At 66.2% G+C, this 113,639-nt stretch carries 107 protein-coding genes, 3 tRNA genes and 1 pseudogene (1 of these 111 only partly in view); 62 read left to right on the top strand and 49 right to left on the bottom strand.

Features of this window, described 5'->3' with window-relative positions; genetic code table 11:
- Positions 1-78: 78 nt before the first annotated feature.
- From hpnC to hpnE, 3 genes are read left to right on the top strand one after another with little or no spacing between them, the layout of a single operon-like run.
- The gene (hpnC, locus tag BAU07_RS09050) at positions 79-906 is read left to right on the top strand and encodes a squalene synthase HpnC (protein ID WP_066656340.1); all 828 of its coding nucleotides are present in this window, start codon (positions 79-81) and stop codon (positions 904-906) included.
- A 1-nt stretch (position 907) separates the two neighbouring features.
- Positions 908-1,771: a presqualene diphosphate synthase HpnD gene (hpnD, locus tag BAU07_RS09045; protein ID WP_066656338.1), complete on the top strand. Its 864-nt coding sequence runs from the start codon at positions 908-910 to the stop codon at positions 1,769-1,771.
- The gene (gene hpnE, locus BAU07_RS09040; RefSeq protein WP_066665139.1) at positions 1,768-3,072 is read left to right on the top strand and encodes a hydroxysqualene dehydroxylase HpnE; all 1,305 of its coding nucleotides are present in this window, start codon (positions 1,768-1,770) and stop codon (positions 3,070-3,072) included. The genes hpnD and hpnE overlap by 4 nt, the downstream gene beginning before the upstream one ends.
- A gap of 26 nt (positions 3,073-3,098) precedes the next feature.
- Here hpnE and crcB read toward each other — a convergent pair whose 3' ends face one another.
- The 3 genes from crcB to nodI are packed head-to-tail and all read right to left on the bottom strand — an operon-like array spanning position 3,099 to position 5,343.
- Positions 3,099-3,482, bottom strand: a complete 384-nt coding sequence (gene crcB / locus BAU07_RS09035; protein WP_157122494.1) for a fluoride efflux transporter CrcB — start codon at positions 3,480-3,482, stop codon at positions 3,099-3,101.
- A gap of 39 nt (positions 3,483-3,521) precedes the next feature.
- Positions 3,522-4,355, bottom strand: coding sequence for an ABC transporter permease (locus tag BAU07_RS09030; RefSeq protein ID WP_084025524.1), 834 nt, complete (start codon positions 4,353-4,355; stop codon positions 3,522-3,524).
- A 28-nt stretch (positions 4,356-4,383) separates the two neighbouring features.
- Positions 4,384-5,343, bottom strand: a complete 960-nt coding sequence (gene nodI, locus BAU07_RS09025; protein ID WP_084025522.1) for a nodulation factor ABC transporter ATP-binding protein NodI — start codon at positions 5,341-5,343, stop codon at positions 4,384-4,386.
- 259 nt (positions 5,344-5,602) lie between these two features.
- Here nodI and BAU07_RS09020 point away from each other — a divergent pair, with 259 nt between their 5' ends.
- From BAU07_RS09020 to BAU07_RS08995, 6 genes are all read left to right on the top strand, one after another.
- On the top strand, positions 5,603-6,598 hold the full coding sequence (locus BAU07_RS09020; RefSeq protein ID WP_066656336.1) for a tripartite tricarboxylate transporter substrate binding protein: 996 nt from the start codon (positions 5,603-5,605) through the stop codon (positions 6,596-6,598).
- A gap of 41 nt (positions 6,599-6,639) precedes the next feature.
- On the top strand, positions 6,640-7,611 hold the full coding sequence (locus BAU07_RS09015; protein ID WP_066656334.1) for a D-2-hydroxyacid dehydrogenase family protein: 972 nt from the start codon (positions 6,640-6,642) through the stop codon (positions 7,609-7,611).
- A gap of 190 nt (positions 7,612-7,801) precedes the next feature.
- Positions 7,802-8,488 (top strand): PepSY-associated TM helix domain-containing protein, encoded by a 687-nt coding sequence (locus BAU07_RS09010; protein ID WP_066656323.1) that lies wholly within the window; start codon positions 7,802-7,804, stop codon positions 8,486-8,488.
- Positions 8,489-8,515: 27 nt separating this feature from the next.
- On the top strand, positions 8,516-9,037 hold the full coding sequence (locus BAU07_RS09005; RefSeq protein WP_066656321.1) for a DUF2271 domain-containing protein: 522 nt from the start codon (positions 8,516-8,518) through the stop codon (positions 9,035-9,037).
- An 11-nt stretch (positions 9,038-9,048) separates the two neighbouring features.
- Positions 9,049-9,867, top strand: a complete 819-nt coding sequence (locus BAU07_RS09000) for a DUF4198 domain-containing protein (protein WP_232338271.1) — start codon at positions 9,049-9,051, stop codon at positions 9,865-9,867.
- 59 nt (positions 9,868-9,926) lie between these two features.
- Positions 9,927-10,976, top strand: a complete 1,050-nt coding sequence (locus BAU07_RS08995) for an FAD:protein FMN transferase (protein ID WP_066665122.1) — start codon at positions 9,927-9,929, stop codon at positions 10,974-10,976.
- Here the strand turns inward: BAU07_RS08995 and thrC are convergent.
- From thrC to alaC, 3 genes are read right to left on the bottom strand one after another with little or no spacing between them, the layout of a single operon-like run.
- Positions 10,949-12,358 carry a threonine synthase gene (thrC, locus tag BAU07_RS08990; protein WP_066656319.1) on the bottom strand — a complete coding sequence of 470 codons (1,410 nt, stop codon included), beginning with the start codon at positions 12,356-12,358 and terminating at the stop codon, positions 10,949-10,951. The genes BAU07_RS08995 and thrC overlap by 28 nt on opposite strands.
- Entirely contained in the window at positions 12,355-13,659 is a 1,305-nt protein-coding gene (locus tag BAU07_RS08985) for a homoserine dehydrogenase (RefSeq protein WP_066656317.1), read from the bottom strand. The genes thrC and BAU07_RS08985 overlap by 4 nt, the downstream gene beginning before the upstream one ends.
- Entirely contained in the window at positions 13,656-14,843 is a 1,188-nt protein-coding gene (alaC, locus tag BAU07_RS08980) for an alanine transaminase (RefSeq protein ID WP_066656315.1), read from the bottom strand. The genes BAU07_RS08985 and alaC overlap by 4 nt, the downstream gene beginning before the upstream one ends.
- A 167-nt stretch (positions 14,844-15,010) precedes the next feature.
- On the opposite strand from alaC, the gene BAU07_RS08975 reads away from it, so the two are divergent.
- The 5 genes from BAU07_RS08975 (at position 15,011) to BAU07_RS08955 (ending at position 19,801) form a co-directional block, all read left to right on the top strand.
- Entirely contained in the window at positions 15,011-15,466 is a 456-nt protein-coding gene (locus BAU07_RS08975; RefSeq protein ID WP_066665121.1) for an Mth938-like domain-containing protein, read from the top strand.
- Positions 15,463-15,927: a peroxiredoxin gene (locus tag BAU07_RS08970; RefSeq protein ID WP_066656313.1), complete on the top strand. Its 465-nt coding sequence runs from the start codon at positions 15,463-15,465 to the stop codon at positions 15,925-15,927. The genes BAU07_RS08975 and BAU07_RS08970 overlap by 4 nt, the downstream gene beginning before the upstream one ends.
- A 59-nt stretch (positions 15,928-15,986) precedes the next feature.
- Entirely contained in the window at positions 15,987-17,693 is a 1,707-nt protein-coding gene (locus tag BAU07_RS08965; protein ID WP_066656310.1) for a PhoH family protein, read from the top strand.
- 18 nt (positions 17,694-17,711) lie between these two features.
- Positions 17,712-18,710 (top strand): 4-hydroxythreonine-4-phosphate dehydrogenase PdxA, encoded by a 999-nt coding sequence (gene pdxA / locus BAU07_RS08960; protein ID WP_066656307.1) that lies wholly within the window; start codon positions 17,712-17,714, stop codon positions 18,708-18,710.
- A 104-nt stretch (positions 18,711-18,814) separates the two neighbouring features.
- Positions 18,815-19,801 (top strand): bile acid:sodium symporter family protein, encoded by a 987-nt coding sequence (locus BAU07_RS08955; RefSeq protein WP_066656304.1) that lies wholly within the window; start codon positions 18,815-18,817, stop codon positions 19,799-19,801.
- A gap of 129 nt (positions 19,802-19,930) precedes the next feature.
- Here the strand turns inward: BAU07_RS08955 and BAU07_RS08950 are convergent, their stop codons facing one another.
- The 10 genes from BAU07_RS08950 to BAU07_RS08905 all read right to left on the bottom strand — a co-directional run bounded on the left by BAU07_RS08950 (position 19,931) and on the right by BAU07_RS08905 (position 28,387).
- The gene (locus BAU07_RS08950) at positions 19,931-21,304 is read right to left on the bottom strand and encodes a replicative DNA helicase (RefSeq protein ID WP_066656303.1); all 1,374 of its coding nucleotides are present in this window, start codon (positions 21,302-21,304) and stop codon (positions 19,931-19,933) included.
- Positions 21,301-22,137, bottom strand: a complete 837-nt coding sequence (locus BAU07_RS08945) for a BUD32 family EKC/KEOPS complex subunit (protein WP_066656301.1) — start codon at positions 22,135-22,137, stop codon at positions 21,301-21,303. Before BAU07_RS08945 ends, BAU07_RS08950 begins: the two co-directional genes overlap by 4 nt.
- Positions 22,138-22,297: 160 nt before the next feature.
- Positions 22,298-22,753, bottom strand: coding sequence for a 50S ribosomal protein L9 (rplI, locus tag BAU07_RS08940; protein WP_066656299.1), 456 nt, complete (start codon positions 22,751-22,753; stop codon positions 22,298-22,300).
- Positions 22,754-22,766: 13 nt separating this feature from the next.
- Complete coding sequence (gene rpsR, locus BAU07_RS08935; RefSeq protein ID WP_066352664.1) at positions 22,767-23,039, bottom strand: 30S ribosomal protein S18; 273 nt, start codon at positions 23,037-23,039, stop codon at positions 22,767-22,769.
- 116 nt (positions 23,040-23,155) lie between these two features.
- A complete protein-coding gene (priB, locus tag BAU07_RS08930; RefSeq protein ID WP_066656291.1) occupies positions 23,156-23,473 on the bottom strand; it encodes a primosomal replication protein N in 318 nt (105 codons plus the stop codon).
- A 58-nt stretch (positions 23,474-23,531) separates the two neighbouring features.
- Positions 23,532-23,906 carry a 30S ribosomal protein S6 gene (gene rpsF / locus BAU07_RS08925; RefSeq protein ID WP_066656278.1) on the bottom strand — a complete coding sequence of 125 codons (375 nt, stop codon included), beginning with the start codon at positions 23,904-23,906 and terminating at the stop codon, positions 23,532-23,534.
- A 316-nt stretch (positions 23,907-24,222) separates the two neighbouring features.
- Complete coding sequence (folE2, locus tag BAU07_RS08920; RefSeq protein ID WP_066656275.1) at positions 24,223-25,041, bottom strand: GTP cyclohydrolase FolE2; 819 nt, start codon at positions 25,039-25,041, stop codon at positions 24,223-24,225.
- Between the two features lie 237 nt (positions 25,042-25,278).
- Entirely contained in the window at positions 25,279-27,168 is a 1,890-nt protein-coding gene (gene dxs / locus BAU07_RS08915; protein ID WP_066665119.1) for a 1-deoxy-D-xylulose-5-phosphate synthase, read from the bottom strand.
- Between the two features lie 38 nt (positions 27,169-27,206).
- Complete coding sequence (locus BAU07_RS08910; RefSeq protein ID WP_066656272.1) at positions 27,207-28,118, bottom strand: polyprenyl synthetase family protein; 912 nt, start codon at positions 28,116-28,118, stop codon at positions 27,207-27,209.
- The gene (locus tag BAU07_RS08905) at positions 28,115-28,387 is read right to left on the bottom strand and encodes an exodeoxyribonuclease VII small subunit (protein WP_066656269.1); all 273 of its coding nucleotides are present in this window, start codon (positions 28,385-28,387) and stop codon (positions 28,115-28,117) included. Before BAU07_RS08905 ends, BAU07_RS08910 begins: the two co-directional genes overlap by 4 nt.
- Before the next feature lie 208 nt (positions 28,388-28,595).
- Here BAU07_RS08905 and BAU07_RS08900 point away from each other — a divergent pair, with 208 nt between their 5' ends.
- Both BAU07_RS08900 and BAU07_RS08895 read left to right on the top strand, forming a co-directional pair.
- Positions 28,596-29,558: a Bug family tripartite tricarboxylate transporter substrate binding protein gene (locus tag BAU07_RS08900; protein WP_066656252.1), complete on the top strand. Its 963-nt coding sequence runs from the start codon at positions 28,596-28,598 to the stop codon at positions 29,556-29,558.
- A 164-nt stretch (positions 29,559-29,722) separates the two neighbouring features.
- Positions 29,723-30,880 (top strand): aromatic ring-hydroxylating oxygenase subunit alpha, encoded by a 1,158-nt coding sequence (locus BAU07_RS08895; protein ID WP_066656251.1) that lies wholly within the window; start codon positions 29,723-29,725, stop codon positions 30,878-30,880.
- A 144-nt stretch (positions 30,881-31,024) separates the two neighbouring features.
- On the opposite strand, the gene BAU07_RS08890 is transcribed toward BAU07_RS08895, so the two are convergent.
- Both BAU07_RS08890 and BAU07_RS08885 read right to left on the bottom strand, forming a co-directional pair.
- Positions 31,025-31,876 carry a sulfurtransferase gene (locus tag BAU07_RS08890; RefSeq protein ID WP_084025520.1) on the bottom strand — a complete coding sequence of 284 codons (852 nt, stop codon included), beginning with the start codon at positions 31,874-31,876 and terminating at the stop codon, positions 31,025-31,027.
- On the bottom strand, positions 31,873-32,754 hold the full coding sequence (locus tag BAU07_RS08885) for a DMT family transporter (protein ID WP_066656250.1): 882 nt from the start codon (positions 32,752-32,754) through the stop codon (positions 31,873-31,875). The genes BAU07_RS08890 and BAU07_RS08885 overlap by 4 nt, the downstream gene beginning before the upstream one ends.
- A gap of 180 nt (positions 32,755-32,934) precedes the next feature.
- Between BAU07_RS08885 and htpX the strand changes: the two genes are divergently transcribed.
- The gene (htpX, locus tag BAU07_RS08880; RefSeq protein ID WP_066656247.1) at positions 32,935-33,813 is read left to right on the top strand and encodes a protease HtpX; all 879 of its coding nucleotides are present in this window, start codon (positions 32,935-32,937) and stop codon (positions 33,811-33,813) included.
- Between the two features lie 138 nt (positions 33,814-33,951).
- On the opposite strand, the gene BAU07_RS08875 is transcribed toward htpX, so the two are convergent.
- Positions 33,952-35,343 (bottom strand): L-serine ammonia-lyase, encoded by a 1,392-nt coding sequence (locus BAU07_RS08875; RefSeq protein WP_066656246.1) that lies wholly within the window; start codon positions 35,341-35,343, stop codon positions 33,952-33,954.
- 215 nt (positions 35,344-35,558) lie between these two features.
- Between BAU07_RS08875 and BAU07_RS08870 the strand changes: the two genes are divergently transcribed.
- A complete protein-coding gene (locus BAU07_RS08870) occupies positions 35,559-37,220 on the top strand; it encodes a Na/Pi cotransporter family protein (protein WP_066656240.1) in 1,662 nt (553 codons plus the stop codon).
- Between the two features lie 24 nt (positions 37,221-37,244).
- On the opposite strand, the gene BAU07_RS08865 is transcribed toward BAU07_RS08870, so the two are convergent.
- Together BAU07_RS08865 and polA are read right to left on the bottom strand one after the other, a co-directional pair.
- Entirely contained in the window at positions 37,245-38,036 is a 792-nt protein-coding gene (locus BAU07_RS08865) for a dienelactone hydrolase family protein (protein ID WP_066656237.1), read from the bottom strand.
- A gap of 148 nt (positions 38,037-38,184) precedes the next feature.
- Positions 38,185-40,902, bottom strand: a complete 2,718-nt coding sequence (polA, locus tag BAU07_RS08860) for a DNA polymerase I (protein WP_066656236.1) — start codon at positions 40,900-40,902, stop codon at positions 38,185-38,187.
- Here polA and BAU07_RS08855 point away from each other — a divergent pair.
- The 14 genes and pseudogenes from BAU07_RS08855 to BAU07_RS08790 all read left to right on the top strand — a co-directional run bounded on the left by BAU07_RS08855 (position 40,901) and on the right by BAU07_RS08790 (position 55,193).
- Positions 40,901-41,584 carry an LOG family protein gene (locus BAU07_RS08855; RefSeq protein WP_462935893.1) on the top strand — a complete coding sequence of 228 codons (684 nt, stop codon included), beginning with the start codon at positions 40,901-40,903 and terminating at the stop codon, positions 41,582-41,584. The genes polA and BAU07_RS08855 overlap by 2 nt on opposite strands.
- 291 nt (positions 41,585-41,875) lie before the next feature.
- Positions 41,876-42,748 (top strand): urease accessory protein UreD, encoded by an 873-nt coding sequence (locus BAU07_RS08850; protein ID WP_066656235.1) that lies wholly within the window; start codon positions 41,876-41,878, stop codon positions 42,746-42,748.
- Between the two features lie 16 nt (positions 42,749-42,764).
- Positions 42,765-43,067: an urease subunit gamma gene (ureA, locus tag BAU07_RS08845; protein ID WP_066656233.1), complete on the top strand. Its 303-nt coding sequence runs from the start codon at positions 42,765-42,767 to the stop codon at positions 43,065-43,067.
- 88 nt (positions 43,068-43,155) lie between these two features.
- Positions 43,156-43,773, top strand: a complete 618-nt coding sequence (locus tag BAU07_RS08840) for a HupE/UreJ family protein (protein ID WP_066656230.1) — start codon at positions 43,156-43,158, stop codon at positions 43,771-43,773.
- 14 nt (positions 43,774-43,787) lie between these two features.
- Positions 43,788-44,093 carry an urease subunit beta gene (locus BAU07_RS08835; protein WP_066656219.1) on the top strand — a complete coding sequence of 102 codons (306 nt, stop codon included), beginning with the start codon at positions 43,788-43,790 and terminating at the stop codon, positions 44,091-44,093.
- Positions 44,094-44,118: 25 nt separating this feature from the next.
- Positions 44,119-45,822, top strand: coding sequence for an urease subunit alpha (gene ureC / locus BAU07_RS08830; RefSeq protein WP_066656217.1), 1,704 nt, complete (start codon positions 44,119-44,121; stop codon positions 45,820-45,822).
- A gap of 31 nt (positions 45,823-45,853) precedes the next feature.
- Positions 45,854-46,546: pseudogene (gene ureE / locus BAU07_RS26745) on the top strand (urease accessory protein UreE); the annotation flags it as partial.
- A gap of 166 nt (positions 46,547-46,712) precedes the next feature.
- Positions 46,713-47,393 (top strand): urease accessory protein UreF, encoded by a 681-nt coding sequence (locus BAU07_RS08820; RefSeq protein ID WP_066665111.1) that lies wholly within the window; start codon positions 46,713-46,715, stop codon positions 47,391-47,393.
- 85 nt (positions 47,394-47,478) lie between these two features.
- Positions 47,479-48,105 (top strand): urease accessory protein UreG, encoded by a 627-nt coding sequence (ureG, locus tag BAU07_RS08815; RefSeq protein ID WP_066665108.1) that lies wholly within the window; start codon positions 47,479-47,481, stop codon positions 48,103-48,105.
- A gap of 202 nt (positions 48,106-48,307) precedes the next feature.
- Complete coding sequence (locus BAU07_RS08810; protein ID WP_066656213.1) at positions 48,308-48,907, top strand: nitroreductase family protein; 600 nt, start codon at positions 48,308-48,310, stop codon at positions 48,905-48,907.
- Positions 48,908-49,403: 496 nt separating this feature from the next.
- Complete coding sequence (locus BAU07_RS08805) at positions 49,404-50,114, top strand: ABC transporter ATP-binding protein (protein WP_066665096.1); 711 nt, start codon at positions 49,404-49,406, stop codon at positions 50,112-50,114.
- On the top strand, positions 50,111-51,499 hold the full coding sequence (locus tag BAU07_RS08800) for an ABC transporter permease subunit (RefSeq protein WP_066656210.1): 1,389 nt from the start codon (positions 50,111-50,113) through the stop codon (positions 51,497-51,499). Before BAU07_RS08805 ends, BAU07_RS08800 begins: the two co-directional genes overlap by 4 nt.
- 10 nt (positions 51,500-51,509) lie before the next feature.
- Positions 51,510-52,970 (top strand): ABC transporter permease subunit, encoded by a 1,461-nt coding sequence (locus BAU07_RS08795; protein WP_066656207.1) that lies wholly within the window; start codon positions 51,510-51,512, stop codon positions 52,968-52,970.
- 39 nt (positions 52,971-53,009) lie between these two features.
- Positions 53,010-55,193 (top strand): TonB-dependent receptor, encoded by a 2,184-nt coding sequence (locus tag BAU07_RS08790; protein ID WP_066656197.1) that lies wholly within the window; start codon positions 53,010-53,012, stop codon positions 55,191-55,193.
- 187 nt (positions 55,194-55,380) lie between these two features.
- Here BAU07_RS08790 and typA read toward each other — a convergent pair whose 3' ends face one another.
- From typA to scpB, 8 genes are all read right to left on the bottom strand, one after another.
- Complete coding sequence (typA, locus tag BAU07_RS08785; RefSeq protein WP_066656195.1) at positions 55,381-57,207, bottom strand: translational GTPase TypA; 1,827 nt, start codon at positions 57,205-57,207, stop codon at positions 55,381-55,383.
- 10 nt (positions 57,208-57,217) lie between these two features.
- Positions 57,218-57,955, bottom strand: coding sequence for a tRNA pseudouridine(55) synthase TruB (gene truB / locus BAU07_RS08780; protein ID WP_066656193.1), 738 nt, complete (start codon positions 57,953-57,955; stop codon positions 57,218-57,220).
- Between the two features lie 36 nt (positions 57,956-57,991).
- Positions 57,992-58,393, bottom strand: coding sequence for a 30S ribosome-binding factor RbfA (gene rbfA, locus BAU07_RS08775; RefSeq protein ID WP_066656192.1), 402 nt, complete (start codon positions 58,391-58,393; stop codon positions 57,992-57,994).
- A gap of 24 nt (positions 58,394-58,417) precedes the next feature.
- Entirely contained in the window at positions 58,418-61,495 is a 3,078-nt protein-coding gene (gene infB / locus BAU07_RS08770) for a translation initiation factor IF-2 (RefSeq protein WP_066656190.1), read from the bottom strand.
- 96 nt (positions 61,496-61,591) lie between these two features.
- The gene (gene nusA / locus BAU07_RS08765; protein WP_066656187.1) at positions 61,592-63,073 is read right to left on the bottom strand and encodes a transcription termination factor NusA; all 1,482 of its coding nucleotides are present in this window, start codon (positions 63,071-63,073) and stop codon (positions 61,592-61,594) included.
- Entirely contained in the window at positions 63,070-63,558 is a 489-nt protein-coding gene (gene rimP / locus BAU07_RS08760; RefSeq protein WP_066656184.1) for a ribosome maturation factor RimP, read from the bottom strand. The genes nusA and rimP overlap by 4 nt, the downstream gene beginning before the upstream one ends.
- A 336-nt stretch (positions 63,559-63,894) precedes the next feature.
- A complete protein-coding gene (gene rluB, locus BAU07_RS08755) occupies positions 63,895-65,580 on the bottom strand; it encodes a 23S rRNA pseudouridine(2605) synthase RluB (RefSeq protein ID WP_066665095.1) in 1,686 nt (561 codons plus the stop codon).
- Between the two features lie 806 nt (positions 65,581-66,386).
- Complete coding sequence (gene scpB / locus BAU07_RS08750; RefSeq protein ID WP_066656182.1) at positions 66,387-67,493, bottom strand: SMC-Scp complex subunit ScpB; 1,107 nt, start codon at positions 67,491-67,493, stop codon at positions 66,387-66,389.
- Positions 67,494-67,572: 79 nt separating this feature from the next.
- Between scpB and BAU07_RS08745 the strand changes: the two genes are divergently transcribed.
- Positions 67,573-67,649: transfer RNA gene (locus tag BAU07_RS08745), tRNA-Met, on the top strand.
- Positions 67,650-68,524: 875 nt separating this feature from the next.
- Here the strand turns inward: BAU07_RS08745 and BAU07_RS08740 are convergent.
- The 3 genes from BAU07_RS08740 to BAU07_RS08730 are packed head-to-tail and all read right to left on the bottom strand — an operon-like array spanning position 68,525 to position 70,288.
- On the bottom strand, positions 68,525-69,559 hold the full coding sequence (locus BAU07_RS08740; protein WP_232338270.1) for a CobW family GTP-binding protein: 1,035 nt from the start codon (positions 69,557-69,559) through the stop codon (positions 68,525-68,527).
- Positions 69,556-69,936, bottom strand: a complete 381-nt coding sequence (locus BAU07_RS08735; RefSeq protein ID WP_157122128.1) for a RidA family protein — start codon at positions 69,934-69,936, stop codon at positions 69,556-69,558. The genes BAU07_RS08740 and BAU07_RS08735 overlap by 4 nt, the downstream gene beginning before the upstream one ends.
- A gap of 55 nt (positions 69,937-69,991) precedes the next feature.
- Complete coding sequence (locus BAU07_RS08730) at positions 69,992-70,288, bottom strand: hypothetical protein (RefSeq protein WP_066656172.1); 297 nt, start codon at positions 70,286-70,288, stop codon at positions 69,992-69,994.
- Positions 70,289-70,708: 420 nt separating this feature from the next.
- Between BAU07_RS08730 and BAU07_RS08725 the strand changes: the two genes are divergently transcribed.
- Genes BAU07_RS08725 through BAU07_RS08700 form a run of 6 tightly spaced genes read left to right on the top strand, consistent with a single transcriptional unit; the run spans position 70,709 to position 76,175 of the window.
- Positions 70,709-71,731 carry an ABC transporter substrate-binding protein gene (locus tag BAU07_RS08725; RefSeq protein WP_066656169.1) on the top strand — a complete coding sequence of 341 codons (1,023 nt, stop codon included), beginning with the start codon at positions 70,709-70,711 and terminating at the stop codon, positions 71,729-71,731.
- Entirely contained in the window at positions 71,728-72,603 is an 876-nt protein-coding gene (locus BAU07_RS08720; RefSeq protein ID WP_084025515.1) for an ABC transporter ATP-binding protein, read from the top strand. Before BAU07_RS08725 ends, BAU07_RS08720 begins: the two co-directional genes overlap by 4 nt.
- Positions 72,584-73,390 (top strand): ABC transporter permease, encoded by an 807-nt coding sequence (locus BAU07_RS08715; protein WP_066656156.1) that lies wholly within the window; start codon positions 72,584-72,586, stop codon positions 73,388-73,390. Before BAU07_RS08720 ends, BAU07_RS08715 begins: the two co-directional genes overlap by 20 nt.
- Before the next feature lie 22 nt (positions 73,391-73,412).
- Positions 73,413-74,177 (top strand): SDR family NAD(P)-dependent oxidoreductase, encoded by a 765-nt coding sequence (locus BAU07_RS08710; protein WP_066656153.1) that lies wholly within the window; start codon positions 73,413-73,415, stop codon positions 74,175-74,177.
- Positions 74,178-74,208: 31 nt separating this feature from the next.
- The gene (locus BAU07_RS08705) at positions 74,209-75,237 is read left to right on the top strand and encodes an ABC transporter substrate-binding protein (RefSeq protein ID WP_066656150.1); all 1,029 of its coding nucleotides are present in this window, start codon (positions 74,209-74,211) and stop codon (positions 75,235-75,237) included.
- Complete coding sequence (locus tag BAU07_RS08700) at positions 75,234-76,175, top strand: SMP-30/gluconolactonase/LRE family protein (RefSeq protein WP_066656147.1); 942 nt, start codon at positions 75,234-75,236, stop codon at positions 76,173-76,175. The genes BAU07_RS08705 and BAU07_RS08700 overlap by 4 nt, the downstream gene beginning before the upstream one ends.
- Here BAU07_RS08700 and BAU07_RS08695 read toward each other — a convergent pair.
- Positions 76,166-77,083 carry a LysR family transcriptional regulator gene (locus BAU07_RS08695; RefSeq protein WP_232338269.1) on the bottom strand — a complete coding sequence of 306 codons (918 nt, stop codon included), beginning with the start codon at positions 77,081-77,083 and terminating at the stop codon, positions 76,166-76,168. The two genes, BAU07_RS08700 and BAU07_RS08695, sit on opposite strands and share 10 nt — an antisense overlap.
- A 323-nt stretch (positions 77,084-77,406) precedes the next feature.
- Between BAU07_RS08695 and BAU07_RS08690 the strand changes: the two genes are divergently transcribed.
- The 4 genes from BAU07_RS08690 (at position 77,407) to BAU07_RS08675 (ending at position 82,415) form a co-directional block, all read left to right on the top strand.
- Positions 77,407-77,655: a hypothetical protein gene (locus BAU07_RS08690; RefSeq protein WP_066656145.1), complete on the top strand. Its 249-nt coding sequence runs from the start codon at positions 77,407-77,409 to the stop codon at positions 77,653-77,655.
- A 95-nt stretch (positions 77,656-77,750) separates the two neighbouring features.
- Entirely contained in the window at positions 77,751-79,454 is a 1,704-nt protein-coding gene (locus BAU07_RS08685) for a S53 family peptidase (RefSeq protein WP_066656142.1), read from the top strand.
- 54 nt (positions 79,455-79,508) lie between these two features.
- Positions 79,509-81,236: a ubiquinone-dependent pyruvate dehydrogenase gene (gene poxB / locus BAU07_RS08680; RefSeq protein ID WP_066656139.1), complete on the top strand. Its 1,728-nt coding sequence runs from the start codon at positions 79,509-79,511 to the stop codon at positions 81,234-81,236.
- 36 nt (positions 81,237-81,272) lie between these two features.
- Positions 81,273-82,415, top strand: coding sequence for an FUSC family protein (locus BAU07_RS08675; RefSeq protein ID WP_066656136.1), 1,143 nt, complete (start codon positions 81,273-81,275; stop codon positions 82,413-82,415).
- A gap of 10 nt (positions 82,416-82,425) precedes the next feature.
- Here BAU07_RS08675 and gcvA read toward each other — a convergent pair whose 3' ends face one another.
- Positions 82,426-83,331: a transcriptional regulator GcvA gene (gcvA, locus tag BAU07_RS08670; protein ID WP_066656129.1), complete on the bottom strand. Its 906-nt coding sequence runs from the start codon at positions 83,329-83,331 to the stop codon at positions 82,426-82,428.
- 238 nt (positions 83,332-83,569) lie between these two features.
- Here gcvA and leuC point away from each other — a divergent pair, with 238 nt between their 5' ends.
- The 7 genes from leuC (at position 83,570) to BAU07_RS08635 (ending at position 89,997) form a co-directional block, all read left to right on the top strand.
- Positions 83,570-85,003: a 3-isopropylmalate dehydratase large subunit gene (leuC, locus tag BAU07_RS08665; RefSeq protein ID WP_066665089.1), complete on the top strand. Its 1,434-nt coding sequence runs from the start codon at positions 83,570-83,572 to the stop codon at positions 85,001-85,003.
- A complete protein-coding gene (leuD, locus tag BAU07_RS08660) occupies positions 85,000-85,644 on the top strand; it encodes a 3-isopropylmalate dehydratase small subunit (RefSeq protein ID WP_066656126.1) in 645 nt (214 codons plus the stop codon). Before leuC ends, leuD begins: the two co-directional genes overlap by 4 nt.
- Positions 85,641-86,525 carry an isocitrate lyase/PEP mutase family protein gene (locus tag BAU07_RS08655; RefSeq protein WP_066656123.1) on the top strand — a complete coding sequence of 295 codons (885 nt, stop codon included), beginning with the start codon at positions 85,641-85,643 and terminating at the stop codon, positions 86,523-86,525. The genes leuD and BAU07_RS08655 overlap by 4 nt, the downstream gene beginning before the upstream one ends.
- 76 nt (positions 86,526-86,601) lie before the next feature.
- Positions 86,602-87,606: an ABC transporter substrate-binding protein gene (locus tag BAU07_RS08650; protein ID WP_066656121.1), complete on the top strand. Its 1,005-nt coding sequence runs from the start codon at positions 86,602-86,604 to the stop codon at positions 87,604-87,606.
- 2 nt (positions 87,607-87,608) lie between these two features.
- Positions 87,609-88,496 (top strand): ABC transporter ATP-binding protein, encoded by an 888-nt coding sequence (locus BAU07_RS08645; protein ID WP_084025511.1) that lies wholly within the window; start codon positions 87,609-87,611, stop codon positions 88,494-88,496.
- Positions 88,493-89,245, top strand: coding sequence for an ABC transporter permease (locus BAU07_RS08640; RefSeq protein WP_066656119.1), 753 nt, complete (start codon positions 88,493-88,495; stop codon positions 89,243-89,245). The genes BAU07_RS08645 and BAU07_RS08640 overlap by 4 nt, the downstream gene beginning before the upstream one ends.
- Positions 89,242-89,997, top strand: coding sequence for an ABC transporter permease (locus BAU07_RS08635; RefSeq protein ID WP_066656116.1), 756 nt, complete (start codon positions 89,242-89,244; stop codon positions 89,995-89,997). The genes BAU07_RS08640 and BAU07_RS08635 overlap by 4 nt, the downstream gene beginning before the upstream one ends.
- 86 nt (positions 89,998-90,083) lie before the next feature.
- Here the strand turns inward: BAU07_RS08635 and BAU07_RS08630 are convergent, their stop codons facing one another.
- The 9 genes from BAU07_RS08630 to BAU07_RS08590 form a co-directional block, all read right to left on the bottom strand.
- On the bottom strand, positions 90,084-90,332 hold the full coding sequence (locus BAU07_RS08630) for a hypothetical protein (protein ID WP_157122124.1): 249 nt from the start codon (positions 90,330-90,332) through the stop codon (positions 90,084-90,086).
- 61 nt (positions 90,333-90,393) lie between these two features.
- Entirely contained in the window at positions 90,394-90,663 is a 270-nt protein-coding gene (locus tag BAU07_RS08625) for a hypothetical protein (RefSeq protein ID WP_066656103.1), read from the bottom strand.
- Positions 90,664-90,862: 199 nt separating this feature from the next.
- The gene (locus tag BAU07_RS08620; protein WP_066656100.1) at positions 90,863-91,864 is read right to left on the bottom strand and encodes a Bug family tripartite tricarboxylate transporter substrate binding protein; all 1,002 of its coding nucleotides are present in this window, start codon (positions 91,862-91,864) and stop codon (positions 90,863-90,865) included.
- A 977-nt stretch (positions 91,865-92,841) separates the two neighbouring features.
- Positions 92,842-92,917, bottom strand: a tRNA-Asn gene (locus BAU07_RS08615).
- A gap of 188 nt (positions 92,918-93,105) precedes the next feature.
- Entirely contained in the window at positions 93,106-93,642 is a 537-nt protein-coding gene (locus tag BAU07_RS08610; RefSeq protein ID WP_066656098.1) for a PGDYG domain-containing protein, read from the bottom strand.
- 151 nt (positions 93,643-93,793) lie between these two features.
- Positions 93,794-95,122, bottom strand: coding sequence for an MFS transporter (locus BAU07_RS08605; RefSeq protein ID WP_066656096.1), 1,329 nt, complete (start codon positions 95,120-95,122; stop codon positions 93,794-93,796).
- A gap of 55 nt (positions 95,123-95,177) precedes the next feature.
- Positions 95,178-96,497 carry an amidase gene (locus BAU07_RS08600; RefSeq protein ID WP_066656093.1) on the bottom strand — a complete coding sequence of 440 codons (1,320 nt, stop codon included), beginning with the start codon at positions 96,495-96,497 and terminating at the stop codon, positions 95,178-95,180.
- 29 nt (positions 96,498-96,526) lie between these two features.
- The gene (locus BAU07_RS08595) at positions 96,527-97,204 is read right to left on the bottom strand and encodes a DUF2848 domain-containing protein (protein ID WP_066656090.1); all 678 of its coding nucleotides are present in this window, start codon (positions 97,202-97,204) and stop codon (positions 96,527-96,529) included.
- Positions 97,205-97,267: 63 nt separating this feature from the next.
- The gene (locus BAU07_RS08590; protein ID WP_066656087.1) at positions 97,268-97,972 is read right to left on the bottom strand and encodes a GntR family transcriptional regulator; all 705 of its coding nucleotides are present in this window, start codon (positions 97,970-97,972) and stop codon (positions 97,268-97,270) included.
- Positions 97,973-98,274: 302 nt separating this feature from the next.
- Between BAU07_RS08590 and BAU07_RS08585 the strand changes: the two genes are divergently transcribed.
- A tRNA-Thr gene (locus BAU07_RS08585) sits at positions 98,275-98,350 on the top strand.
- 141 nt (positions 98,351-98,491) lie between these two features.
- Here BAU07_RS08585 and BAU07_RS08580 read toward each other — a convergent pair.
- Complete coding sequence (locus tag BAU07_RS08580) at positions 98,492-98,884, bottom strand: tautomerase family protein (protein ID WP_066656084.1); 393 nt, start codon at positions 98,882-98,884, stop codon at positions 98,492-98,494.
- A 187-nt stretch (positions 98,885-99,071) separates the two neighbouring features.
- Between BAU07_RS08580 and BAU07_RS08575 the strand changes: the two genes are divergently transcribed.
- The 3 genes from BAU07_RS08575 (at position 99,072) to BAU07_RS08565 (ending at position 102,397) form a co-directional block, all read left to right on the top strand.
- Positions 99,072-99,956, top strand: a complete 885-nt coding sequence (locus BAU07_RS08575; RefSeq protein ID WP_066665086.1) for a LysR family transcriptional regulator — start codon at positions 99,072-99,074, stop codon at positions 99,954-99,956.
- Between the two features lie 217 nt (positions 99,957-100,173).
- Entirely contained in the window at positions 100,174-100,611 is a 438-nt protein-coding gene (locus BAU07_RS08570) for a hypothetical protein (RefSeq protein WP_066656079.1), read from the top strand.
- On the top strand, positions 100,598-102,397 hold the full coding sequence (locus BAU07_RS08565; RefSeq protein WP_415830349.1) for a RecQ family ATP-dependent DNA helicase: 1,800 nt from the start codon (positions 100,598-100,600) through the stop codon (positions 102,395-102,397). Before BAU07_RS08570 ends, BAU07_RS08565 begins: the two co-directional genes overlap by 14 nt.
- Here BAU07_RS08565 and BAU07_RS08560 read toward each other — a convergent pair.
- Positions 102,369-102,860 (bottom strand): DUF421 domain-containing protein, encoded by a 492-nt coding sequence (locus tag BAU07_RS08560; RefSeq protein WP_066656073.1) that lies wholly within the window; start codon positions 102,858-102,860, stop codon positions 102,369-102,371. The two genes, BAU07_RS08565 and BAU07_RS08560, sit on opposite strands and share 29 nt — an antisense overlap.
- Positions 102,861-103,009: 149 nt before the next feature.
- On the opposite strand from BAU07_RS08560, the gene BAU07_RS08555 reads away from it, so the two are divergent.
- The 4 genes from BAU07_RS08555 (at position 103,010) to BAU07_RS08540 (ending at position 106,181) form a co-directional block, all read left to right on the top strand.
- Positions 103,010-103,516, top strand: a complete 507-nt coding sequence (locus BAU07_RS08555; protein ID WP_066656071.1) for a CinA family protein — start codon at positions 103,010-103,012, stop codon at positions 103,514-103,516.
- Positions 103,517-103,670: 154 nt separating this feature from the next.
- A complete protein-coding gene (locus BAU07_RS08550; RefSeq protein ID WP_066656070.1) occupies positions 103,671-104,297 on the top strand; it encodes a diguanylate cyclase in 627 nt (208 codons plus the stop codon).
- Between the two features lie 227 nt (positions 104,298-104,524).
- Positions 104,525-105,277, top strand: coding sequence for a GntR family transcriptional regulator (locus tag BAU07_RS08545; RefSeq protein WP_066656069.1), 753 nt, complete (start codon positions 104,525-104,527; stop codon positions 105,275-105,277).
- A 31-nt stretch (positions 105,278-105,308) separates the two neighbouring features.
- Positions 105,309-106,181 carry an NAD(P)-dependent oxidoreductase gene (locus BAU07_RS08540; RefSeq protein WP_066656067.1) on the top strand — a complete coding sequence of 291 codons (873 nt, stop codon included), beginning with the start codon at positions 105,309-105,311 and terminating at the stop codon, positions 106,179-106,181.
- A 50-nt stretch (positions 106,182-106,231) separates the two neighbouring features.
- Here BAU07_RS08540 and kdgD read toward each other — a convergent pair whose 3' ends face one another.
- Positions 106,232-107,146, bottom strand: coding sequence for a 5-dehydro-4-deoxyglucarate dehydratase (kdgD, locus tag BAU07_RS08535; RefSeq protein WP_066656065.1), 915 nt, complete (start codon positions 107,144-107,146; stop codon positions 106,232-106,234).
- Positions 107,147-107,313: 167 nt separating this feature from the next.
- On the opposite strand from kdgD, the gene garD reads away from it, so the two are divergent.
- Positions 107,314-108,867, top strand: coding sequence for a galactarate dehydratase (garD, locus tag BAU07_RS08530; protein ID WP_066656063.1), 1,554 nt, complete (start codon positions 107,314-107,316; stop codon positions 108,865-108,867).
- A 34-nt stretch (positions 108,868-108,901) separates the two neighbouring features.
- On the opposite strand, the gene maiA is transcribed toward garD, so the two are convergent.
- From maiA to BAU07_RS08515, 3 genes are read right to left on the bottom strand one after another with little or no spacing between them, the layout of a single operon-like run.
- Positions 108,902-109,546 (bottom strand): maleylacetoacetate isomerase, encoded by a 645-nt coding sequence (gene maiA / locus BAU07_RS08525; protein WP_066656060.1) that lies wholly within the window; start codon positions 109,544-109,546, stop codon positions 108,902-108,904.
- Positions 109,547-109,580: 34 nt separating this feature from the next.
- Positions 109,581-110,564, bottom strand: a complete 984-nt coding sequence (gene ispH, locus BAU07_RS08520; RefSeq protein ID WP_066656054.1) for a 4-hydroxy-3-methylbut-2-enyl diphosphate reductase — start codon at positions 110,562-110,564, stop codon at positions 109,581-109,583.
- Positions 110,564-111,040 carry an FKBP-type peptidyl-prolyl cis-trans isomerase gene (locus BAU07_RS08515; RefSeq protein ID WP_066656052.1) on the bottom strand — a complete coding sequence of 159 codons (477 nt, stop codon included), beginning with the start codon at positions 111,038-111,040 and terminating at the stop codon, positions 110,564-110,566. The genes ispH and BAU07_RS08515 overlap by 1 nt, the downstream gene beginning before the upstream one ends.
- Before the next feature lie 147 nt (positions 111,041-111,187).
- On the opposite strand from BAU07_RS08515, the gene radC reads away from it, so the two are divergent.
- From radC to BAU07_RS08500, 3 genes are all read left to right on the top strand, one after another.
- A complete protein-coding gene (gene radC / locus BAU07_RS08510; RefSeq protein ID WP_066656050.1) occupies positions 111,188-111,868 on the top strand; it encodes a RadC family protein in 681 nt (226 codons plus the stop codon).
- Between the two features lie 119 nt (positions 111,869-111,987).
- Positions 111,988-112,251: a type B 50S ribosomal protein L31 gene (locus BAU07_RS08505; RefSeq protein WP_066656049.1), complete on the top strand. Its 264-nt coding sequence runs from the start codon at positions 111,988-111,990 to the stop codon at positions 112,249-112,251.
- A 93-nt stretch (positions 112,252-112,344) separates the two neighbouring features.
- Positions 112,345-113,639: the 5' portion of an ArnT family glycosyltransferase gene (locus tag BAU07_RS08500; protein ID WP_066656048.1), read on the top strand. It continues 439 nt past the right edge of the window; only the first 1,295 of its 1,734 coding nucleotides appear in the window; its start codon is at positions 112,345-112,347; the stop codon falls past the right edge of the window.

The following is a 113,639-nucleotide window of genomic DNA, read 5'->3' as shown; positions in this document are numbered from 1 at the left end:
GGATCCCATCAACGCCCGCTACACATGCCGCGCGCAAGGCCGAGCGCCTGCGCGGCGCGGACCGCGGGACATCCTGCCATGGCCGTCGACCACTACGAGAACTTCCCCGTCGCCTCCCTGCTGCTGCCGCGCCGCCTGCGCGGCGCCGTCGCGGACATTTATCGTTTCGCCCGCAGCGCCGACGACATCGCCGACGAAGGCGCCATGGAGGACGCCTGGCGGCTGGAGCAATTGGCGGCCTACCGGGCGCAGTTGCACTGGATCGCCTCCGGCGCGCGCAGCGATGCGGGGCCGGCGCCCGCGCTGGCGCCCATCTTCGAGCCCCTGGCGGCCACCATCGCCCGGCATCAATTGCCGATCACGCCCTTCTACGATCTGCTGTCCGCCTTCGAGCAGGACGTAAGCGTCAAGCGCTATGCCGACATGCCCGCTCTGCTGGACTACTGCGCGCGTTCGGCCAATCCGGTCGGACGGCTGATGCTGCATCTGTATGGCGCCGTGACGCCGGACAACCTGCGCGACGCCGATGCCATCTGCAGCGGATTGCAGTTGGTCAATTTCTGGCAGGACGTCCGGGTGGATCATCGCAAGGACCGCATCTACCTGCCGCTGGATGCGATGCGCCGCCATGGCGTCACGGAGGATGACATCGCCGCCTGCCGCCTGTCGCCGCAATGGACGGCCCTGATGGCCGAGCGCATCGAAGCCACCCGCGCGCTGTTAAACTGCGGCGCGCCGCTGGCCCGCCGCCTTCCCGGCCGTATCGGCCTGGAATTGCGGCTGGTGGTCCAAGGCGGCCTGCGTATACTGGAACGCATCGAAATGGCACGCTATGACGTGTTCATGAACCGCCCTCAATTGGGCGCCAAGGATTGGGGCGTCATGCTGTGGCGCGCTTGCACCTGAAATGACTCCCGACGAATACTGCCAGGACAAGGCCGCCAAGAGCGGGTCCAGCTTCTACTACGCCTTCCTCTTCCTGCCGCCGGAGCGCCGGCGCGCCATCACCGCGCTGTACGCCTTCGGGCGCGAGGTCGACGATGTGGTGGACGAATGCACCGATGTCTCCGTGGCGCGCATCAAGCTGGCCTGGTGGCGTACCGAGGTCGACAAAATGTACGGCGGCGCGGCCAGCCACCCCGTCACGCGCGCGCTGGCGCCCCACCTGGAGGCATATGGCATCACCCGTGAGCGCCTCCTGGCCGTCATCGACGGCATGGAAATGGACCTCGACCAGACGCGCTACCTGGACTGGCCGGGGCTGCGCAAATACTGCTGGCACGTGGCGGGCGTCATCGGTGAAATGTCCGCTGCGATCTTCGGCCATACCGATCCCGCCACGCTCCAGTATGCCGAAAAGCTGGGCCTCGCCTTCCAGATGACCAACATCATCCGCGACGTCGGCGACGACGCCCGCCGCGGCCGCATCTACCTGCCGGTCAACGAGCTGCAGCAGTTCGGCGTCAAGGCGGCGGACATCCTGGACGGCAGGTATTCCCCCGCCTTCAGCGCCTTGATGGCCTTCCAGGCTGAACGGGCGCGTGGACTGTACCGGGAGGCCATGACCGCCCTGCCCGAGGCCGATCGGCGGGCCCAGCGTCCCGGCCTGATGATGGCCGCCATCTACCACGCGCTGCTCGACGAAATCGAGCGTGACGACTGGCAGGTGCTGCATCAGCGGATCTCCCTGACGCCCGTGCGCAAGCTATGGCTGGCCTGGAAGACCTGGGTGAGCGGCGGACGGGGGCTCGTGCGGCGGCTGTCACGGTGAAAGCCGCCGTCGTCGGAGCCGGCTGGGCGGGCCTGTCGGCCGCCGTGGCCTTGCGCGATGCCGGCTGGGAGGTCACCGTGTACGAGGCCGGCCGCACGCCGGGCGGCCGGGCGCGCCGGGTGCCGCGCGAAGGCGGCGCGCTACCGCTGGATAACGGCCAGCACATCCTGCTGGGCGCCTACGCCGATACGCTGGCCTTGATGCGCCGGCTGGGCCGGGATCCCGAGACCCTGCTGGCGCGCCTGCCCCTGCGCCTCGCCAGCCTGGATGGCGGCTTCCGCCTGGCGGCGCCGCGCCTGCCGGCGCCCTGGCATGCGGCCTGGGGCCTGCTGACGGCCCGCGGGCTCGCGTGGCGGGACCGCCGCGCGGCACTGCGGCTGATGCGGCGCCTGCGGGCGGACCGCTGGCGCGTGCCCGCCGGCGAGACCGTCGCCAGGCTGCTGGACCGGCTGCGCCAACCGGCCGGCGTCATACGACTGCTGTGGGAACCGCTTTGTCTGGCGGCCCTGAATACGGCGCCGGGGCAGGCCTGCGCGCAGCTCTACGCCCATGTCCTGCGCGACAGCCTGGCCGGCAGGCGCGCCGCCTCCGACATCCTGGTGCCCCGCGTCGATCTTTCCGCGCTATGGCCGGATGCGGCCGCGGCGACGTGCCGCATGCGGTATGGCCATGCCGTCAGGGCCGTGGATCCCGACGATGGCGGCATCGTGGTCGACGGTACGCGCTACGACGCAGCGGTGCTGGCCGTGCCGCCCGCGGCCGCCGCGCGCGTGCTGGCGCAGGGCCGGGCGGCCCAGTTCGCCGCCGGACTGGCCGATATACCGCATTCCCCCATTGCCACGCTGACACTGCGATTGGCGCAGCCCTGGCCGCTGCCGCAGCCGATGATGATGCTGCATGACTATCCCGCCGAAGGACAGGACGGCCAGTGGGTATTCGACCGTGCCTGGCTCGCGGGTGCCGCGGATGGACCGGGCGAGATCGCCGTCGTCGCAAGCGCCGCGGCAAGCCTCGCTGCGCGCGACCGGCAGCAGGTCATCGATGCGTTGATGGTGCAGTTGCGCGAGCAGGCGGCGCGCGGCGGCTTGCCCCCCATGCCGGAGGTGCTGGACGCCACCCTGCTGATCGACAGGCGCGCGACCTTCATGGCGCTCCCGGGCTTGCCGCGTGCCGGCCAGGCCACGCCGTGGCGCACGCTGGGGCTGGCCGGCGACTGGACCGATACCGGTTATCCCGGCGTGCTGGAAGGCGCGGTGCGCAGCGGCCAGCGCGCCGCGGCATGGATCATGGGCGCGGGCTGAGGAGGCGGGGTGATGGCGCGAGCCGGCTACAGCAGCACGCGGACCGTGTACAAGCCGGCTGCCGTCAACAGCAGCGAGCCCGCAAGGCTGACCCCGGCGTAGCCCAACGCGGTCCAGGCGGCGCCCTCTTCCAGGAAGGCCACGGTTTCGGCCGAGAACGTCGAAAAGGTCGTGAGTCCGCCAAGAAAGCCGGTAATGCATGCCAGCCTCACCCAGGCCGGCCAGTCCGGATGAGAACCGACCAGCGCGACAAGCACGCCGATCAGGTATCCACCCACCAGATTGGCGGCGAGCGTGCCCCAAGGCCAGCCGCCCGCATTGAGGGATAGGCCCAGCAGCCAGCGCAGCCACGCGCCCAGCGCGGCGCCAATGCCGATCGCTATGAAGTTCAGGGGGGCAAGCATGGGCAGCATGATGGGGGCGCGGCGCGCGCGAAAAGAAAGGCCCGATTATCGCAATAAACGCCGCCGCATCAACACCGCCGCGAGCCAGATCGCCAACACCGCGCTGACGCCCAGCTGAAGCAGATTCCACCCCAGGTCGGGCGGTGCCTTGCCCAATACCAGCGGCCGCACGATGTCCACCGCGGGCGACAGCGGCAACCACTGCATGACGGCGACCAGGGGTGCCGGCAATTGGGATACGGGAAAGAACACGCCGGACAGGAACACCATGGGCGTCACGCCCAGGGTGAAGTAATACATGAAGAAGTCATAGCCCCGCGCCAGCGCGCTGACGATCATGGCCATGCCGGCGAACACCAGGCCCAGGAGCACCAGCACCAGCGGCACCCATGCCAACGTGGCCGCGCGCGAAATATCCAATGCCACCACCACGACCAGGATCGCGATGCCGCTCTTTATCGCCTTGGCGGCCGCCCACAGTATCTCGGCCCACACCACGTCGTCCAGGCTCAGCGGCGTATTGAGCATGGCATCCCAGGTGCGCTGGATCTGCAGGCGCGAAAAGGCGTTGTAAGTCGCCTCGAAGGTTGCCCCGTACAGCGCGCCCACGCAGATCGAGCCGGCGGACAGATACGTCACATACCGCACGCCGTCGACGCCGGGCAGCATCGATCCCAGTCCGTAGCCCAGCGCGAGCAGCGCGACCATCGGGTCCAGCACATCGCCCAATATCGTGGTCAGCGCGGTCTTGCGCCACACCAGGAAATTGCGCCGCACGACGGCGAAGCTGCGCGCGGTCAGCCATGGCCAGTGCCACAGCGGTCGCGCGGCGGCAGGCGGAACGGCCGCAGCCTGGGAGGCGACGGGGTCGACGCTCATGTGGGATTCCTTCCAATGTGGACCGGCACTAGGTGTCCTCGCGCATATCGCGGCCGGTCAGGCGCAGGAACAGGTCCTCCAGGTTCGCCGGACGGTGCAGATAGCGCAATCCGGGCGTGGCGCGCAGGGTACGGACGATCGGCTCGGCATCGCCGGTATAGCAGAATGCCGTCTCGCCGCTGACTTCGACACGCGCGGCCAGGGTGGCGCGGTGGCGGTCCAGCCATGACTGCAGCGCGTCGCCGTAGACCTCCACCACCTGCGGCTCGACGTGCCGGTCGATCAATGCACGCGGCGTGCCTTCGGCGATCATGCGTCCCTGGTCGAGCACCCCCAGGCGATCGCAGAGCCGCTCCGCCTCGTCCATGAAGTGCGTCGTCAGCAGGATGGTCTTGCCGCGCGCCAGCAGCGCCTTCAGGCGCTCCCAGATCAGATGGCGCGCCTGCGGGTCCAGCCCGGTGGTGGGCTCGTCCATCACGATGAGATCGGGGTCGTTGATCATGGCGCGCGCCAGCGTCAGCCGCCGCTTCATCCCGCCGGATAACTCCGTGATGCGCGCCTGCGCCTTCGCCGTCAGCGCGGCGAATTCGAGCAGCGCCGGGATGCGGGCGCGGATCTGCGCATCGCGCAGCCCGAAATAGCGGCCGAAGACGAGCAGGTTCTCGGCCACGGTGAAATCGGGGTCCAGGTTATCCATCTGGGGGACCACGCCCACGCCCATGCGGGCGATGCGTGCCTGCGCGGGCACCGGGTGGCCGAGCACATCGATATGGCCGCGATCGAAAGGCGTAAGCCCCAGCAAGGTGCGCAGCGTCGTGGTCTTGCCGGCCCCGTTCGGACCCAGCAGTCCATAGCATTCGCCACGGCGCAGGAAAAAGGAAAGATCCTGCACGATGGGGCGGCCGTTGTAGCGTTTGTGCAGCCCCTCGATGCGCAGGGCGAGCGTATCGGGCGTAGCGGGAACCGTCGTTGGCGTCGCGAGCGTCATGCACCCATTCTAGCGGGCGCGGCGCGGCCACGCCCATACGCATGCACGGTCTTCCTGCTGGGCACGGCGCCCCAGCATTTCCACCCAATGGAAATACCCACGGCGCCCGCCGCCGGTCTTCCTCTACACTGGCCCGCACAACGCACGACGCCCCCGCCACGTGCCCCGCACAACGCCCAAGGTGCGACGCAGGTCGCGCACGCCGGCACGCGTGCGCGGCACGGCGTGCTGCCGCGCCCTTCCGTCCACGGAGACAAGAATGAACGCATCCCTATCACGCCGTCGCCTGCTGGCGGCCGCCGCCGCAGCGATGACGGCGCCCTGGGTATCGCGCGCCACGCTGGCCGCCACGCCTGCCGCGCTCCCCGACAAGCCTTTGCGGCTGATCGTGCCCTTCGCGCCCGGCGGGCCGGTCGACAGTCTGGGCCGCCTGATCGGCAAGGTCATGAGCCCGTCGCTGAAGCGCTCGGTGGTCGTGGACAACCGCCCGGGCGGCGGCGGGATCGTGGCCTTGAATGCGGTCAGCAGCGCGCCGGAGGACGGGACCACGGTGGTGCTCTCGTCCATCACGCTGGTGACCACGCCGGCGCTGATGTCGTCGGTGCCCTACGACGCGGAAAAGGACTTCGACCCGATCACCGTGGTCGGCTTCATCCCCCATGTTCTCGTGGTGCGGGAGGACGATCCGGCGCACACGCTGGCCGATCTGGTGAAGGCCGCGAAGTCCCGGCCCGGCGCGCTGAGTTACGGCTCCTCGGGCAACGGTACGTCCGCACACCTGGCGGGCGCGCTGTTCGCCGACCGCGCGGGCCTGGACGTGACGCACGTCCCCTACCGCGGCGCGGCGCCCGCCTTGACCGATCTGCTGGCCGGCCGGCTGCAGTTCATGTTCCTCGACGTTCCGACCTTGCTGCCCTACCTGCGCGCCGGCAAGGTGCGCGCGCTGGCGGTGGCCCCTGCCGCGGGAGCGCGGGCCCTGCCGGAAGTGCCGACGATCGCCGCGTCGGGCTACCCCGGCTTCGATATCCATGCCTGGTACGGCGCCCTCGTCAAGGCCGGCACGCCCGCGCCCGCCAGGCAGGCCCTGTACGACGCCGTGCGCGACGCGCTCAACAGCGACGAAGCCAAGCGCTACCTTGCGTCCGTCGGCATCGATCCGGGGGGCATGCCGCCGCCGGCGTTCGCCACGCTGATCCACGACGACCTGGTGGGATGGAAACAGACCATCGGCCGGCTGCACATTTCCATCGGATAACCGGCCCCGCCAAGGCCGCTCACTTTTTGCGTAAGCGCACCATGCATATCGCCATACCGGACGACTACCAGGACTGCGTGCGCGGGCTCGCCTGCTATGCCAGGCTTGCCGGGCACGACGTCACGATCTTTCACGATACGGTCAAGGATATCGACACCCTTGCCCGGCGTTTCCAGGACGCCGACTGCATCGTGCTGACGCGCGAACGCACCCGCCTGGGCGAGGAATTGCTGCGCCGCCTGCCCAGGTTGCGCCTGGTCAGCCAGATCGGCAAAACGGCGCCGCACATCGATATCGCCGCGTGCACCGCGCACGGCGTCGCGGTGGCGGAGGGCTCGGGTTCCGGCGCGGCCACGGCCGAACTGGCCTGGGCGCTGATGCTGGCCAGCCGCCGCCATCTGGTGGCGGAAGCGAATCGCCTGCGCGCCGGGCAATGGCAGCACACGCTCGGCCAGGAATTGCGCGGGCAGCGCCTGGGCGTGTGGAGCTATGGCCGCATCGGCCGCCAGGTGGTCGATTACGGACGTGCCTTCGGCATGCGCGTATGGGTGTGGGGCGGCCCCGAATCCACCGCACGCGCGCGCGCCGACGGTATCGATGTCGCCCCCACGCGCGAGACCTTCTTCGCGGACAGCGACGTCGTCACCCTGCACCTGCGGCTGGGTCAGGCCACGCGCGGCGTCATCGGCGCCGACGACCTGGCGCGCATGAAGCCGGATGCGCTGCTGGTCAATACGAGCCGCGCCGAACTGATCGCGCCCGGCGCCCTGGAAGTGGCGCTGCGGCAGGGCCGCCCGGGCTACGCCGCCGTCGACACCTTCGAATCCGAACCCGTGCTGGGCGCCGACCACCCGCTGCTGCATCTGGACAACGCGCTGTGCACGCCGCACCTGGGCTTCGTCGAGCGGGACAACTACGAAGCCTATTTCGGCACGGCGTTCGACAACATCAATGCCTTCTGCGCCGGCAAGCCTGTCAACCTGGTGAACCCGGAGGTGATTGGAGGCCGCTGATATCGGTCCTCGTTGACGATGGCGAAGTGCGAACTTCACGGCTGCCGAACGCATGAAAGCGCGATGCTTCAGCGCGTTCTGCAGCGGCATCGTCAATTACCCGCGCTTGAACGCGGGGTGCCGTCAGCGCCCACAATTGATATAGATTCTCATTTCTGTTAATGTTCGGCGTCTTTTTCGACTGCCGAACATGACTGCCCGCCCTGCTCCAAGCCGCCGCGCCTATTGGCTGAAGAAGCTGCACCAATGGCACTGGATCAGCTCGGCGCTGTGCCTGCTGGGCATGCTGGCGTTCGCGATCACCGGCTGGACGCTCAACAATGCCGGGCTGATCGAATCACGGCCGCGCGTGGTCTCGGCGCAAGCCGACCTGCCCGGCGACCTTCTGCGCAGCCTGCACGCCGCCGCAGGCGCACCATCGGCGGCGGGCGCGGGAAGCGGCACGCCATCCTCCCCGGCATCCCGGCGCAACAAGGTGTCGCGGCCGTTGCCCGACGGCGTCGCGCAGTGGCTGAGCGAGCGCTTCGATACCCGCGTGCCGTCTGATGGGGCCGAATGGTCCAGCAGCGAACTCTACATATCCCTGCCGCGGCCGGGCGGCGACGCGTGGATGGCCGTGGACATGGAAAGCGGCCATGTCGAGTACGAGCGCACCGATCGCGGCGCCATCGCGTACCTGAACGATTTGCACAAGGGCCGGCACGCCGGGACGGCCTGGAGCTGGTTCATCGACGTATTCGCCCTGGCCTGTCTGGTCTTCTCGCTGACGGGGCTGCTGCTGCTCAAGCTGCACGCGGGTCATCGGCGCGCCACCTGGCCCATGGTAGGACTGGGCGTGCTGGTGCCCGTGCTGCTGGCCGCCACCTTCATCCATTGAATCGTTTTCCGCATCAGGAACATCGTCATGCGCAAGCTTGTACTGCCTGCCTTGCTGGCCGGGCTCTTCGGTCGGCTCGCCCACGCCGGCGGCATGGAACTGACCGTGGAGATCCCGCGGCTCGAGGTCTCCGAATACCACCGTCCCTATGTCGCGATCTGGCTGGAACGTCCGGACCAGCAGGCCGTCGCGGACCTGGCGGTGTGGTACGACGTGGCCAAGAAGAACAACGAAGGCACGGAATGGCTGAAGGACATGCGCCAGTGGTGGCGCCGCAGCGGCCGCACCCAGCAATTCCCGGTGGACGGCGTCAGCGGTGCGACGCGTCCGGCGGGACGGCAGGTGCTGCGCTTCGATGCCAACGCCGCGCCGCTCGCGACCTTGCAGCCCGGCGCATATGTGCTGGCCGTCGAAGCGGCCCGCGAAGTAGGCGGCCGGGAACTGGTGCGCATTCCCTTCGATTGGCCGCCGCGCCAGCCGCAGCCCCAGCCCCTGCGCGCCAGCGGCGAGCACGAATTGGGTGAAATCGCCATGAAATTGCAGCCTTGAGACCCGCGACCATGATGCTTCCCCACCGCAAGACCCTGGCAGCCGCCTTCCTCCTGTCCGCCGCGATGTCCCTGCCCATGGCGGCGCGGGCCCATGACATGTGGATCGTGCCCTCCTCCACCGTCCTGTCCGGCGACACCGGCTGGGTCACCGTCGATGCCGCCGTCGGCAATGACAAGTTCTATTTCAACCATGCGCCGCTGCGCCTGGACGGCCTGCAGATCGCGGGTCCGGCCGGTGCCGCCGTCACGCCGGAAAACGTCGGCCGCGGCAAGCTGCGCAGCACCTTCGACGTGCCGCTGGCCCAGCAGGGCACTTACCGCATCGCCGTGGTCAACGACGGGGTATTCGCGCGCTGGAAGCAGGACGGCCAGACGAAACGCTATGTGGGCAAACCCGATGGCCTGGCCCAGGCCATCCCCGCGCAGGCCCAGGACCTCGAAGTGGTCCAGAGCCTGGGACGCGTGGAAACCTTCGTCACGCAAGGCAAGCCCACGCCGCTCCCGCCCGTGGGAAAGGGATTGGAACTGGTTCCTGTCACGCACCCCAACGACTTGTTCAGCGGGGAACCGGCGACCTTCGAACTGCGCCTGGATGGCCGGCCCGCGGCGGGCCATGAAGTCACGGTCGTGCCGGCCGGCGGCCGCTATCGCGACCGGACCGGCGAAATCGCGTTGAAGACGGACAAGGACGGGCTCGTCAGGATCACCTGGCCCGCCCCGGGCCTGTACTGGCTGCAAGCCGACGCCCAGGACGACAAAGTCAGCGTCCCGCAAGCCAGCAAGCGGCGCCTGATGTACGCGGCGACCCTGGAAGTCCTGCAACCTTGAGTGACGTGCCGACAGCGGCGCGCTGGCAGCGGCTCGTGCAGCCGCGGGCGCAGGACCACATGGCGGTCCGCGCGCCCACGCCGGCGCCGGCGCGGCCGGCCGCGCCGGCCGGCGCGACGATGGGAACCACATGGTCGGCTCGGCTGCTGCTGCCGCCAGGCGTCACGCAACACGGGGCACGACATGCGATCCAGGCCGCCCTGGACGACGTCGTGGCCCAGATGAGCCATTGGGAAAACGATACAGACCTGTCGCGCTTCAATCGCGCCTTGCAGGGCTGGTACCGCGTCCCCGCCGCATTTTTCGAAGTGATGCGCTATGCGCTCTGGCTGGCGGAGGAAACACAAGGCGCCTACGATCCCGCGGCGGGAGCCCTGGCCGAGGCCTGGGGGTTCGGCCCGCGCGGTGCACACCAGGACACGCGACAGGCGTCCCGCCCACCCGGTGCGCGCCCCCCGGATCCGGCCTGGCTCGGGCAATGGCGCAGCGACGCGGGCTGGCGGGCGCTGCGGCTGGACGAATCGGCGCAGCGCATCTGGCAGCCGGGCGGCGTCATGCTCGACCTTTCGTCCATCGCCAAGGGTTATGGCGTCGACGCTGCAGCGAAAGCGCTCGATGCATTGGGCTTGCGGCATTACCTGGTCGAGGTGGGGGGTGAACTGCGCGCGCGAGGCAAGCGCCCCGATGGCCAGCCCTGGCGGGTGGGCATCGAAAGCCCGGAGGATGGGCGTCCCGCGCTGGCCCTGAGCCTGGGCGACGCCGCGCTGGCCACCTCGGGCGATTACCAACGCTATTTCATGCACCAGGGGCGCCGCCATGCGCACACGCTGGACCCGCGCACGGGCCTTGCCGTGGACAATGGCGTGGCGTCGGTGTCCGTGCTGCACGGCGGCTGCATGCAGGCGGACGCGCTGGCGACCGCGCTGCTGGTCCTGGGCGAGCGGAACGGAATGGCATGGGCGCGGGCGCGCGGCATCGCGGCGGTATTCCTGCTGCGTGGCGACGGCGGCCTCAGGGTCGCGCCGACCCCGGCCTTCCAGGCTTGCCTGGCGCAGCCGTCCGGCCGCCGCCTCGCCGCGGCTTACAAGGCGGCGTGCGTGCGCACGTAGGCTTTCACGGCCTCGGCATCGCAGTCGAGGATCTGCACACGCTGCGGCAGCGATTCCAGGTCCGCCAGCGCCGCGGGAGGCGGCACGCGCCGGCCCAGCGCTTCCTCGATGGTGTCGGAGAACTTGGCCGGCAACGCGGTTTCCAGCACCAGCATGGGCACGCCCGGCTCCACATAGGCCTGCGCCACCTTGACGCCGTCGGCGGTGTGCGGATCGATCAACACGCCGCTCTCGTCATAGGTGGAGCGTATCGTCGCCAGGCGGTCGGCATGCGAACTGGCGCCCGCGACAAAACCATATTGCGATGCGAACGCGGGCCGCAGCGATGACAGGTCGAACTGCCCGGTACCCGCCAGCTCTTTCCACAGCGCGGCCACCCGTGCGGCATCGCCGCCGACCAGGTCGTACACGAAACGCTCGAAATTCGAGGCGCGCGAAATATCCATCGAAGGACTGGAGGTCGCGTAGGTCTGCACGGCAGGCCGCGGGCGGTAGACGCCCGTACGGAAAAATTCCTCGAGGACGTTGTTCTCGTTGGTCGCCAGCACCAGGTGACGCACCGGCAGACCCATGCGGCGGGCGATATGGCCTGCCAGGATATTGCCGAAGTTGCCGGACGGCACCGCGAAGGACACCTGCTGGTCCGCCCGCGTGGTGGCCTTCAGCCAACCGTGGATGTAGTACACCACCTGAGCCGCGATGCGCGCCCAGTTGATCGAATTGACGGCGCCGATGCGGCACTCGGCCTTGAACTTCAGGTCGCCGGCCAGCGCCTTGACGATGTCCTGGCAGTCGTCGAAGACGCCGTGCACCGCGATATTGTGGATGTTCGGATCCTGCAGCGAATACATCTGGGCGCGCTGGAAAGCGCTCATGCGCCCGTGCGGCGACAGCATGAATACCGCCACGCCCTTCTTGCCGCGCAAGGCATATTCGGCGGCCGACCCCGTATCGCCGGAGGTGGCGCCCAGGATATTCAGGGTCGTGCCGCGCTTGGTCAGCACGTATTCGAAAACCTGCCCCAGGAACTGCATGGCCATGTCCTTGAAGGCCAGGGTCGGGCCCTCGGACAAGCCCAGCAGGCTCAGCCCGCCGCCCAGGGGCCGCAAGGGCACGATGTCCTCGCTGCCGAAGATCTGCTCGGTATAGGCGGCGCGCGTCAGCCGGCGCAGGTCGTCCGCCGGGATATCGTCGGCGAACAGGCTCAGCACTTCGAACGCCAGGTCCGCATAAGGCAACCCGCGCCAGCCGGCGAGCGTCTCGGCGGACAGGCGCGGCAGGACCTCCGGCACGGCCAGGCCGCCGTCGGGGGCCAGCCCTTCCAGCAGGATGTCGGAGAAACTTTGCGGCGCCATGCCGCCACGCGTGGAAACGTATTTCACGATAAGGTCTCCATGCGGATACGGGTCATGCGCGAACGCACGAAGGGCAGCCCTTCGATGCGCTCGATCGCGCGGTTGACCTGGCCTTCGACGGCCTGGTGCGTAAGGAAAATAATGTCCGCGCCACCGATATGCGAGGGCTGCTGGATCATGGAACCGATGGAAATGCGGTGCTCGGCCAGCACACGGGCGATATCGGCCAGCACACCGGGCTGGTCATCCACCCGCAGCCGCAGATAGTACGACGTCGATACCTTTTCGATCGGCAGGATAGGGGTGTCGGACATCGCATCGGGCTGGAAGGCCAGGTGCGGCACGCGGTTGCCCGGGTCGGCCGTATGCAGCCGCGTCACGTCGACGAGGTCCGCCACCACCGCCGAAGCGGTCGGCTCTTCGCCGGCGCCCTGGCCGTAGTACAGGGTCGGCCCCACCGCGTCACCGCGCACCAGCACGGCGTTCATGGGACCTTCCACATTGGCCAGGAGGCGCTCGGCCGGCACCAGGGCCGGATGCACGCGCAGCTCGATACCGTCGGGGCGCCGTCGCGTCATGCCCAGCAGCTTGATGCGGTAACCCAGGCGTTCGGCATGCGCAATGTCCTCTTGCGCCAGCTGCGAAATCCCCTCCACATAGGCCTTGTCGAACTGCACGGGCACGCCGAAAGCCAGCGAGGCCAGCAAGGTCAGCTTGTGCGCGGCGTCCACGCCTTCGATATCGAAGGTGGGATCGGCCTCGGCATAGCCCAGGCGCTGGGCCTCGGCCAGGACTTCGGCAAACGGCAGTCCGCGCGTACGCATCTCGGACAGGATGAAATTCGTCGTGCCGTTGATGATGCCGGCCACCCACTCGATGCGATTGGCGGTCAGGCCTTCCCGTATCGCCTTGATGATGGGAATGCCGCCGGCCACCGCCGCCTCGAAGGCGACCATCACGCCGCGCGCGGACGCGGCCGCGAAGATCTCGTTGCCATGCTTGGCCAGCAGCGCCTTGTTGGCCGTGACCACATGCTTGCCCTGGTTGATGGCTTCGAGCACCAGTTCGCGCGCCAGCGTGTCGCCGCCGATCAGCTCGACGACGATATCGATATTGGGGTCGCGCACCACCTGGTACGGATCGGTGGTGACGGCCACGGCGTCGCCCACCCGGGCGGCCGCCTTGGCCGCATCCCGCACGGCGATATGGGTGACCTCGATGCGTCGGCCCGCGCGCCGCGCGATTTCTTCCGCGTTGCGCGACAGCACGGTCCACGTGCCACCGCCCACCACGCCCAACCCCAGCAGGCCTACCTTCATGGGATTCATTTCAGCAATCCGTCCTTGCGGAACATTTCCTTGATGCCGCGCACCGCCTGGCGGGTGCGCTGTTCGTTTTCGATGAGCGCGAAGCGGACATAGTCGTCGCCATACTCGCCGAAACCGATGCCGGGCGAAACCGCGACCTTGGCATCGGCCAGCAGGCGCTTGGCGAATTCCAGCGAGCCCAGGGCCTTGTAGGGCTCGGGGATTTCCGCCCAGATGTACATCGAGGCCTTCGGGATCTCGACGTTCCAGCCGGCCTCATGCAGCCCGCGCGCCAGCACGTCGCGGCGGCTGCGGTACTGTTCCACCACCTGGCGCACGCCGTCCTGCGGACCATCCAGCGCCGCGATCGAGGCCACCTGGATCGGCGTGAAGGTGCCGTAGTCGTGGTAGCTCTTGATGCGCGCCAGGGCATGCACCAGTTCGCGGTTGCCCACCATGAAGCCGATGCGCCATCCGGCCATGTTGTAGCTCTTGCTCATGGTGAAGAACTCGACGGCGACATCGCGCGCGCCCTCCACCTGCATGATGGACGGCGCCACGTAGCCGTCGAAGCAGATATCCGCGTAGGCCAGGTCATGCACAACCAGGATATCGTGCTCCTTGGCCAGCGAGACCACGCGTTCGAAGAAGGACAGGTCCACGCATTGGGCGGTCGGGTTGCTGGGAAAACCCAGCACCATCATCTTGGGCTTGGGGATGGATTCGCGCACCGCGCGCTCCAGCTCCTCGAAGAAATCCACGCCCGGCGTCATGCGCACCGACCGGATATTCGCCCCGGCGATCACCGCCCCATAGATATGGATGGGGTAGCTGGGGTTGGGCACCAGTACGGTATCGCCCTGGTCCAGGGTGGCCAGCATGAGGTGCGCCAGGCCTTCCTTGGAGCCGATCGTGACGATGGCTTCGCTGTCCGGATCGATCTCCACGTCGTAGCGGCGGCGATACCAGTCAGAAATGGCCTTGCGCAGGCGCGGGATCCCCTTCGAAACCGAATAGCCGTGCGTGTCCGGACGGTTGGTTGCCTCGATAAGCTTGTCGACGATATGCCGCGGCGTGGCGCCGTCCGGGTTCCCCATCGACATGTCGATGATGTCCTCGCCGCGCCGACGTGCCGCCATTTTCAATTCGGCAGTGATATTGAAAACGTAAGGCGGCAGGCGCTCGATGCGCGAGAACTTCCTCATGGCGGGAATCCTTGTTGCGGGGTGGGGAATTATGGGCTAACCCGATAATCTAGCCGAAGGCGGGCAGCGCGGCAAATACACCGGCAAAAGGGATTTCGCCCGTGTTGGGCGCGCAACATGCGCGCGGTTCGATGCGCTATTATCCGCACAACAAGCCGGAGTCCTTATTGAAGCTGCACACAGACCCTGCGTCGGCGCTGAATACCGTCACCGCATACGGTGACGGATATATCAAAGTCAACCAGGTACGTTTTTCCCACGCTGTCGCATTCGGCCCGGAAGGCCCGGTCGCAGAATGGCAGGTCACCAGCGCAGATCAGATCACTTCCGCGCTATTGCGCCAGGCCGCCGGCCTGCCGGAACCGGTCCACGATCCGCTGGCCTTCCTCGACGAACCCGAAGCGGCGCCGGCCCTTCCACCCAACGCCCCCGAAGTCCTGCTCATCGGCACGGGCGGCCGCCAGCGATTCCTGCGGCCGGACGTGCTGCGCCCTCTGCTGAAATCCGGTGTCGGCATCGAGGTCATGGATACGCAGGCCGCCGCACGGACCTACAACATACTTATGGCCGAAGGCCGCCGCGTCGTCGTCGCACTGATTCCCACCGGAGATCCCTCGCAATGAAGCCGATCATAGGCAAACCCGCCCCGCTTTTCAGCGCAGACAGCACCATAGGCCCGATCAGCCTGGAGCAATGCCGTGGGCGCGCCGTGGTCCTCTATTTCTATCCCAAGGACAACACCCCGGGCTGCACCACCGAAAGCCAGGACTTCCGCGATCTGCACGAGGAATTCCTGGCGGCCAGTTGCGTGGTGCTGGGTATATCGCGCGACACGCTGAAGTCGCACGAGAATTTCCGCTGCAAATTCGAGCTTCCCTTCCCCCTCATCGCCGACCCCGACGAAACCGTGTGCAATCTGTTCGGGGTCATCAAGCAGAAAAATATGTATGGCAAGCAGGTGCGCGGTATCGAACGCAGCACCTTCCTGATCGATGCCTATGGCGTGCTGGTGCAGGAGTGGCGGGGCGTGAAGGTGCCCGGCCATGCGAAGGAAGTCCTGCAAGCCGCCAAAAGCATCGGTTGATCCGTTTTGCGCAGTCATCGTCAGGCGATATTGCCGGCCCCCCAAGGAGAGTGACGTCCATGCCGCTTCCCAAGTTGCCCACCCGCCCCGCCGCCATCCTGACCTTCCCGTCGGGCGAAGCCGCCCGCACCCCGGCCGCACCGGCGGCCAAGCCGGCATCGAACCCCCAGCAGCCCGCCAGGCTGGTCCAGCCCGAGCTTGCCGGCATGGGCGAAGCCCGGGCCGAGGCCCCACGCAAGAGCACGGCGCGCAAGGCCCCGGCCGCCAACACCGCCACGGGGCAGGCGCCCGCGGCGGCGGCCGGTACCGCCCCCGCCCTGCGCGCGGCCACGCCACCCCCGGTGACCGGGCCGGCGCGCAAGAACCGCATACGGGCCGAGGCCGGTGTGCGCAAGCTGTTCGTGCTGGACACCAATGTCCTGCTGCACGATCCGACTTCGCTGTTCCGCTTCGAGGAACACGACATCTTCCTGCCGATGATGACGCTGGAAGAGCTGGACCACCAGAAGAAAGGCATGTCCGAAGTGGCGCGCAACGCCCGCCAGGTCAGCCGATCGCTGGATGCGCTGGTCAGCGACACGGTCAAGCTGGACGAAGGCCTGGCGCTTAACGCGCTGGGCAACAAGGACGCCAACGGCCGCCTGCTGCTGCAGACCACGGCCATACACAGCACGCTGCCGTCCGACCTGCCCATGGGCAAGGCCGACAACCAGATACTGGGGGTGGTGCGCGCGCTGCAGGAAAAGTATCCGCAGCGCGAAGTCGTGCTGGTGTCCAAGGACATCAACATGCGCCTGAAGGCCCGGGCGCTGGGCATGGCGGCCGAGGATTACTTCAATGACCACGTCCTGGAAGACTCGGACCTGCTCTATACCGGCGTCATGCAGTTGCCGGAGGACTTCTGGAACAAGCACGGCAAGGACGTGGAATCCTGGCAGCAGGGCGGCACCACGTTCTACCGCATCAACGGGCCGCTGTGCGCGCAGTTCGTGGTCAACCAGTTCGTGTATTTCGAAGGACAGATGCCGCTGTATGCCCAGGTACGCGAGGTCAGCGGCAAGACCGCGGTCCTGGCGACGCTGCGCGACTACACGCACGGCAAGAATAATGTCTGGGGCATCACGGCGCGCAACCGCGAACAGAACTTCGCCTTGAACCTGCTGATGAACCCGGAGTGCGACTTCATCTCGCTGCTGGGGCAGGCGGGCACGGGCAAGACCCTGCTGGCCCTGGCGGCCGGACTGACCCAGGTCCTGGAGACCAAGCGCTACACCGAGATCATCATGACCCGTGTCACCGTGCCGGTCGGCGAGGACATCGGCTTCCTGCCCGGGACGGAGGAAGAAAAAATGCTGCCCTGGATGGGCGCCCTGGAAGACAACCTGGACGTGCTCAACATGGGCGACGGAGAAGGCAGCGGCGATTGGGGCCGCGCCGCCACCATGGACCTCATACGTTCCCGCATCAAGGTGAAGTCGCTGAACTTCATGCGCGGCCGCACCTTCCTGAACAAGTACCTGATCATCGACGAGGCGCAGAACCTGACGCCCAAGCAGATGAAGACGCTGGTCACGCGGGCCGGCCCCGGCACCAAGGTGATCTGCCTGGGGAACATCGCGCAGATCGACACGCCGTATCTCACGGAGGGCAGTTCCGGACTGACCTACGTGGTAGACCGCTTCAAGGGCTGGCCGCACTCCGGCCACGTCACGCTGCAGCGGGGCGAGCGGTCCAGGCTGGCCGATTACGCCGGGGATGTCCTTTAGCGCCGGATGGAGCCTCGCATGAGCCAACGGCCTCCCGTCGGAATCACCATGGGCGATGCCGCCGGCATCGGCCCGGAGATCATCGTCCAGGCCATGGCCCAGGGCCTTGCCGCGCCTGCCGTCGTCTATGGCGACGCGGGCACGCTGCGGCGTGCCGCCCAGTTGCTGGGCGCGCGCCTGACCGTGCAGGAGATCGCTGACGCCCGGTCATTCGTGCCCCAGGCCGGCCTGATCCAGGTCGTCGCCTGCCATCCCGCCCTCCCTGGAGACCTGGCGCCCGGGAAGGTGGATGCGGCGGCCGGACGCGGGGCCTACGCGTATGTGCGCGCGGCCATCGACGACGCCATGGCGGGGCGCATCCGCGCCATCGTCACGGCGCCCCTGAACAAGGCTTCCATGCACGCGGCCGGGATCGACTATCCCGGGCACACCGAAATCCTGGCCGAGTTCAGCGGCACCCAGGATTTCGCCATGATGCTGGCCAATCGCGAGCTGCGCGTCCTGCTGGTGACCATCCACGTGGCGCTGGCCGATGTGTTCGCGCGCATCACGGTCGAATCGGAACTGCGCGCCATGCGCCTGGCCGACGCGGCATGCCGGCAGATGGGGATCGCGCGTCCCCGGGTCGCCGTGGCGGGACTCAACCCGCACGCCGGGGAGAACGGCAAGTTCGGCCGCGAGGACCTCGACATCATTGCCCCGGCAATCGATGCCGCCCGCGCCGAAGGCATCGATGCCAGCGGACCCTGGCCCGGCGACACGGTGTTCATGCGCGCCCGTCGTGGCGATTTCGACATCGTGGTCGCGCAGTATCACGACCAGGGCCTGATTCCCGTCAAGTACCTCGGCGTGGAGGAAGGCGTCAACGTGACGGTAGGGCTGCCCTTCGTGCGCACCAGCGTCGACCACGGCACCGCCTACGACATCGCGTGGCAGGGCGTCGCCGACGCGACTTCGCTCATGGTCGCCTTCGACGTGGCGCTGGCCATGACGCCAGACGCCGTGACAGCAGACTGACAGCTTGGCGCGGGAGTGCGGGTCTACAATAGCGCCGACCCTTCTCTCCCCTCTCGCCGGCTCGTGCGGCTCGCGCATGCCCGGACGTTTTTGCCGCAGCCTCAATGAACCGCATCACTCGTTTCCTGCCGGACCGCTTCACGCTGTACCTGATCACCACCGTTGTCATCGCCAGCTTCCTTCCCGCCCATGGCAAGGGACTTCCCGCCTTCAACGCCATCACCGACATCGCGGTCGGCCTGCTGTTCTTCCTGCACGGCGCCCGGCTGTCGCGCGAGGCCATCGTCGCAGGGATCACGCACTGGCGCCTGCACAGCCTGATCTTCTCGGTCACCTTCATCCTGTTCCCGATCCTGGGCCTGTTGCTCAGGCCGGTGCTGGAACCGCTGGTCACGCCGGAGCTGTACATGGGCGTCATGTTCCTGTGCTGCCTGCCCGCCACCGTCCAGTCGGCCATCGCCTTCACGTCCATGGCGCGGGGCAATGTCCCCGCGGCGGTATGCAGCGCGTCGGCGTCCAGCCTGCTGGGAATCTTCATCACCCCGCTGGTGGTGGGCCTGGTGGTGGTCAACGCCAGCAACTCGCCAGTCTCGTTCGATGCGGTGGGCAAGATCATGCTGCAGCTGCTGCTGCCCTTCGTGCTGGGCCAGGCGCTGCGACGCTGGATCGGCGGGTGGGTGCACAAGCGCAAGAACCTGCTGAAGATCGTCGACCAGGGTTCTATCCTGCTGGTCGTCTACACGGCCTTTTCAGAGGCCGTGAACGAAGGACTGTGGCATAACACCCCCCTGCCGGCGCTGGCCGGCCTGGTGGTGGCCTGCGCGGTCATCCTGGCGCTGGCCCTGCTGGCCACCACGCTGCTGGGCCGCGCCATGCACTTCAACATCCCGGACCGCATCACGCTGCTGTTCTGCGGTTCCAAGAAAAGCCTGGCCAGCGGGATCCCGATGGCGCAAGTGCTGTTCGCCGGCCACGCCGTGGGCGCCATCGTGCTGCCCCTGATGATGTTCCACCAACTGCAATTGATGGTGTGCGCGATGCTGGCCAGTCGCTTCGCGCGCCGCCCGCAGGGCGACGACGGCGACCACTGAGCGATACGCCGCTGCCCGCAGCGGCGACTGACGGCAGGCCCGCGACATTCCCGCCGCGCTTGGTCGCGGCCCGGTAGCGGTGCGCGCATGGGCGGAAGGCATTCCACCCGTGCGAACGGGATGCCGCTGCTAGTACTGCGAGCCGGCGGCGAAATTCAGGAAGCGGGTGCTCATGCCCTGGAAGGTCAGCCGCACCGTTCCGATCGGACCGTTACGCTGCTTGCCGATGATGATCTCGGCCGTTCCCTTGTCCGGGGAGTCGGGGTTGTAGACCTCGTCCCGGTAGATGAACAGGATCACGTCCGCATCCTGCTCGATCGCGCCCGATTCACGCAGGTCGCTCATGACGGGACGCTTGTTGGGGCGCTGTTCGAGGCTGCGGTTCAACTGCGACAGCGCGATCAGCGGGCAATTCAGCTCCTTGGCCAGGCCCTTGAGCGAACGGCTGATTTCGGAGATTTCCGTGGCGCGGTTTTCGCCGGCGCCATTGGCCGACATGAGCTGGATATAGTCGATGATGATCAGGCCCAGCTGTCCGCATTGGCGCGCCAGGCGGCGCGAGCGCGCGCGCACTTCCATCGCGCTGAGCGCCGGCGTTTCGTCGATATAGACCTGCGCATCCTGCATCAACTGCACCGCATGCGTGACGCGCGGCCAGTCTTCGGCGGTCAGCTTGCCGGTACGCATGCGGTGCTGGTCCAGCATGCCGACCGAACCCAGCATCCGCATCGCCAGCTGCACCGCGCCCATTTCCATGGAGAACACGGCGACCGGCAGGCCCTGCTCGATCGCGACATGCTCGCCGATGTTCATGGAGAACGAGGTCTTGCCCATTGAGGGCCGGCCCGCGACGATCACCAGGTCGCCGGGCTGCAAGCCGGAGGTCATCTTGTCGAGGTCGGCGAAGCCCGTGGGCACGCCGGTGACGTCGGAATCGCTCTCGCGGTGATAGAGCTCGTCGATACGCTCCACCACCTGGGTCAGGAGGGGCTGGATTTCCTGGAAGCCCGCCGAGCCGCGCGCGCCTTCCTGGGCGATCTTGAACACCTTGGACTCGGCTTCGTCCAGCAACTGGCGCGCTTCCTTGCCTTGCGGGTTGAGCGCCGCGGCCGAAATCTCGTCGGCGATCGACACCAGCTTGCGCAGCGTCGCGCGCTCGCGCACGATCTCCGCGTAACGGCGGATATTGGCCGCCGAGGGCGTGTTGTGCGCCAGCGAATTCAAATAGGCGATACCGCCGACGTCGTCGGCCTTGCCCGCGCTGACCAGCGATTCATGCACCGTAATGACGTCCGCCGGCCGCGCCAGTCCCACCAGCCGCGCGATGTGCTGCCAGATCAGGCGGTGGTCGTGGCGATAGAAGTCTTCCTCGACCAGGACATCGGCGATGCGGTCCCATGCCGCGTTGTCCAGCAACAGCCCGCCCAGCACCGATTGTTCGGCCTCGATGGAGTGAGGAGGAACGCGCAGGTATTCCAGCGTGGTATCAGACGGAGAATTCATGGTTTCACTTGTACTCGCAAGGTGTCGGCCACGCGGAAGAATCCCTGGATGTCGCGCGACGGCAGCCAGCCCAGGAGCGGCTTCAACGGCCAGGCCACGGCGTGCAGCACACGGCCCAGGCGCCGCAGTCGCGACCGCACCAAGGGATCCGGATTGGCCTCGAAATATGCAGTCAGCATCGCCTCGGCCAGCCACGGCATGACGCGCGGCGGCAGGTTGCGCAGGGACTGCAGGGAAGCCACCATCTGGAATAGATCGTAGGCCTGGGCCAGGGGTTTGGACAAGGCTTCGCCGATGTTTTCCTCGAAATCGATGCGCCAGATGTCGGCGCCGCGGAGGGTCAGGTTGCGGATCTGCGCACCGCCGTGGCAGAAGCCCTGTTTGTGGAAGGCGGCCAGATCCTGTCCCGCCTGCCAGGCCAGCGCGGCGCGTTCCTCGTCGCTGCCATGGCGGATCAGCGAGGAGAGATCGGTGCCGACATGTTCAAGCACGACCAGGCCGGGCTCCTGCCACCAGATCTGCGGCACCCGGCAGCCGGCCTGCAACAGTTGGCGCAGGCGTTCGGCCTCGTAGTCCAGGCCATTGCGCAACAGGATGTCAGGGCGCGGAAATTCGCCCAGGACCAGCTTGCAACCCACGCCGAGCAACAAGGCCCGGATGTACCGCAGCACATAACTGATGCCGCCGCGCACGCTGGCGCGGCGACGCTTGACCACGCACCACACGCCGTCGATGGGCACTTCCAGGACGGACGGCTGCGGCGTCGCTTTGGCCGCATCCAGCCAGTCCCTGAGGCCGGCGGGCGGCGATTCGTGTACAGGCGGCGAGGTCAAGCGCGGGCCCCGAGTATAGGTGCGTGGGAAGAACAGGCACCGGCAGAAAAAAAAGCCGGCACCAGGCCGGCTTGTTCTTCGCCGTAGCCCCTTGGAACGGCCCGTGCCGTGCCATGGGGAACGCCGGCGGGGGCATGGCCGCCCGCCGGCTGCGTGCGAATCAGGCGATGTCGCCTTCGATGACGATGGTGACATCCGTCACCACGTCGGCATGCAAGGCCACTTGCACGGAGTACTCACCAACGGCCTTCAAGGGACCGGCCGGCAGGCGCACCTGGGCCTTTTCGACCGTGTCGAAACCCGCCTTGCGCAGGGCTTCGACGATGTCGGCGCTGGTGACGGAACCGAACAGACGGCCGTCGACACCCGCCTTCTGCAGGATCTTGACCTGTTGGCCCGACAGGCGCTCGCCCACGGACTGGGCGGCGGCCAGCTTTTCGGCCTGGATCTTTTCGAGCTCGGCACGGCGAGCTTCGAATTCCTGCTTGGCGGCCGCCGTCGCACGGCGAGCCATCTTTTGCGGAATCAGCCAGTTACGGGCATGGCCGTCACGGACACGGACGATATCGCCCAGGTTGCCCTTGCCGGGGACTTTTTCGAGCAGGATCACTTCCATCGCGATCTCCGGATCAATTGTGGTTGTCGGTGTAGGGCAACAACGCCAGGAAGCGCGCGCGCTTGATGGCGGTGTCGAGCTGGCGCTGGTAGTGCGCCTTGGTGCCAGTCAGACGAGCCGGAATGATCTTGCCGTTTTCCTGGATGAAGTCACGCAGCGTGTCCAGATCCTTGTAGTCGATCTCTTCCACGCCGGCCGCGGTGAAGCGGCAGAACTTGCGACGCTTGAAGAGCGGATTCTGCTGCGTGAACTTGCGTTTTTCTTTGCGCTTGCCGAAGAAAGCCATGATGTGCCTCTTGATTTGTATGGGCCCTTGGGCCCGTAATCCTTACCTGTGCAGGGTCATCCCTGCCCCATCGTTCCCGTTCCGGCCGGCATTCGCGACGATCGCCCGGCATCCACCTAGGCCACCACCGGATCCTGCCCCGCCGACAACCGCGTCGCATGCTGCACATGCAGCTTCAGCTTGACCGCACCCTGGCGAACCGGGGCCAGAAAGCCTTGCACCTGCAACGACGTGCCCAACTGAAGATCCGCCAGCATCAGGGCCAGGTCACCGACCACCACGGCCTGTATCGTCAATTCGACACGGCGCGGATGGCCCGCTTCCACGACTTCCGACACATGCCCCAGCAGCATCTCCAGCACGGGAATCCCGGCGGGGGTGTGGCGTATCGGTTCGCGTTCGAGCACCTGGGCGCTCAATGCTGTTTCATTCATGGGCCGGCGCCTTCAGGTTGCCGGTACGGCGGGCGGAACGTCCTGCCGTTGAACCGTTTTACTCAGCCTGGACGGGCGCGGCTTCCGCGGACGCCTTGCGGGCTTCTTCGCGCTCGACCGACTTCATCATGATCGACGCGCCGGTCTGGGCCTTCTTGGTCTTGATGACCAGGTGGCGCAACACGGCGTCGTTGTAGCGGAAGGAATGCTCCAGCTCGTCCAGCGTGGCTTGGCCGCATTCGATGTTCAGGCACACATAGTGGGCCTTGACCAGCTTCTGGATCGGGTAGGCCAGTTGGCGGCGGCCCCAGTCTTCCAGACGGTGCACCGTGCCGCCCTGGCCGGTGACCAGCGCCTGGTAGCGCTCGACCATGGCGGGCACTTGCTCGCTCTGGTCGGGATGAACGATGAACACTACTTCGTAGTGACGCATGGGTGAAACTCCTCGTGGATGTCTCGGTCGCGTTGCCCGCAGACCAAGGGACAGCCCGCCGCGCTGGCCACCTCAAGTTCAGGCAACCCAGACGGTCGAGCAGGAAAGCTTTCCATTATCGCCGGAATCGGCAAATGGCGCAATAGAGGCGGCTGGCAGGCCGGGAAATGTCCCGACGCGCCCGTCCAGAGCGGCTGGCGGAGCGCCGGCGCCGCGAAACGACGGGAGCGGTAGCCCGGGCGGAACGGATCAGCGGCACAGCCGCCCGCCACGCTGCGTTGGGGCGAGACGGCTCGGCAGCCCGGTGCGCGGCCGGTCAGGCGGCCAGGCCGGGCCCCTCGCCTTCGACCACGGCGTAGGCCGAATGGTTATGGATGGATTCGAAGTTTTCCGCCTCGACGCGGTAGCGGCCGACGCCGGTACGGACCGTCAGGCGGGCGGCCACGTCGCGAACCAGGTCCTCGACGAACTTGGGATTGTCGTAGGCGCGCTCGGTGACGAATTTCTCGTCGGGGCGCTTGAGCAGGCCCCACACCTCGCAAGACCCCTCGTCCTCGATCAGGCGGATGATTTCCTCGACCCCGACGGCGTCGCCGATCAGCGCCGATACGGTGACATGCGAGCGCTGGTTGTGCGCGCCGTATTCCGAGATGGCCTTGGAGCACGGGCACAGGCTGGTCAGCGGGACCTGGACCACGAGTTCGAATTCGACCTGGTCGCCGGCGGCGCGCGCGATCCACTGCACTTCGTAATCCATCAGGCTTTGCACGCCCGACACGGGTGCCGACTTGTTGATGAACAAGGGAAACGCCGCCGTGATATCCCCGCGTTCCGCGTGCAGCAGCGGCAACATTTCGCGCGCCATGGCGCGGAACGAGACCGGGGTCATCGGGGTGCTGCGGTATTTTTCCAACAGCGCCACGAAGCGTGACATATGGGTGCCCTTCTCTTCAGCCGGCAAGGCCACCGTCAGGGTCCAGTTGGCCACGGTCGCCATGGCGCTGCCGTCGGCGGCCTGCACCAGCATGGGATGACGCACGCCCCGGATCCCCACGCGCTGGATGGGAATATGCCGGGTATCGGCCGAACTTTGGATGTCCGGCATGATGAGGGCGGGATCGATGGGGGAATTCATTTGTCTGGCCTGTCACGAACAGCGGCCTGAGCGCTGTCTGGAATGTCGATGGACCCGCATTATCCCTTAAATGGGCCGATCACCGCGGGAAAACCCTTTTCCCCACAGGCATCCGGGGTATGGCGGGACGTCATTCCGCCTGGCGGGCCCGGGCATCAGCCCCGATTGACCTGCCGCCGCGGCATGGAGCGGGTTGCTCTCCGGCATCACTCCAGATTGGTCCATCCCGCCCCGACATCACCCCAGATTGGTCCGCGCCATCGCAGGGGCCAGGAGCCCGCCGAAGCGTGCACGCACGGAAGCCTCGATGCCGGCCGCATCCAGGCCCAGCCCGCCGAGCAGCGCCTGCTGGTCCCCATGGTCGATGAACCGGTCCGGCAGGCCCAGCTGCAATACGGGAATGGCTACCCCGGCGGCGTTCAGGGCTTCGCAGACCGCGCTACCCGCGCCGCCCATGATCGCGCCCTCTTCCACGGTGACCAGGGCCTCGTGGCCGGCGGCCAGTTCACGCACCAGGGCCTCGTCCAGCGGCTTGACGAAACGCATGTCGGCAACGGTGGCGTCCAGCGCATCCGCGGCCTTCTGCACCGCGGGCAGGAGGGTTCCGAACACGAGGAAGGCCAGGGTTGCGCCGCGACGACGCACCACACCCTTGCCGATCGGAACGTCTTCCAGCGTGGCGGGCACCGTTGCGCCTCGTCCGCCTCCGCGGGGATAGCGCACGGAGGCAGGCCCGGGATAGCGGTAGCATGTGCTTAGCAACAGCCGCGCTTCCGCCTCGTCCGAGGGCGCCGCGACGACCATATTCGGTATGCAGCGCAGGAAGGCGATGTCATAGTTTCCGGCGTGGGTGGCCCCGTCGGCCCCCACCAGCCCGGCGCGGTCCAGCGCGAAAGTGACATCCAGATTCTGCAAAGCCACGTCGTGGATCAGTTGGTCGTAGCCGCGCTGCAGGAAGGTCGAATAGATGGCCACGACGGGCTTCTGCCCTTCACAGGCCAATCCGGCCGCGAACGTGACAGCATGCTGCTCGCCGATACCGACGTCGAAATAGCGCGAGGGATAGCGCCGCTCGAACTCCACCAGGCCACTGCCTTCGCGCATGGCGGGCGTGATGCCCACCAGCTTTTCATCCTGCGCCGCCATATCGCACAGCCACTGCCCGAAGACCTGCGTAAAGGTAGTCTTGGCGGGCGCCTTGGCCGGTACGATGCCCACGTCCGGATCGAACTTGCCCGGGCCGTGATAAAGCACGGGATCGGCCTCGGCGAGCTTGTAGCCCTGCCCCTTTCGGGTGACCACATGCAGGAACTGCAGGCCTGGCAAGGCCTTCAGGTTCTGCAGCGTCGGCACCAGCGCATCCAGGTCGTGGCCGTCGATGGGGCCGACATAGTTGAAGCCGAATTCTTCGAACAGCGTGGCCGGCGTCACCATGCCCTTGGCGTGCTCCTCGAAGCGGCGCGCCAGCTCCAGTACCGGTGGTACGTGCTGCAGCACGGCCTTGCCGACATTCTTCGCCGTGGCGTAGAAGCGGCCCGACATCAGCCGCGCCAGGTAGCGGTTCAGCGCACCCACCGGCGGGGAGATCGACATATCGTTGTCGTTCAGCACCACCAGCAGGTTGATGTCGGGGGTCACGCCGGCGTTGTTCATCGCCTCGAACGCCATGCCGGCCGACATGGCGCCGTCGCCGATGACGGCGATGTGCTGGCGGGCGGCGCCCGCATTGCGCGACGCCACGGCCATTCCCAGCGCCGCTGAAATGGACGTGGACGAGTGGGCGGTGCCGAAGGCGTCGTATTCGGATTCGCTGCGCCTGGGAAAGCCCGAAATCCCGCCGGCCTGGCGCAATGTCGCCATGCCGGCGCGGCGGCCCGTCAGGATCTTGTGCGGATAGGACTGATGGCCCACGTCCCAGACAATACGATCGCTCGGCGTATCGAAGACGTAGTGCAGCGCCAGGGCCAGCTCGACCGTGCCCAGGTTCGACGACAGATGGCCGCCGGTGCGGGAAACCGAAGCCAGGATGAAGGCGCGCAGTTCGTCGGCAAGCTTCTTGAGCTCGCGGCGGTCCAGTCGCTTCAGGTCGGCCGGGCTGTCGATGGTTTCCAGGAGTTCAGTGGTCATGCTCTTCGCAATGAGGATGGCGGCCTGCGCGGCGCGCCTCAACGGTCACGCAATACGATGAAATCGGCCAGTTCCGCCAGGCGCGTACGCCCTTCCCCCAGGGGAGCCAGGGCTTGCAGGGCAGCCTCGCGCAGGGCCTGCGCGAAACTGCGCGCCTGCTCCAGCCCGAGCAGCGAAACATAGGTCGGCTTGTTATCCGCGGCATCCTTGCCCGCGGTCTTGCCCAGACTGCGGGTGTCGGCCGTCACGTCCAGAATATCGTCCACGACCTGGAACGCCAGTCCCATGGCCTGCGCATAGTCATCCAGGGCCTGCCGCGCGCTGGAGCTGGCGCCCGACACGATACCGCCCAGCGCCACGCTGACGGCCAGCATGGCGCCGGTCTTCATGCCATGCATGGACTGCAATTCCTCGCGGTTCAGGCTGCGGCCCACGCTTTCCAGGTCGATGGCCTGGCCGCCCGCCATGCCCAGGCTGCCCGAGGCCCTGGCCAGCGCCTGCGTCGCCTGCACGACCAGCGCCGGGGCGATAGGCATGTCCGCGAGCAATTCGAAGGCCAGCGGCTGCAACGCGTCGCCCACCAGCATGGCGGTGGCTTCGTCATACTGCACGTGCACCGTCGGACGCCCACGCCGCAACGTGTCGTCGTCCATGCAGGGCAGGTCGTCATGGACCAGCGAGTACGCGTGGATCAATTCCACCGCCGCGGCCGCCCGGTCCAGCGAGGCTTCGATGGCGATGGGATGCCCGCCCGCGACGCAGGCCTGGCCCGCCGCATAAACCAATGCCGCGCGCACCCGCTTGCCACCGCCCAGGACGGCGTAGCGCATGGCTTCGTGCAGGCGCGCCGGCACGACATCGGCGGCAGGCAGCAGTTCGTCCAGGGTGCGCTCGACGTGTTCGGCGCGACCGGCCAACCATTCCGGAAAGGCGAGATGGGAGTGCTTCATCCGTCGGCTTCGTCATCCAGTGCGCCGGGTTCCAGCGGACGCAGCAGGTCGCCCTCCAGGACACGGACCTGCTGTTCGGCCTGGGCCAGGCGTTCCTGGCAGATGCGGGTCAATTCGACACCGCGACGGTAGGCAGCCAGCGACTCCTCCAGCGGCAAGAACCCGTCTTCCATGGCCGCGACCAGGGCTTCCAGCTGTGCCAGTGCGGTCTCGAAGTCTTGCGGCAAAAGCGAGGAATCGTTCTGCGGATCGGCTTGCGTGGGGGCCAAACGGGTCTCCGGAAAGGCGGCGCGTGAATAATCCTGGGATTGTACGAGATCGGGGGCGCGGCCGCCCTGCCCCCTGGCCTGCCCGGATTGCATTCGCGGGAAGCGCTTCTTATAGTCGGGTCCCGGCGGTTGGAAACCATGCGTATCGCGCCCGGACCGACACGTCATCACAAGTCTGCGCCTCAAACACCACAAGGGGGAAATAAAAATGCGTACCTGGTTCAAGTTCGCCGCCGCCATCGCGCTGGCGGCCGCCTGCGGCTCCGCGCTCGCGCAGTATCCGGCACGGCCCATCAAGGTCGTCTCGCCCTTCCCGGCCGGCGGCGCGACCGACGTCCTCACCCGCCTGCTGGCGGAGCGGATGAGCAAGGATCTGGGCGTATCGATGATCGTGGAGAACCGCGCGGGCGCGGGGACATCGATCGGCGCGTCGTACGTTTCGCGCGAGCCCGCGGACGGCTACACCATCCTGATGGCCACCAATTCCACGCTGGTGACCAACCGCTACCTGTACAAGGAACTCCCATACGACCCGGATGGCTTCGATCCCATCGGGATGGTCGGCATCGGGCCCCTGGTGCTGCTGGCCGGCCCCAAGACGCCCTACGGCAACGTCAAGCAACTGGTCGACTATGCGCGCCAGCATCCGGGCAAGGTCACATTCGCGACCTTCGGGGCGGGCACGTCGTCGCATCTGGCGGCCGAGCTTTTCAAGAGCCAGACGGGGACCGACATGCTGCATATCCCGTTCAAGGGCGCCACGCAGGCCTTGCCCGCCCTGATCGCGGGCGATGTCGATATCTTCTTCGACATGGTGGCCACCGGCATGCCGCAGGTGGAGGCCGGCAAGGTCCGCGTGTTCGGCATCACCAGTATGCGCCGCCTGGAAAGCGAGCCCGCCCTGGCCACGCTGGCCGAACAGGGCTACCCCAAGTTCGACATGACCGCGTGGTTCAGTTTCGTGGCGCCCCGCAATACCTCGCCCGAAGCCTTGCAGAAACTCCGTGCGGCATTGGTCGCGGCACTCAAGGATGAAACGGTGCGCAAACGCATGCTGGACATGGGTATCCAGCCGGCGAGCGGCACGCCCGAAGCCCTGATCGCGCAGATCAAGGCGGAGCGCCCCGTGGTGCAGGGCCTGGTCAAACAGGCCAACATCGTCCTGCAATAGCGGCTGGACGCGTGCCGTGCATGGCCCCGGTCGTTCCGGAGCGGTGCACGGGCACGCATGTAGGGACTGGGGTACAATGCATGGGTTGATCGGCCAGCCCGATTTTTCTTCGCGCCAGAACGGATTCGTGCCGTCCTGGCTTTTTTATCCGAGCGGAGGGAATCATGACCGACGTCGGTCGGATGGCGCAATTTGTGCCAGCTCGCACCCAGCTGCCCGTCAGTGCCTACTTTGACGAAGCCCGCTTAAAGCGCGAGCAAGAACTCATTTTCAAACAGTCCTCGCTATATGTCGGCCACCAGAAGATGGTGCCCGAGGCCGGGGACTGGCGTACGCTCGTCCAGGAAAAAGGCGGTCGCGCCCTGGTGCATACGCCTCAGGGCATCGAACTCGTCTCCAATGTCTGCAGGCACCGCCAGGCCTTGATGCTGGGCGGGGTCACGGGCGATGTGGCCGGCAAGTCCAACACCGTCGGCAGCCTGAAGTCGACCGGTGGCAATATCGTTTGCCCGTTGCACCGATGGACCTACAGCGCGCGCGGCGAACTGCTGGGCGCGCCGCAGTTCGACAGCACGCCCTGCATGAACCTGGACCGCTTCCGCCTGCGCGATTGCCATGGCCTCTTGTTCGAAGGGCCGCGCGATCCGGCCCAGGATCTGGCCACGCTGTTCGCAAGGCCGGAGTTCTCCTTCGACGAGTACGTGCTGGACCACGTCGAAGTCCACCAGTGCAACTACAACTGGAAAACCTTCATCGAGGTCTACCTTGAGGACTATCACGTCGGCCCCTTCCATCCGGGCCTGGGCCGTTTCGTCACCTGCGACGACCTGACCTGGGAATTCGGCGCCTGGCATAGTGTGCAGCGCGTGGGGGTGCATCAGGCGCTCGCCCATCCCGGCTCCGACGTCTATCGCGCCTGGCATGACCGCGTGCTGGAATTCCGCCAGGGCGAAACGCCCGACTTCGGGGCGATATGGGCGACGTATTTCCCCACCCACATGATCGAGGTCTACCCGCACGTGCTGGTGCTGTCCACGCTGCATCCGCGCGGTCCGCAGGACACCTTGAATGTGGTGGAGTTCTACTATCCCGAGGAGATCGTCGCCTTCGAGCGCGAATTCGTCGAGGCGCAGCGCGCCGCCTACATGGAAACGGCGAAAGAGGATGACGAAATCGCCGAACGCATGGACGCGGGCCGCAAGGCGCTCATGGAGCGCGGCGTGTCGGAAGCCGGACCGTACCAGTCGCCAATGGAAGACGGCATGCAGCACTTCCACGAATGGTATCGCCGCATCATGGCGGAAACCGATCCCCATCCCTGATGGACTGATGGACCTGGCCAGCCCGCGCAGGCGGCGCTGGCCTTGCCCCCCGCTACACGCGGGAGCCCCCGCACCCGACTTCAGCGGCACGAGCCTCGCACCGGCCGTGTCCGCTGCGCCATGCCGCAGCCGTGGCGCCTGGTATCAGCCCTTGGCCCGCGGCCGTGACGGGTCGCTGATCCATTCGCTCCAGGACCCCGGATACAGGCGCGAACCGCCCAGCCCCGCGACCTCCATCGCGAAAAGATTGGCGGCGGCCGTGATGCCGGACCCGCACTGGTGCACGATGGTCTCGGGCGCCCTGTCGCCCAGCACGGCCACGAACTCCTCGCGCAATTGGGCCGGCGACTTGAAGCGCCCATCGGGTTCCAGGTTGTCGGTATACGGCCGGTTCAACGCATCCGGAATACGCCCCGCTTCGGGGTCGATGGGCTCGACCTCGCCGCGATAGCGAGCGGCGGCGCGCGCATCCACCACGGTGAAGGACTTGCTGCGCAGGTTGGCCAGCACGGCGTCGGCATCGACCGCCTGGACCAGTGGCGCGCCCGGCGCCCCATGCGCGCCGGGCCGGACCGCCGGCGAGGGTCCGCTGTCGACCGGCAGGCCGGCCGCCGTCCAGGCTTGCCAGCCTCCGTCGAGCACCGCCACCCGGTCATGGCCGATCCAGCGCAGCAGCCACCACAGGCGCGCCGCGTACTGCCCGCCGCTGGCGTCGTAGGCGACGACCAGCGTCTGCGGTCCCACGCCGTGCGCGGCCATCAGTGCCGCCAGCGCGCCACGATCCGGCAGGGGATGGCGCCCGTTGGCGCCGGTGCGCGGCCCGGCCATCTCCGTCTCGTTGTCGAGAAACCGCGCACCGGCGATGTGCGAGGCTTCGAACTGGCGGCGGCCCGCGGCGAAATCCTGCAGATCGTGCCGTACGTCGAAAACGCGCACATCGGCGTCCTCCAGCCGGCCCGCCAGTTCCGAGGCGGCCATCAAAGTCATCAAGGTCATGCCTGTTTCTCCCTATTGCGCGGCGGCACGGTGACGCGTTCGCGCATGGTTCGCCAGATGGACAACAGCCCGGCGACGATGATCAAGCCCATGCCCAGCCAGGCCAGGTCGTCCAGGTGGTCCTGCCAGAAGACCGTACCCATCAGGGCCGCGAAAATGATGGTGGTGTACTGCAACGCCGCCGTCAACAGCGCCGACCCCAGGCCAAAGGCGCGCGTCATGGCCAACTGGCCGAACAGCCCGGCCAACCCGATCCCGGTAAGCGCGGCGTAGCCGGTGGCATCGGCGCGGCCCCAGCCTTCCGTCCAGAGCCCCGCCACGCTGCTCAGGCAAACGGCGGCGGAGAAGAACAGGACCGTCCGCCATTCCGGCTCGCCGATACGGCCTAGTTCGCGTATCTGCATCATCGCGACCGCCGCCGCGCCGCCCGAACCCAAGCCCAGCAGGGCCGCCAGCCATTGGTCCTCGCCGATGCTCGGACGGAGGACCGCGATCACGCCCAGAAACCCCAGCGCCACCGACAGGATGCGCACCAGATCGCGCTGCGCCCCGCCCCACCCCAGCATCCAGGCGGCGATGAACAAGGGAGAGGTATACGTCAGGCTGGTCGCCGTGGCCAGGGGCAGGTGCGCCAGCGCGAAAAACCCCAGCCACATGGAGGTCACGCCGGACAGGTTGCGCCACAGGTGCAGCTTCCAAACGGTGGGGATGACGGACTGGCGGGCGGCGCGGGCCCAGAGCAGCAGCAGGACGACGGAGGGAAGACCGCGGAACAGGACCACCTGCGACAGCGAGGCGTTGTGTTCGGTCGCCAGCTTCACGCAGGAACCCATGATGGCGAACATGATGGACGCCAACAACATCCAGAGAGCCTGCATGACGATGAAACGGAAGCGAGGGAGTTCGTAGGAAACGTTACTATACTCTGCTGTCGCGGCGGCGCCCGCCTTCGGCCGGCGCCCGCGCGGCCCGTTCCGCCTCTTGCCGCTTACGCTGCGGAACCTGAACGCAGGCTGGCCGTCAAAGCTACATTGCTCGCACTTGGGACCATAAGAAACATGAAACGCATCGTTCTGTTCGTACTGACCAACCTGGCCGTCATGCTCGTGCTGTCGGCCACGCTACGCATTCTGGGGATCGACCGCTACCTGACCATGAACGGTCTGAACGTCACCCAGTTGCTGGTATTTTCCGTGGTGGTCGGCTTTGCCGGAGCCATCATCTCGCTGTTCATGAGCAAGCCCATGGCCAAGTGGAGCACGGGCGCCCAGGTCATCGACCCCAACGCGCCGCGCAACCAGCGCGAGGCCTGGCTGCTGGACACGGTGCACCAACTGGCCGATCGCGCCGGCATCGGCCGACCGGAAGTCGCCATCTACGACGGCGCGCCGAACGCCTTCGCCACGGGCGCCTTCAAGAACGACTCGCTGGTGGCCGTGAGCACCGGCCTGCTGGACAGCATGACCGAGGAAGAAGTGACCGCCGTGCTGGGACACGAAGTGGCGCACATCGCCAACGGCGACATGGTGACGCTGACGCTGATCCAGGGCGTGGTCAATACCTTCGTGGTCTTCCTGGCACGGGTGGTGGGCTACTTCCTGGACAAGGCCATCTTCCGCAGCGAACGCGGCATGGGCCCGGGCTACTTCGTGACCGTGATCGTCTGTGAGATCCTGTTCGGCATTGTCGCGACCGTCATCGTGGCCTGGTTCTCGCGCCAGCGCGAATTCCGCGCGGATGCCGGTTCGGCGCAGTTGCTCAGCTCGCGCGAGCCCATGATCCGCGCGCTGGCGCGCCTGGGCGGCCTGGAGGCCAGTGACCTGCCGAAGTCCTTCCAGGCATCGGGCATCAATGGGGGCGGCGCCATCAGCGCCCTGTTCGCCACCCACCCGCCGCTCCAGACGCGTATCGCCGCGCTGCAGCGCCTGCCGCTGTAAGCCTGCCGCTGTAAGCCTGCCGCTGTAAGCCTGCCGCTGTAAGCCTGCCACGGTAAGCCTGCCACGGTAAGCCTGCCGCGGTACGCCTGCCGCGGTACGCGCAGCCGCGGCGGCTGCTGCCGCGGCAGAGGCACGGGCTCAGCACTCGACGATATTCACCGCCAGCCCGCCGCGCGCCGTCTCCTTGTACTTGGTCTTCATGTCGGCGCCGGTTTCGCGCATGGTCTTGATGACGGAGTCCAGCGATACATAGTGATGACCGTCGCCGCGCAAGGCCATGCGCGCGGCATTGACGGCCTTGATGGACGCCATGGCGTTGCGTTCGATACAGGGTATCTGGACCAGCCCGCCGACCGGGTCGCACGTCAGCCCCAGGTTGTGCTCCATGCCGATTTCCGCGGCATTCTCCACCTGCGATACAGTACCGCCCTGCGCCGCGGCCAGGCCGCCGGCGGCCATCGAACAGGCCACGCCGACTTCCCCCTGGCAACCCACCTCGGCGCCGGAGATGGACGCATTCAGCTTGTAGAGCAGCCCGATGGCGCCCGCGGTCAGCAGGAAGGCGTGGATGCCTGCCAGCGAGGCGCCGGGCACGAAGCGATCGTAGTAATGCAGGACCGCCGGGATGATGCCGGCCGCGCCATTGGTCGGGGCGGTGACCACGCGCCCGCCCGCGGCGTTTTCCTCGTTGACCGCGATGGCGTAAAGATTCACCCAGTCCATGACGGATAGCGGATCGGACAGGGTACGCTCGGCGCGCTGCGTCAGGCTGCGGTACAGTTCGGGCGCGCGGCGCCGCACGCGCAGCGGCCCCGGCAGTTCGCCGTCTGCCTCCGGGTTGTCGATGCCGCAGCCGCGCGCCACGCAGCGCTGCATAACGTCCCAGATGTTATCCAGGCCGGCACGTATTTCGTCTTCGGTGCGCCACGCTTTTTCATTGTGCAGCATCAGCTCCGCGATGGTCATGCCCTGGCGTGCGGTCATGTCCAGCAGTTCGCGGCCGGTGCGGAACGGGTACGGAAGCTGGTCGTGCGCCGCGATGACCTGGCTGTTCGCCGCGCCCGCCGTGACGACGAAGCCGCCCCCCACGGACAGATACCGCGACTCGCGCAAGGGCGCGCCGGCCTGGTCGAAGGCGTGGAACTTCATGCCGTTGGGATGTTCGGCCATCGCCTCGCGGCGATAGAAAAGCAGATGCTCCTTCTCGATGAAGGGAACCCGGTGCTGCCCCAGCAGCGGCAGGATGCGGCTGGCACGCACCGCTTGCACCATGCCGGCAATGGCCGACGGGTCGACGGAGTCGGGGGCCTCGCCCATCAGGCCCAGCAGCACGCCCTTGTCCGTGCCGTGTCCCTTGCCCGTGGCGCCCAGCGATCCATAGAGTTCGGCGCGTACGCTGGCCACCCGTGGCAGCAGGCCGTCGCTCTGCAGGCCCTGCGCGAACATCAGCGCCGCCCGCATGGGCCCCACCGTATGCGAGCTGGAGGGCCCGATGCCGACCTTGAACAAATCAAACACAGAAACCGCCACGATGGCTCCGTCATGCTCTTTTCGCCGACGACCCGGCGTCGCGGCAGGCCCCATGATAGCTCGCGTCCGGGGGTGCCGGCCTGCATGGAAACCCACGGCCATCGTCAATGATGAGAACGTTTTCAACGCCCGTGCCCCATGGGGACGGACTCGTGAGATGATGGAGCCTATTCCTTGTTTCCGCCCTTTCGCGCCCGATCCGCCCTGACCCAAGCATGTCTGGAATCCTGACCCTGCTCGACTTCGCCGGTTATGTCGCCCTGTTGCTCTGGGGCGTCCATATGGTGCAGACCGGCGTGCAGCGGGCCTTCGGGGCGGCGCTGGGCGCGGTACTGGGCCGCGCGCTGGGCACCCGCCTGCGGGCCTTCGCCGCCGGCCTGGGCATTACGGCCGCCCTGCAAAGCAGTACTGCCACCGGCCTGATGATCACCGGCTTCGCGGCCGGCGGGGTCGTGGCGCTGGTGCCGGCGCTCTCGGCCATGCTGGGCGCCAATGTCGGCACGACGCTGATCGTCCAGTTGCTGTCCTTCGACCTGACGGCGCTCGCCCCCATCCTGATCCTGTTCGGCGTGTGGATGTTCCGCCGCTATCCCCCCGGGCGCACGCGCGACCTGGGCCGCGTCTTCATCGGCCTGGGCCTGTTGCTGATATCCCTGCATTCGCTGGTGGGCCTGTTCGTGCCGTTCCAGAATGCGCCACTGCTGCGGATCGTATTGCAGGCGCTGGCCACGCAGCCCTTTGCCGCGCTGCTGGTGGCGGCGGCCCTGACCTGGGCAGCCCACTCCAGCGTCGCGATGGTAGTCCTGATCATGTCGATGGCGACGCACCAACTGGTCGCTCCGGAAGCCGCCTACGCCATGGTCCTCGGCGCCAACCTCGGTACCGCCATCAATCCGATGATCGAAGGCGTCACGGGCGATGATCCCGCTGCGCGGCGGCTGCCCCTGGGCAACCTCCTGACGCGCGTCGTCGGCGTGCTGGTGGGGCTGGCCCTGCTGCCCTGGATGCAGCCGTGGATGACCGCCTTGTCCGACGATCCGGCGCGCGCCGTCGCCAACTTCCACACCCTGTTCAATGCCATCGTGGCCGTGGTCTTCCTGCCCTTGCTGGCGCCATACGCCGCCCTGCTTACCCGCTGGCTGCCGAAGCGCGTGGACCCGGACGACCCATCGCGTCCTCAGTACCTCGACGAGGCCGCGCACGACGTGCCCGCCGTGGCCCTGGGCAACGCATCGCGCGAGGCCCTGCGCATGGCCGACATGCTGCAGACGCTGCTGGTGCTGGCCCGGGCAGGCTACAAGCGCGACAACCGGCACCGGATGCCGCAGGCCCGGCAACTGGACAGCGCCATCGACAAGCTGGAAACCGCGATCACGCTGTACCTGGCCACCCTGGACCGCGAGAACATGACCAGCAGCGACATCCAGCGCATGGAGGAAATCCTCGCCTTCGCCAGCAATATCGGCCACGCCGCCGATACGGTGCACAGCGGCCTGTTGTCGCACGCGTCGCGCCTGCGCAAGCATGGGTGGTCATTGGCGCCAGACCAGCACGCGCAATTGGACGAATCGCTGGGCCACCTGCTCGAGAACGAACGCCGCACGGCGGCGCTGTTCGTCAACGCGGACCTGCGCCAGGCGCGCGCCCTGGCCAGCGAAAAAGAGCGCTTCCGCGCCCTGGAAAGCCAGGCGGCGGAAACGCATCTCGAGAAAATAAAGTCCGGGAAAGTCGATGCGGCCGAGGTCGGGCAGCTGTACCTGGACATCCTGCGCGACGTCAAGGCGGTCAATTCCTATCTGGTCGGCGCGGCGGCGTACCCGGTGCTGGCCAAGGAAGGCGAACTGCTGCCCAGCCGGCTGCGCGAATCGACGAACTGACCGGCAGCCGGGACCACGCGGGAATTACTTCAGGTACTTCGCGAACCAGGCAGTCATTTTCTGCCAGCCGTCGCGGGCGTCTTTTTCGTTGTAGCTGGGCCGATAGTCGGCAAAGAAGGCATGGCCGGAATCGGGGTAGACCACGATGTCCGATGCCTGGGCGTGCGCATTGCCCTTGGCCAGGCGCTGCTTCATGGTTTCGACGTCGGCGAGCGGAATGCTGTTGTCCTGCGCCCCGTACAGGCCCAGGACAGGTCCATGCAATTCCTGCGTCACGTCGACGGCATTGCGCTTGATAAGCGGACCGTGCCCCGCGGTGAGCTTGCCGTACCAGGCGACGCCGGCCTTGACCTTGTCGCTATGGGCCGTGTACATCCAGGTGATCCGGCCGCCCCAGCAGAACCCCGTCACGCCCACGCGGCTGTCGTCGCCGCCGTGCTGCGCGGCCCACGCCACACTGGCGTCCAGGTCGGACATCACCTGCTCGTCCGGGACCTTGGCCACGATCTCCGCGACCAGCTTCGGAATATCGGTGTAGGTCGACGCATCGCCCTGACGCTCGTACAGATTCACGGCGATGGCGAAATAGCCTTCCTTCGCCAGGCGGCGGCAGACATCCTGGATATGTTCATGGATGCCGAAGATTTCCTGGACGACCGCCACGATGGGGAGATGATTCTTTCCTTCCGGCGCGGCGTAGTAGGCGGAAATCGTGCCGTCCTTGACCGGGAGATCGATCAATCCGTGCGTCAAGCCCTGCGGGCTGGTCTGGATGGTCGTGCTTTGGGGAGTCCCTGCGGCGGCTGAAAAATTCATGGCGATGTCCTCTGGCTAAGGTTGGGCGCCCGGATGGGGCGGCGCGGGCGGCGTCCTTCCCGACGCCAACCTCACGATTATGCCGCGCATTGGCTTACCCGGTGCTGGCCGCCAGGCCCGGGCATGGCAGGCTGCGCCCCGTCCCGCGCTAGTGCGCCTGTTCCCAGTTCTTGCCCACGCCGACTTCGGCCACCAGCGGCACCCGCAATTGCGCGACGCCGCACATCAACCGGGGAAGATGCTCGCGCACGTGCTCGATCTCCGGATCCGGCACTTCGAGCACCAGTTCGTCGTGCACCTGCATGGTCATGCGCGTCAGCAGCTTTTCCTGCTCTATCCAGCGCTGCACGGCGACCATGGCCATTTTGATGAGATCGGCGGCGGTGCCCTGCATGGGCGCGTTGATGGCAGCGCGCTCGGCGGCCTGCCGGCGCGGGCCCGAACCGCCGCGGATCTCCGGCAACCACAGCCGGCGGCCGAAGACGGTTTCCACATAGCCCTGTTCGCGCGCCAGCACGCGGGTCGACTCCATGTACTGCGCCACGCCGGGATATCGGGCGAAATAGCGGTCGATGTAGGCCTGCGCCGCGTCGCGCGTGATGCCGAGGTTCGACGCCAGGCCGAACACGCCCATGCCGTAGATCAGCCCGAAGTTGATCGCCTTGGCCGCGCGGCGCTGCTCGGCCGCCACGGCGTCCAGCGCCACGCCGAACACTTCCGCGGCGGTGGCCCGATGGATGTCCGCCCCCGTCGCGAAGGCGTGCTGCAGGTTGGCGTCATCCGAGACGTGCGCCATGATGCGCAATTCGATCTGGGAATAATCCGCCGACATCAACACGCCCCGCTCGGCGATGAAGGCTTCCCGCACGCGCCGCCCGGCCGGTGTGCGCACCGGGATGTTCTGCAGGTTGGGTTCGGACGATGCCAGGCGGCCGGTGATGACGGCGGCCTGTGCGTAGTGCGTGTGCACGCGGCCCGTGGCCGGATTGATCATGCGCGGCAGCTTGTCCGTATAGGTGGACTTCAGCTTGGACAGGCCGCGGTATTCCAGCAGCACCTGCGGCAGGGGGTAGTCCTGCGCCAGCTTGCTCAGCACTTCCTCGTCGGTGGAGGGCACGCCGCTCGCCGTCTTGCGTACCACCGGCAGCTGCATGCGGGTGAACAGGATTTCGCCCAGCTGCTTGGGCGAATTCAGGTTGAACGGCTGCCCGGCGAGTTCGTAGGCGCGCTGCTCCAGCGACATCATTTCCTGGCCCAGCGCGTGGCTCTGGCGCGCGAGTTCCTCGGCGTCGACGCGCACGCCGGTACGTTCGATCCCCGTCAGGACCTCCGATACCTGCAATTCCAGCTTGTATACGAAATCCAGTCCGGCCTGCGCCGCCACACGCGGACGTAACACCTGGTGCATCTGCAGGGTGAAATCCGCATCCTCGGCGGCATACTGGCCCGCGCGTTCGACCGCGACTTCATCGAAGCAGATCTGGTTGGCGCCCTTGCCGCACAACTGCTCGTAGGTAATGCCGCTGCGGCCCAGCCAGCGTTGCGCCAGGTCGGCGAGGCTGACGGTGCGATGCGATTCCAGCACATAGGCCTGCAGCATGGTGTCTTCGGCGACGCCGGCCAGTCGTATGCCTTCGTTGGCCAGCACATGCGCGTCGTACTTGGCGTTATGCAGCAGCTTGGGGGCGGCCGGGTCTTCCAGCCACGGCCGCAAACGGCGCAGCACCTCGTCCTTCGGCAATTGTTCGCCGGCCTCGGGACCGCGATGCGCGACCGGGATATAGCAGGCCACGCCGGGCTCGACCGCGAACGACATGCCCACCAGGCGCGCCTGCATCTCGTCCAGCGACGTGGTCTCCGTGTCGAAGGCGGCCAGCGGCGCGGCGCGCAGCTTTTCGATCCAGCTGTCGAAGGCCGCCCAATCGGTGATGACCTGGTAGTCCGTCTGCTCCGGCGCGGCGGGACGTTCGGGCGCGATCCGCGAGTCACCGGTCGGGACCCGTTCGCTTTCCCCGCTGGCCTCGCGCAACCAGCTGCGGAACCCGTATCGCTCGTAAAGTGCGAGCAGGGCCTCCTTGTCCTCTTCCTCCGCCACCAGTTGTTCCGGCCCGGACAACAAGCCCGTGAGATCGCAGTCGCAACGCACGGACAGCAGCTTGCGGGTCAAGTCGAAGTTCGGGATGGCCGTGCGCAGATTGCTGCCCGCCACGCCCTTGATGGTCTCGGCCCCCTCGATCAGCTTGTCGATGGAGCCGAACTCCGTCAACCATTTGACGGCGGTCTTCGGTCCGACCTTGTCCACGCCCGGGACATTGTCGACCGCGTCGCCGATCAGCATCAGATAGTCCACGATGCGTTCGGGCGGTACGCCGAACTTCTTGACCACCCCTTGCGGGTCCAGCGTCTCGCCGGACATGGTGTTGACCAGCGTGACGTGCTCGTTGACCAACTGGGCCAGGTCCTTGTCGCCGGTCGAAACGATGGTCTTCAGACCATGTTCGGTCGCGATGCGCGCCAAGGTGCCGATGATGTCGTCCGCTTCCACGCCTTCGACGGCGAAGATCGGCCATCCGAGCGCCCGCACCACGCTATGTATGGGCTCGATCTGCGCGGCCAGGTCTTCGGGCATCGGTGGCCGGTGCGATTTGTATTCGGGATACAGGTCGTCACGGAAGGTTTTGCCACGGGCATCGAAAATGCAGGCCGCATACTCCGCGTCATAGTCCTGCTTCAGCTTGCGCAGCATATTGACCACGCCATACAGGGCCCCCGTGGGCTCGCCTTGCGCGTTTCGCAGGTCAGGCATGGCATGATAGGCGCGGTACAAATAGCTAGAACCGTCAACCAGCAATAGGGTTTTATTCATGATTAAGAAGGCAGATGGCAAGGAGACGCCCGCCGGCAAGCAAATACCGGTGATTATGTCAGAGATACTGACCGCGGCTGACAAGCTGCGCGACCTCGGTCCTGCGGTCAGCATCTTCGGCAGCGCGCGCGTCAGCCGCGACTCGCCCTACTACGCAAAATGCGTGGCCTTGTCGGCCGCCCTCGCGGAAGCCGGCTTCGCGGTGATCGCCGGTGGCGGGCCCGGCATCATGGAAGCGGCCAACAAGGGCGCATTCGAGACAGGCGGCACCAGCGTGGGCCTGAATATCGTGCTTCCGCATGAGGCGAACAACAACGACTACCAGACCATCAGCCTGATGTTCGAGTACTTCTATGCCCGCAAGGCCACGTTCTTCATGCACAGCTTTGCGTATGTGGCCCTGCCCGGCGGGTTCGGGACGCTGGACGAACTGTTCGAAGCGCTGACGCTGGTGCAGACGGGCAAGGTGCCGCCAGCCCCCATCGTCCTCATGGGCAAGGAGTATTGGCAGGGCGCGGTGGATTGGCTCGCCAAAACGGTACTGAGCAATGGCATGATCGGCGCGCATGACCTGGAATTGTTCATCGTGGAGGATGATCCGCAGGTCGTGGTTCGCCGCATCGTCGAGTTTCATACCAAGTACATGTCCCCGGAGCAATACGCCCCGTCCCTCCCGGCGTGATGCCGTAAGCGGAGGGCGGACGGCCGGATCGTCTCGGGGAAGGCGCCTCTCCCGGTACGCACCATTTCGGTGCAAAGTCCACCCAGCGACCCATACCGGTGCGCGCATCCGGCACCAGGTTGGCGCGCGCCGGGAGCTTGGCGGCCGACCATCGGCGGAGCCGCTTCACGACGATATGGCACGCATTTTGCATTGGACTAAGGCGTATCGAGCTGCGCCGGGTTGAACCGGGCGTCGGCACGCTCCGCGGCGGCAATCGCGCCGTCCCCTACCCGGAACTCCGCCCGCTGTATGAACGCCGCCCTGCCCGTCCACACCGCCCCGCACACGGGCGGCTGGCTTGCGTCCCTGCAACTGGGATTGGCACACCGGCACGGCCGCACGGTTTTGGTCCGCCGCCACCACGTCGGCCCTTTGACGGTGCAGAAACCCCTGTACCCCGAGGCGGAATCGGGCATCTGCCATTTGACGCTGCTGCACCCCCCAGGGGGCCTGGCGAGCGGCGACGCGCTGAGGCTGGAGGTCGAACTGGGCGCATCCACGCATGGTGTCCTGACCACGCCGGGCGCCACCAAGTGGTACAAGGCCAGCCCGCTCCATCCGGCCAGCCAGCATACGCGCATACGCGTCGGCGCGGGCGCGCGCCTGGATTGGCTGCCGCTGGAAAATATCTACTTCGACCACAGCCACGCGCACCAGCACATCGACATCGAACTGTGTCCGGGCGCCACGGCGCTGGGCTGGGACGCGGCGCTGCTGGGCCGCCAGGCCGCGGGGGAAACCTGGGCCGCGGGCCACCTGCGCACGGACATGCGGCTGTTGGACGGCGACGGCGGCCTGCTGTGGACCGAACGGCAGCGGCTGCACGCCACATCGCCGCTGCGTACGGCGCCGCAAGGCCTGGCGGGCTTTCCCGCCTACGGCACGCTGTGGGCGGCCGGCGCGGCCTGCACGGGGGAGCTCGCGGAATCGCTCGCGGACACACTGCCCTTCGACCATCGTTTGCGAGCCGGGGCTACCAGCCCTACCCCCGGCGTACTGCTGGTACGCGCCGTGGCCATCAATATCGAACCGCTACGGCGCCTCTTCGCCGCCCTGTGGCTGACCCTGCGGCCCCTGGTGCACGGCGTACCGGGCCGGCCCCTGCGCCTTTGGGCAACATGATCACCAGGAATTCCCAATGAAGCTGACGCCTCGCGAGAAAGACAAGCTGCTGATTTTCACCGCGGCCCTGCTGGCCGAACGGCGCAAGGCGCGCGGCCTTAAATTGAACTATCCGGAAGCGGTCGCGTATATCAGCGCGGCCCTGATGGAAGGCGCGCGCGACGGCAGGACCGTAGCCGAGCTGATGGACTACGGCACCACACTGCTCGCGCGCGAGGACGTCATGGAAGGCGTGGCGGAGATGATCCCCGACGTGCAGATCGAAGCGACCTTTCCCGACGGGACCAAGCTGGTCACCGTACATCATCCCATCGCCTGACGCGGCCTAGCCGCGCCAGCCGCATTCCGCATTCCGCATTCCGCATTCCGCATTCCGCATTCCGCATTCCGCATCCAAAGGAACACCCATGAATCCTCCACGTAGCGCATCGATCACCGCCCTGGCAGCGCCGTTCGCCGTGCTGGCCCTGTTGGCCGCCGGGACCGCGGGCGCGCACCCGCTGCATGAGCACCTCGCCGAGGCCGTCGGCATGGCGTCCAGCGCCACGGCCGGCTTTCTGCATCCACTGAGCGGCGCGGACCACCTGTGCGCGATGATCGCGGTCGGGCTGTGGAGCGCCATGACCGCCCGCCGTGTCTGGCTTGCGCCGCTGTCGTTCGCGGCGGTCCTGCTGGTCGGCGCGCTGCTGGGCCTGGCCCGCCTGCCCCTGCCAGCCGTGGAACCCATGATCGCGGCATCGCTGCTGGTGCTGGGCCTGCTGGTCGCGGCGCGCGCGCGGCTGCCCGAGGGCGTGGGCGCAGCCATCGCCGCCGTGTTCGCCCTGTTCCATGGCCATGCGCACGGCTATGAGCTGCCGGAAGCGGCCAGTGCCGCGGCCTACATTGCCGGCTTCATGGTCGCAACGCTGGGCCTTCACGGCGCCGGCATCGCGGCCGGGGTCGCGCTGCGCCGCGCCCATGCGTGGTGGCCGCGTATCGCGGGCCTCGGCGTGGCGGCGTACGGCCTGGCATTGCTTGCCGCCTGAGCCGGGAGAAACCCATGATTCCTGGTGAACTGCTGGTGGACGACGGCGATATCGAATTGAATGTGGGCCGCGCCACGCTCACGATCACGGTCGACAACACGGGCGACCGGCCGATCCAGGTCGGATCGCATTACCACTTCCACGAAGTCAACGACGCGCTGCATTTCGACCGCGCCGCCGCGCGCGGATTCCGCCTGAATATCACGGCCGGTACCGCGGTGCGGTTCGAGCCGGGCCAGACGCGCACGGTCGAACTGGTCGCCCTCGCGGGCGAGCGTGCGGTCTACGGCTTTGCCGGCCGCGTCATGGGCAAGCTGTGATACGGCGGCCCACGGGAGCACAACCATGAGCGTGAAAATCGGGCGCCGCGCCTACGCGGAAATGTTCGGGCCGACCACCGGGGACCGTATCCGCCTGGCCGATACGGAACTCCTGATCGCGGTCGAACGCGACTACACGGTGTACGGCGAGGAAGTGAAGTTCGGTGGCGGCAAGGTCATCCGCGACGGCATGGGCCAATCCCAACGGCGCGGTGCCGAAGTCGCCGACACGGTGATCACCAATGCGGTCATCCTGGACCATTGGGGCATCGTCAAGGCCGACATCGGCCTGAAGGACGGCCGCATCCAGGCCATCGGCAAAGCGGGCAATCCGGACATCCAGCCAGGCGTGACCATCGTGATCGGCCCCGGCACCGAGATCATCGCGGGGGAAGGCAAGATCGTCACGGCGGGCGGCATCGACTCGCACGTGCATTTCATCTGCCCGCAGATCATCGACGAAGCCTTGTCATCGGGGCTCACCACGCTGCTGGGCGGCGGCACCGGCCCCGCCACGGGCACGGCCGCCACCACCTGCACGCCGGGTCCCTGGCATATCGAGCGCATGCTGGCGGCGGCCGACGGCTGGCCCATCAACATCGGCTTGCTAGGCAAGGGCAACGCCAGCCAGCCCGAGGCGCTGATCGAGCAGATCGACGCAGGCGCGATCGGCCTGAAACTGCACGAAGACTGGGGCAGCACCCCGGCGGCCATCGATTGCTGCCTGGACGTCGCGGAACGCACCGACACGCAGGTGGCCATCCACACCGACACCCTGAACGAGGGCGGCTTCGTCGAAACGACGATCGCCGCCTTCAAGGACCGCGCCATCCATACCTACCATACGGAGGGCGCAGGCGGCGGCCATGCGCCGGATATCCTGAAGGTGGCCGGCTTGCCGAATGTCCTGCCCTCTTCCACCAATCCCACCCGCCCCTACACCGTCAACACGATCGACGAGCATCTGGACATGCTGATGGTGTGCCATCACCTGGACGCATCCATCGCGGAGGACGTGGCCTTCGCAGAATCGCGCATCCGCCGCGAAACCATCGCGGCGGAAGACATCCTGCAGGACCTGGGCGCCATCTCGATGATTTCGAGCGACTCGCAGGCCATGGGACGTATCGGCGAAGTGATCCTGCGTACCTGGCAGACCGCCCACAAAATGAAGGTGCAGCGCGGGGCGCTCCCCGGCGACGGGCGCGCGGACAATGCGCGCGCCAAGCGCTATATCGCCAAATACACCATCAACCCGGCGATCACCCACGGCATGTCGCACGAGATCGGTTCGGTCGAACCGGGGAAATGGGCCGACCTGGTCCTGTGGGATCCGGCCTTCTTCGGCGTCAAGCCGGACATGGTGCTGAAGGGCGGCATCATCACCACGGCCTTGATGGGCGATCCCAACGCGTCCATCCCGACGCCCCAGCCGGTACACTACCGCGATATGTTCGGCGCGCGCGCCGGCGCCCTGGCGCGCGGCAGCCTGACCTTCGTGTCGCAGTCGGCTTTCCAGGCCGGCGTCGCGGCACGGTATGGCCTGGCCAAGCGCGTCGTGCCCGTCCATGGCATCCGCGGCGTACGCAAGTCGCACATGGTGCATAACGACTGGCAGCCGCACATCGATGTCGACCCCGAAACCTATCGTGTCGTCGCGGATGGACAGGAACTGATATGCGAACCGGCCAAGGTGCTTCCCATGGCGCAGCGCTACTTCCTGTTCTGACCGCTCGGCGCATCACCTGTCCAGGTCCAGAATGAGACGTATCGAAAAAGTGGTGGGCCCCGGCCATGGCGTTGCCAAGGCCCTGCTGCGCCGCGCCCCCACCCTGACATTGCCCTTCGAATCACGCAGCCGCAGCCGCCTCGCCGCGACACTCGACAATGGCGACGAAGTCGCGCTGTTCCTGCCGCGCGGGACGGTCCTGCGCGACGGCGACGCGCTGGTGGCCGACGACGGCGGCCTGGTCCGCGTGGTCGCGGCGCCCCAGGCGGTGCTGCGCGCCACGTGCGCGGACCCGCATGTGCTGCTGCGCGCCGCCTACCATCTGGGCAACCGCCATACTCCCGTGGAAGTCGGCAAGGATTATCTTCAACTGGAACACGACCCCGTGCTGCGCGACCTGCTGTTGCGGCTGGGACTGAGCGTGGTCTCCCTGCAAGCGCCCTTCGAACCCGAAGCGGGAGCCTATGGCGGCGGACACAAGCACGGCCACGACGAAACGTTCGCCGAGGATTACGCGCTGGCGCAGCAGGCGTTCCGTGATCGGCATGGGCATGACCACGGTCATGACCACAGCCATGACCACGGGCACGGGCACCATGGCCACGAGCACGATCATGCGCACGGCCACGATCATGCGCACAGCCATGAGCATGGGCACGATCATGACCATGGGCATGGCCATGAGCACGAACACGATCATGACCATGGGCACCGACATGGACACGGACATGGCCACGATCACGAACATAAGCATGGACACGGGCATGACCACGAGCATAAGCATGGACATGGGCATGCAAAGGCACAGGGCCAGCAACACGATCACGGGCATGGGCATGACTACCGGCATGACGATGAACGCCGCGACGACAATGAACACACGCATCGGCATGGGCACAAGCACTGAGCTCATTGCCCTGCTGCACCTGGCATCGCCGGCCCTGCCCATCGGCGCCTTCAGCTATTCGCAGGGGCTGGAGGCGGCCATCGAAGCTGGCCTGGTGTCCGATGCCCAGCAGGCCCTGCACTGGATCTCGCAAGGCCTGGACATCATGGCGCAGGGCGAAGCCGTACTGCTGGCCCAGCAGTTTCGGCATTGGGCCGCCAACGATATGCCCGCCGTGGCGGCGCTGAACCGCTGGCTGCTGGCGATGCGGGAGTCCGCCGAACTGCGGCAGGAGACCGAACAGATGGGATGGTCCTTGTCCCGCCTGCTGGACGATCTGGACTGGGGCGACGAGCAGGGCCGCGAGGCGCTGCGCGGCATGCGTCCGCTGAGCCTGCCCACCGTGTACGCCTATGCCGCCCAACGGGCCGGGGCCACCCTGGAAGACTGTCTTGCCGCCTGGCTGTTCAGTTGGGCGGAGAACCAGGTCAGCGCCGCCCTGAAGGCGGTTCCGCTCGGCCAGGTCGCCGGCCAGCGCATCCTGTTCGGCCTGCACGCACGCATTGCCGCGGCCGCCGCATGCGCCGCCCACACCGACGAAGCCGATGCCTCGACGTTCTCGCCCATGCTGGGCGTGCTGTCGGCGCGCCACGAAACCCAATACTCCCGGCTGTTCCGGTCCTGAGCACACAGCGCAAACCTCCATGGCGCGTCCCGCATTCGAGCGCCGCCGTCCTCCTACACCGTCTCCCCACACCGTGCCCACGATCATGAAGCAACGCACCAAGAAGAACCCGCCCTTGCGGGTCGGCATCGGCGGCCCCGTCGGCTCCGGCAAGACCACGCTTACTGAAATGCTGTGCAAGGCGATGCGCCAGACCTACGACCTGGTCGTCATCACAAACGATATCTACACCAAGGAAGACCAGCGCCTGCTCACGGTGGCCGGCGCCCTTCCCGCCGAACGCATCATGGGTGTGGAAACAGGCGGCTGCCCGCACACGGCGATCCGCGAAGACGCCTCCATCAACCTGGAAGCCGTGGACCGCATGCTGGGACGCTTCCCGGACGCCGATATCGTCTTCATCGAATCCGGCGGCGACAATCTGGCGGCCACGTTCAGTCCCGAACTTTCCGACCTTACGCTATACGTGATCGACGTGGCCGGCGGCGAGAAAATCCCGCGCAAGGGCGGCCCTGGGATCACCAAATCCGACCTGCTGGTCATCAACAAGACCGACCTCGCGCCCATGGTGGGAGCGTCCCTTTCCATCATGGAAGAAGACACCCGCCGCATGCGTGGAGAGCGTCCTTACGTGATGAGCGACATGAAGGCCGGGACAGGGCTCGCCGAGATCGTGTCCTTCATCGAAAAGCGCGGCTTGCTGGGTGCTTGATGGCATGACGTCCTGCGGGGACCTCCGCGTCGCCCGCGGCGCTGAGCCTCGGTCAGGCAGAAGTTACCTGACACTTTCCTGAAAACCTTACGTGGCGTGATGGTCCAGCGGGACGATATGCGGAAGGATGGGATCATAAGGCGCCTGGTGCCGCCACCTGCGCGGGCACCGTGATCCGCTGATCAACATAGGACCTTCTCGCATGGATAACGCTTTTCTGGACGCCCTGAAGCGGCGCCGCACCCAGTATTCGCTAGGCCGTAACCTGCCGGTGCCGGCCGAGACCGTCACCGCGCTCATCAAGGAAGCCATCAAGCACACGCCCTCGTCCTTCAATTCGCAGAGCTCGCGCGCCGTCATCCTGTTCGGCGCCCAGAGCCAGAAGCTGTGGGACCTGACCAAGGAGGCGCTGCGCAAGGTGGTGCCGCCCGAGAACTTCGGACCCACGGAAAAGAAGATCGATGGCTTCGCTGCAGGCGCGGGTACGGTGCTGTTCTTCGAGGACCAGGATGTCGTGAAGAGCCTGCAGGAAAAATTCCCGCTGTACGCGCACAACTTCCCGGTCTGGTCGGAACAGGCAGGCGGCATGGCGCAACTGGCGGTGTGGTCGACCCTGGCCAATGCCGGCATCGGCGCCAGCCTGCAGCACTACAACCCGCTCATCGACGAGCAGGTCGCGCAGGAGTGGTCCATTCCGGCCAGCTGGACGCTGCGCGCGCAGATGCCGTTCGGTTCGAACGAAGCCGCGTTCGGTGAAAAGACCTTCATGGACGACGCGCTGCGCTTCCGCGTGCATCAGTAAGCAGTTGGCCAGCCCCGCGGGGCCCGCGGGAAAAAAAGGCCTGCCGTACTGACTCCGTAGGATTGGACGGTCAGGAAAGCCAGGCCAGACTGGGCTGGGTTCTGTATTGCACAGGACCCAGCCCTTTTGATTTGAGCCGGCTAGAGGGCGTCGCATCCACTTTCGCCCGCTGTGCGCCTGGGCCAACGTCTCGGTCACACCATCCCCAGATAGAGGCGGGTCAACAATCCGGCGCCGCAAATTCGTACGTGGCGACGACGAACATCCCAAAGCTTGGATCCACGTCCAACTTTTGAGGCGCGGTCCATGCATGGTGGAGACCTTGTGCCTGGGGCCGTCATATTTGCCGATGTGGGGCCGAAACCTGCGACACAGTCACGATATGTTATATCATATCAAACGATAGTCATTCCCATTCTATAGGGCGCCGCACACGGCACCATCCGCAGCCGCCCTTTGCTTGATTTCCGCCCTTTCGGGCGAAAAAGGACTCGCAGTGCTCGAAGCCATCGGACTGACCAAACGCTACGGCGAACAGATCGCGCTACACCCGCTGGACCTGCGCATCGAGCCGGGCGACATCTATTGCCTGCTGGGTGCAAACGGCGCCGGCAAGACGACCACCATCAACCTATTCCTGAACTTCATCGCACCCGACGGCGGCCAGGCGCTGATCCACGGACTGGACGTGACGCGCGAACCGCTGCTCAGCAAGCGCCATGTGGCCTACATCCCCGAGCAGGTGAACCTGTACGGCACCCTGAGCGGGCTGGAGAACCTGAGCTATTTCGCGGCCCTGGCACTGGGCGAGGCCCCGCCCCGCGCCAGGCTGCTGGAACTGCTGGCCGAGGTGGGGCTCGACCGGGCCGCGGCCGACAAGCGCGTCGCCGCCTACTCCAAGGGCATGCGGCAGAAAGTCTGGATCGCCGTGGCGCTGGCCAAGGACGCCCGCGCGCTGCTGCTGGACGAACCCACCTCGGGACTGGATCCATCAGCCGCCGCAGAATTCACGCGCCTGCTACAACGCGCCGCCGAACGCGGCGTGGCCATCCTTGCAACCACCCACGACCTGTTCCATGCGAGCCAGACCGCCACCCGCGTCGGCATCATGAAGCGTGGCCGCATGGTTGAAAACCTGGACACTCGCCAGATCAACGATGTCGACCTGCAAGCCCTGTATCTGGCGCACATGAGGTCCGACGCATGATCCTCCTCATCGCCTTCAAGGACCTGCGCGAGCGCCTGCGCGACGGCCGGCTCTATTGGGCCGGCAGCATCGTCGCGGTGCTGCTGATGACGGCCCTGGCGGTCGGCTTCCTGCACCAGCAGGAAGCGCGCGCCGAACAGGCCGCGGCCCAGAACACCGACTACAGCGACTGGCTGCGCCAGGACGCGCGCCATCCGCACGACGCCGCCCACCAGGGCATGCACGTGTTCAAGCCGGACACCACGCTGGCGCTGCTGGATCCGGGCATCAACCCGTACATCGGCAGCACTGTGTGGCTGCAGGCGCACCGCCAGAGCGAGGTGAAGTTCCGCCCGGCGCAGGACGCCACCGGGTTGCAGCGTTTCGGCGACCTATCCGCCGCCTGGATCCTGCAGGCGTTGGGGCCGCTGCTGGTGATCGTGCTGGGCTTCAACGCCTTCTCGGGCGAACGCGAACAAGGCATCCTGCGCCAGACGCTGAGCCTGGGCGTAGCGCCGTGGCGCCTGCTGTCGGGCAAGGCCACGGCCCTGGCAATGAGCCTGGGCCTGTTGCTGGTGCCCGCCGCGCTGGCCGCCATCGTGGTGGTGTGGCTGGCGGGCGGCAGGACCGACGCGCTGTGGCGGTTCGGCGTCCTGGCGGGAGGCTACGCGATATACCTGGCCGCCTTCATCTTCGTCACGCTGGGCGTGTCGGCGGCCGCGCGGTCGTCGCGCGTGGCCATCACGGTGCTGCTGGCGCTGTGGATCGCCAATACCGTTATCGCCCCGCGCGTCATGGCCGAACTGTCGCGCGGCCTGTATCCCAGCCCCACGCGCCTGGAATTCAACCAGGCGCTGCAGGACGACCTGAAGGCCACCTCGGATCGGGTCTGGATGCAGGCCTTCGGGACCACCGAACGCTGGAGCCGCGACGTGCCTCTGAACAAGTGGGGCCTCGCGCTCAAGCTCGATGACCAGTCCAGCTATGCCGTCTACGACCGTCATTTCGGCCGCCTGTGGGACACCTGGGAACGGCAGCAAACCGCGCAGGAATCCGCCGGATGGCTGATGCCGTTGCTGGCGGTGCGCGCGCTGTCCGCCGCCATGGCCGGCACCGACTTTGCTCACCACCGCGACTTCACCACTGCCGCGGAGCAGCAGCGCCGCGTGATCCAGGACATCGTCAGCGCCGATCTGGTCGCGCACGCCGACACGCTGGAACACCAGCATTTCGCGTATCGGGCCAGCCCCTCCCTGTGGGCGCGCGTGCCGCCCTTCCAATACCAGCCGCCCGCCGCGGACTGGGCATTGCACCAGGCCCGCCTGAGCCTTTTGATGCTGGGCGCCGCGCTGCTGCTTAGTCTGGCCTTCGCCTGGCGCGCCGTGGCCCGCCAGACCGCCCTGTAGGAGACTTCCGGTGCACGATACGCAATTCCGCCGCTTCGGGATGGTCCTGCGGCACGAACTCCGCCTGCTGACGCGCGAGCGCGCGCTATGGCTGTGCGGCCTGCTGTTCCTGGTGCTGGTCGGCTACGCGGTCTTCAACGGGCTGCTGCAGACCTCGCTGCGCGACGAGGCGCAGGCCGCGCTGGCGCGCGCCGACGCGCAGAACCGCAGCAGCCAGTTGGCGCAGTTGCAGCGCATCATGGACGGCAGCGAAACCCCCACGCCGTTCGGCAATCCCGCCAGCCCCGCAAACATGGGCGGCGGCCTGGGTGCGCACTACGCCATCATGCCCAGCGTGCCGCTGGCGCCGGTGGCGCTGGGCCAGACCGACCTGTTTCCGTCCCAGTTCAAGGTGACCTACGACAGTAAGGTCAACTTCATCCACAACAACGACATCGAAAACCCTTGGCATCTGCTCAGCGGGCATTTCGACCTCGCCTTCGTGGTGGTCTACCTGTTGCCGCTGCTGATCTTCGCGCTCGGGCACAACCTGCTCTCCGGCGAAAAGGAAGACGGCACGCTGCGCTTGCTGCTTTCGCAGCCGTTGTCGCTGCTCACCCTGATCAGCGGCAAGATCGCGCTGCGCGCCGCCGTCCTGCTGGGCGCCGCGGTGCTGCTGCCCGTGGCTGCCCTGCTGATTGCGCGCCCCCAGGCGCTGCAGGCCGCCAGCGCCACGCTGTGGTGGGCCCTGCTGGTCGGCGCCTACGCGCTGTTCTGGTTCGCGGCGGTGGTGGCGGTCAACGCCTTCGGCAAGTCCTCGGCGGCCAATGCCATGATCCTGATGGTCAGTTGGGTCCTGCTGGTGCTGGTGGTACCGGTGCTGTTGAATCTGGTGGCCGCCTACGCCAGCCCCGCGCCGTCGCGCGCCGAACTGGCCACGCGCACCCGCGTGGCCACGGCGCTGGCGATGCGCGACCACGCCGCCCTGCTTTCGACCGACTACAGGCACATGGACAAGCCCGACGCCCTGATCCCGCGTGACGGCCACCTGGAAATTACCGGCCGCCCCCTGGGCCACGCCCGTGTCGAGCGCCAGGTGGATGCAGCCATGCAGCCCGAACTGGATCGCTTCGACGCGCAGATGGCGCGCCAGCAGGCGCTGGTGGCGCGCTACAGCATGCTATCGCCAGCGGCGGTCGCCTTTGAAGGCATCACCGCGCTGGCCGGCACCGGGCAACGCCGCCATGCGCATTTCATGCGGCAGATCGACGCCTACCACCAAGCCTGGAAGGACTTCTTCCTGCTTCGCATCGAAGCCAGCCGCGCCATCACGCCCGAGGACTTTCCGGCCATGCCGGTCTTCCAATGGCAGGAAGAAGATCCCGCCGCCGTGCGCGCACAGGCCGCACTCGCGCTGTTGCAGTTGCTGGCGCCCGCCGTGTTGCTGCTGGCCCTGGCGGCGTGGCGCCTGCGCCGCTACCGCGTGGTCTAGAGACAGGTTTTTCACCTCAATCGAGTTTCGGAAAGCATCATGAGAAGAGTCGTATCCACCGCCGCCGTCGCGGCATGCACCGCCGTGCCCAACGTCCAGGCACAGGAGGTCCAGGCAGGGGAGACCAACCTGCCCGCCATCCGCGTGGAAGCCGACAGCGATGCGGAAAGCCTGCATCTGGACAGCCGCAGCAGCAGCGCCTCACGGCTGGGACTGACGCTGCGCGAAACGCCGGCATCGGTCGAGATCCTGTCGCAGCAGACCATGCGCGAGCGTGGCGCCAGCACGCTCAGCGAGGCCCTGCGCGGCGTCACCGGCCTGGCCGGCGGCGGGCCGCCGTCCTCGCCCACCACGCTGTCCTCGCGCGGTTTCACGGACATTCTGTATCTGTACGACGGCCTGCGCATGTCCGGCGCAGGTTCGACCAACCGGGTCGAGGACACCTGGAACTACGAGCGCATCGAGGTCCTGAAAGGCCCGGCCTCGGTACTGCAGGGCGACAGCGCCATCGGTGGGATTGTCAACTTCCAGACCAAGCGTCCGGACCGCGACAACCCATCGCGTGAAGCGATGATCTCGTATGGCAGCTACGGCAGCACGCGCATCGGCATCGGCCTGGGGGACAACTTCGGCGAAACCGGCGCCTACCGCATCGACTACAGCCACAACGACAGCCGCGTCGGCACCATCGACCGCAACAGCAACAAGCTCGATCACCTGACCACAGGCGTGGCGTTCGACGTCGCGCCCGCGACCCGCCTGGACCTGTCGTTCGATTACTCGCGCGACACCGGCCACGCCTACTGGGGCACGCCGTTGATCCCGCGCAGCCTGGCCAAGGATCCCACCGGCGTGGTCAGCACTCCCGACGGGCGCGTGCTGGACCGCGCCCTCGCCGGCAAGAACTACAACGTGCTCAACGATCGCAACGAAGCCGAGACCTATTGGCTGCGGGCGCGCGTCACTCACGAACTGACGTCGTCTTGGACGCTGCGCAACGAGCTGGCCATGAACAAGGTCGACCGCCTGTGGAAAAACTCGGAATCGGCCACCTTCAGCGCCCCCGCGTTCATCGACCGCGACCAGACCAGCATCACGCACCACCAGCGGTACCTGATCAATCGCTTCGACGCCACCCACACCGGGACGATCGGCGGCCTGTCGAACAAGTTCGTGATCGGCGGCGAACTCAGCAAGACAACGCTGGACAGCGAGCGACGCTTCTCCAACCGTTCCGCCGCCACCGCCGACGCCTTGCGCGTGTCGCTGTGGGACCCCGACGTGGGCTATTTCAATGACGACCCGGCGCTGACGAGCGGACCCGGCAACCGCACCGACTATGCGACCGACGTGCGCGGCGCCGCATTGTTTCTGGAGGATTCGCTCAAGCTGACCGAGCGCTGGACCGTGGTGGGCGGCTATCGCTACGACCGCCTCCGCGTCGACCGCAGTGTCACTGACCTGAACGCCGGCACCCGCAGCGCCTTCGGCACGCGCTATAGCGCCAACTCCGCGCGGCTCGGCACCGTGTACGACCTGACGCCTTCGTCCTCGGTCTATGCGCAGTACACCAACGCGACCATTCCGGTAGGCTCGCTGTTCCTGCTGTCGCAGGCCGATGCCTCGTTTCCGCTGGCCAAGGGCGAACAATGGGAGACCGGATTCAAGCAGAGCCTGGGCGACCTGGAATGGACCGCGGCGGTCTATTACATCAAGCTCGAGAATGTGCTCACGCGCGATGCCAACGACCCGCGCGTGACCGTCAACAATGGCCGCCAGTCCTCGCGCGGCGTGGAATTGGCCGCGGACTGGCGCATCACGCCGCAGCTGACGCTATCGGGCAACATCGCCGCGCTGGACGCGCGCTTCGATTCGCTGACCGAGGCCGACGGCACCTCGCGCGTGGGCAACACCCCCCCCAATGTGCCCGAGCGCGTCGCCAACCTGTACGCCACGTACCGGCTCAAGGAAGTGCCGATAGACTTTTTCGTCGGCCTGAACCATACCGGCAAGATCTATACCGACAACGCCAACCAGGTCCGCATCAATGGCCACACCACGGTAGACGCGGCGATCAGCTACCGCCTGCGGTCGGCGCTGATCACCTTCCGCGTGCGCAACCTGACGGACAAGCTCTACGCCTACTACGGCGGCCGCGCCACCAGCCAGGTGCTGCTGGCGCCGGGGCGCACCTACGAGCTGGGCGCGACGTTCGAGTTCTGACCGCGGTGCGGTGGCGTTGCGATGGTGTGCTCCTGGCACCTGATCGCCGCTGATCCTCGTCGCACCCGTTATGAAAAACACCCCAAAGGTTGGACTGATGCCCAACTTTTGGGGTGCGTTTCATGGTCGCAGGTCTTTTCGCGCGGATCACGACCCGCCGCGGGCCCGGCCGGGGCCGCGGGCCTTGTCAGGCCGCGGCGCGGGACATGCGCTTGCGTTCGTTTTCCGTCAGGTAGCGCTTGCGCAGCCGGATGGACTTCGGCGTAACCTCGACGAGTTCGTCGTCGTCGATGAATTCCACCGCATACTCCAGCGACATCTGGATGGGCGGCACCAGGCGCACCGCTTCATCCGTGCCGGAGGCGCGGACGTTGGTCAGCTGCTTGCCCTTGATGGGGTTGACCACCAGATCGTTGTCGCGGCTGTGGATGCCGATGATCATGCCCTCGTACAGGGCGTCGCCAGGGTTCACGAACATGCGGCCGCGATCCTGCAGCTTCCACAGGGCATAGGCCACCGCTTCGCCGTTGTCCTGGCTGATCAGCACGCCATTGCGGCGTTCACCGATGCTGCCTTCGCGGGCGGGCGCGTATTCGTCGAAGATGTGGCTCATCAGCCCGGTCCCGCGGGTCATGGTCAGGAATTCGTTCTGGAAGCCGATCAGGCCCCGGGCCGGAATGCGGTATTCCAGGCGCGTGCGGCCGCGGCCGTCCGGCTGCATATCCAGCAGATCGCCCTTGCGACGGCCCAGTTCTTCCATGACGCCGCCCTGGTGGGCGTCCTCGACGTCGACGGTAAGCAGTTCGAAGGGTTCGTGGCGCTCGCCATCCACCTCCTTGAACACCACGCGCGGGCGCGACACGGCCAGCTCATAGCCTTCGCGGCGCATGGTTTCCAACAGGATGGTCAGGTGCAGTTCGCCCCGTCCGGAGACTTCGAACACCGTGTCGTCGCCGGTGTCCTTGACGCGCAGAGCCACGTTGGACTTCAGCTCACGATCGAGACGGTCACGCAATTGGCGGCTGGTGACGAACTTGCCTTCGCGGCCGGCCAGCGGCGAGGTGTTCACCATGAAGTTCATGGTGAGCGTGGGCTCGTCGATGCGCAGCATGGGCAAGGCCTCAGTCGCCGGCGACGCCGTATCCATGAGCGTGCAGCCGATACCGATGCCTTCAATACCGTTGATCAGGACGATGTCGCCGGCCTCGGCCGCGTCGACCACTTCGCGCTCAAGACCCTTGAACTTCAGCACCTGGTTGATGCGGCCCTTGCCGCCGTCGCCCTCCGGACCGAAGCGGTACTGCACTTCCATACCGGTCCGGATGCGACCGCGGTTCACGCGCCCGACGCCGATCTTGCCGACATAGCTGCTGTAGTCCAGCGAGATGATCTGCAGCAGCAAGGGGCCGTTGGGGTCGTCGTTGCGCTGGGGAACATGCTTCAGGATGGATTCGAACAGCGGCCGCATGTCGCCTTCGCGCACATCGGCGGTCATGCCGGCATAGCCCGATAGGCCGGAGGCATACACCACCGGGAAGTCCAGCTGCTCTTCCGTCGCGCCCAGCTTGTCGAACAGCTCGAAGGTCGCGTTGATGACGAAATCGGGACGCGCGCCGGGGCGGTCGATCTTGTTGACCACCACGATGGGCTTGAGCCCCAGCGCGAGCGCCTTGCGCGTCACGAAGATGGTCTGCGGCATCGGGCCTTCCACGGCATCGACCAGCAGCAGCACGCCGTCGACCATGGACAGCACGCGCTCGACTTCGCCGCCGAAATCCGCGTGTCCCGGGGTGTCCACGATATTGATGTGCGTACCCTCGTACTCGACCGCACAGTTCTTGGCCAGGATGGTGATGCCGCGTTCCTTTTCCAGGTCGTTCGAGTCCATGACGCGCTCGGCCACGGCCTGGTTTTCGCGGAAGGTACCGGATTGGCGCAGCAGCTGGTCGACCAGCGTGGTTTTGCCATGGTCGACGTGGGCGATGATGGCGACGTTGCGCAGGGCGCGGGTCATAACAGATCCTTTAAGGTAAGACGGGCGCCAGGCCCGCCGGCAATTCATTCATGGGCAGCAAGGCCCGCTTGGGGTCGGGCAGGGCTTGCAGCGCCTCCAGCGCGATGGCGCCGTCCAGCGAAAACGGTCCCACCTGGGTGCGGCGCAAGGCCGTCAGGTGGGCATGGCAGCCCAGCGCCCGCCCGATGTCCTGGGCCAGCGTGCGCAGATAAGTGCCCTTGCTGCAGGCCACATCGATCACCGCCGTCATACCGTCGCAGGACAGCAGGTCGATGCGATGCAGGGTGACCTCCCGCGCCTCGCGCTCCAGCTCCACGCCGGCGCGCGCATACTCGTACAAAGGCTTGCCGTCGCGCTTCAGGGCCGAATACATCGGCGGCACCTGCGAGATCGTGCCCCGGAAACGTGACAGCACATCGCGCAGCGCGGTCTCATCCACGCCGGCGAAATCCTGGGGCGCCCGCGCCACGATATGTCCGGTGAGGTCGCCCGAATCGGTTTCCTCGCCAAAGCGCAAAGTGGCCCGGTAGCCCTTGTCCGCGTTCAGCATCGCGCCAGACAGCTTGGTCGCCTTGCCCATGCAACACACCAGCAGCCCGGTGGCGAACGGGTCCAGCGTACCGGTATGGCCCGCCTTGGCCGCATCCAGCGTGCGGCGCGCGCGTTGCAGCGCATGGTTGCTGGATAAGCCTTCAGGTTTGTCCAGCAGCAGGACACCGTCGAGCATCAGCCCGCGTCGTTTGGCCATCGTGTCGTCCGAGAAAAAAGCCGTGCCGACAGCCCGTCAGGACTGTTTTTCCGGCTCGTCGGGATCATCCCGGTAGGAACCGGGCTGGTTGGCGCGGTCGATCAGCCGCGACATTTCGATCCCGCGCGCGATCTGCTCGTCGTGCACGAAACGCAGCGTGGGCACCGTATGGATATGCAGCAGCCGATACAGCTGGGAATGCAGCCAGCCAGCCTTTTCGTTGAGCAGGCCGGCCGCCGCGTCCGGTTCCGCTCCAAGCACCGTGAAATACACCTTGGCGTGCGCGTAATCCGGGGACAGCTCCACGCCGGAAAGCGTGATCAACCCCGCCCGCGCGACGTCGATTTCGCGCTGGATCAAGCCGGCCAGATCCTTCTGGATCTGGTCGGCCAACCGCAGGTTGCGGCCGGGAATCGCTTTGGACTTGTGACGGCTCATGCAGCTTCTTCGATGCGCGGTCGCTTAGAGCGTACGCGCGATTTCCTTGATCTCGAACACTTCCAGCTGGTCGCCCACCTGGATATCGTTGTTGCCGCGCAGCGTCAGGCCGCAATCGAAACCGGCCTTGACTTCGCGTACATCGTCCTTGAAGCGACGCAGGGATTCGAGATGCCCGGTCCACTGGACGACGTTGCTTCGCAACAGGCGTACCTGCGAATCGCGGCGAACGATGCCGTCCAGCACCATGCAGCCCGCGATGTTGCCGATACGCGAGATCGTGTAGATTTCGCGGATCTCCACCAGGCCGATGACTTCCTCGCGCTTTTCCGGCGCCAGCATGCCGGACATCGCCGCTTTCACCTCATCCACGGCGTCGTAGATGATGTTGTAGTAGCGCACGTCGATGCCGTTGGCTTCGGCCAGCTTCTTGGCGCTTTGCTCGGCGCGCACATTGAAGCCGATGACGACCGCGTTCGAGGCGATGGCCAGGTTGACGTCGCTTTCCGAAATACCGCCCACGGCGGCATGCACGACCTGGACCCGCACTTCTTCCGTCGACAGCTTGGTCAGGGCCGACACCAGTGCTTCCTGGGAACCCTGCACGTCGGTCTTGACGATAAGCGCCAGCGTCTGCGTGCCTTCGCCCATGTTGTCGAACATGGATTCCAGCTTGGCGGCCTGCTGGCGCGCCAGCTTGACGTCGCGGAACTTGCCCTGGCGGAACAGGGCGATTTCACGCGCCTTGCGCTCGTCGGTCAGGACGATCAGCTCGTCGCCGGCCGCCGGCACGTCGGTCAGGCCCTGGATCTCGACCGGAATCGAGGGACCGGCCGTCTGCACCTGCTTGGCGTTCTCGTCCAGCATGGCCCGCACGCGGCCGAAGCTGGCGCCCGCCAGCACGACGTCGCCGCGCTTGAGGGTACCGCTCTGCACCAGGATGGTCGCCACCGGGCCACGACCCTTGTCCAACCGCGCTTCGATGACCAGGCCCTTGGCATGTGCGTTCACCGGCGCCGTCAACTCCAGGATTTCCGCTTGCAGCAGCACGTTTTCCAGCAAGTCCTCGATGCCGGCGCCAGTCTTGGCGGACACGGACACGAAGGGAACGTCGCCGCCGTATTCTTCCGGCACGACTTCCTCGGCCACGAGTTCCTGCTTGACACGTTCCGGGTTTGCGTCCGGCTTGTCGATCTTGTTCACCGCCACGACCAGCGGCACGCCGGCGGCCTTGGCATGGTGGATGGCCTCGCGCGTCTGCGGCATCACGCCGTCGTCGGCCGCCACCACCAGGATGACGATGTCGGTGGCCTTGGCACCACGCGCACGCATGGCCGTAAAGGCTTCGTGGCCCGGGGTATCCAGGAAGGTCACCATGCCGCGCTCGGTCTCGACGTGATACGCACCGATATGCTGCGTAATGCCGCCGGCTTCGCCCGCGGCAACCTTGGCGCGACGAATATAGTCGAGCAGCGAGGTCTTGCCGTGGTCGACGTGGCCCATGACGGTCACCACGGGGGCCCGCGGCAGCAGTTCGCTCTCTTCGCTTTCCGGCGCGGTCTCGTCCAGGAAAGCTTCCGGGTCGTCCAGCTTGGCGGCGATCGCCTTGTGGCCGAGTTCCTCGACCACGATCATCGCGGTTTCCTGGTCCAGCACCTGGTTGATGGTGACCATCTGGCCCAGCTTCATCAATTGCTTGATGACTTCCGCGGCCTTGACGGACATCTTGTGCGCCAGGTCGGCAACCGTAATGGTTTCAGGCACGTGCACTTCACGCGCGATGAATTCCTGCGTCGGCTGCTCGACCATGCCGCCGCGACGATCGCCCTGCTGGTTGCGGTTACGTCCGCCGGACTTGCCGCCGCCCTTGCCGCCCGCGCGCCAGCCGTCGCGACTCGGCGCAGTGGTCTTTTCGGCGGGCTTCTTGCGGGCGCTATCGTCGGTCCACGTGGACGACACTTCCGCCGTCTTGATGGTCTTCTTGGGACCCGTGCCAGGACCCGGCTTGGCATCCTTCTTCGCGGGAGTACCGGCCTTCGCGGCCGGCTTGTGCAGAGTGCCGGACAAGGCGGCCGCCGCTGCCGCTGCCGCTGCAGTCGGTTCGGGTTCCGGCGCGCGCAGGACCTTGCGCGGGCGATTCAGCATTTCGCGCAGCGCGGCGGCTTCGGCCTCGGCCTGGCGGCGCGCCTCGTCCCGCTGGGCGGTGCTGAGCGTCTGGGCGGGCGTCGCCGACGGTGGCGGACCGCGGCGTGCATCGCCGGCACGCGGGCCCTTCGACGCGGCCGGCTTGGCCGGCGCGGGCGGCGTGCCGGGGCGCTCGATGGGATTCAGGGACGACGGTGCGGCGCCGGTCTGCTCGGCAGACTTGGGCGCAACGGGAGCTTCGGTTTCCGATTGGTCGGAAACCGCAATGGTATCTGGCGTGTTCACGGGCTCTTGCGGGGCAGCAGCGACCGGCGGCTCGGCGGCGGGGCCGGCGGCGGATGCCACGGGTGCCTCGTGTTCGGGTTCCGGCTGAATGGATTCGGGTTGGGCCTGCTCTTCCGACGGCGCGGACGATGCCTCGGGCGCGGGCGGGGCGGCAGACTCGGCGACAGGCGCGGCGGGGCTTTCCGTACGCTCGGATGCCGGCGTGGCGCTCTCGCTGGCCTCCGCGACAGGCGACGGCGCGGCGGCCGGCTCCACGGCGGACGTAGGCGCAGACGTCGGGGCGGGCGTCTCGACAGCGCCCTGCGGCGCAGCCTCGGCGGGCGCTTCCGCGTCGGGGCCCCGGCCAGCAGCCGCTTCGGCAGCCAGTTCGGCGGGATCGCGCTTGACGAACACCCGCTTCTTGCGCACTTCCACCTGGATGGTGCGCGAGCGGCCGGTGGCGTCGGCTTGGCGGATCTCGGAGGTCTGACGGCGGGTCAGCGTGATCTTCTTGCCTTCGCCGCTGCCGCCGTGCGCCCGGCGCAGCGAGTCGAGCAATTTCGCCTTGTCGCTGTCGGTGACGGCGTCGTTCACCGATTTGAGGTCAACGCCGGCCGAGCGCAGCTGTTCCAGCAGCACATTGGCAGGCATTTTCAGCTCGGTAGCGAACTGGGCGACGGTATTGCTCGACATTAGGCTTTCTTCCTGTGTACGGCGATATAACAATATGACTAGCGCTATCCAATAAAACAAGTCCGGGGAGGCGCCTGCAAGGCACCGCCCCACCCACTACTTTTCTTCATCGAACCAGTGTGCACGGGCCCGCATGATGAGCTCGCTGGACTGGCTTTCCTCGAGACCCGAGATTTCGGCGAGCTCATCCGTGGAGAGCTCGGCCAGGTCGTCGCGGGTGTGGACCTTGCGCTCGGCCAGCTTGGCGGCCAGCTCGGGCGTCATGCCCTCCAGCTCCAGCAGGTCCTGCGCGGTTTCGAGTCGCTCTTCCTGCGCGATGGCCTCGGTCAGCAGGGCATTGCGCGCGCGGGTGCGGAGCTCGTTGATGGTGTCTTCGTCGAACGCCTCGATCTCCAGCAGTTCCTGCATGGGGACATAGGCGATCTCCTCAAGACCGGTGAAACCTTCATCGATCAGGATGTCGGCCACTTCCTCATCGACATCCAGCTTGCTCATGAAAGTATCGCGCAGGCTGGAACGCTCGACTTCCTGCCGGTTCTGGCTTTCTTCCGGCGTCATGATGTTGATCTGCCAGCCGGTGAGCTCCGACGCCAGGCGCACGTTCTGACCCTTTGCGCCGATTGCCTTGGGCAGGTTTTCTTCGTCCACCACCACGTCCATGGCGTGCTTGTCTTCGTCGACGACGATGGACTCCACGTTGGCCGGGGCCAGGGCGCCGATGACGAACTGCGCCGGATCCTCCGACCACAGCACGATATCGACCTGTTCACCGCCCAGCTCGTTGCGCACCGCCGTGACGCGCGAACCGCGCATGCCCACGCAGGTGCCGATCGGGTCGATGCGCTTGTCGTAGGCGATCACGGCGATCTTGGCGCGCACGCCGGCGTCGCGCGCGGCCGCCTTGATTTCGAGCAGGCCCTGCTCGATTTCCGGCACTTCGTTCTCGAAAAGCTGGCGGATGAATTCGGGCGAGGTACGAGACAGGATGACCTGCTGGCCGCGGGCGGCATGGTCCACGCGCAGCACGAAGGCACGCACGCGGTCGCCCACACGCAGGTTTTCCTTCGGGATCATCTCGGAACGCGGCAGCCGCGCTTCGATCTTGCCCGTTTCGATGATGGCATCGCCCTTGTCCATGCGCTTGACCGTGCCGGAGACGATAGTCTCACCGCGCTCCAGGAAGTCGTTCAGTACCTGCTCGCGCTCGGCATCACGGATCTTCTGCAGAATCGCCTGCTTGGCGGCCTGGGCGCCGATACGGCCGAACTCGATGGGTTCGAGCGGTTCCTCGATGTATTCGCCCACCTGGATATTGGGCACGAGTTCGCGGGCGTCGGAGTACATCTCCTGCTTGTCGGGTTCCTGCAGGCCGGCCTCGTCGGGCACGACCAGCCAGCGGCGGAAACCTTCATGGCTGCCGCTGTCCCGATCGATGGATACACGGATGTCCGCGTCTTCCTTGAACCGCTTTTTCATGGCCGAAGCCAGCGCGCTTTCCAGCGCTCCGAATACCACGTCGCGCGCCACGTTCTTTTCGCGCGCCAAGGCATCGACCAACAGAAGAATTTCGCGACTCATCGCTTTTTGCCCTTGAAATCCAGGACCGGATCCAGTTTGGCGCGCTCCACGTCCTCGAACGTGAAGTTCACCACCTGGGCCTCGTCCTTCTTTGCCTCAAATTCCACGCCGAAAATGGCTTTCCCGTCTTCCTGCGCCGCGCCATCGGCTGCCGCAATCAATATGCCGTTGAAGACCTTACGTCCCTCTACGGCGGCACGCAGCTTGACTTCGACGCGCTGGCCGGCGAAACGGTGGAGGTCCGCTTCGTTGCGCAGGGGTCGGTCCACACCCGGCGAGCCGACTTCGAGCCGCTTGTAGTCAATGTTCTCGACCTCGTAGACGCGCGAAAGCTGCCGGGAAACCTGCTCGCAGTCTTCGATGCGAACGCCTTCCGGGCGATCGATCGTGACGCGCAACAGGCCCAGCGCGGCGCGCTCGACATCGACGAGTTCGACGTCCATGCCGGCCAGTGCCTCTTGGGTCAATGCGAATAGATCAGCCATATACTCGAAAAAAATGGGCTGTAAGCCCAGCCCATCGTATTACACGAGATGCGCAGGTACGCTTTACGGCCACAAGAATTGGGCCGCAAAACGAGGCCCGCAAAACAGGCCCCACCCGCGCATCCGCGCCATGTTCGGTTCTTGTCGACGCGGCCCCGCGACCTGAAGGCCGTCCCCGCGCCGTTGGACATATCACGATCGAGCCCCGGACAGGCACCTCAGGCACCCCGGACGCAACCCGCCGCAACATGTCCACGAAAACCCGTTATGTTATCAGAAAATTGATAAATTGCCTGATGCGTCGCGGGTTTACGTATACGGGGCCAGGCTATGCAGTCAGCGGGAGCCGCGCCCACGCACGCCCGCCACGCCCAGGCGCGACTCATGGGCCGAGGCACCACGCGGCTGCCAATCATCGCCCCGCGCCATACCGCCGCCGCCAGCGTTGCCGCCATTCGGTCCATTGCCGCGCGGGCCCTTGGCCTTCGGGTTGCCGCGCTTCTTCTCATTGCCGGGCCCGGCCGGCTTGGCGGAGCGGCCACGCTGCGGCGCTTTGCCGCGGCCTTCCGCACCGCCTGGCTGCGCGGCAGCCTGGCCCGCGGGACGGCCGACATTCTGGCCCATTCCGGGCTTGCCCTTGCGGCCCGACTTGCCGCGCGGCTGCCCTTGGCCGGCGCCCTGGCCCGGCGCCGCCTGGCCAGGGCGCTTGCCCGGTCCGCGACGCTGCCCTTTACCGCCCCGCGGCGCGCCGTCGTTGCCCATGGGATGGCCATTGGCATAGCCGCCGGTCACCAGCAAGCCGGTACCGAAGGGATCGGACGGATGGGACAGCCCCGCCCCGGCACTCTTGCCCGGCCGCCCACCCTGCAGCTTGCCGCGGCGGCCGATGCGCGCCCCGTTCATGCCATTGTTGTCCAGCGTACCGAAGCCTGGGGGCAGCGCGCTGTCATGCGACTCCGGCTGCTTGGACCGGCGTCCGCTCCCGTCATCGTCGTCGCGCAGCAGTCCAAGCTGGACCATGAGCGCCGTCACCAGATTGGGGTCCAGTTCTTCCCAGCGCCCACGGCGCAGATTGCGCGGCAGGACGATATCGCCGAAGCGGGTGCGGATCAGCCGGCTTACCGTGACGCCCACCGCCTCGAACATGCGGCGGACTTCACGGTTACGGCCTTCCTGCAGGGTGACGCGATACCAGCGGTTGCTGCCCTCCCCGCCCAGGTAGTCCAGCGCGCCGAAGGCGGCTTTGCCGTCCTCGAGCTCGATGCCTTCGACGAGCGATTTGCGCTGCGCCTCGTCCATCTCGCCAAGCACCCGCACGGCGTATTCACGCTCGGTGCCGTACCGCGGATGCATGATGCGATTCGCCATATCCCCCGATGTCGTGAAGATCAGCAGCCCTTCGGTGTTCAGGTCCAGTCGACCCACCGAAAGCCACTTCCCCGTGCGCAGCTTGGGCAAGCGGGCAAACACGCTGGCACGTCCGCCCGGGTCGTCGTGGCTGACGATTTCGCCGGCCGGCTTGTGGTAGAGAATGACGCGCGGCGGTTTGCGGGTATTGGTGCGGGTGATGGGCTTGCCATTCACGCGGACCTGGTCATTGGCGGCGACCCGCTGCCCGATGTGAGCAGGCTCTCCGTTGACGGACACGCGGCCCGCGATGATCAGCTCTTCCATTTCGCGCCGCGACCCGATGCCGGCATCGGCGAGTACCTTGTGCAGCTTCGGCATGACGGCCTCGCTGTTCAGGTACTTGGTAAGGCGCTGTTCCATACGCGCACTCTTTTCGAGGTAGGCCAGCGCCTGTTCCGCCTCCCGCTCGGAGCCGGGCGAAGTCGCATCCGGAACCGGCGCCGCGGCGCGCTGCGGCGCTGGCGCGGCCGCGCCGGCGTCGCCGCCCGCCACCGCGTCGCCCGTTGCCGCGTCACCGCGGCGGCGGCGGAACGGCGTGCGCAGCTTGCGACCGCGCCCCCGGTTGCCGGCCGCCCCGGCATCGCCCTCGACGGCCGGGATGGTGTCGCCCACCGGCGCATTGTCCCCGCGGCGACGGCTACGCCCGTTCGGCGCGGGCTCTTCGGACGCGGACGCCGCGGCGCCGTACGGCGCTGGCGACTCGCTTGCCGGCACCGCCTGCGTGACGCTTGCCTCGTGCTCGGGGCGCGCGACGCGGCTACCGGCATCCGAGGACGCCGGCATGCCGGCATCGGCCGCACTCGAGGTATCGCTGTCCACGTTCGGCCGCGCGCCGGTTTCCAGCGTATCGCCGGACTTGCGGCGACGCGCGCGCTTGACCGGGGCGGCAGGCTGTTCGAAGGACGCCGCACCCTGGCCCGGCGCCGCGGCAGAGGCATCATCGATAGCCAGAGGCAAGGAAGTCTGCGCTTCGGCGCCAAGCGGCAGCGCCGCCTGTTCGCCTACGGAGCCAGCCGTGCGCGGCTTGCGGGCTCGCGGCGTACGCGCCTTGGCGGCCGGCTCGGCGGCGTCCGAAGGATGTACCTGCGTTGCATCGGCAACGACATCCGCGGGCGTCGCCCCGGCGCGCTTGGGACTGGCTCGCTTGGCAGGGGCGCGCTTCACGCGCTCGCCATCGGGTGCCTTGGCATCGGCCGCACTGGGGTCCGCCTGTCCGGCTGTCGCCTCCGGCGCCGCTGCCTTGGCGCGAGGCTGACGCCGCGCACGGGCGCGGGGCACAGCTTCGGCGTTGCCTTCCTGCGGGCCCGGGTCACCAGCAGCGACCTGCGTCGCGGCCGGCTCATGCGACGCGATGGCGCGCGATTCTTTGACTTCGTCCTGCACGTTTTTATTGATGGTCACTGGGACTACTCCGGGATTCATTCTTTACGGGGCGCGCCGGGCGCGTCGTCTTTTTCGGGTTGCGCGGGCGGCACTTCAGGGTTGTGGCCGGGAACGGGAGGCGTGATTTCAGGCGCCGGTTCGGCCGGGTCGATTTCAGGAGTGCTACTAGGCGGCGTGATTTCCGGCTGCTGGGGTGGCTTGATCTCAGGGTGCCGGCTGGGCGGCGTGATCTCGGGACGATGCTGGCCCAAATCCACGGAATCGGACCCGGGAACCGGGATCTCGGGTTCCGAGGTCGCCGATACGGCGACAACATGCACACCATTGACTTGAGCTGGGTCGGTCACCTGCTGTGCGTCGTTCCCATCAGGTGCGTCGTTCCCATCGGGTGCCTCGTTCCCATCGGGTGCGTCGTTCACATTAGGCGAGTCGGTCATATCAGGTGCATGGGTCACATCAGGTACGTCGGTCGCGGCGTTGCCGGAGTCGTCGCCATGGGCAGGATCGGCGGTATCGCGCTGCATACCCGGGGTTGCGGCCTCATCGCCGCCTTCGGAAGCCGCAGCCGGTTCCTGTCCCATACCGCCGTCCGCCAGGTCCAGTCCTTCCAGTGCCGCCATGGCGGCGCCCGCTTCCAGCGGCGGCAACTCATCCAGGGCGCGCAAGCCCAGGTCATCCAAAAACTGGCGCGTCGTCCCGAACAAGGCAGGTCGGCCCGGCGCGTCGCGATGGCCGATGACCTCGATCCAGCCCCGATCCTCCAGCGTCTTGACGATCTGCGAAGACACGGTGACGCCCCGAATATCTTCGATATCGCCCCGCGTGACCGGTTGGCGCCAGGCGATGATCGCGAGGGTCTCCAGCACGGCCCGGGAATATTTGGGCGGCTTCTCCGGGCTCAGGCGTTCGAGGTACCGCTGCATGCCTGGACGGCTCTGGAAACGCCAGCCGCTGGCCAGGGATACGAGCTCCAGTCCGCGGTCGGTCCAGGCCTGCTGCAACCCCTCCAGCAGGCTGTCCATGCGCGCGTTATCCATCTCCTCGTCATCGCCGAACAGCTTGCGCAATTCCGCGCGCGGCATGGGCTGCGAAGCGCAGAGCAGCGCGGTTTCGATTACCAGTGTGGCCTCGCTATCGTTCATCGATATATTCAATTCAACGGGGTAAGTGGCGCCTTGGCTTGCCAAGGCTTGGGAACTGGGTTAATATCTTTTTCTCAGACGCGGGGTGGAGCAGTCTGGCAGCTCGTCGGGCTCATAACCCGAAGGTCGTAGGTTCAAATCCTGCCCCCGCAACCAGATACGAAGTAAGGCAGTACGAAACAGAAAAGGCTTGGCGCACGCGCCAGGCCTTTTTTGTTTTCAAGGCCGGTCCGGAAGTCATTGCCGCGCAACCTGATGGCCTGCCCGCTCGGGTGTCCCGCCCGGGTGCCGACCATGGCGCCACCTGCCGTAGCGGTGGACGCCCTGGCGATGCCGGCCGCAAACGATGCACCTATAAGCACCGAGGCCACAAGCGGGCCGCCCGGAAGCGACGCGTCCGGGAGTGACGACGCGCCCATAAGCCAGACCACAAGCGCGCCGAGCAGAAGCAGCGCGCCGACCTCACACGCGCCCCTACAGGCCACGGCCTCTCGCCGGACGCCCGAACGACGTTCGCGGGCAAACCGCACTCGCACGCCGCCCTTGCGGGGCGCTGAAGCCGCCACGGCGTGAACGCGAGTCTGTGCGGAAGCAGCCGCGGCATGCGGCTCGAACCTGAAAAACGCTAGCAAAAGAACCTCGGCCAACACGGCTGGTCTGCGATACCCATGCGGTCAGGCAGCGTATACGCCGCCGCGAGCCACAAAGCCGAAAAGGAACGATAAGGCAATGAACGACGGAGCGGACAGTGCCTGCGCGCCCGGGATACGGGCGACTTGGCGCGGTGCTGTAAAGATTGAACTGAGCCGTCCGGCGCTACCCCGATCAACGGAGCGTCTTTTTATTGCCGACTAACCTGCGTGTGGACGGAAAAGGCGAAAGCGGCCGAAGCATGCCTGGGAAACCGGAGCCTGTCCGGTCGAACCTATCCGATGGATGCCCGTCCTGGCCGTCTGTAATCAAGCCAAACCGCCTGCAGGAACTCGTAAATTATACCCACATTAACGCGCCTATAGGGGGAAAACCTCGCGCTAATTGCCCCGCAAGTGCTGCCTCGCGCATATATAGAGCGCGTTTTCATCCACCCCACGGGCGATGAAGATCAGGCGGGGTTCGGTTTCCTCATCCGGCCAGTCCGCCAGCGGAACGGGCGGATAGAGCTGGTCGTGAACCGCGTGCACCGCGCTGGGCCCTGCATCGCCCTCGAAAAGGACCAGTCCCTTCATCCTCAACAAGGCGTCGCCCAGTTCTCCCTGCAGGGACGCAATGCCACGCAGGAAAACTGCCCGCGGCACGGCGCCGGGCAGGACCAGCGTTGCAACGGCGACCTCATGGGGCGCCGATTCCCGTTCGGCGCGCGGCCCCGCCAGCGCCCGTGGGGCGCCGTAGCGCGCCAGCCAGGCACTTCCCTCTTCCGGCGCACGCGGTCCGCGATACAGACGGTCGGCCAGCAGGCCGGCCGGCAGCGCGGCCTCGCGCGCCAACACATGGACTTGGGCCGCGGGGTTCAGGCGCAGGACGGCATCCGTGGCCGCTTGCACTTGTGCCGTCGACGCCAGATCGGCCTTGCTGATCGCGATCTCGTCGGCCAACGCCAGCTGCTGCGCCGCCTCGGGCTGCTGCCGTATCTGCGCGGCGACATGCTGCGCATCGGCGACCGTGATGGTCCCGTTGTAGACATAGCGCTCTGCCAGGAAAGCGTCATGCCGCAGGGTGAACAGGATGGGTGCGGGGCTGGCCAGCCCGCTGGTCTCGATAAGGACATGGCCAAAAGGCTGGATGGCGCGCCGTACGGCCAGAAGGAATAGATCGCGCAAGGTGTCCGCGACGCCGCCGCGCACCATGCAGCAGATGCAGCCCCCTTCGACGACGCGCACCGTATCCGTCACATGGCGGACCAGATGGTGGTCGATGCCGACCGCCCCGAATTCATTGATGACGACTGCCGCTCGCGCGAAGCGCGGCGTGGCGATCATGCGGTTCAACAAGGTGGTCTTGCCACTGCCGAGAAACCCCGTCACGACGGTGACGCCGATGCGCGTATCGGCAATGCTGGATGCGCTCACGGGCAGACCGCGACGGCGTTCAATTCGATCAGCGCGCCATGATGCAGCGCGCCGGTGGGCACCACGGTCCGGGCCGGACGAGCCTTGCCCATGAATGCCTCATAAACAGAATTGACCTCCGGCCATAGCGACACGTCTGGAATAAAGATTTGCACGCTGGCAAGTTGATCCAACGACGTACCGGCCGCCGCAAGGATGGCCGCCAGGTTCTCCAGGCATTGGCGTGCCTGCGCCGCGATGCCCGGGGGCATGACGCGCTGCGCGCCCGGCGCAAAAGGCAATTGCCCGGAGACGTAGACAAACCCGTTTGCCTTGATGGCCTGGCTGTAGTGGCCCGCGGGCAGCGGCGCCGCGGCGGTCTGTATGTGTTCGATCATGGGAAAAGTCCGGACGAGCAGAATATGCGCCGATCATACCGGGTTGGAGCGGGGTTCAGATCGGGTTGAATCCCGCGGTCCGCTGCGCGACGTCGTCCTCGCCCTGAGCGGCGTCCGACCGTGTATAGGGTTGCGCCGGCCGGCCACATGCCTTGGCATGCGCGTAGGCATAGACGCGCGCCGCGGCCGCGCCGACGGCGGCCTGCTCGTTCGGAAAGACCGTTGGGTCGTCCAGCGGCGCCGTACCTTCAACCGCCCCCCGTCCCACGAAGCCGCCTTTTGCCGACGCGATCTGCAGGACAAAAGGACTACCGCGCATTACGCCGTTTGCCACATGGTGCCATCGGATCATGGCCTCCCCTCCTCTATGCCAAAGGCGCATCTTGACGCAGCTCGAGCGCGCAGCCACTGCAGGCTCTTTCCGGACGTTACCAATCTTGGGGCGGGACTACGGACGGCGGCCGCATGCCGCATCGACGTGCCTGTCTTCCCGGTCCGCCGGCCCCACCGATCGAACGCACGACAGTGGCCGGGGCAAGCCGCGAAGGTCCGGTCGCAACGGCACGCCGCCATCGCCGTTCGCGATGGTGGTTTTCCGAAAGACCACGCCGAGGCAACGCCACTGCATGCATCATTACTCGCCACAAGGGGTACACGCAGGCGCCGTGCGATGCAGCATCAAAGCAGGCTGCTGGAGATAACCGCCATGCCAGATGGCGATACCGCACGCCTATCCGCGCGGTATCCCGATAAAACAAGGAAGGAGACAACGATGAAAGGCACGTTAGCAGCCGCATTCGTGGCAGCATTCATTTCCTGTTCGCCCACCCTGGCACAGGCCAAGGAAGCGCCGGAAAAATCCGAAGTCCATATCGGCGCGGCATCCGTCGGCATCACCTACCTGCCGGTCATCCTGGCCAAGCAGCTGGGATACTTTCGCGACGAGGGCTTGAATGTCACCATCGCGGCGTTCTCCGGCGGCTCCAAGGCGCTGGAGGCAATGCTGGGCGGCAGCACGGACATGGTGGCCGGGGCCTATTCCAATACCATCACCATGGCGGCCAAGGGGCAGAAGCTGGTGACCATCGCCGCGCAGGTCACCTGCCCGGGATGGGTGTTCGGCATAGCCAGCAAAAGCGCCGGGAAGGTCAAAACCACAGCCGACCTGAAGGGTAAGCGGATAGGCGTGAGCGCCCCCGGATCCAGCACCCACATGGTCGTCAACTACATCCTGCACAAGGCGGGACTCAAGCCCGACGACGTGTCCATCATCGGCGTGGGCCAGGCGGCCGGCGCGGTGGCTGCCGTACGCGCGGGCCAGATCGACGCCCTGATCGTCAATGACCCGGTCGCCACCGTGCTGACGGGCGATGGAAGTCTCGTCCCCATGGACGAGATGCGTACAGCGGAAGGCAACAAGCAGGTGTTCGGCGCGGATTATCCGGAATCCAGCATCTACACGACCCAGGCCTACGTTGCCAGGAACCCGCGCACCGTGCAGGCGGTGGCCGACGCCATCGTCCGGGCCGAACGCTGGATCGCCAAGGCCACGCCCCAGCAGGTCGTCGCCAACGTCCCGCCCGAATACCTGGTCGACAACAAGGACCTGTACGCCAAGGCCTTCGAGAGCAGCCGCCGCTGCATTTCCAGCGACGGCGTCATCACCGACGAAGGCGCGCGCACCGTGCGCGACGTCCTGGCTGCCTTCGACCCGACGATAGGCGCCGCCAAGATCGACCTGGCCGCCACCTACGACAACCGCTACGTGAAGCGCGCCGCGGAGACGCTGCAATGAGAGCCATGCTGCGCAGCATTGACACCCCCGGGCATAGCGCGGGCACGCAGCCGCAATCCGCCACACAACCGGAGGCGTTGCGGTTCGAAGGCGTGACCTGCACCTTCGCCAGCAACGAAAAGCGCGGGCAGACCTATACCGCCGTGCGGGACGTCGACCTGACCATCGGCGAAGGCGAATTCGTGTCGGTTGTCGGGCCCACCGGCTGCGGGAAATCCACCCTGCTCAACGTGGCCGCGGGACTGATGCGGCCGTCCACCGGAACCCTGAGCGTCTTCGGCCGCCCGCTGGTCCAGGGTTTGAACAAGGACGCCTCGTATCTATTCCAGGTGGATGCGCTCATGCCCTGGAAGACGGCGGAAGACAACATTGCCGCCGGCCTGCTGTTCCACGGCATGCCCAAGGCGCAGGCGCTGCAGATCGCGCGCGAATGGCTGGATCGTGTCGGGCTTTCGGGGCACGGCCGCAAGTATCCGCACCAGATGTCGGGCGGCATGCGCAAGCGCGCCGGCCTGGCCCAGGCGCTGGCCCTCGACCCGCGCATCCTGTTGATGGACGAGCCGTTCAGCGCGCTGGACATCCAGACGCGCCACCTCATGGAGGACGAGTTGCTGCGTCTATGGTCGGCCGATCGCAAGTCGGTGATCTTCGTCACGCACGACCTCGAAGAAGCGATCTCGCTGTCGGACCGCGTCATCGTGCTGTCCGCGGGGCCGGGAACCCGCCCCATCGCAGAATTCCCGATAGACCTGGAGCGCCCGCGCCAGGTCGCGGAAATCCGCATGACGCAGCGATTCCTGCAACTGCACACCGAAATATGGGAAGTCCTTCGAGGGGAGGTCTTGAAAAGCTATGCCAGTACGCGCCTTTGATCCCAACAACCGCATCGTCGTCCTGGCCACGCGCCTGCTGCTGCTGGTCGGCGCGATCTTCCTGTGGTGGCTGTGCACCAGCAGGGAATGGCTGTCGCCTTTCTTCTTCGGCGATCCGCTCGGCGTGGCCAGGCGCATCGTCACCTGGTTCACCAGCGGATCCATCTTCATACACCTGTATACGACTCTCGTCGAAACGCTGCTGGCCTTCGTCATCGGCACGCTGCTGGGCCTGGGCTGCGGGCTGTGGCTGGCGCTCAACCCCTTCCTGGCGGTCGTCACCGACCCGTTCATCAAGGCGTTCAACTCCATGCCGCGCCTGATCTTCGCGCCCATCTTCGCACTGTGGTTCGGCCTGGGCATCTGGTCGAAGGTCGCGCTGGGCGTCACGCTGGTCTTCTTTGTCGTCTTCTTCAACGTCTTCCAGGGCGTGCGGGAAGTCAGCCCCGCGGTCCTGTCCAACACCCGCATGATGGGGGCGAGTTCCCGCCAGTTGATGCGCCACGTCTATATGCCGTCGGCGATGAGCTGGGTGTTCTCCAGCCTGCACAACGCGGTCGGCATCGCCTTCGTCGGCAGCGTCGTGGGCGAATATCTCGGCTCCGAGAAGGGCGTCGGCTACCTGATCCTGCTGGCCGAGGGCGTCTTCGACATCAACTCCGTCATCGCCGGCATTCTGCTGCTGACCGTGTTCGCCCTGGTGCTGGACACGACCGTCTCGCTCTTCGAAGACCATTTCATGCGCTGGCGTCCCGTGGTCGGCCAGACCGTGGGCGCCAACGCCTGACGCAACCCAAAGGAATCGCATCTTGCAAACCAATTCCATCGACCTGACCGGCCGCGTGGCCGTCATTACCGGCGGCGCACAGGGTATCGGCCTGACCGTCGCGCGCCGTTTCCTGGCATCCGGGGCACGCGTCGCGCTGTGGGACGTCAACGAAGCCGGACTGGCCCGCGTGAAACAGGACCTGCGCGCCGAAGGCCACGAGGGCGTCCACGTGGAACGCGTGGATATCGCCGACTATGCCAGTGTCGAAGCCGGCGTGTCCGGCACGCTGCGCGCCCTGGGCCGACTGGAAATCCTCATCAACAACGCCGCCATCGTCGGACCCAACGCCACGCTGGCACAGTACCCGCTGGACGAGTGGCGCAAGGTGATCGACATCGACGTCAATGGCACCTTCCATTGCTGTCGTGCCGTCGCGCCCGTGATGATCGAGCAGAACTACGGCCGCATCGTCAACGTGGCCTCGATCGCGGGCAAGGAAGGCAATCCCAACGCCTCGGCCTACAGCTCCGCCAAGGCCGCCGTGATCGCCATGACGAAATCGCTGGGCAAGGAGTTGGCCAGCCACGATATTGCCGTCAATTGCGTCACGCCGGCGGTGGCCCGCACGCCGGGCGCGATGGAGCAGGCGCCCGAGCACATCAGCTACATGCTGAGCCGCATTCCGCGTGGGCGCTTCCTGGAGTTGAACGAAGCCGCCGCCATGATCGCGTGGCTGTCCAGCGAAGAGAATTCCTTCACGACCGGCGCGGTGTTCGACCTGTCCGGCGGACGGGCGACATACTGACACCGCCCCCCGGCGGCATGGAGCAGAGAACATGATGATGCGTTTCACGACGGCGTCGATCGCGCTGGTACTGTTTGGATGCGGCGCCATGGCGGCCCACGCCCAGGGCAAACCCGAAAAACCGAAGCTGCACCTGGCCGCGGCGGGCGTGGGCTTCCCATACCTGCCGTTCGTCATCGCCAGCAGCCGTGGCTACTTCAAGGACGCAGGGCTGAATGTCGACATCGGCGTCTACAGCGGGGGCGCCAAGGCGCTGCAGGCGCTGCTGGGCGGCAGCGCCGACTTCGTGGCGGGCGCGTACTCCAACACCATTACCATGGCGGTCAAGGGCCAGAAACTGGTCTCCTTCGCCATCCAGGCCAATTGCCCTGGCTTCGTCTTCGGCGTCACCAAGGCCAGCCATGACAAGATCAAGTCGTATGCCGACCTGAAAGGCAAGCGTATCGGCGTAAGTTCGCCGGGCTCCAGCTTCCACATGGGCGTGAACTACCTGCTCAGCCGCGCCGGCGTGAAACCGGACGATGTCTCCATCGTCGGCGTCGGCTCGTCATCCGGGGCCGTCGCGGCCGCGCGCAGCGGACAGGTCGACGCCATCATGTCCAACGATCCGGTGGCCACCATCCTGCAGGACAGCGGCGATCTATTCCCCCTTGCGGCCATGCGCAGCCCGGAAGCCACGCAGGCGACGCTGGGCGGCAACTATCCCGAAGCCAGCGTGTACTCCACCAGGCAGTTTGTCGACAGCAATCCGAACACCGTGCAGGCCATCACGAACGCCATCGTGCGCGCCGAGCGATGGCTGGCGCAGGCCACGCCGGAACAGGTGGCGGCCGCCGTGCCGCCCGAGTACGCACTGGCCGACAAGGAGGTCTTCGCCAAGGCCTACACGAATATGCGAGCCTGCCTGTCGCGCGATGGCGTCATGACGGACGAAGCCGCCAAGACCGTGCGCAATGTGCTGGCCGCCTTCGATCCGGCCATCGCGGCGGCCCGCATCGATCTGGACGCCACCTACGACAACCGCTTCGTGCAACAGGCCGCCAAGGATCTGCAGCCGTGACGCCGCAAGAGCATGCCACGCCGCAGTTCGAGGTCCTGGCCAGCGGCCTGCTTTTTCCGGAGGGCCCCGTGGCGCAGGACGACGGTTCCGTCGTACTGGTCGAAATCCAGCGCGAGACTATCAGCCGCGTCGGACCCGACGGTACGGTGGAGGTGCTGAAGAAGACCGGCGGTGGCCCCAACGGCCTGGCGCTGGGCCCGGACGGCGCCTTCTATGTCTGCAACAACGGCGGCTTCCTGTTCCAGACCATCGCCGGCTACAACCGCACGCGCGCCGGCGTGCATCCGGACTACACCCATGGACGCATCGAACGCTACGACCCGCGCACCGGTCGCTTGCATACGCTGTACGACCATTGCGGCGACTATCCGCTGTGCGGGCCGAACGACCTCGTGTTCGATAGCCAGGGTGGCTTCTACTTCACCGATTTCGGCAAGAACCGCGCGCGCGACCGCGACCATGCAGGCCTGTACTATGCGCTGGCCGACGGCTCGTTCATTACCGAGGTGGCCTATCCGCTGACCACCGCGAACGGCGTGGGACTCTCGCCGGATGAGGCCGTGGTCTATGTCTCCGAGACGGAGACCGGACGCATATGGGCGTTCGACCTCGATGCGCCGGGCCGGCCCCGGAAACACCCCTATCCCTCGCCGAACGGCGGCCGCCTGCTGTGCGCCCTGCCCGGCTACCAGCGGCTGGACAGCATGGCGATCGACGCGCACGGCAATGTCTGCGTCGGCACCCTGGTCACGGGTTGCATAACCGTCGTCGCGCCGGCCGGGCGGATCCTGCGCCAGGTGATGCTGCCCGATCCCATGGTCACCAACATCTGCTTCGGCGGTCCCGGCCTGAAGACGGCCTACATCACGCTGTCGGGCACGGGCAAGCTGATATCCATGCCCTGGCCGGAGCCCGGCCTGCGCCTGCCCTACGGCTGAGCGGTCTCGCTGCGCTCTTCGCTATGCGCGCCCAGGTGCCGGATCAGCAATTGCACCGGCGCCGGGAGCGATTCGGCGTCGCGCACGCAGATCTTCCAATGCCGCACGGCCCAGTCTTCATCCAGGGGCACCGCTACCAACGGGCCCGAGGCCACATAGCGCGCCGCATGGTGCTCGGACACCAGGGCGATGCCCAGTCGTGCCTCGACCATGCTGCGAGCGGGCTCGAAACCGTTGACGCGGATGCGGAAGCGTAGGGGATGGTCCAAATCGGCCGCCGCGCGCAGCACCAGCGAATTGAGGTAGCTGCCGAGTTGCGGCCCGACCAGGTCGTGCTCGGCGACCTGGCGGAATTTCAGGGTGCGCGCGCGCGCCAAGGTATGGTCGGCCGGCATGATGACGACCAGACGATCGCTATGGTACGGATAGACCTGCAGCCCGGGCACCAGGGCGTTGCCGCCGAAGATGCCGATATCGGCGGCGTTCTCGGCCACCGCACGTACCACTTCCGGGCTCAGGCTTTCCTGCAGGTCGATGCGCAAGGCGGGATGCAGCGCCAGGAAGTCCCGGATGTCATTGGCCAGGTACTGGACGATAGTGGACAGGCTCGCATGCAGCCGTATCTGGCCGCGCAGCCCTTCGGCATGATCGAACAGCTCGCTTTCCATCTGCGCCAGGTCGCGCAGGATGACGCGCGCATGGTTGAGCAGCGAATGTGCCGCCGGCGTCAGCTCCAGGCCCTTGTTGCTGCGCAGGAACAGCGGCGTCTTCAGCATGTCCTCCATCTGCGAGATGCGTTTGCTGATCGCGGATGGCGCGATATTGCCGGCCTCCGCCGCCCGCGAGATATTCCGGTGCTCGCAGACAGCGACGAAAAGCTTGAGCGACAGCAGGTCGAAGCGCATCATCCTCCTCCAGGGCCGGGCCGTGACTCGCCGGTCCCTTGCGCGCGGCATGTTCAAGTGCCCCTGGCGCGGCCGATCATCGTGCGGCGGGTCGCGTATCGGGCGAGCCCGTACGGCGCGGAGACGGATGGTATCCACTCGTGCACGCCATTCCGGCCGGAGCGTCAGCACTATACAACTTCATAGGAAGGCGACGGCACGGCAGGGACGGGACCGTCGACATGAGTCTCCACACTACGGCGCTATCCCTGCGGGCGGCCCCTGGCCACGAAACGCCAGCGCTGTGGCATTTTCGGGTTCCCGCGCGCTTCGCGCCAGGAGGCTCCATGAACCCCATGCATGACCTTTATGTCGACCTGCGACGGACTGACCTGCTCATCGCCGAATCCCGGCACCAGTTGGAATGCCAGTACCGGCTGATTGCGCGCCTGCGGCTGCAGCGTGGCCTGGCGTGGCGCGAGAAACTGCGCGCCCGCGGCATGGAGAAGCGACTCGCGGCGCTCTGTGCGCATCGGGACGACATCATCCGCCAGGTGGCGGCGGCATCGCCGTCTGCCCGAAACCAGCCAACATAAATTTCGCCTGCGGCATGGCGCGCGAAATAAATACAGGGATACACTCGCGCCTACCGGCGTGTCACCTCATCCCTGGATAGGAGCTCGGAAGCACCATGACCCAAGATCCCGCGTTGTCGGTTCTTCAGGAAAGTGCTGTACCCACCCATCTGCTGCACACCCCGGCCGGACCCGTGGACGGCACGCAGACCCTGCGGATCGCCCTGCAGTTGCACCCGCAATGCGGGGAAGAGGCCTTGCTGGCCCGCGCGTACCGGCTTGGCGAGCAGCCCTTGGCCGAGCGCATCGGCCGCAGCCCGCGCTCGCTCGATCCGGACATCAGCCCGACGGCCCAGGCCACCGCGGCCGTGCGCACATTCTGCGCGCAGCATGGGTTCGCGCTGGAACGCAGCGCGCTGGGCGGGCTGTTCGTCACGATCGCCGGCAAGGCGGCCGAACTGGCCCAGGCTTTCGGCGTGGAGCTGCGTGCCTATCAGCACCAGGACCGGACCTTCCGTGCCTATGCGGGCTGCATTACCCTGCCGGCCATATTGGCAGAACATGTGCGGGGCGTGCATGGCCTGGACCAGGCCGCCGCCTTGCTTACGCGCGCGAAGGGCGCCAAGGCCGCCTATACCGAGCCGCCGACACTCGACAACAATCTGCCCACCGTCGTCGCCTTCGACTACTACCGATACCCGTCTCGCTGGACAGGCAAGGGCGCGACGGTGGCCTTCATCGAATCGGACCTGGTCATCGACCTGGCCAGTGTCCAGGCCTTCTATGCCAGCCTGCCCGTCGGCCCGGTGAACATCGTGACGGTCGGGGGCTTCGCCCCGATAAAACCGCCCGAGGGCGGCATGCAGCCCATCGGTCCCTACCTGGATGGCGAGGCCATGATGGACCTCATGCTGACCGGCGCCGTTGCCCCCGACTCGACCCTGGTGGTGTACGCGCATTCGGAGCACTACGGCTATGCCGAACCGGGTTGGATCGACACCTTGCTGGAGGCCCTGGACCAGCCCGCCAACCCCTGCCAGGTAATGTCCATCAGCCTGGGCGCCCCGGAATGCGACTGGGTGCCCCAGACCGCCATGGCCGTGCATCTGCTGTTTGCCATTGCTTCGCTATACGGCGTGACCGTGTGCGTGTCATCCGGCGACTATGGGGCGCCTGGCAACAGCAACGCCTACCCGCAGAATTGCGCTTTCCCGGCCTCGTCGCCCTTCTGCCTGGCGTGCGGCGGTACCGAGCTGGTGCTGGAGGCCCAGACAGCGCCGCAACCGCCCAAGCTGGTGGACGAGGTCGTGTGGAACGAGATGACCGCCCCCTATCAAAAGCTGGCTACCGGCGGGGGCATCAGCATGATGTTCCAGGTGCCCGATTTCCAGCAGGGGCTGACCTTGCCCGCCGGCTTCAATACCGATCCGCAAACGGGTGCCCCGCAGCCGCCCGGACGCGGCGTGCCCGACGTCGCCGCCAACGCCTCGAGCAAGAGCGGCTACGGGCTCGATCCCGAGCACAAGGGCCACTGGTACGGCACCAGCGCCGCCGCGCCGATGTGGGCGGGCCTCATCGCATTGCTGGTGGAAGGCAACGGCGGACTCCCCATCGGCTACCTGAACCCCTGGCTGTATGCCAGCCAGGTCAACTCCGGACTGAACTGCTGCAAGCCGATCACCGAAGGGGACAACGGTCCGCCGGACTGGCCCGTTTCCTTCGCGGCAGGGGCGCCCTGGAACGCCTGCTGCGGCCTCGGCACGCCGCTGGGCGTGAACATCGCCAATGCCTTGGGCCTGGGCGTGACGGCGACGGAGTAGCAGGCACCCCGGCCTCGCGGCCGCTTTCCCAACCTGGCATGCCTAGGAGTCATGATGCCCAAGATCGTTGCAGACCAGATGGTGGAAACCCTGGCCGCGGCCGGCGTCCGCCGCATCTATGGAATCGTCGGGGATAGCCTGAACGGCTTCACCGACGCCCTGCGCCGCCACGGCGGAATCGACTGGCTGCATGTGCGGCACGAAGAGGTCGCGGCATTCGCCGCGGGCGCCGACGCGCATGTGACCGGGTCGCTGGCGGTATGCGCGGGCAGTTGCGGTCCGGGCAATCTGCACCTGATCAATGGTTTGTTCGATTGCCATCGCTCGCGTGTCCCGGTCGTGGCCATCGCCGCGCACATACCGTCGCCCGAGATCGGCTCCGGTTATTTCCAGGAAACCCATCCCGAGCAGTTGTTCCGCGAATGCAGCAGCTATTGCGAACTGGTGTCGAGCGCGGCGCAGATGCCGCGCGCGCTGGAAATCGCCGTGCGGCGCGCCGTCGCGGAACGTTGCGTGTGCGTCATCGTCATTCCCGGCGACATCGCGCTGAAGCCCGCGCTGGAAGCTCCCGCACCGCAACCGCGGGGGCTGCTGCCCGCGCGGCCGACGCTCATGCCCTCGGACGACACCATCGAGCAACTGGCCGCGTTGCTCAACAGGGCCACGCGGGTTACCTTGCTGTGCGGCGGCGGTTGCGCGGGCGCGCACGACGAGCTGGTGCAACTCGCCGGTGCGCTCAAGTCGCCGATCGTCCATGCCATGCGCGGCAAGGAACACGTGGAATGGGACAACCCCTATGACGTCGGCATGACCGGGCTGATCGGCTTTTCCTCCGGCTACGCCGCGATGGAGGCCTGCGACGCCTTGCTGATGCTCGGCACCGACTTCCCGTACAGGCAGTTCTATCCCAAGGACGCCCGCATCGCGCAAGTCGATGTCCGGCCGGAAGCCATCGGCCGGCGCGCGCCCGTCGAACTGGGCGTGCTCGGCGACGTAGGCGCGACCATCCGTGCCCTGCTCCCCCACCTGAAGCCGAAGGCCGATAGCGCGCATCTCGACGCCTGCATTGCCGATTACAAAGAGGCGCGCAAGAGCCTGGACGACCTGGCTGATGGCCATGAAGGCGGCGTCTTGCACCCGCAGCAGATTGCCCGTGCCGCCAGCGAGCTCGCCAGCGATGACGCCATCTTCACATGCGACGTCGGCCTGCCCACCGTTTGGGCGGCCCGCTACCTGGCCATGAACGGCAAGCGCCGCCTGCTCGGCTCCTTCTGGCATGGCTCCATGGCCAATGCCCTGTCGCAGGCGATCGGCGCACAGGCCGCCTGCCCTGGCCGCCAGGTCGTGTCGCTGTCGGGCGACGGCGGCTTTACCATGCTGATGGGCGACCTCCTGAGCCTCGTACAGCTCAAGCTGCCGGTGAAGCTGGTTGTCTTCAACAACGGCGCGCTGGGCTTCATCGAACTGGAGCAGAAGTCGACCGGCTTCCTGGATTTCGGCACGGGCTTCACCAATCCGAATTTCGCCGCGATGGCCGAGGCGGTCGGCATCAAGGGCGTTCGCATCGAAAGGCCCGAGGACGTGCACAGCAGGATGGCCGAAGCCTTCGCGCATGACGGACCCGTTCTGATCGATGCCGTGGTCAACCGCATGGAGCTCGCCATGCCGCCGAAGGTGACTGCCGAGATGGCCAAGGGTTTCACGCTGTATATGCTGAAAGCGGTGCTCAATGGCCGGACGGACGAGATCATCGATCTCGCGCGGACGAACCTGCGGCGCTGACCGTCCCGGCGCCGTACCCCATCGGTGGTCCCTTCGATGCTCTTGCAGACCTGCCGCGACTCCGCCTACGCACTCGGCCGAGAACTCTCCAGATGGAAGGCGTCGCCCGAGCGCGCCCTGTTCGCGCTGCAAGCGGTCATTTCCGTCGTGATCTCCGTGGTCGTCGCCCACCAGCTGGACCTGCCCAACGCCTGGTGGGCGGCCATCAGCGGCTTCGCCGTCATGCAGATCGGTTTCTCCGCATCGTTCCTGCGCGGCCTGCACCGGATCATCGGAACAGTCTGCGGCGCGCTGCTCGGCGCATTGGTGGGGTGGGTGATCGGGGATCGTCCCTGGCTGTTCGTGCCGGTCCTGGGACTGGTCGGCGCCTTCACCGTATACGTCGCCAACGCATCGACCTACTCCTATGCCTGGGTCCTGGGCGGCGTAACGACGATGATGATCGTCTACGAATCGCACGTGCTGTCCACGGTGAGGGCCACGGCGTCCTTCGCCATGCTGCGTGTGGCCGAAGTCGCCGTGGGCACGCTCGCCTGCGTACTGGTATCGGGTGCCTTCACGCTGGGCGTGCGCTGGTATCGCGTGCACCGGCCGGCGTCCAGGACCGCCGCGGCCATGGCGGCGTCCCACCCGGCGCCCATTGCGCCCGCGACGACCCGCCATACGCGCGCGGTGATCGGCGCGCAGGCCGGCGTCTCCACCGCCATACTCGCCGCCCTGGCCTACGCCTTCGAACTGCCCGGGTTCGCGCAGGCGCTGGTGACGGCCATCGCCGTGCTGATCCTGCCGGCCGCATCCTTGACCGCCCGCCCGCATGCGTCCGTCGCACAGCGGATGGTGCAGCGCGTGGCCGGCTGCCTTCTTGCCGGCCTGTGCGGGGTCGCCCTGCTGCCCCTGACCCACGGGCAGACCGCGCTCTGCCTGCTTGCCCTGTCCGCCGGGGTATGGGCCGGCTGCCACGTGCAAACGGGAAGCGAGGGCGCCAGCTACATCGGCCGGCAGTTCGCCATCGCCTTCATCATGGTGTTCGTGCAGGACCATCAATGGTCCGCCGACCCGGTGCCCGCGATGCTGCGGCTTGCGGGGATCAGCGCCGGCATCGCCGTACTGACCTGCGTGATGCTGCTGACGTACAAGGCAGCGCTGCCGGCCGACCCGGAACAGGCAAGGTCATCGTGAACCGCGCAGCTCAGCGCGCAGCCTCTTCCATCTGCGCGGTTTCCTGCACGATCCAGGCCTCGAACGCACGGATCAGCGGCGACGCTTCCCCACTGCGGGGATAGGCCAGGTAATAGGCGTTGTCCGTGCGCACCCGCAGCGACAGGGGCGCAAGCAGGCGACTGCTGCGCAGGTCGTCTTCCACGAACGCGCGCTGCGCCATGACGATGCCCAGTTCGTCGATGGCCGCCTGGTAGGCCAGCGCGGAATTCTCGAACTTGAGGCCGCTGTTGCCGTCTATCGATGTCGCCTGGGCGGCCGCGAGCCAGGCTGGCCAATCGGATGTCCGGTGCATGGAACACAGCAGCACGAAGCGCGCAAGATCGGCGGGCTCGCGCGGCGGCGCAACGCCCTTGAACAGCCCCGGACTGCAGACCGGCAGCAGAATCTCGCCGAACAACTTGCGGCACACCGCGCCTGGCAGAGGCCCCGGGCCCGAATGAATACACAGGTCGACATCGTCGCGGTCGAACGCCACCGGCTGGTGCGACGTGGTGATATGCACGTCGATATGGCGGTGCAAGGCGTGGAAGCGCGCAAGCCTGGGGACGAACCAGCGAATGGCGAAGGTGGGCGGCAACTTGATCCGCAAGGTGCTGTCCGTCGGGCGCGCCCGTAGCTGGCGCGTCTGGGTTTCGATCAGGTCGAAAGCCGTACGCAAGGTGGCGGCGTAGGCCGCGCCCTGCGCCGTCGTTTCGATGCCATGACGCAGCCGCACGCACAGCGGAATGCCGAGCCAGCCCTCCAGCTGCGTCACGTGCCGGCTGACGGCGCCCTGCGTCACGGACAGTTCCTGCGCGGCGCGCGTCAGGCTGCCATTGCGCGCGGTGGCCTCAAATGCCCGCAAGGCGTTCAATGGGGGAAGACGTCTGGCCATCTGCTCTGAGTTTTTCTCAAGGTAGCGTGCGTAAATTTGCGTTTGATATGTGGCGTGTTGCATTTATGCTAGCGCAAAACGGCCGCAAGAAACGCGGAAAACCATACGGCATCGCCGTATCGTCAAGAGCGCGCCAGGGTGCAGTGCAGCAACCCAGGAGGAGAAAAAATCATGCCAGGAATCTTGGCCCGCCGTGGCGCGGCCTGTGTCCGCCTCGCGACCATCCGACGGGGGCCGCATGGCCGCCGGTGATACCGATGCCGTCGCTCCGGCGACCGTCTTCGACAAGATCTGGGACGCACACCGCATCGCCCGGCTGGACGACGGTCGCGAGCTGATCTTCGTAGACCGGCACGTATTGCAGGAGACCACCAGCGCGGTGGCGTTCGCCGGGCTGAAGCGTGAGGGACGCAAGGTCCTGCACCCCGAGTTGACGATCGCGACGCAGGATCACATCGTCTCCACCGAACCCGGGCGCGACGAGAACACCTACCCCGGCGGCCGCGAACTGCTGACGCTGATGCGCCAGAACGCCCTGCATGGCCACATCCGGCATTTCGGCATCGAAGATCCGCGCCAGGGCATCGTGCACGTCATCGCCCCCGAACTCGGCTTTGCCCTGCCCGGTTCCATCCTGGCCTGTGGCGACAGCCATACGTCCACGGTGGGCGGGCTGGGGGCATTGGGCATAGGCGTGGGCACCAGCGAAGTCGAGCACGTGCTGGCGACCCAGACCCTGGCGCTGGCCCGGCCGCGTACGATGCGGGTGCGCTTCGAGGGCCGTCCGGGACCGGGCATTACCGCCAAGGACCTGATCCTGCGCGCCATGGGCGTGCTGGGCGTAGCGGGCGGGCGCGGTTGCGCCGTCGAATATGCCGGCGCCGCCATCGAGGCGCTGCCGGTGGAAGGACGGCTGACGCTATGCAATATGTCCATCGAACTGGGCGCGCGCATGGGCCTGATCGCCCCCGACCAGGCCACCTTCGACTACGTTCGCGGACGCGAGTTCGCGCCGTCCGGGCCGGCCTTCGAGCAGGCCGTACGTGCATGGCGCCACCTGCGGAGCGACCCGGGCGCGGTCTTCGAACGCGACGTCGCCGTCGACTGCGCGGGCATCGCGCCGCAGGTGACGTGGGGCACCACGCCGGCGCAGGTCGGCGGCGTGGATGGCGTCGTACCGGATCCGGCGGACTATGCCGACGCCAGGCAGCGCGAAAGCGTCGCCGCCGCGCTCACCTACATGGGGCTGACGCCTGGCATGCCGCTGGCCGGCATCCCTGTGGACGTCGCATTCATCGGCTCTTGCACCAATTCACGGCTGTCCGACCTGCAAGCAGCCGCCGATATCGTGCGCGGCCGCCACGTGGCGCCCGGCGTGCGGGCCCTGGTGGTGCCGGGCTCCCGAGCCGTCAAGCGCGAGGCCGAGGCGCTGGGGTTGCATCACATTTTCCGCGACGCCGGCTTCGAATGGCGCGAAGCCGGCTGCTCCATGTGCGTGAGCATCAACGACGACATGGTCCCGCCGGGCGCGCGCTGCATCGCCACCAGCAACCGCAACTTCGAGAACCGCCAGGGCGCGCGCAGCCGTACCCATCTGGCCAGTCCGGCCATGGTCGCCGCGGCGGCCCTGCGCGGCCATATCGCGGACGCGCGCAAGGAGGCACAGGGATGAGAAAACCCGTGCGCGATATAGAGGGCATCATGGCCGTCATGCCCATGGCCAATATCAACACCGACGCCATCATTCCTTCGGTGTGGCTGCGCACCGCCACGGCCGACATGGGCAAGGGCCTGTTCGGCGGCTCACGGTACGACGACCAGGGCCGGGAACGGCCCGGCTTCATCCTTAACCGCGAGCCCTACCGCCATGCTCGAATCCTGCTGGCGGACGAGAATTTCGGCTGCGGCAGTTCGCGCGAAGCCGCGGTCTGGGCGCTGGTGCAATTCGGCATCGGCTGTGTCCTGGCGCCGAGCTTCGCCGACATTTTCTACGAGAACGCGTTTCGCAACGGCCTGGTCGCTGGCATTGTCGATACCACCGTGTACCGCGCCTTGCTGGCCGCGGCGCGCACCTGTGAGACGGCGCCCCCACCGTGCCACGTCGACCTGGCCGGCGCGACGGTCCGGGGACCCGACGGCATCACGCATCCTTTCGCCATTCCGGCCTCGCGCGCCCAGGCGCTGATGCGCGGCGACGATGAGATCGCCATGACGCAGCGCCACCTTCCCGCCATCGAGGCGCATTACGCGGCGACGCGAACCGACGCCGCGTGGCTGTTCCCGAACGCTTTGCAAAGGAGTTCCGCTCCATGAGCCGTCCCAGCTTCCGCGCCGCCCTGGCGCAAGAAATGCCGCTGGTCACACCGCTCGCGCACGATGCGCTGTCGGCGCGCCTGATCGAGCAGGCGGGCTTCCATGCCTTCGCCGTGGGCGGTTCGGCCATGCTGGCCGCGCGTCATGCCTACCCCGATATCGGGTTGATCGGCCTGACCGACATGACCGATGGCCTGCGCGATATCGCCGCGGCCTCCCGCCTGCCCTTCGTGGCCGATGCCGACGACGGCTACGGCGACGTCAAGAGCGTGGCACGGCTCGTGGCGGCGTACGAGGCGATCGGTGTGGGCGGCCTGTTGCTGGAAGATCAAAGCCGCGACCATAAGCAGCAACGCGCCGACAAGGCCGCGTCCGTCGTCGACGAGGCCATTATCGAAGCCAAGCTACGTGCGGCGCTGAACGCCCGCACCAATCCCGACACATTTATCATCGGACGCACGGACGCCTACGGTCCGTTGGGGCTGGACGCCGCACTGCGCCGCGCCGAGCGCTTCTTCGCCCTGGGAGTGGATGGCGTGTTCGTGGCAGGACTGCGGCGCGAAGAGGACTACCGGCGTGTGGGCGCCACCTTCAAGGGCGCCTTTATATCGGCTGCCATGTTCGAAGGCGGCGACACCCCCTGGCTATCGCCGGCAGACCTGGGCGCCATGGGCTTTCGCCAGGTGTCATATCCGGCCAGCCTGATCCTGCGCGCCGTGCAGGCCATGCGCGACGGCCTTGCCGCGCTGCGGCGCCATGCCGACGGCACCGCTCCGCTGCAACCCATGGCGCATGGTAGCGACGCACGCCAGGCACTGGACCGTGCGACAGGGCTGGCGGACTGGCGTGCCATCGAAAGCGGCCAGGCGCCCGCCGCATGACGCCCGGCTGGGGCACCGTCGCGCCTTGAGCGGCGTTGCAACGTAGAAAACCATCCGATAAAACCCGGAGGAGACCATGCAAAAACCTACCCGCAAGATCGCAACATCAATCTGGGCCGGGGCGACCGTGCTGGCGGTGGCCCTGGCGGGCAGCGCACGCGCCGAGGATATCGTCGTCAGCAATTACGGGGTATCCGCCAACGGCATGCCGTTCGCCGTCGCCATGGCGAAAGGATTCTTCAAGCAGGAAGGCGCCAACGTTACCGGCATATTGACGTCGGCAGGTGGCGGCACCACGTTGCGCAACATGCTGGCGGGCAATGCACCCTACGCAGAGGTCAATCCCAACGCGGTCATCGCGGCCGCGCAGCAGGGTGCCGACGTCAAGATCGTCAGCGACAACGTGCTCACCGTCGCCGAATTCGTCTGGGCGGTCAAGAAGGACTCCCCGATCAAAACGGTGAAGGACCTGAAAGGCAAGAAGCTGGGCTACACCAATCCGCGCTCCACCAGCCAGGCCCTGGCCACCCTCGTACTGCAATCCGGCGGCCTGAAGGCCGATGACGCCGAACTGGTCAAGACCGGCGGCTTCGGCGAAGGGGTCGCGGCGCTGGACACCGGGCTGGTGGACGCCACGCCCATCCCGGAACCGTTGTGGTCCAAATACAGTTCGAAGTACCGCGCCATTGCCGTGGCCAAGGACATGCTGCCGCCGATCGCCAACGTGCTGGGCGTGGCGGCCGGATCGGGGCTTACGCCGGAGAAAGAAGCCTTCATCAAGGGCGTGATCCGTGCCCGGCGGCTCGCGGTAGAGTACATGCAGAAGAATCCCGACGAATCCGGCGACATCATCGCCAAGGTCTACAACCTGGAACCGGAGGTCGCGCGCGCCGCGGTGCGCAACCTGGTCAGCAGCACGACCAATGGCGTCCCCTATTGGGGCGCCGGGGAAATTCACATGGACGGATTGAAGCGCGCCGTCGACGTGCAGAAGATGGTGGGCGCCATCAAGGGCGACGTTGACCTGGACAAGCTCATCGATACCCGCTATTTGCCCGACGACCTGAAGACGGTGAGGTAGCCATGTCCCATGTCGTAGAAGTCCCCGGACAGGTTTTGGCCGGACAGTCCCGGGACACCGGGCAGCAGCAGGCCGGCACAGGGCAGGTCGCGCAGGTAACCATGCGTGGCGTGGACAAGATCTTTACGCGGCCCGGCAATCGTGGCGAGACATTCCATGCGCTCGGTCCCATCGACTTGCAGCTGCGCCAGGGGGAGTTCTTCGCCGTCGTGGGGCCATCGGGCTGCGGGAAGTCCACGCTGCTGGAACTGGTGGCCGGCTTGTCCACCGCCACCCGCGGCGACGTCGCCTTCGAAGGCGCCGCCATCAGCGGACGCATTCCGGACGGCGTGGGCGTGGTCTTCCAGGAGGACGCATCTTTCCCGTGGCTTACCGTGCAGGAAAACATCGCCTTCGGTCTGCGCCGGCTGCGCATTGCCCCGGCGGAGAAGGCGCGGCGCGTGCAGGCTGCGCTCTCCATGATGGGGCTGGAACCGTTCGCCCAGAGCTATCCGGCGCAGCTATCGGGCGGCATGCGCCAGCGCGTCTGCATCGCGCGCACGCTGGTGACCGAACCGCGGCTGATCCTGCTGGATGAACCCTTCGGCGCGCTGGACCAGCAGACCCGCCTGCTGATGGGCGACGAAGTACTGAACCTGTGGCGCAAGACCGGCGCCACCGTGTTCCTGATCACCCATGCGCTCGACGAGGCCGCCATGCTGGCCGACCGGATCGGCGTCATGTCGGCGCGCCCCGGCCGGTTGATCGATATCGTCGAGACCGGCTGGAGCCGCGACCGCGACAGCCGCATCGTCCAGGACCCGCGCTTCGGCGCCATCACCGCACGGCTGTGGAGTGCCCTGCGCGCGGAATCCATGAAAGCCATTGGCAAGGCGGAGGCCACGGCATGAAGCGCGCGCTCGCCTGGCGCATCGCCATCCTGGCTGGATGCATCATCCTGCTGGAAGTCCTGTGCCTGACAGGCGTGATCGACAACATCACCATGCAGCCGCCCCACCGCATGGTGGTCGACCTGGTCGTGATGCTGGCCTCCGGTTCTCTGAATGGCGCCATCGCCAAGACCCTGGGCAATGCCGCGGTTGCGTTCCTGATTGCCGTCACGCTGGGCGTGTCCAGCGCCATCGTCATACACCGTTTGCGGCGTGTGCGCGACACGCTGGAACCGCTTTTCGCCACCTACTATGCCATTCCGGTATTCGCCTTCTACCCGCTGCTGATCATCCTGTTCGGGCTGGGAGCGGCGCCGCAGATCTTCATCGGCGCCATGCTGGGCGTGGTGGCCGTCATCGTGAACACGCTGAACGGATTGGACCGTGTCCCGGCCGTGCTGCTGAAGACCGCGCGCATCCATCAAATGGGCATGAGGGAAACCGCCTGGCGCATCACCCTGCCCTATGCCGCGCCCTACATCCTGACGGGCGCCAAACTGGCGGTGGCGTATTCGCTCATCGGCATCATCGGCGCGGAGTTCATCATGTCCAATGGCGGCATGGGTTACGAGATCAGCTTCGCCTACAACAACTTCGACAACACCACCATGTATCCCCTGATCCTGCTGATCCTGCTGGTGTCCATCAGCGTGAACATGCTGTTCGCGCGCCGGGAGAAGACGATACTGGCGCGCAGGGGGCTGCGATGAACGGCGGAAAATCACTGCTGCGCAATACGGCGACCCTGTTGCTGGCAGTACTGGTGCTGTGGCAAGTGCTGTATTGGATCGTGGGCGACGTGGCGCTGCGCTCACCGGCCCAGACCCTGGAATACACGGTGCGCTTCGTTTCCACATCGCAGTTCACCGCGCACCTGAGCGAAACGGCGAGCGCCTTCGGCATGGCGCTGGTCCTGGCCGTCCTGATAGGCCTGGGCATCGGCTTTACGCTGGGTGGCAGCCGTTTCCTGGGCGATGTCTTCGAGCCCATGCTCATCGCCCTTTACTCCATTCCAAAAATCACCCTCTACCCCATCCTGCTACTGGCATTCGGGCTGGGCATCTCGTCCAAGGTGGCGTTCGGCGCGATACACGGCGTCATTCCCATCGCCCTCTTCACCATCAATGCCGTGCGCAATGTACGGGCCGTCCATATCAAGACCGGACGCGTCATGGCGCTGGGGCCGTTCGACATGGTCGCGCGCATCGTCTTCCCGTCGGCACTGCCGGAGATTTTCGCCGGTCTGCGGATCGGCTTCTCGCTCACACTGATAGGCACGTTGCTCGGCGAAATGTTCGCCTCTCAGCGGGGCCTGGGCTTTTTGCTGATGAGCGCCATCGGACTGCACAACGTGGAGCTCATCATGACCCTGACACTGCTGCTGACGCTATTCGCCGGCACGGCCAGCGTGATATTGCTGGCCATCAACCAGCGGTTGCGCAGCCGCGCGGCAAGCCGCTGATACTATGGCGCCGCGCGCCAGCCAGCGCCGGCGGTAGAGGTCAATCCACGGATCCGGTTCCAGGATGGGGTCCCGACAATCCCCCGTCAGCCCATCGGGGGCGGCATCGGCGGATAGACCTCGTATGCGAGGGCGACTTCATCGACGGCCAGGCGCACTGCCGCGGCAGTGTCCGGGCCATCCTTGAAGTTCCAGTCGTACCCCACCGCGGTCGCCACATTTGCCCCGGGCGGAGTCAGAAAGACGTGCAGGCCATCCCGATAGCCGGGCTTGCCGGGCAACCGTCGATTGATTTCGGCTACGAACCGATCGACCGGTATCACTCGTCTGGCCATGTGCTGCCTCGTTGTCGTTGGTCCATGGTACCCCAACGACGGAATCGTGCCCCGTTGAGTATCAACCCAGTTGCTGTACGAGCCGTGCTTCCACAGCCCGCTTGAGCCGTTCCAGGGTTTCCGGCGAATCCGGATCTTCGACGTCGATCATCACTTCCGTCCAGTTCTCGATCGGCCCGGCGCCGAGTTGCTGAGCAAACGGGGATTTGGAATCGATCGCCCATACTTTGGCGCTATTGCCATCATCGACCCGATTCTTGATCGCGCCCACGTACTTCACCTGCCGGAAATCACCGGTCGGAATCTGGTTCTCAGTGATTATTCGCTGCATGGTTCGCTCCAACGGCACCAAACGTCCGATGGTACGCCACAAACGAGCGGACCGATAGGCGAGAGGTTCACGACCACGATCTTGACCGTCAGCTCTCCAAGATCCAGCCAAGCCAGCTAGACAACCCAAGAGCCGCCACGCGGGCGGTTCAATGCAGTGGTTTGCATCGCACAACTTGGCGCAAATACTGCGCTTGGTCTTAGTGCAAGGGCACGATATTGCGTGCCCGCAGCACCCCATTCCATCGTTCGGTCTCGGCGGCAACCAGTTCCTTGAATGCCGACGGCGTGTTGGGTTGCACCGGTGTAGCGAACGCCCACTGCGCCATGGCAACGCGCAGCCCCCGACCCATCAGTGCTGCATTTATCGAGCAATTTAGTTTGGTGACCACGTCGGCTGGCGTGCCGACTGGCGCCAACAGGCCGCCCCAGTCCCCAAGTTCAAGCGCCGACAGCCCGGACACACCGGCTTCGCCCAGCGTCGGCACATCAGGCATTGTCGGTATCCGTTCAGCAGACATGGCGACGACGGGACGAAGCTTGCCCGCCCGGATGTGCGGCAATGCCTCCGCAACGGTCGAAATATATATGTCTATCCGACCGCCTATTACATCGGTCAGGGCCTGCGCGCCGCCGTTGTAGGGCACATGCTGCATGTCGATATGGACTTCCTGTTGCAGCAGTTCGCAGAGCAGATGCGACGTTGTCCCTACGCCGGCAGACGCGCAACTCAAAGCCCCTGGGTATGCTCGGCCCAGTCTCACGACATCTTGCAAGGCAGCGATCGGGGCTTGCGTACGGGTCACCATGATGAACGGTATCCGTGCCACCAGGCCCACCGGAACCAGGTCGCGAGCAAAGTCATACTTCATGGTTCCGTACATCGTTTTGTGGATAGTGTTTGGCCGTCCGCCCAGAAAGATGGTGTAGCCGTCCGGGGTCGCCCGGGCCACATATTCGGCGCCGATATTGCCGCCGGCGCCCGGCTTGTACTGGACGATCACGTTTTGCCCAAGATCCTCTCCCATGTAGCGGCCTATAAGGCGGGCCAGGGCGTCGGCACTACCACCGGCGGGGAAACCAATCACCAGTGTCAAGGGTCGCTGCGGATATGCCGCCTCCTGGTTGGATGCCATCGTGCCCCAAGGCAAAGTAGCGCTGAACAACGCGAAAGCCGCGACGTCTATTCTGCTGAACTGCATGTTGTCTCCGTCCCGGTGTTTCGTTCGGCTCGCCATGCGGTCAGGCGCATGCATCCTGCCACGCGCAGCCTCGACGGATGCTGGTAACGACGCGGGCAAGGATGGTTCCTGGCGCAAGGAGCGCGCGCCGGGACATCCATAGCGCAGACGTGTTGTAGATGCCAGGACATCGCAGATGCGCCTGAGCGAAGAGGATCGGCGCTATCCTTTGCGTGGCCGACGCGCCACCCGGTTGCCGAGTGGAAATCGAAGCGCAACCTCCGCATCGCTGCTAAGCGCAGCAACGCCAGGCGATTCGCGCTTGATGCGGCGGCACGCGGCGAGCTCTGCCGATGACCGATCGCACATGGGTGGATCGACAACCTTTACGTCGGCTGCTTCTTCCACTTTCCGCCGTGTTTCCTTCCGGCCGCATGTCGTTTCGCTTTCTTCGCGCAGTTCCCCACGGTTTGGGGGAGATTCCGGCACCGTGCGCATGTTTCTTTCTCCTGATGCTGCAAAAGGATCAGGTAAGTGGCACGCCCAAACACCGAATTACCTTCAATAGAAGATAAAGCGTTCCAATGTCTTTCCAATGGCCCATCGGGCACCGAGATCTTCTTTCATGCAGGCCCCCGCATATCGAGGCCTCGCAGTCCAGCGTTTGGCTGCCATCAGTTTGAGGACAAGGGCGGCGCAAATATGTAGCATGTAGCGCACAGGCGAACAGCTGGAAAAACCATCGGCTCCTGACCGCCACGAGTCGTCGCGACGGTGGAGCTCTACGTAAAAGCGCGATGAGGAGAAACCCATCAGCCAAACCCAACGCCCAGTTTGCGGGGAAGCCACAAGACAGGATGAGCCCGAGATATTGACGGCGCCTGGTATCTGGTTCGAAGCGCGGCGATCTGGTTTATGTGCGGCGGCAAGACGACAAAAAACCGCCGGTTAGGGCGGTTTTATCTGCTTCCTTCTCGAGCACTTTCTCTAGTAGTTTTTGGCTCCCCGAGCTGGGCTCGAACCAGCGACCTGCGGATTAACAGTCCGTCGCTCTACCGACTGAGCTATCGGGGATCTGCTAGAGAAGCGAGACTATATCATGATTTTTTTTGGTGATGCAAATCGGCTCCGACGTACCATTGTGGCGGACAGTTGAGGTGCCCGCGAGCCTGCCTGCCCCGCTCCCCTTCCCCGGCGTTGGGCCGGTGCGGTAGGCGAGGCCGAAGCTGAAGTTCGAACAGCTATTCCGCGTCTGGCGACTTTCATGCGCCCACGATGTCGTAGGTTTGATAGAAGATATTCCGGGCCACGATGCCGTAGTCGCCGGGCCCATACGTAACCCTGAAATCACCCGCATTGCCATCCAGCATCTCCCCGGACCAGCTCACGCTGACCGAGAACGGCTCCTGCATTTCTTCCACGTCTACCTCCATCGGCTTTTTGGAAGCAAGGCCGGTCTGCACATCGAAATCGTAGGTCTCTTCGAACTTCGCGCGGGGGATCGGCCAGTTCTCGCCTTCAGTGCCGGTCATAACGGCATCCCCCGGATTGGCGGTCACAGGCCCCTCCCGCGTGGGGATGATTTCTTCTTCCTCGGCAAAGCGGAATCCCAGGGGAATGGGTTTTTTCATTGCTTTGAATATCTGACCCGGACCTGCTGCGAAGTTCGGTCCTGGTTCGGCATCCCCTTCGAATCGTCCCCAGGTGGTGACCACATCGGAGGAACCGGAGGAGAGGCCATCGACCCCCGCGGAGGCGCCCTCGACGATGCCGCCGGTGGGTTCGTCGGCCTTGTCCACAGAGAAAATTTTCCCGCCACCTTCACTATCGAAGAGGAGAACCGCGTCCTGACCCTGACACCCGACGGATGGGAACTCGAACTCTAGACGCGGCGCATTCCATTCGCGCTCGGGACGAAACAGCGCGATATCGTCCCGATATCGCAGCGGTTCACCGCGCCCGCGGCGCGTCGCGGTCGACCTTGATGAACAACAAGACCAGCACGGCTGCGCACAGCTCCATCAAGCCCACGCTATACAGGCCTGACGCCAGGCTGCCGGTCCTGTCCTTCAGCCAGCCCATAAGATAAGGCGCTGCGAACCCGGCCAGGTTGCCGACCGAATTGATTAGGGCGATACCGCCGGCCGCGGCCGTTCCCGTCAGGAAAGCGGCGGGCAAGGACCAGAACACCGGAAAGGCCGCCAGGATGCCGATGGCCCCGAACGACAGCGCATACATCGCCATGACCGGGCTTCCCAGGAAATAGCCGGTCGCCATCAGGCCCAACGCGGCCACCACGCTGGCCACCACGCTATGCATGCGGCGTTCGCCAGTGCGATCGGAATGGATGCCGTTGAGCACCATCGCGACAGTGCCCAGGATGAACGGAATCGCCGATACCAGGCCGATGTGGAAATTGCCCTGCACGCCGAGTTCCTTGATGATGGAAGGCGTCCAGAACGCAATCGTGGCGTTGCCGCTGACGATGCAGAAATAGATGAGCGCGCACAGCCACACGCGGCCATTGAAGGCGTCGCGCAGCGAGGAGTGCTTGGCCGGGTCGCGGTGTTCGCGTTCGATATCGTGATGCACGATTTCACGCTCGCGATCGGTGAGCCATTTGGCGTTGACGGGCTTCTCCGGCAACCAGGCCAGCACAGCGAACCCGGCCAGCACCGACGGGATGCCTTCGATCACGAACAGCCATTGCCAATTGGCCAGCCCTTCCACATCTGACATGGTGCTCATGATGAAGCCGGCAATGGGACCGCCGACCACGCCGGCGATGGCGAACGAGGTCATGAAGTAACCATTGATCCGCGCGCGCCGGTCAGCCGGAAACCAATAGGTCAGGTAGAGCACCACGCCAGGGAAGAAACCGGCTTCGAAGACGCCCAGCAGGAAGCGCAGCACGTAGAACTGGGTCGGTGTCTTGACGAAGATCATCGCCATCGACGTCAAACCCCACAGGATGGTGATGCGGGCCAGCGTACGCCGGGCGCCGATCTTCTCCAACAACAGGTTGCTGGGCACTTCGAACAGGAAGTAGCCGATAAAGAAAATACCCGCGCCCAGGCCATAGACGGTCTCGCTGAACTGCAGGTCTTGCAGCATTTGCAGTTTGGCGAAGCCGATGTTGACGCGGTCGATCCAGGCCAGGACGAACAGGAAAACCAGGAAGGGAATCAGACGCACCGCGATCTTGCGATACGCGAGAGTCCGTTCTGCCGGAAGCGGCGCGGCAGCGCCACCGGGCGCCGCGGAAACGGTGGACGACATGGGAAAACTCCACAAGTGAAGAAAGATTCCCCGCCCCGCGGCGGGGTTGGAAAGGTCAGGCCAGTTCGGCTTCGATCGCCCCGGAGACCTGCAGGACGCGGGCATCGGCGTTGTGCAGCCCGCACACCGCCAGCCCTATGCCGGCTCGACCGGTCGGCAGCGATACGGCGCAGCCATCCAGGAAATTGAGGACGCTGGTATTGCGCAGGACCATGGCATTGGTCGCGAAGAAGGCGTCGTCCTGCTGCAGCTCGCTGACGCGCGGCGGTACCACCGCCACGGTGGGCATCAGCCAGGCATCGGCCTCGCGCAGACGAGTGGCCGCGATGGCCATCATGCGCGCACGCGCGTCGATCAGCTCGATATAGTCGCCCGCGGACTGCTTTTCACCACGGCGTATGCGCATGGCCACGCGCGGGTCATAGGCATCGCCGCGCTCGGACAGCAGCTTGCGATGCCATTGCCATGCCTCGGCAGCCGTGAAACCGCCACCGGCATTGATGGTCGGCAAGTCGCGCAGCTCAGGAAAATCGAAGGGCACGATGGTGGCGCCCCTGGCGGACAGCCGGGCCAAGGCCGCTTCGAAGGCCTGCTCCACCGCCGCGTCGGCGCCGTCCATCACGAAGTCACGCGTGACGTACAGGCGCAAGCCTGCCAGTGGCGCGGGGCGCGCATCCAACGATTGGCCGCTGAGGATGCGGTCCAGCGTGGCGCAGCAGGCGACCGACCGCGCCAGGGGGCCAGCCGAATCCAGCGTGCGCGACAGCGGCACGCCGCCCCGCAGCGAAACCCGATGCGCGGTCGGCTTGAAACCGACCAGGTCGCAAAAGGCCGCCGGAATGCGTATCGACCCGCCCGTATCGGTACCCAAGGTGGCGACGGCCATGCCCTTGGCGACGCTTACCGCGCCGCCCGAGGTCGATCCGCCGGCCACGCGCGTGTCGTCGTGCGGTGCGCGCGGCGTGCCGTAATGCGGATTCACCCCCAGGCCGGAGAACGCGAACTCGCTCATATTGGTGCGTCCCACCAGGATCGCACCCGCGGCCCGCAGGCGCGCGACCGCTTCCGCGTCTTCGGTGGCTGCCGGGGCCGATGCCAGCACGCGCGAACCTGCGGCAGTGACCTGTCCGCGCACGTCGAACAAATCCTTGACCGAGATAGGCAGGCCGGCGATCACCGACGGCACATAGCCCACGCGACGCGCCGCGTCGCTGGCGCGCGCGGCATCCAGCGCGGCCGCCGCGTCGACATGCACGAAGGCCGCGCCACCGCTCTTGCGATAGTCTTCGATGGCTTCGAGCGACTGTTCGACCAGACGTTCACTCGTGACGCGGCCGGCCTGCAAGTCGGTCTGCAACTGCTGTATGGTCTGCATGGATGAAGTCCCTTTCCGGCGTAGCCGGCTCAATCATCGACAGGAAGCACACGCACCTGGTAGGCGTGGCGCAAAGTACGGTTCAACACGGGGTCGTGCAGCTCGACTTCGAAGGCGTCGCCATAGCCGAGTTCGCCCAGTACCGTCTGCGTGCCGCAGAACATGACGGTCCCGGCCGGCAAACCGCTGGCGCCGGCATACTTGTCAGCCAGTTCGCGTGGATCACGCAAGGTCGTCATGGGGCCTTCCTGGTACAGCTCGCGGACACCGCCGCGCACGCGCCAGGCACGTGCCACCAGTTGGTCCCAGTGGTCCACGACCTCGTCGAAACGCCACAGGGTGCGGCTCACCGGCTTGGCGCACATCTGCTTGGAAACCGTCACGTCATACGCTTCCACCTTGCGATCGGTGTGATCCGACCCGATCCCGACCAGCAGGCCATCGGTAGTGGACAGCAGAACCGCTTCGACCTCGCCGGACGAATCCGCACGCGGCACTTCGATTTCCGCATCGGTCGTCAACAATGCGGCGGCCAAGGGGTAATAGCATGGCACGGTGGACGGCGGCTTCACGCCTATGGCCTGAAGCTCACGAATATGATGCTGCACGGCCTCGGCATTGCGGCCGGCCCAGCCGGCGATGACCAGGCGGTCTATCAGAATGGTGCGTTCGCCCTGTCCGGCGATATCGAATTGCAATTGCGGCATAGTAAATAGGCACAAGGTTGATGCGACCCGCAGGCCGCGACGTCAGGACCGCGCCACCCAGGTTCAGATGGTGCGGATGATGTTCTTGCGGAATTCGTCGATATGGGCGCGTATCGCTTCACGCGCACCCGGGATGTCGCGGCGCTCCAGCGCGTCCAGCACCGCCATGTGCTCGTGGTAGACATTGGCGAGATGGACAGGGTCCTGCAGCGAAAGAAACCAGAAGCGCGCCTGCTTCTCGTGAAGCCCACGCAGCAACTCGGCCAACACGCGATTGCGGGACGCGGCCGAGATGGCGGTATGGAACTTCAAGTCCAGGGCCATGAGGCCGTTGATGTCGCGATGTTCCAGCAAGGCCGCCGAACGCTGCACGACCTCTCGCATGGCCTGGATGTCGCTGGCGTGCGCACGCTCCACCGCGAGCGTCACGCACAGCAGCTCATTGGTCAGCCGCACTTCGATCATGTCGAGCACGTCATTCAGCGACAGCGGGGCGACCAGCACCCCCTTGCGCGGCAATATGGAAACCAGCCCGTCGCTTTCCAGACGATGCAGGGCCTGGTGCACCGGCGTCCGGCCCAGGCCGAGCAAGGCGCCTACCTGGGATTCGTTGATCGCCTCACCCGGCCGGAACTCGCAGGAAATGATGCGCCGCTTGATCTCCGCATACGCCAGCTCCCGCAACGCGGCGCCGGACGAAGCTTTTCCTGCCGGGACGGCCAGGGCGGTGCTCGCGGATATGGCGGAGGTTGCAGGGCTGCGGGACATAGGTGCGCGGACCAGTAAAAACCAGGTGATAATACTCTGATATATCACTGGGACTACATCAGGGCAAACCCCAACCCGGCGGGGCGATCGTCCCGGCGGCCTTGATGGGATCTACGGTGCCGCCTATGGAACGGCGGCGTTGCTGTTGCCAGCCTCGGGCGTTTCGCGAGCGCCAAAAACTCTGATATCATCTCGGTCTTTTCCGGGACAGGCCCCGGGGAAAGCAGTGTCCCAAGCGGTCTGCTCAAGGCAAGGCGCTTGGTGGCTTGGTACTGCGGGTACCCTGTGGCGGTACCTCTTCAGCCGGCATAGCTCAGTTGGTAGAGCAGCGCATTCGTAATGCGAAGGTCGTAGGTTCGACTCCTATTGCCGGCACCAGCTTCAGCGAATAAAGGGCGACCCTGCGGGTCGCCCTTTTTCATTCCGCGTGCTGGAAACGCCTTTTCGGCGGGCGCATGCGCAGGAGTTCGTCCACCGGGCGTCCAAACCCGCGTACCAGGCGTCCAGGATCATGCATATCTAGGCGTGTTGATGCCGATACTCCTGGGTGCGCCCACCGTATCCGTATGCGGCGGCGCGCGCGTCGATCAGATGCACATACGAAACCTCGTGCAGGTCCGGGCGCAATGCGGCGAATGCTTCATACACCTGCCGCAGGTACTGTGCTTTTTCGCCCTTGGTATTGGTCTCGTCCGTGATGCTGATGTCCAGGTGAAAGGCGCTACGCCCCTGTTCCGCCAACGACCGGCCGCCGATGAACCACTGGTCCGCCGGAATGAATTGCACCGTGGTGGCGATGACCTCGCGCTTCTTGCCGAGGACATTGGACGTCAGGTCCGCGACCACCTGGCTTGCCCGGCGGGCCAGCGCAAGATCGTTGTTGCCGGATAGATGAATGACGATGTGAGGCATGGAGATGGCTCCTGTAGAAACGCCGCCGGTTTATCCCGGGCTGGACGCGGTTGCCAGTTCCGCTGGGGTCAAGGGCTAAGGGCATTGTCGGCTATCGCTCCATGCCGGAAAAGCCGGAAGTTATAATCATATCCAACGGAAAAACCGATGAATGGCATGGGCCGGCGCAATGCGCGGGAGGACGGACATGAAGGGATTCGACTTGCACCAACTCCGCATCTTCGTCACCGTGATGGATGCGGGGTCGTTGACCGCGGGCGCGCCGCGCGCCTTCCTGTCTCAATCGGCGGCCAGCGAACAATTGCGCAAGCTGGAAGAGCGCTGCGGCCAGGCCCTGTTGCACCGGAGCAAGGCAGGCGTGCGCGCCACGCCGGCCGGTGAACGCCTGCTGGCGCATGCCCGCCGCCTGCTGGCGATGAGCGAGGAAGCCTGGCGCGATGTGCAGGGACAGCCACTGGCCGGGGAGCTGCGTATCGATGTCACGGACTACTTTCGCCCGGCTGACCTGGCCGTGTTGCTGGCACGCCTGGGCGAACACTACCCACGCCTGCGCCTGCGCGTTCGCATCCGCAAGAGCGACGAAGTGGAGCAAGCCTTTGCAAGCGGCGAGATCGATATCGGCCTCAGCATGCGCATAAGCGGGCCGAAGCCGGCAACGAAGAAAGCGGTCCCCGGCAGCGCCCGGCCGCTGCGCCGGGAGCGCCTGCATTGGGTGGGCGCGCCTGGCATGCGCCGGCCACGATCCACGCCCCTGCGGCTGCTGGCGCTGCCCGACAGCTGTTCGGTTCACCGCTTCGTCGTGGGGTTGCTGAAGCGGCGGTCTATTCCTTATTCCGTGGTGCATGAGGCGTCCGGCGTCGCCGGCTTGCAGGCGGCGCTTTCCGCGGGTTTGGGCATCGCGTGCCTCAACGAGTCCGCCATGGGAACCGGGCTTGCCGCGCTCGCGTCCCCGCACGGCCTCCCCAAGCTGCCGGATGCGCAATTCCATTTGCTGTCGGGGAACGGACAAGGCCAGGATGACGCATTGGCCAGCCGGGTCGCGCAACTGCTCATCGAACACCTAGCTACGTAAGCCCGATATCAGGCACGGCGGGATCGCCTCGGACGCGCCGCCCATGGACGTCCCGGCCCGAAGCGACGTGCCGGCCGGGCCGGGCCGGAAACTTGCTTAGGCTGTCCGTGCAGCGCCGCACCCTGCCTTTTCCCCAGGATGCAGGTGCCGGGACCCTGTCGCCGCAGCGCGTCCCGGCCGGCTGCCAATCCGCTCATCGACGCGACAGGAGCCTGGAATGAATGAGCTAGCAAAGCACGAGACCGGCAACGCAGCCTTGGCCGAGCGCGGACCGCGCACGGCGCGCGAAGCAACGCCCAAGCGTGAGAGGAACAGCACTTTGGTGGCCACGGCCCCGGGTGTACTGATCCATCGGATTGGCGACGACGATGCGATGCCCGAAGCTGTAGACCGCTTGCCCAAGCGCTCGCGTAGCGCCGCCACAGCCCCGGGCGGAAAGGGAGCGGACAAGGCCGGCACGCCGCAAGGCGCGACGACGGCCGTGCCCGCTGCGACACGGCCCATGAATACCGCAATGCCCAGCACCCGTGTCGCGACCGTCGGCCCGGCCTATTCCCTGCCCCGCACGCTGCGCGCGGCGGTCCAGCGTGCACGCGAGGCGCAACCGCGCTTGATCAATATGGCCGACGCGAGCTATGCCGGTGCAGAAGAGTAAGGCAGCGGCAAGTCGGGACGGCATCCCCGCGCAGGCCCGGCGCATCCTGCGCGAGCAGTTCGGCATCCGTACTTTGCGCCCGGGCCAGGCCGAGGTCATGGCCAGCGTCCTGCGCGGCAACGACACCATCGCCGTCATGCCCACAGCCAGCGGCAAGTCGCTGTGCTATCAGGTTCCGGCACTGTGCCTGCCCGGGCTGACGGTCGTCGTTTCTCCGCTCATCGCGTTGATGAAGGACCAGGACGAGAAGCTGGCCGAACTGGGCGTGGACGCCGCCGTCTTCAACAGCGCGACGCCGGAAGCCGATCAGGCACGCTACCGGCGCGACGCGGCGCGCCACCGCCATCCCATCCTGCTTGCAACGCCGGAGCGGCTGGCGGACCGCGAGTTCATCCACTGGCTGCAACGCCAATCCGTATCGCTGTTCGTGGTGGACGAGGCGCATTGCATTTCGCAATGGGGCCACGATTTCCGGCCGGCGTATCTTGAAATCCCTGGCGTCGTGCGCGCCCTGGGATCTCCGCCGGTGCTGGCGATGACAGCCACCGCGACGGACGAGGTCATCCAGGATATCGCCGCGTCGCTGGACCTGCGCGCCGCCTGCGTAGTAAAGGTGGGCGTGTATCGCGACAACCTGCATTACGAGGTACGGCAGGTCGCCGGCGAGGAAAGCAAGCAGGCCGCCGTGCTGGAGCTCGTGGCCGGGACGCCCGGATCGGCGATCGTCTACACCGCCACGGTCAAAGAAGCGGAAGCCCTGTACGAAATGCTCAAGGAGGCTGGCGAGAACGTCGAGCTTTACCATGGCCGCCTGCCCTCGCGACGCCGCACGCAGGCGCAGGATGGCTTCATGGAAGGCAGCGTCCGCGTTATGGTGGCTACCGATGCCTTCGGCATGGGCATCGACAAGCCCGACGTGCGGCTGGTCGTGCATGCGCAGCTGCCCGGCAGCCTGGACGCCTACTACCAGGAATCCGGCCGGGCGGGACGCGACGGCAAGGCGGCGCGTTGCGTCCTGGTCCATGAAGAAAAGGACAAGCGCGTGCAGCAGTTCTTTCTGGCAAACCGCTATCCCAGCGAAGAAATGCTGCAGCGGCTGGTCCGCACCCTCGCGGCGGCTCCCGCCCCGCTATCGTTCGCGGCGCTGCGCGAGGCAATGGCCGACACCGGCCTGCGCAAACTCCAGGTCGGCCTGAAGCTGCTCCAGGATGGCGGCATCGTTGCCCGACATGCCGAGGGCGCGGCCAGCCCGGCGCACGGCGACACCATAAGTCTGTTGGAGCCCAGCGACGCGACCAAGGACCAGGCACGGCGGGTCGCGGCGGCTGCCCGCGCCTATCGGGAACGCGCCGAAGGCGACCGGCAAACCCTGGAGGCCATGGTCGCCTACGCACGCAGCGGCCGCTGCCGCTGGCGCATGCTGCTGGACCATTTCGGCGAGGCCCCGCCCTGGGAACGATGCGATACCTGCGATAGTTGCAAACTGGTCTTGGCCGCTGAGTCGGCCGCACAAGCGGGCGACTTGCCGGAAAACGAGCAACCCCAGCGCAGCGTAGCCGTACTCCATGTCGGCGACGGGGTCCGCGTGCGCCGCTACGGCGCGGGAGTGGTCGAGGCCGTCACGCGCGAACGCGTCGACATCCGCTTTCCGAATGGCGACCTGCGCCGCTTCCTGCCGGGTTATGTGCGCCGCCTGAAGCGGAAGCCGCCCTTGCCGGCTGCGCCCGAAGCGCAGCCGCTGCAAACGGAGACACGCCTCAGGACGCCTCTCGCTGGATCACGCTGATGGAGCCGTCAGGCTCAATGTACGCGCGCCGGACCGCGGAGATTTCAGAGACGCCTTTCTGGCGCAGTTCGCTTTCGAGCTCGTCCACTGTGAGGCTCTCGCGCCGCATGGCGCGGCGCTGCAGTCGCCCGTCCTTGATGACGCAGAGCTTTGGCGGCTGCAGCAAAGGGCGTACGGACGGACAGTAGTATGCCAGGCGGTCGATGAAGACTGTCCAGAAGATGATGGTCGAGATCAGTACCATGCCGTCCGGCACCGACTTGTACTCGCCGGCCATGGCGTTCTGCGCGGCGTCGGAGATGAGCACGACGACCAGCAGATCGGCGATGCCGAGAGAACCGATGTCGCGCCTGCCCGCGATGCGCAGAAGGATGAAGATGAACCAATAGGTCAGGCTGCCCCGGATGATCATCTCCACGGGTGACATGCTGAACCTGAATATCTCGTCCCATTGAATGTCCATTTCCGTCCTCCTCGGCCCGGGCAGCTGCTGAAACGCGCGCCGTGGGACCATCGGTGGTCCGGTGCGCCCCGGCGGTGCCGTCCTGCCCTTCCATAGCAAGCCATGCTCCCGGGACCAGGGATTGCTATTCGGCTCCCGGAGGGAAGACCATGAACAGCATCGAACGCGTGGCCATCTTCATGCGCGACAAGGGCCTGAAGCTAGTGACGGCGGAATCGTGCACCGCGGGCCTGATCGCCAGTACGCTGGCCGACATACCCGGCGCCGGGGCGCTGCTGGACTGCGCCTTCGTGGTGTATTCGCCTGAAGCCAAACGACGCTGCGTGGGGGTATCGCAGCGCACGCTGGATACACACAACCTGACCAGCGAGGCGGTCGCACGGGAAATGGCGTTGGGTGCGGCGCATCGCAGCCCCGCCAATGTCGCCATCGCCAATACAGGACTGGCCGACGACAGCGACGACGAATTGCCGGCCGGAACGCAATGCTTTGCCTGGGCCTTCAAGGCGGGCGACGCGGACGCGGCGCCAACCCTTTACACGGAAACGCGCCGGTTCGACGGAGGACGCCACGGAATACGCAAGGCGGCCGCCGTGTATGCCTTGGAGAGAATGGCAACCCTGTACCAGGAATGGCGCGGCGGCGGTCACGCCTGAACGGCGATATCCGCGCCCCCATCTCCCGGCGACACCAGACCGACACGGCCATCGGCATGGGATGTGCTGTGCGCAACCGCGAGCCGGTTCGCGAAACCGTGCGCCCCTGCGTATTCGCGACACGGCAACGTACCCAGCCCAATACGGAGCCCTCATGGACAGCGACACCCTGGCCGCCAGCGAGGCTGCGCTACGAATCCTGATGTACTTCGTCATGCCGGTCTGGATCCTCGCCGGCACGGCGGATTACGTCTGCCATCGGCGCAACGATATTTCGCATACGGCCGGCCCGAAGGAATCCTTGCTGCACCTGCTGATGTTCGGCGAAATCGGCATTCCGCTGCTGGCCTGCCTCTTCCTGGAAATCAACGCGCTGATCTTTCTTGTCATGATCGTCGCCTTCGTGATGCACGAGGCCACGGCGCTTTGGGATGTCAGCTATGCGACCCGGCACCGCCGCGTGCCGCCGATCGAGCAGCATGTACACAGCTTCCTGGAATTGATGCCGCTGGTGGCCGGGATACTGGTGACCGTCCTGCATTGGCCGCAGTTCCTGGCGCTGTTCGGCCTGGGCAATGAGCCGGCGCGCTGGTCCCTGAGCTTGAAATCCGAGCCGCTGCCGTCCGCCTACGTCGCCGTCGTCCTTGCGGCCGCGCTGCTGCTGGCGGCGCTGCCGTACCTGGAGGAATTGGTACGCGGATTGAAAGCGCAACGCGCGCAAGCTGCGGCGCCCGCCGGCGAGCGAACCGCCATGCCCCACTCGCGCTGGCCGCGCGCCTGACGCGCAGCAGGAAGCGTCCCGCATGCCGGGCCTCAGGCATCTGGCGCCAGGATCGGTCGCGGCAGATGCGTGAGCGCACGATCGAGTGCGAACCACTACACGAACAGGCCCGGCGTATCCGCCTGCGGCGTCGACCCGCCCTATTCATATAAATGATATATATAATATAACGGCAGGTGGCGCACCGGGCCACGCCTTACAATCCGCCCCGTTATCCTGGAAGCGATATGAATTTCCCCTCGTCCTCGGCCGTGCCCTTGGGTAGCCCCCTTTACGAACAGATCAAGCAGGCGATGCTCAGCGCGCTCGCCCATGGCGAGTGGAAACAGGGCGAAGCCATTCCGCCGGAAAAGGTGCTGGCCGAACGCTTCGGCGTATCGATCGGCACATTGCGCAAGGCCATCGACGAGCTGGCGGCGGAGAACATCCTGGTACGGCACCAGGGGCGCGGCACCTACGTGGCGGTGCATACGCGCAATTCGCACTTCTTCAAGTTCTTCCGCATCGTGCGGCAGGATGGAAAGAAGTCCTATCCGACCACCGAGCTGCTGCGCTTTCGCCGCGTGCGCGCGGCAGGCCTGGCCCGCGAAAAGCTGGCGTTGGACGCCGGCAGCTACGTCTTCGAATTCAGCAATGTGCTGTCGCTGAATGGCGATGTGGTCATGGTCGACGAAGTCAGCCTGCCGGAGCGGCTTTTCCCCGGCATGACGGAACGCCATCTGCGCGAGCGTCCCAGCACCCTGTATAGTCTTTACCAGGACATGTTCGGCGTGAATGTCATCGCCACCGATGAACGCTTGCGCACCTGCCTGGCCAGCGAGACCCATGCCCCCTGGCTGGGCGTGCAGGAAGGCCAGGCATTGCTGCAGATCCGCCGCGTGGCCTATTCCTATCACCGCCTGCCGGTGGAATGGCGCGTTTCCCACGTGAACACCGAAGCCTACGAATACCTGGGCCAGGAATACACGGGCGGCACCTGATCATCGGCAAGGCCCTCTCTGAGGCATTGCCATGCACATCGGATTCATCGGTTTGGGAAACATGGGCCGCGCCATCGCGGCCAATCTTTTGAAGGGCGGCCATACCGTCACGGTCTGGAACCGTTCGGCGCAGGCCGCTGCGCCCTTGCAGGACCTTGGCGCCCGGCTCGCGGCGGAGCCGGCCGACGCGTGCAGCGGCGACGTCGTGTTCAGCATGCTGGCCGACGACCAGGCCGTAGCGCAGGTCTTCCTGGAAGGCGGCGCCTTGGCCCGCATGGAGCCGCGCACCGTCCACGTGAACATGGCGACGATATCGATTCCCGCGGCCCAGCGGCTGGCCGACGCCCACGCCGCACAAGGGGTCGGCTATATCGCGGCTCCGGTCATGGGACGTCCCGACTCGGCGGCCGCGGCCAGGCTCACCCTGCTGGTGGCGGGGCCGGCAGACCGCATCGGGACGGTCGCGCCTTTATTCGAACTGATCTCGCACAAGACGGTGATGCTGGGCGAAGCGCCTTATCGCGCCAACGCGCTGAAGCTCACGGTGAACTTCATCCTGGCAAGCGCGGTGGAGGCCCTGGCCGAAGGCGCCGCCCTGGCCCACGCCTACGAGATCGGCACCGACACGCTGGTGGACCTGATTACCAGCACCATCCTGCCCGGTCCAATCTATGCCGGCTACGGCGGCCTCATGGCCAAGGGGCGCTACGAGCCGGCGGGTTTCCGGGCCCGATTGGCGCTCAAGGACGTTCAACTGGCGCAGGACGCGGCGCGCGATGCCGGGGCCATCTTGCCCCTGTCGGACATCGTCGCGGCGAGCCTGCGCAGCGCCATCGAACAAGGCGTGGGCGATCACGACCTGGCCGTGCTGGGCCAGGTGGCGCTGGACCGCAACCGGCACTGACCGCCGTGTTGCGGCGGCGCCCGGGATGGTGCCGGGCGCCGGGGCGAGGCTTACTGGGCGCCCAGCTTGCGGATCAAGGCGTCGAGACGATCCGCCTCTTCCGCCGTCAAGTCGGTCAAAGGTGCGCGCACCGGGCCGGCGTCGCGGCCGACCAGGCGGGCCCCGGCCTTGACGATGCTGACGGCATAGCCGGCGCGACGATTGCGGATTTCCAGATAAGGCAGGAAGAATTCGTCGAGCAGCTTGCCTACGGTCGCGTGGTCATCCGCAGCGACCGCGCGATAGAACTGCATCGCAGTCTTCGGAATGAAATTGAAGACCGCCGATGAATAGACAGGTACGCCCAGCGCCTTGTACGCGGCCGCATAGACTTCCGCGGTCGGCAGACCACCCAGGTACGCAAAGCGGTCGCCCATGGCGCGCCGCACGCGCACCATGTTCTCGATATCGCCCACGCCGTCCTTGAAACCAATCAGGTTGGGGCAGCGTTCCGCGACGCGGCGCAGGTGGTCGGGTCCCAGGCGGGAATTGGCGCGGTTGTAGACGATGACGCCTATCTTCAGGGCCTTGCATACCTGCTCGACATGGTCGGCAATTCCGTCCTGGCTGGCCTCGGTCAGGTAATGGGGCAGCAACAGGATCCCTTTCGCGCCCAGGCGCTCCGCTTCCTGGGCATAGGCGATCGCCGTGCGTGTCGGTCCGCCGGCGCCAGCAAGAATGGGCACCTTGCCCGCGCAGGTCTGCACCGCCGTCTTGATGACTTCCGCATATTCGGCTGGCGCCAGGGAGAAATATTCGCCCGTGCCGCCAGCGGCGAAGAGGGCGCTCGCGCCATACGGCGCCAGCCATTCCAGGCGTTCGATATAGGTCTTGGGGCGGAAATCGCCCTGTTCGTCGAAATCGGTGACGGGGAAGGAAAGCAGGCCTTCGGAAATGATTTGCTTGAGTTCTAGCGGTGTAGTCATGGCGGCGGAGAGTTGGGCGTTGGAAGTTATACGTTATCGTACAACGTATAGAGCCACGTGCCAAAGCTTTTCTTGTAAGGACACTACCCACACACATCAATAACTTGGCTGACAAGTTGCCGCCGCGGGGGTACGATGGCGAACGTTTCAACGTCCATGCCCCTACCATGTCCGAGCCGCAGCCCCCTCTCTATATCCGCATCCATGACGACGACAACGTCGCCATCGTGGTCAACGACGGCGGCCTGCCCGCCGCGGCCGTTTTCCCCGATGGCCTGGTCCTGCGCGAGCATGTCCCGCAAGGACACAAGGTGGCGCTGCGGGATCTGGCGGAAGGCGACGCCATCGTGCGTTATGGCGTGACCATAGGCTATGCGGCCTGTGCCCTGCCCCGCGGCAGCTGGGTGAACGAACGCGTGACCACGCTGCCCGCGCCACCGGCGCTGGACCAACTGCCCATCTCCACGCGCGTGCCGGCCCAGGCCGAACCGCTGGAGGGCTATACCTTCATGGGGTATCGAAATGCCGACGGCTCGGTCGGCACGCGCAACATCCTGGCCATCACGACCACGGTGCAATGCGTGTCCGGCGTGGTCGAACATGCGGTACGGCGGATACGCGCGGAACTGCTGCCCCGCTATCCCAATGTGGACGATGTCGTGGGCCTGGAACACACCTACGGCTGCGGCGTCGCCATCGACGCGCCGGACGCCGTCATCCCTATCCGCACGCTGCGCAATATCGCGCGCAATCCAAACTTCGGCGGCACCGCCATGATGGTCAGCCTGGGCTGTGAAAAGCTGCAGCCCGATCGCCTGATGCCGCCAGGCAGCATTCCTGTCCGGAACGGCACCAACCGCGTCGACCTCGTCACCTTGCAGGACGAGGCGCACGTCGGTTTCGAGTCGATGGTCGACGCCATCATGGCGACGGCGGAGCGCCACCTTGCCGTCCTGGACGCGCGGCGCCGCGTCGAGTGCCCCGTGGCGGACCTGGTGGTCGGTGTGCAGTGCGGCGGCAGCGACGCGTTTTCCGGCATCACCGCCAACCCGGCGGTCGGTTATGCCAGCGACCTGCTTGTGCGCGCAGGAGCCACCGTGATGTTTTCGGAAAACACCGAAGTGCGCGACGGCATTGCGCAACTGACGGCCCGCGCCGCCACGCCTGAAGTGGCGCAGGCCCTGATACGCGAAATGGCGTGGTATGACGCCTATCTGGCACGCGGCAATGCGGACCGCAGCGCCAACACCTCGCCCGGCAACAAGAAAGGCGGCCTGTCGAACATTGTCGAAAAGGCCATGGGCTCCATCGCGAAATCCGGCCGCTCGGCCATCTCCGGCGTCGTGGCGCCGGGCGAAAAGCTCGCCACCAAGGGCCTGGTCTATACCGCCACGCCCGCGAGCGATTTCATTTGCGGAACCTTGCAGCTGGCCGCCGGAATGAACCTGCACGTCTTCACGACGGGACGCGGCACGCCGTATGGCTTGGCCGAAGTCCCGGTCATCAAGGTCGCCACACGCAACGACCTGGCACGGCGCTGGCATGACCTGATGGACGTGAACGCCGGCCGCATCGCCACCGGCGAGGCCAGCATTGCCGATGTCGGTTGGGAACTGTTCCACATGATGTTGGACATCGCCAGCGGTCGCCGCAAAAGTCGCGCCGAAGCGTTGCGCCTGCATAACGCACTGGCGCTGTTCAACCCCGCGCCGGTGACCTGAAGCGGGGCGGCCCGCCCGCGGCGCCGCCTCGGCGTTATTCGGCGTCGGGCTGGTTCTCCGGCGCGGCGTGCTCGAAGGCCGGCAAAGCGCGGCAGGCGGCATCGATGCGGACAAGGGTCGGCATGGCGTCCAGGTCGCACTTCAATCGTCGCGCGTTGAACAGTTGTGGCACTAGGCAGATATCGGCCAGCGACGGCGTTCCGCCATGGCAATACGTGCCGGTTTCCGGGGAAGCGGCCAGCATCTTTTCCAGCGCCAGCAGGCCGGTCTGTATCCAATGCCGGTACCAGGTATCGCGAGCCTCGTCCGGTATGTCGAGCTCTCGCTTCAGGTAGCGCAGCACTCGCAGGTTGTTCAAGGGATGGATGTCGCAGGCGATGCTCAATGCGAGCGCGCGGACCCGGGCTCGTGCAATGGGCGTGGCCGGGAGCAGCGGCGGTATCGGATGCGTTTCTTCCAGGTACTCGATGATGGCGAGGGATTGCGTGAGCACGGCGGGCCCGTCCACCAGCGTCGGGATGAGCGCCAGGGGATTCAGCCGCGTGTAGTCGGGCAGGAAGTGCTGCCCGCCGTCCTTCAACAGATGCACGGGCCTGGTGTCATACGGCAGACCTTTCAGGTTCAGCGCGATCCGCACGCGGTAGGCGGCGGAACTGCGGAAGTAGCTGTACAGCTGCATGCGGCCTCCTGGGCTGGTGCGCCCTGGGCTGGTCCTAGGGCGCCGGCGCTTGCGTGGTATCGGCAGTCTTGCGGGACAAGCCTTTGGGCAGGGGAAAAGCGACGTTTTCTTCCAGGCCCGGCATGGTGCGCACGGACACCGCGCCCAGCGCCTTGACGCGGTCGATCACCCGCTGCACCAGGATTTCCGGCGCCGACGCGCCGGCGCTGATGCCGATCCGGGCCCGGCCTTCCAGCCACGCCGGTTCGATGGCCTCGGCGCTGTCGATCAGATAGGCAGTCACGCCTTTGCGCTCGGCGACCTCACGCAGCCGGTTCGAATTGGAGCTGTTGGGACTGCCCACCACCAGGACCAGGTCGCACTGGGGCGCCAATATCTTGACGGCATCCTGGCGGTTCTGCGTCGCGTAGCAGATATCGCTTTTGCGTGGTTCCACGATGGTGGGGAACCGCTCCTTCAACGCCGCCGCCACCGCCGCCGCGTCGTCCACCGACAGCGTGGTCTGCGTCACGAAGGCCAACTGCTCCGGATCGCGCACGCGCAGGGCCTGGACGTCTTCGACGGTCTCCACCAGGTACATGCCTTCCTTCGCCTGGCCCAGCGTGCCTTCGACTTCCGGATGGCCCTTGTGGCCGATCATTACGATCTCGCGTCCGGCAGCGCGCATGCGAGCGACTTCGACATGGACCTTGGTCACCAGCGGGCAGGTCGCGTCGAAGACCTGCAGGCCGCGGGACTCGGCTTCCGCGCGCACGGCCTTGGAGACGCCATGCGCGGAAAACACCACGATGGCGCCCTTGGGCGCGTCATCCAGCTCGTCGATGAAGACCGCTCCCTTGGCGCGCAGGTCTTCGACCACATAGCGGTTATGCACGATCTCGTGGCGCACGTAGATCGGCGCGCCGTGCAATTCCAGCGCGCGTTCGACGATGTCGATGGCGCGGTCGACCCCGGCACAGAAGCCGCGTGGCTGCGCCAGCAGCACCTCGGCATTCGGCTTGGTGACGGCATGGCTCATTACAGTACCCCCAGGATCTGGACGTCCAGCTGCAAAGCCGTGCCGGCCAGGGGATGATTGAAGTCGAACAGCGCGCCGTCATCGTCCAGGGATTTCAGGACACCCGAGTAGCGACCGCCGTTGGGCGCCTGGAATTCGACCAGGTCGCCCGGATCGAAACTGGCGTCCGCGCCGGCGTGCTGCGCCAGCATGGCGCGGCTCACGCGCTGGATCAGGTCGGGATTGCGGTCCCCGTAGGCTTGTGCCGGCGGCAGCGTGACGCTGAAGGCACTGCCTTCGGCCTGCCCCAGCAGGGCCGCTTCCATGCCAGGCGCCCATTGCCCGGACCCCAGTTGCAGGGTGGCGGGACGGCCCGTGAAGGTATCCGCGAAGACCGACCCGGCCCCGGGACCCGAGGCCAGGAGGATGCGGTAGTGCAACGTCAGGTAGGAATCCGGACGGACAAAAGCGTGCGTGCTAGACGTAGCGGTGCTCAAGTTATGCCACCGTAAGAGGCCGCCTGGAATGGCGGCGATTAAGCGAGGGGTTCGGATCGTCGGGTACCGGCGGCCGCATTGCCCTGATGCGAATCCCCCATTTTAGTCCCATGCGTACCCCGCGTTTTTCGCGCGGCAGGAGCCCATATGTTCCCACCCTTATCCCCTCTTGCGGCCGATGAACGGCCGCGCGAGCGCCTGTTGCGCCATGGCCCGGCGGTGCTGACCGATGCCGAGTTGCTGGCGATCGTGCTGCGTACCGGTACGCCAGGACGGCCGGTTGTCGCGCTGGCCGGCGAGGTCCTGTCCCGCTTCGGCGGCTTGCGGGGCCTCCTGTCGGCCGAGCCTCCTGCCCTGTCGAGCGTCCCCGGCCTGGGCATGGCCAAGGTTTGCCAGCTGCTCAGCGTCCTGGAACTGGCGCGGCGCGCCATGCGGGAGGAACTGGCGCGGGAATGCGCACTGGACCACCCCGCTAGCGTCAAGCAGTATTGCCTGGCGCTGCTCGGCCACCGCGAGATCGAGCACTGCGTCGCCTTGTTCCTGGACAGCCGCCTGCGCCTGATCGCCACCGGGGAGGTCGCGCGCGGCACCTTGTCGCAAGCCTCGGTCTATCCGCGCGAGGTCGTGCGTGACGCGCTGCGCCACCATGCGGCGGCGCTCATCCTGGCGCACAACCATCCTTCGGGCCAGGCGCAGCCCAGCGAAGCCGACCAGCGGCTCACCCGGCACCTGCGGCAGGCCCTGGCCCTCGTCGATGTCAGGCTGCTGGACCACCTGATCGTAGCCGGGGGCGAGGCGATTTCCATGTCGGAACGCGGGCAACTGTAAGGGGAGGCGGCCCTTGCCAACCGCGCATCGGCTGCGCTAGAATGCCGAGTTACTTTTTGGATACGTGGCGCGATCGAGCACTGATGATCGGCTGGCGACCCGCATTTCTAGGAAAAGCCATGAAGCAGAATACCCACCCCGAATACCGCGAAGTGGTATTCATGGACGTCCAGACGGGCGACAAATTCCTGATCGGTTCCACCGTCAACACGCGTGAAACCATCGACCTGGACGGCAAGACCTACCCGCTGTTCAAGTGCGACGTGACGTCCCAGTCGCACCCCTTCTACACCGGCGCGCAAACCCGCATCGTCGAAACCGGCCGCGTGGAAAAATTCCGCGCCCGCTTCGCGCGCACCACCGGCGCGGCCAAGTCGGCTTGATCTACGACCGTACGCAAGCGTAGAAAAAAGCAGCCTACGGGCTGCTTTTTTCGTTCAGCGCCGCCCGCCCGCCAATCCGGTACAGTACGTCTCGTGTCCCCTATATCCCGCACCACTCCCGCGCGGCTGACTGCTCCAGCCACCGTCAAGCTGCCCCGTCTCGCGTTGCTGGGGCTTGCCCTTGCGTACATCGTATTCGGGCTGTTCATGCGCGATCCGTGGAAAACGGACGACGTGGTCGGGCTGGCCACCATGTTTACCGCGTTGCGCGACGGCGGCCACACATGGCTGCTACCCCAGGTCGGACACCTGGCGCATGCCGAGGAAGGTCCGCTGATCACCTGGGTGGGCGCGGCGTCGATATGGCTGTTCGGGCCTCTCATCGGAGAAATCTCCGCGGGCCGCTTGCCGAACCTGCTCTGGTTCGCCGCGACCACTTCCTGCCTGTGGTATGGCACCTACCTGCTGGGCAGGCGCCCGGAAGCCCAGCCGCTGGCCCTGCCCTTCGGCGGCGAACCTACCGTGCGGGACTACGGCCGCATGCTGGCGGACGCCGCGCTGCTGCTGCTGTTGGCCACCGTCGGCATCCTGCAGCGCGTGCATGAGACTTCGGAGATCCCGGCCATCATGGCCGCGCAGTCCTTCGCCTTCTATTCGCTGGCGCGCATGCTGGACCGCCCGCGCGTGGGCGCCATCTGCCTGGGCCTGGCCCTGGCGGCGGCATTCCTGACGCGCGGCTGGGTGGGCGCCTTGCCCATCATGCTCGGCAGCGTGCTGGCCTTCCATCCCAGGAGCGGCCTGTGGGTGCAGCGGCGCTGGCTGGCGCTGTCTGCCGTGCTGTGCGCGGCCATCATGCTGGCGTGGTGGATACCGGCGACGTACACCAGCGAATACTGGGTACGCAACTGGAAGCTATGGAACCTGGACAACTATGCCTGGCCGGAGCTGGGAGACCTGCTGCGTACCTTGCGCGACCTGCCCTGGTATCTGTGGCCGACCTGGCCGCTGGCGCTGGTGGCGCTGTGGCGCTGGCGCGCATGGCGCTATGCGCCGCACGTCTGGTTGCCGCTGGCCATCCTGGCCTGCCCTCTCCTGCTGCTCGTCTTCACCGACGAACCTTCGGAAGCGGAATTCATCCTGCTGGCGCTGCCCTGCGCCTGCCTGGCGGCCTTTTCGCTGCCCACGCTGCGCCGTGCCGTGGTCAATACGCTGGACTGGTTCGCGGTGATGTGCTTTTCGTTGACGGCCGCTACCGTGTGGCTGGGCTGGGTCGCGCTGAATTTCGGATTCCCCGCGAAGATCGCGCACAACATCCAGCGCCAGACCACGGGCTATGTCCCGGAGATCGGGTGGATCGCGGTGATCCTGGCCCTGCTGGTCAGCGCGGG

The organism is Bordetella flabilis, assembly GCF_001676725.1.
Taxonomy (GTDB): Bacteria; Pseudomonadota; Gammaproteobacteria; order Burkholderiales; family Burkholderiaceae_B; genus Bordetella_C; species Bordetella_C flabilis.
Note: the sequence above shows the minus strand (reverse complement) of the source record. Positions and strands in the feature narration are given on the sequence as shown.

Coding starts and splice junctions, on each gene's coding strand:
- hpnC (WP_066656340.1), top strand. CDS start 79: ATGGCCGTCGACCACTACGAGAACTTCCCCGTCGCCTCCCTGCTGCTG.
- hpnD (WP_066656338.1), top strand. CDS start 908: ATGACTCCCGACGAATACTGCCAGGACAAGGCCGCCAAGAGCGGGTCC.
- BAU07_RS09030 (WP_084025524.1), bottom strand. CDS start 4,355: ATGAGCGTCGACCCCGTCGCCTCCCAGGCTGCGGCCGTTCCGCCTGCC.
- nodI (WP_084025522.1), bottom strand. CDS start 5,343: ATGACGCTCGCGACGCCAACGACGGTTCCCGCTACGCCCGATACGCTC.
- BAU07_RS09020 (WP_066656336.1), top strand. CDS start 5,603: ATGAACGCATCCCTATCACGCCGTCGCCTGCTGGCGGCCGCCGCCGCA.
- BAU07_RS09015 (WP_066656334.1), top strand. CDS start 6,640: ATGCATATCGCCATACCGGACGACTACCAGGACTGCGTGCGCGGGCTC.
- BAU07_RS09010 (WP_066656323.1), top strand. CDS start 7,802: ATGACTGCCCGCCCTGCTCCAAGCCGCCGCGCCTATTGGCTGAAGAAG.
- BAU07_RS09005 (WP_066656321.1), top strand. CDS start 8,516: ATGCGCAAGCTTGTACTGCCTGCCTTGCTGGCCGGGCTCTTCGGTCGG.
- BAU07_RS09000 (WP_232338271.1), top strand. CDS start 9,049: ATGATGCTTCCCCACCGCAAGACCCTGGCAGCCGCCTTCCTCCTGTCC.
- BAU07_RS08995 (WP_066665122.1), top strand. CDS start 9,927: ATGGCGGTCCGCGCGCCCACGCCGGCGCCGGCGCGGCCGGCCGCGCCG.
- BAU07_RS08985 (WP_066656317.1), bottom strand. CDS start 13,659: ATGAATCCCATGAAGGTAGGCCTGCTGGGGTTGGGCGTGGTGGGCGGT.
- alaC (WP_066656315.1), bottom strand. CDS start 14,843: ATGAGGAAGTTCTCGCGCATCGAGCGCCTGCCGCCTTACGTTTTCAAT.
- BAU07_RS08970 (WP_066656313.1), top strand. CDS start 15,463: ATGAAGCCGATCATAGGCAAACCCGCCCCGCTTTTCAGCGCAGACAGC.
- BAU07_RS08965 (WP_066656310.1), top strand. CDS start 15,987: ATGCCGCTTCCCAAGTTGCCCACCCGCCCCGCCGCCATCCTGACCTTC.
- pdxA (WP_066656307.1), top strand. CDS start 17,712: ATGAGCCAACGGCCTCCCGTCGGAATCACCATGGGCGATGCCGCCGGC.
- BAU07_RS08955 (WP_066656304.1), top strand. CDS start 18,815: ATGAACCGCATCACTCGTTTCCTGCCGGACCGCTTCACGCTGTACCTG.
- BAU07_RS08950 (WP_066656303.1), bottom strand. CDS start 21,304: ATGAATTCTCCGTCTGATACCACGCTGGAATACCTGCGCGTTCCTCCT.
- rplI (WP_066656299.1), bottom strand. CDS start 22,753: ATGGAAGTGATCCTGCTCGAAAAAGTCCCCGGCAAGGGCAACCTGGGC.
- rpsR (WP_066352664.1), bottom strand. CDS start 23,039: ATGGCTTTCTTCGGCAAGCGCAAAGAAAAACGCAAGTTCACGCAGCAG.
- priB (WP_066656291.1), bottom strand. CDS start 23,473: ATGAATGAAACAGCATTGAGCGCCCAGGTGCTCGAACGCGAACCGATA.
- rpsF (WP_066656278.1), bottom strand. CDS start 23,906: ATGCGTCACTACGAAGTAGTGTTCATCGTTCATCCCGACCAGAGCGAG.
- folE2 (WP_066656275.1), bottom strand. CDS start 25,041: ATGAATTCCCCCATCGATCCCGCCCTCATCATGCCGGACATCCAAAGT.
- dxs (WP_066665119.1), bottom strand. CDS start 27,168: ATGACCACTGAACTCCTGGAAACCATCGACAGCCCGGCCGACCTGAAG.
- BAU07_RS08910 (WP_066656272.1), bottom strand. CDS start 28,118: ATGAAGCACTCCCATCTCGCCTTTCCGGAATGGTTGGCCGGTCGCGCC.
- BAU07_RS08900 (WP_066656252.1), top strand. CDS start 28,596: ATGCGTACCTGGTTCAAGTTCGCCGCCGCCATCGCGCTGGCGGCCGCC.
- BAU07_RS08895 (WP_066656251.1), top strand. CDS start 29,723: ATGACCGACGTCGGTCGGATGGCGCAATTTGTGCCAGCTCGCACCCAG.
- BAU07_RS08890 (WP_084025520.1), bottom strand. CDS start 31,876: ATGACCTTGATGACTTTGATGGCCGCCTCGGAACTGGCGGGCCGGCTG.
- BAU07_RS08885 (WP_066656250.1), bottom strand. CDS start 32,754: ATGCAGGCTCTCTGGATGTTGTTGGCGTCCATCATGTTCGCCATCATG.
- htpX (WP_066656247.1), top strand. CDS start 32,935: ATGAAACGCATCGTTCTGTTCGTACTGACCAACCTGGCCGTCATGCTC.
- BAU07_RS08870 (WP_066656240.1), top strand. CDS start 35,559: ATGTCTGGAATCCTGACCCTGCTCGACTTCGCCGGTTATGTCGCCCTG.
- BAU07_RS08865 (WP_066656237.1), bottom strand. CDS start 38,036: ATGAATTTTTCAGCCGCCGCAGGGACTCCCCAAAGCACGACCATCCAG.
- BAU07_RS08855 (WP_462935893.1), top strand. CDS start 40,901: ATGATTAAGAAGGCAGATGGCAAGGAGACGCCCGCCGGCAAGCAAATA.
- polA (WP_066656236.1), bottom strand. CDS start 40,902: ATGAATAAAACCCTATTGCTGGTTGACGGTTCTAGCTATTTGTACCGC.
- BAU07_RS08850 (WP_066656235.1), top strand. CDS start 41,876: ATGAACGCCGCCCTGCCCGTCCACACCGCCCCGCACACGGGCGGCTGG.
- ureA (WP_066656233.1), top strand. CDS start 42,765: ATGAAGCTGACGCCTCGCGAGAAAGACAAGCTGCTGATTTTCACCGCG.
- BAU07_RS08840 (WP_066656230.1), top strand. CDS start 43,156: ATGAATCCTCCACGTAGCGCATCGATCACCGCCCTGGCAGCGCCGTTC.
- BAU07_RS08835 (WP_066656219.1), top strand. CDS start 43,788: ATGATTCCTGGTGAACTGCTGGTGGACGACGGCGATATCGAATTGAAT.
- ureC (WP_066656217.1), top strand. CDS start 44,119: ATGAGCGTGAAAATCGGGCGCCGCGCCTACGCGGAAATGTTCGGGCCG.
- BAU07_RS08820 (WP_066665111.1), top strand. CDS start 46,713: ATGGGCACAAGCACTGAGCTCATTGCCCTGCTGCACCTGGCATCGCCG.
- ureG (WP_066665108.1), top strand. CDS start 47,479: ATGAAGCAACGCACCAAGAAGAACCCGCCCTTGCGGGTCGGCATCGGC.
- BAU07_RS08810 (WP_066656213.1), top strand. CDS start 48,308: ATGGATAACGCTTTTCTGGACGCCCTGAAGCGGCGCCGCACCCAGTAT.
- BAU07_RS08800 (WP_066656210.1), top strand. CDS start 50,111: ATGATCCTCCTCATCGCCTTCAAGGACCTGCGCGAGCGCCTGCGCGAC.
- BAU07_RS08790 (WP_066656197.1), top strand. CDS start 53,010: ATGAGAAGAGTCGTATCCACCGCCGCCGTCGCGGCATGCACCGCCGTG.
- typA (WP_066656195.1), bottom strand. CDS start 57,207: ATGACCCGCGCCCTGCGCAACGTCGCCATCATCGCCCACGTCGACCAT.
- truB (WP_066656193.1), bottom strand. CDS start 57,955: ATGGCCAAACGACGCGGGCTGATGCTCGACGGTGTCCTGCTGCTGGAC.
- rbfA (WP_066656192.1), bottom strand. CDS start 58,393: ATGAGCCGTCACAAGTCCAAAGCGATTCCCGGCCGCAACCTGCGGTTG.
- infB (WP_066656190.1), bottom strand. CDS start 61,495: ATGTCGAGCAATACCGTCGCCCAGTTCGCTACCGAGCTGAAAATGCCT.
- nusA (WP_066656187.1), bottom strand. CDS start 63,073: ATGAGTCGCGAAATTCTTCTGTTGGTCGATGCCTTGGCGCGCGAAAAG.
- rimP (WP_066656184.1), bottom strand. CDS start 63,558: ATGGCTGATCTATTCGCATTGACCCAAGAGGCACTGGCCGGCATGGAC.
- scpB (WP_066656182.1), bottom strand. CDS start 67,493: ATGAACGATAGCGAGGCCACACTGGTAATCGAAACCGCGCTGCTCTGC.
- BAU07_RS08735 (WP_157122128.1), bottom strand. CDS start 69,936: ATGATCGAACACATACAGACCGCCGCGGCGCCGCTGCCCGCGGGCCAC.
- BAU07_RS08730 (WP_066656172.1), bottom strand. CDS start 70,288: ATGATCCGATGGCACCATGTGGCAAACGGCGTAATGCGCGGTAGTCCT.
- BAU07_RS08725 (WP_066656169.1), top strand. CDS start 70,709: ATGAAAGGCACGTTAGCAGCCGCATTCGTGGCAGCATTCATTTCCTGT.
- BAU07_RS08720 (WP_084025515.1), top strand. CDS start 71,728: ATGAGAGCCATGCTGCGCAGCATTGACACCCCCGGGCATAGCGCGGGC.
- BAU07_RS08715 (WP_066656156.1), top strand. CDS start 72,584: ATGCCAGTACGCGCCTTTGATCCCAACAACCGCATCGTCGTCCTGGCC.
- BAU07_RS08705 (WP_066656150.1), top strand. CDS start 74,209: ATGATGATGCGTTTCACGACGGCGTCGATCGCGCTGGTACTGTTTGGA.
- BAU07_RS08695 (WP_232338269.1), bottom strand. CDS start 77,083: ATGATGCGCTTCGACCTGCTGTCGCTCAAGCTTTTCGTCGCTGTCTGC.
- BAU07_RS08690 (WP_066656145.1), top strand. CDS start 77,407: ATGAACCCCATGCATGACCTTTATGTCGACCTGCGACGGACTGACCTG.
- BAU07_RS08685 (WP_066656142.1), top strand. CDS start 77,751: ATGACCCAAGATCCCGCGTTGTCGGTTCTTCAGGAAAGTGCTGTACCC.
- poxB (WP_066656139.1), top strand. CDS start 79,509: ATGCCCAAGATCGTTGCAGACCAGATGGTGGAAACCCTGGCCGCGGCC.
- BAU07_RS08675 (WP_066656136.1), top strand. CDS start 81,273: ATGCTCTTGCAGACCTGCCGCGACTCCGCCTACGCACTCGGCCGAGAA.
- gcvA (WP_066656129.1), bottom strand. CDS start 83,331: ATGGCCAGACGTCTTCCCCCATTGAACGCCTTGCGGGCATTTGAGGCC.
- leuC (WP_066665089.1), top strand. CDS start 83,570: ATGGCCGCCGGTGATACCGATGCCGTCGCTCCGGCGACCGTCTTCGAC.
- leuD (WP_066656126.1), top strand. CDS start 85,000: ATGAGAAAACCCGTGCGCGATATAGAGGGCATCATGGCCGTCATGCCC.
- BAU07_RS08655 (WP_066656123.1), top strand. CDS start 85,641: ATGAGCCGTCCCAGCTTCCGCGCCGCCCTGGCGCAAGAAATGCCGCTG.
- BAU07_RS08650 (WP_066656121.1), top strand. CDS start 86,602: ATGCAAAAACCTACCCGCAAGATCGCAACATCAATCTGGGCCGGGGCG.
- BAU07_RS08645 (WP_084025511.1), top strand. CDS start 87,609: ATGTCCCATGTCGTAGAAGTCCCCGGACAGGTTTTGGCCGGACAGTCC.
- BAU07_RS08640 (WP_066656119.1), top strand. CDS start 88,493: ATGAAGCGCGCGCTCGCCTGGCGCATCGCCATCCTGGCTGGATGCATC.
- BAU07_RS08635 (WP_066656116.1), top strand. CDS start 89,242: ATGAACGGCGGAAAATCACTGCTGCGCAATACGGCGACCCTGTTGCTG.
- BAU07_RS08630 (WP_157122124.1), bottom strand. CDS start 90,332: ATGGCCAGACGAGTGATACCGGTCGATCGGTTCGTAGCCGAAATCAAT.
- BAU07_RS08625 (WP_066656103.1), bottom strand. CDS start 90,663: ATGCAGCGAATAATCACTGAGAACCAGATTCCGACCGGTGATTTCCGG.
- BAU07_RS08620 (WP_066656100.1), bottom strand. CDS start 91,864: ATGCAGTTCAGCAGAATAGACGTCGCGGCTTTCGCGTTGTTCAGCGCT.
- BAU07_RS08605 (WP_066656096.1), bottom strand. CDS start 95,122: ATGTCGTCCACCGTTTCCGCGGCGCCCGGTGGCGCTGCCGCGCCGCTT.
- BAU07_RS08600 (WP_066656093.1), bottom strand. CDS start 96,497: ATGCAGACCATACAGCAGTTGCAGACCGACTTGCAGGCCGGCCGCGTC.
- BAU07_RS08595 (WP_066656090.1), bottom strand. CDS start 97,204: ATGCCGCAATTGCAATTCGATATCGCCGGACAGGGCGAACGCACCATT.
- BAU07_RS08590 (WP_066656087.1), bottom strand. CDS start 97,972: ATGTCCCGCAGCCCTGCAACCTCCGCCATATCCGCGAGCACCGCCCTG.
- BAU07_RS08580 (WP_066656084.1), bottom strand. CDS start 98,884: ATGCCTCACATCGTCATTCATCTATCCGGCAACAACGATCTTGCGCTG.
- BAU07_RS08575 (WP_066665086.1), top strand. CDS start 99,072: ATGAAGGGATTCGACTTGCACCAACTCCGCATCTTCGTCACCGTGATG.
- BAU07_RS08570 (WP_066656079.1), top strand. CDS start 100,174: ATGAATGAGCTAGCAAAGCACGAGACCGGCAACGCAGCCTTGGCCGAG.
- BAU07_RS08560 (WP_066656073.1), bottom strand. CDS start 102,860: ATGGACATTCAATGGGACGAGATATTCAGGTTCAGCATGTCACCCGTG.
- BAU07_RS08555 (WP_066656071.1), top strand. CDS start 103,010: ATGAACAGCATCGAACGCGTGGCCATCTTCATGCGCGACAAGGGCCTG.
- BAU07_RS08550 (WP_066656070.1), top strand. CDS start 103,671: ATGGACAGCGACACCCTGGCCGCCAGCGAGGCTGCGCTACGAATCCTG.
- BAU07_RS08545 (WP_066656069.1), top strand. CDS start 104,525: ATGAATTTCCCCTCGTCCTCGGCCGTGCCCTTGGGTAGCCCCCTTTAC.
- BAU07_RS08540 (WP_066656067.1), top strand. CDS start 105,309: ATGCACATCGGATTCATCGGTTTGGGAAACATGGGCCGCGCCATCGCG.
- kdgD (WP_066656065.1), bottom strand. CDS start 107,146: ATGACTACACCGCTAGAACTCAAGCAAATCATTTCCGAAGGCCTGCTT.
- garD (WP_066656063.1), top strand. CDS start 107,314: ATGTCCGAGCCGCAGCCCCCTCTCTATATCCGCATCCATGACGACGAC.
- maiA (WP_066656060.1), bottom strand. CDS start 109,546: ATGCAGCTGTACAGCTACTTCCGCAGTTCCGCCGCCTACCGCGTGCGG.
- ispH (WP_066656054.1), bottom strand. CDS start 110,564: ATGAGCCATGCCGTCACCAAGCCGAATGCCGAGGTGCTGCTGGCGCAG.
- radC (WP_066656050.1), top strand. CDS start 111,188: ATGTTCCCACCCTTATCCCCTCTTGCGGCCGATGAACGGCCGCGCGAG.
- BAU07_RS08505 (WP_066656049.1), top strand. CDS start 111,988: ATGAAGCAGAATACCCACCCCGAATACCGCGAAGTGGTATTCATGGAC.